Raw genomic sequence first — 115,343 nt, 5'->3', positions numbered from 1 at the left:
ATCAGGCAACTTAGAGGTGTCGGGCTGATGAATCAGACCCTTATAACCATCCCCATTAGTCCTTGGTTTGGCTGTGTAAACGCGCATGACCATAAAGACACGGTCTTTGACCTTTTCCTGGAGGGCAGAAAGCCGGCGAGCGTATTCCAGAACAGCTTCTTCATTATCTGAAGAACAAGGCCCAATAACCAAAAGCAGGCGTTGGTCTTCTCCCTTAATGATAGCGTCCAGCTCCTTATCGCGAGCTTCCTTTTTGGCTAAAGCTTCTCCTTCAAGCCTTGACAGTTGTTTAACCTGAGCCACATCAATCTTTTGGCTCTTTTGATGAATTCCCATATTATTTTCCTAATGTTTCATAAATTTCGTGGACTAGGTCTTGCGTCTTATCCCAACCCAGACATGGGTCTGTGATAGACTTCCCATAGACATCTGGCTGGTCCTGCCGGCCATCTTCCAAGTAAGACTCAATCATAAAGCCACGCACATACTTGTTAATTTTTTCATTCCAATCGCGGTTGATTAAGGTCTGGCGGACAATCCGAACCTGCTCCAGATAGTTTTTACCAGAGTTATCATGGTTAGTATCAATGATGATATACGGATTTTCTAAGCCCATTTTTTCATACTGATCAATGGTTGCCAGAAGATCATCATAATAGTAGTTAGGAATATTCTTGCCATACTCATTGAGCGCACCACGTAGGATGGCATGAGCATAGGCATTACCTGAAGTCTTAACCTCTTGACCATTGTAGAGGAAGTTTTGTTGAGACTGGGCAGCATGCATGGCATTAAACATGACATTAAGGTTGCCAGAAGTCGGATTTTTCATACCTGTTGGGACATCAATACCTGAAGCCACAAAACGGTGTTGTTGGTCTTCGACCGAACGAGCCCCAATGGCAATATAAGAAACCAAATCATCAACCAGGGAGAGATTTTCTGGGTAGAGCATCTCGTCTGCCGTTGTCAAACCAGTTTCAGTTACGACCCGATAATGGAGGTTGCGGACAGCCTTGATACCGTTGATGAGATTAGGCTGACCTTGAGCGTCTGGTTGGTGAACCAGACCCTTGTAGCCATCGCCATTAGTCCTTGGCTTAGCTGTATAGACCCGCATCACCATAAAAATACGATCCTTCACTTCTTCTTGCAAGTTCGCTAAACGATGCGCATAATCCAAAACAGCTTCTTCATTATCTGACGAACAAGGGCCAACCACCAAGAGTAGGCGATCATCATCGCCCCTGATAATGGCTTCCAGCTCTTTATCACGGGCTTCTTTTTTCGCCAGAGCATCGCCACTTAATTTTGATAATTGTCTAACCTTTTCCACATCAATCTTGTCACTCTCTGCAACAAATACCATAATGGCCTCCTTTTAACTGAACTCAAAAATAAAACTCATCAAAATTCCCTTATGCGTGGTTGGGACAAAAAGTCCTAGCCTCGTTACTTTTTCAACATCAGACACATTGACGCAGTCTACCACTAGGGCGGAATTATCAGCGGCAGCTCACTTATTCTCCCACATTTCCAAATTAGTGATGAATCTTATCTAGGTTGCTACTTTTAATCTTCATTGACTATCAGTACAAAAATAAAAGTGATATAAAAGGTATTATACCACTTTCTAGTCTTATTTCAATTAGTTTTCAGAATATTGATGCAACTCTTAAATCCCCAGGGAAACTCGCCTAGTGAGCCTTGCATCCCATCAAGAAACTTATACACTTCAAAAATCCAAACTATCCATCGTTAACTCACTTTGCCGTACCCAAGTACTGCCTGCAGTTCGTTGCCTCGGCTATTTTTGATTTTTATTGAGTATTAGCTAGCCCGATGACGACCGTGACAATTTTTAAACTTCTTACCAGAGCCACAAGGACAAGGGGCATTGCGCTTAACATTGGTAAAATCAAGCTGGCCGTCAGTTGCCTGTCCAGGCCTTTGAGCAGAAATATTCCCTGCTGCAGTTGTCCGAGCCTGAGCCGTTGTCTTTTCACGCTCTTGCTGGTGAATTTGTGCCTTCATCATCAGACGGGTGACATCAAATTCGATAGCCCCAATCATATCATTGAACATACGGAAACTTTCCGATTGGTACTCAACGATTGGATTATTTTGGGCGTAGCCCCGCAGACCTACAGAGTTACGCAACTGATCCAGAGCATCAATGTGGTCAGTCCACTTGCTGTCAACAACCCGTAGAATCAAGACCTTTTGGAACTCAATGACAGACTCTTTATCAGGCAATTTAGCGATTTGAGAATCGTAAACCTCCATAGCTCGCTCGTAGAGCTCATCCTTCATTTCCTCATAGGTCCACTCATCTAGGTCATCCATACTAATGGAATCTTCTGGCAGGAGATTATTATGAGCAAAGTTAAGGATTGCCTCCAAGGCTTCATCCACATCGCTATTACGGCTATGACCATCAATGGTCCGATCGATAGTTCGGCCGATCATAGCCTTGATTTCTGGGCCTAGATCCCGTTCAGCTGTGATGACATCGTAGCGTTCGGCGTAGATGATTTCTCTTTGCTCACGCATGACATCATCGTATTGAAGGACCTGCTTACGAATATCGTAGTTGTTCCCTTCAACCCGCTTTTGGGCAGATTCCACTTGGCTAGTCAACATACGGGACTTAATGACCACATCTTCATCCTCAGGCAGGAGTCTTTCCAAGAAGACCTTAACCCGATCAGAAGCAAAGCGTTTCATCAAGTCATCTTCAAAGGACAGGTAGAATTGTGATTCTCCCTCATCCCCTTGACGGCCAGAGCGTCCCCGCAACTGATTATCAATCCGCCGAGATTCATGGCGCTCGGTTCCGATGACGCAAAGGCCACCCAATTCAAGCACGCCCTTGCCCAGTTTGATGTCGGTACCACGCCCGGCCATATTGGTCGCAATGGTGACAGCCCCCCGTTGCCCAGCATTCATAATGATTTGGGCTTCTTTTTCGTGGTTCTTGGCATTGAGGACTTCGTGAGGAATACCAGCCTTCTGCAGTTTCTTAGAAATCATATCAGAAGTTTCAACGGCAACAGTACCAACAAGGATTGGTTGCCCCTTTTCATGGCGTTCCTTGATGTCTTCAATAACAGCCCTGAATTTAGCCTCAGTTGTCGCATAAAGCAAATCTGGATGGTCAATCCGTTGAACAGGACGGTTGGTTGGAATAGGAATAACCCGCATATTATAGATTTCGCGGAATTCTTCTTCTTCGGTCTTACCGGTACCTGTCATCCCTGACAATTTGCGATACATCCGGAACATATTTTGATAGGTGATTGAAGCCGAGGTCTTAGATTCATCCTGAATCGGCACACCTTCTTTAGCTTCAATGGCCTGGTGGAGACCGTCAGAGAAACGGCGTCCTTCCATGGTCCGACCTGTGAATTGGTCAACGATGAGGACTTCCCCTTCAGAAACCACATAGTCCATGTTAAGGGACATGATGTAGTTGGCCCTTAGCGCATTATCAATGTAGTGGGTCAGGGCAACATTATCAATGTCATAGAGGTTTTCTAAATTAAAGAATTCCTCTGCCTTATCAATCCCTGAGTCCATCAGACCGATAGTCTTAGAGGGAACATCAATAGCGTAGTCAACCGATTCCAGGGTCTTAACGAACTTATCAGCTCGAGTATAGAGAGCGCTGGTTTCAGAACTAACAGGACCTGAAACAATCAAGGGGGTTCTAGCTTCGTCAATCAAAACAGAGTCCACCTCATCGACCAGGGCATAATTAAGTGGACGTTGAACCATATCTTCCTTGCGGACAACCATGTTATCCCGCAGGTAGTCGAAACCAACTTCGGAGTTGGTCGAATAGGTAATGTCACAATTATAAGCTTCCCGCTTTTCCACTGGTGACTTGGAAGCCAAGTTAATCCCTACAGACAGACCTAGCCAACTGTAAAGTTCACCCATTTCGGTCGCATCACGAGCTGATAGGTATTCATTAACGGTGATAACGTGAACACCTTCTCCAGCAAGTGCATTGAGGTAAACAGGCATGGTTGCTGTCAGGGTTTTCCCTTCACCAGTCCGCATCTCAGGAACATCCCCATTGTGGAGGACAATCCCCCCCATGATTTGGACACGGTAGGGAAAGAGTCCCAGCACCCGCTTAGCTCCTTCACGTACAACCGCAAAAGCTTCGTATAACAATTGATCCAGCGTCTCTCCCTCTTGATAACGCTTCTTAAATTCTTCCGTTTTGGCTTGAAGTTCGGAATCCGACAAGGCTTCCATCTCGTCAGCGTAGGCTTCCACCTTCTTAGCCATCTTTTCTAATTTTCTAATTTCGCCTCTGTCATTTTCAATGACCTTGCGTAAAATATTTGCCATCTCTTTTCCTTTTTTCAGGACCTAACCCAACAATTTGTCCCAATGACCAGGGTTAGTCCGATTATTATAGTCAGTATTATATTTTATCACAATTGCCAACCCTAGACAAGAATTCAGATGAACTTCTCCAGATATTCAGATGAAGGTCAACTCATTCCTGCCTTTCCTATTATCAAGGATAGGGATGGCGACTTTGAATCCATTTAAAAAGCGAGAGCAGGCACTTTAGCCAAGCCAAAGTCACTCTCTCACTTTTCCTCTCTTTTAATCAGTCTAATCCTCAGCTACATGGCTGACAATCAGGTCCAGCTGACCTGACAGGATCCAAGATTTGACTGTATTAGGCAGGATTAGGTGTTGGCCTTTTTTGAGGTCATAGGTTTGCTGGTCAATTTCCAAGCTTCCTTGCCCCTCAATCACACTAAGGAGATAATAGGGAGCGACCTGCTTGAAAGATACTTGCCCTTTAATTTCCCACTTATAAACGCTGAAAAACTCATTGGCCACCAGCAGGGTGGTCGCTAAATCATCCACAATTTGCTTATCAGGATGAGAATTTTGAGGCTGGCCGATGGTCATAACATCAATGGACTGCTGGATATGCAGAGGACGCAACTTTCCACTAGCATCGGGGCGGTCAAAGTCATAGACCCGATAGGTGGTGTCGCTGGATTGTTGGGTCTCAAGAACCATAATGCCCTTGCCGATGGCATGCATGGTTCCGCTAGGAACATAGTAGAAATCACCGGCCTTAACAGGAATGTGGGTCAACAATTTATCCCAGTCACCAGCTTCAATCATCTCAGCCAATTCCTCACGACTCTTAGCGGTGTGGCCATAAATAATTTCAGACCCCTCATCCGCTGCTAGAATGTACCAGCACTCAGTCTTACCAAGTTCCCCCTCGTATTCCTGGGCATAGGCATCATCTGGGTGAACCTGAACGCTGAGCCAGTCATTAGCATCCAAAATTTTGGTTAATAATGGAAAGACTGGACTAGTGGGATGACCAAAAAGTTGGGGTTGTTCTCGGTAAAGCCTGTCTAGACCCTGACCGGTAAAATCACCGTTTTCAATAATGGAAACGCCATGGGGGTGCCCCGAAATGGCCCAGTACTCCCCAGTCGTTTCCGTGGGAATATCGTAGCCATAAACATTGCGTAGCCTCGTACCTCCCCAAATTTTATCGTGCATACTGGCCTTTAAAAATAATGGTTCTGCCATGAATCGTTCCTCCTTTTAAGAGTATTTCTTAACTTCATTCTATCATTTTCTAGTGACTCAGATTAAAAAATATACAGATGATGTAACAATTCACAATTTAATCCTACCGTTAAGCAAAAAGTTCCACAGATTAACTTGGAACGTCTGCGGAACTTTCTGATGAATAAGTCATTTGATAAAAACCATCCAGTTCTCAGTCAAAGCGTTCTGCCACCTTCTTGGCTAGGGCAAAATTCCCTAGGGTGGCCGAACCATTACCAGCAACAGCTGGGGTCACAATATACTCTTCAACTGGTGGGACTGGGAGGTAGTCATTGAGCAGGTGAGTGAATTTTTCCCGAACTCGGCGAAGCATATGCTCCTGAACCATGACACCACCTCCAAAGACGATAACCTCTGGCCGATAGAGGAGGGTAGCCTGGACAGCAGCCTGGGCAATATAGTAGGCTTGAACATCCCAAACATCTGAATGTTGCTCAATCAATTCTCCCCGAATACCTGTGCGGGCCTCCAGAGAGGGACCAGCTGCTAGGCCTTCCAGACAACCGTTGTGGAAAGGACAAGTCCCATGAAAATCATTAGCAATATCACTTGGATGAAGGGCAACATAAACGTGACCAGCCTCGGTATGACCCGTTCCACCAACAAATTCGCCCCTTTGGATAGTGCCTGCACCAATCCCTGTACCGATGGTGTAGTAAACCAGATTCTCAACACCCTGACGAACCATAGCTTCCCCATAGGCAGAAGAATTCACGTCGGTAGTAAAGTAGAAAGGAACCTTGAACTCCTTTGAAATCAGGCCAACCAGATTAACATTGGACCAGTTGGGCTTAGGTGTCTTGGTGATATAGCCATAGGTCTTGGAATTTTCATCAATATCAACAGGACCAAAAGAGCCGATAGCAACCCCTTGGAGATCATCCTCAAATTTTTTGAAGAATGCTACCGTCTTATCAATGGTTTCATAGGGAGTCGTTGTTGGAAATTGCACCTTTTCGATTACCTGAAAATTTTCATCGCCAACAGCACAGACAAACTTGGTTCCCCCAGCTTCCACACTTCCGTATAATTTCGTCATAAAATTTCCTCTCAATCCTTGCTTTATCTCCCCTTCATTATAAAGAATTCAAGGGGAGAAATCAATGAATTTTAGCTGGCCTTATACTCAATAAAAAGGAGGCGAGAACAAGGTCTCACCCCCTCTTTATAGACTCAGCGATGATTTATTTGACTTCAATCAAATCATCGCCAGCCTTGACAGCTCCAGATGCGACTGGAGAGACTTCTGCATAGTCAGCGGTATTGGTGACGATAACCATGGTAGTGTCGTCCAGACCAGCTTCCTTAATGGTTGCAGAATCAAAGGTTCCAAGGACATCGCCCTTCTTGACTTCTTGGTTAGCAGCGACCTTTTGTTCGAAGCCTTTACCATCCAAAGAAACGGTATCAATACCGATATGGATAAGAACTTCAACACCCTCCTTTGATTTCAAACCGTAGGCATGGCCGGTTTCAAAGGCAATTTGTACCACACCATCAACAGGTGAGAGGACTGTGTTACCACTAGGTTTAACAGCGATTCCCTTACCCATTGCTCCAGATGAGAAGACAGGGTCATTAACTTTTTCCAAGTCAACAGTTTGACCGTCCAAAGGAGCAACAATCGTTTCAGCAACAACTTTCTTCTCTTCTTCTTGAGCTTGCTCAGCAGGTGCTTCTTGCGCTTGGCTTTCAGCTTCAGCCTCAGCCGCCGCTACAGCAGCTTCTGCTTCAAAGACCTTAGCTTCCTTGGTTTTACCATAGTAATAAGTAATGGCAAAAGCAATAGCGAAGGAAATAACTTCACAAATTAAGTAGAAAGGAATTGATTGGGGCTTAATAGAAATCAAACCGAGGACACCGGCAGAACCGAGTGATACGGCAATAACTCTAAGAGCACCTGCGATGGCTGCAGCGATAGCAGAACCAATCAGGGCTGTAAAGAATGGGAAACGATATTTGAGGTTAACCCCGAAGACGGCAGGTTCCGTAATCCCAAGCAGGGCTGAAACACCAGCAGAACTTGAGAGACCTTTGGTCTTAGAATTCTTAGTTAAGAAGAAGATAGCGAAGGCCGCAGCAGCTTGGGCCATATTGGCCATTGAAGCAACGACAAAGATGAAGTCACCTGAACCATGACCAGCCTTGTAAGAATTAAGCAAGATTGTTTCGAAGGCTGGGAAGGATTGGTGGAGACCAGTAACCACGATTGGCGTATAGATGGCACCGAAGATACCCATACCTAAGAATCCTAAGGTATCGTAGAGCCAAACCAGACCGTTGGCAACCCAGTCAGATACTTGTCCGAAGACAGGACCAATGAGGGCAAAGGTTAAGAAACCTGAGATAATCATGGTCAAAAGTGGTGTGAAGGTGAAGTCAACCGCTGAATGCAGGTGCTTGTGGAACCATTTTTCAATATGACACATTACCCAAACGGCAATGATAGCTGGGATAACCTGGCTAGTGTATTGAGCAGCATGCAAGTGCCAGCCAAAGAAGTTCCAGTCAAGAGAAAACTTAGCAGCTTTAGCAACAGCCTCCTGCAACTCTTGTGAACTCATCATCAGGCCAAGAGCAGCACCCAAATATTGGTTACCACCGAAACGCTTGGCTGTCGAAATACCAAGCAGGACCGGCATGTAGATGAACGGGGCATCAGCCAAGACTGTCAGCATATCTGAAATACCAGAAATTTGTGGGTATTGAGCAATCAAAGATTGTGAACCGAACAAACCTTCTGACTTAAAGATATTGTTAACAGCCATCAAGAGACCACCTGCGACCAGGGCAGGAATGATCGGAACGAAGATTTCAGACAAAATCTTGATGAAAGCCATGATTGGGTTTTGCTTGTGACCTTGTGCAGCAATCTGCTTGACCTCGTCTGTAGAAACTTCCTTCAAACCAGTCTGATTAATCAATTCAGCATAAACATGGTTAACATCCCCAGCACCAATAATGACTTGGTACTGACCGTCCATCTTGAAGGTTCCCTTAACATCAGGGTTGTTGTCAAGCGCCGCTTGGTCAACCTTATCGTCATCCTTTAAAACCAAACGAAGACGAGTCGCACAGTGGGCACCGGCAACAAGATTATCTTTCCCGACCGCCGTGATGACGTCGGAAGCTACTTTAGCATAATCCATTGCGTAACTCCTTTAAAAATTTAATATGGTCAAAGCTTTTCATTTTTTGAAAACGCTTTTTTACAGTCTCTAATCTATCACACTGCGAATGATATGTCAACCGCTTTGCAGAAATTTATTTTTTATTTCAAACAAACAACCCCTGTCCCTTGATTTTTCCTATGAAAACCTTTACTATGTTATGGACGTGACATTTCTTGCCCACAGTTGACATATAATCTATGGAGGAATACTTATGAATCTACCAACAGAGGTGCGTTACCGCCCCTATGCTGACTGGACCGATAAGGAGAAATCTGAGATTGAAGCTCATGTCGCTTCTTCTCCTTGGCGGGCCAACTATCATATTGAGCCAAAGACTGGCCTTTTAAATGACCCTAATGGATTTTCTTACTTCAACGGAAAATTCCAGCTTTTCTATCAAAACTGGCCCTTCGGTGCAGCTCATGGCCTTAAACAATGGGTCCACACCGAGTCCCAGGACCTAGTTCACTTCAAAGAAACAGGTATTACCCTCCAGCCTGACCATGAAAACGATAGCCACGGAGCTTATTCTGGATCTGCCTATCCCATAGATGACAAGCTTTTCATCTTTTATACCGGTAATGTCCGAGATGAAAACTGGGTACGTGACCCTCGCCAAGTTGGGGCCTGGATGGATAAGGATGGCCATATTGAAAAATTCGACAATATCCTAATCAAACAGCCAACTGACGCCACCGAGCATTTCCGCGACCCACAGATTTTTGATTACAAGGGACAATACTACGCCATCATTGGGGCTCAAAGCCTTGATAAAAAAGGCTTTATCAAGCTTTACAAAGCCCTCAATAATGATGTCCATAACTGGCAAGAAGTCGGTAATCTGGACTTTGGCGGTACAGGCTCTGAATACATGATCGAGTGTCCAAATCTAGTCTTTGTCAATGAGCAGCCAGTCCTTCTTTATAGTCCTCAAGGTCTGGACAAGTCTGAGTTGGCCTATGGTAATATTTATCCAAACACCTATAAAATCTGTCAAACGTTTGACACAAATCAACCGGCCCTCGTTGGTGCTTCGCAAATTTTCAATCTGGATTATGGCTTTGAAGCCTATGCTACCGAAGGCTTCAATATGCCTGACGGTAGGGCCTACTGTGTCAGCTGGATTGGACTGCCAGATATCGACTATCCGACCGACCAATATGATTATCAAGGAGCGATGAGCTTGGTTAAGGAACTGTCTATCAAGGATGGCAAGCTCTACCAATATCCCGTTCCAGCCACGACCAGTCTGAGAACCAGCCAAGAATCCTTTGCTGACAAGGCTCGAACCGATAATTGCTATGAATTAGATTTGACTTTTGCTGCAGACCAGAAGACGGAACTCCTCCTCTTTGCTGACCAAAATGACCACGGGCTAAAGCTAACCATTGACAATAGGGAAGGCAAGATTATCCTCGATCGCTCTCAAGCTGGTGTCCAATATGCGACTGAATTTGGTACGATCAGGGAATGCCAGCTGAACCAAACCCATGAAGCCCGTATCTTTGTTGACAAATCCATTATTGAAATTTTCATCAATCAAGGAGAAAAGGTCTTTACCAGCCGAGTCTTCCCAGAGGCAGGACAAAGCGGCATTAAGCTGGTTTCGGGTCATGCCAGTGGAACTTATTATCAACTAAAGGGATAAACTATGGTCGCAAAACTAACTGATGTTGCTAAATTGGCAGGGGTTAGCCCCACAACCGTCTCTCGTGTTATCAATAACAAGGGCTACCTCTCAGAAAAAACCAAGGCCAAGGTTTATGCTGCCATGCGTGAATTAGGCTACAAGCCCAACAATCTGGCACGGGGTCTGCAGGGAAAATCCTCCAAGCTGATTGGGCTGATTTTTCCAAAAATCTCCAATATTTTCTACGCCGAGATTATTGAACATTTAGAGACCAGCCTCTTTCATCAGGGTTACAAGGTCATCATTTGCAACAGCCAGAATGAGTCCGACAAGGAGCGAGACTATCTGGAAATGCTGGCCGCCAATCAGGTCGATGGCATCATCTCTTCCAGCCATAATCTAGATATTGAGGACTATGAGCGTGTTGAGGCTCCTATTGTGGCCTTTGACCGTAATCTAGCCCCCCACATTCCTGTTATTTCTTCCGATAACTTTGAAGGGGGCAAACTAGCCGCCGACAACCTCCAGAAGGTCGGTTGTCAAAAAATTGTCATGTTTACAGGTAATGATAATTCCAATTCAACAACAGGCTTGCGCCGTCAGGGCTTTAGTTGCGTCCTTCCCAAGGCCAAGGTGTTCAATATTCCCAGCGACTATTCCGCCATCCGTAAGGAGATGGAGATCAAGACCATTCTGGAACAAGAAAGGCCTCAGGGAATCTTCACGTCTGATGATATGACGGCCATTCTGACCATGAAGATTGCTGATGATCTGGGGATTCGAGTTCCTCAAGACTTAAATATTATCGGCTATGATGGCACCCAGTTTGTGGAAAATTATTTCCCTCAGTTGACCACCATCAAACAGCCCATCAAGGAAATCGCCGAACTCCTGGTTGATGTCCTCCTAGCCAAGATTGAAGGCAAGGAAGTCCAAGAGAGCTATACCCTCCCCGTCAGCCTCCTCACAGGAAAATCCCTATAAAAACCACTCCCTTGACTGTTATAAAAGTCAAGGGATTTTCTTGCGACTTAACAAACCAAAGATTGATACTGATTAAAAATCAAAACCTAAAAGGCAATATCAAGCAAAACGACATGAAATTTTCAAAATTGATCTTATACTCAATAAAAATCAAAAATAGCCAAGGCAACGAACTGCAGACAGTACTTGGGTACGGCAAAGTGAGTTAACGATGGATAGTTTTGATTTTTGAAGAGTATTATTTCGAAAATGAAGGAGTGAGCTAGCTAGATAAGGCGCCATAGCGAGCCTAACTTATCAGTATTTTGACCAAAGAAAAAATGACCAACTGGGGTCATTTTTTTAGTCTTCGACAAACTTGGTCAAGATACCGTTGATAAATTTGGCAGAGGTCTGGTCTGAGTAGGCCTTGGTCAACTCGATAACCTCGTTGAGAGCTACCTTAGCAGGTGTCTCCTCATGATACTTAATTTCGTAAAGCCCCAGGCGCAAGAGACTACGGTCAGTCAGGGTAAGGCGCTCCAAGGACCATTTTTCTTTGAGATTTTCACTAATGAGGCCATCAATTTCCGTGAGATTATCCACAGTTCCCTTAACCAAATTCAATAGAAAGGCTGGGACTTCCAGCTCTTTCCCTTCTTGCCCTTGCTTGTCATAACTATAGGCAAAGTTAGCTGCTTGCAGAAAGTCAGCCTGACCAAATTCCAAGCTAAAGATAGCTTGAAAGGCCCGTTCACGTAAATTATGTCTTGATTCAGTCATCCAGGAAGTCCTCGTCAAATAGGGCTGTCATGTCTGGTTTTGGTGTCTTTTCAGGGACAATTCCCACGACATGGACATTGACATCAGATAGTTCAACTTCAGCCATATCATAAACGGCCGATTTAACAGCTCTTTGGACTTCAATGGAGACAGCAGGAACATTGACACCATACTGCAACTGCAGGTAAATATCTGCTGTTACTTTATCATCATCACTGGTCGTGAGATAGACCCCACGACTCAGAGTGGTTTTACTGATATTATCAGTAACGGCCTTATTATTGAGGGAATAAACGCCTTCAACCTTCGTGGCCGCAATCCCTGTGATTACTTCCAAGACACGAGGAGAAATGACAATATCTCCGATTGTTTCTGTCATAGGTCCGTCCTTTCTAATTCTTATTGAAATTCATCTTGCTAGAAACAAGCATTCCGTCGGCAGGAGAGGGCTCTCCAACCTTTGTAGCTTACAAATCGAACACGGGCAAAAAGCCTAGTAAAAATAGGGAGCCTCCTAGAGGCTTTGGTGCATCGGGGTCTCGCCTATTTTTATAGGACCTTTTAAGGCCCGAATATCTTAATTAGGCACGGGAGACGTAGGTACCTTCTTGGGTATTGATCACCAATTTTTGACCCACTTCGATAAAGTCTGGAACGTTAACCACCAGACCTGTTTCCAGGGTAGCTGGTTTACCAGATCCAGTTACTGTAGCTCCCTTGATTGAAGGTTGGGTATCAGTAACGGTCAATTCAACGGTTGTTGGAACTTGCACCCCAATCACTTCTGTTCCGTAGAATTGAATCTTAACTTCGCCATTTTCCAAAATGTAGCGCAATTCATTTTCCACATTGGCAACAGGAATTTCATATTGGTCGTAAGTTTCGTTATTCATGAAGTAGGCTGTATCATCCATCTTGTAAAGGTATTGAGCAGGCACCGTTTCAATGATGGCCTGTTCAAATTTTTCTTCTGGACGGTAGGTTGTATCAAAGGTTGAACCTGAGCGAACATCACGCAGTTTCATCCGCATTACCGTATTACCCTTACCTGGTTTGTGGTGGCTGGCTTCCAAGACACGAATCAACTTACCATCGCCTGCCACGAAAGTCATACCAGCTCTAAGCTTACTTGCTTCAATCATTTTATCTACCTCTTTATTAATTTAATTATCAGTTTATTTTATCATAATTTGCGGTCCTACTCAAATTCTTTGTGAAGCTATCGGAAATGATTGGGCATCTCTAAGTCGGACCTCTTTTTATGCTGGAACTAGACCTAGGTCCAAGACTCCACTTCCCCTAGTACTCTCCCAAGATAATATGGGGGACATCGTGCTGGATATAGTCCACGCCCTTTTGCTCCATCAGCTCGATAGCTAGGGCATTGGGGCGATAGTCAGCCTTGTAGGTGATTTTCTTAATACCCGCCTGCAAGAGCGCCTTGGTACAGTTGATACAGGGAAAATGGGTAACATAGATTTCCGTATTTTTAGTGGAAATGCCTTCTTTAGCGCATTGAATCAGGGCATTCATCTCGGCGTGGACCGTTCGAATACAGTGGCCATCTTCCATATAATGGCCGACCTCATTACAGTTGTCGGACTCAGAAACGCCACCGTTATAACCCGTGGCAATAATTCGCTTATCCTTAACCAGAACTGCCCCGACATAGGCTCGGTCGCAGGTCGAGCGCTTAGAAATGAGCTCGGCATTGGCCATGAAATAATCCTGCCAGGATAATCTTTCTTTCGTCATAGAAACCTCCTATATGATAATCAATTCCTTGGGGGCCTGAGTCAGAACCTGACAGCCTGTCTCGGTCACCAAGATATCATCTTCAATCCTTACCCCGAATTTTCCATCTAAGTAAATCCCAGGCTCATCGGTAATAGTCATGCCAGCCTCAATCGAGTCGCTGGACTGGCCAAAGTAAGGAATCTCATGAATGTCTAGGCCGATGCCATGACCAATGCCATGAGTGAAGAATTCACCATAGCCAGCCTGGGCGATGACTTGACGAGCTACGCCATCATAATCACAGCGTTTCATACCAGCCTTAACCGCATCGATGACAGCCTGATTACTCTTGAGAACAAGTTCGTAAACAGTTCGCTCCTCATCAGAAGGTTGGCCGATATGAATGGTCCGAGTGATGTCGCTGACATAGTGATTGAAAATACAACCAAAGTCCATAGTCAGGGTTTCGCCTGGGCGGATAATCTTCTGGCTAGCTCGGCCATGGGGCATAGCAGAACGCTGGCCTGAGGCCACGATAAAGTCAAAAGATGGCCCGCTGGCTCCCAGTTCTCGCATACGAAAATCAAGAAAATTAGCCAGCTCAAGCTCGCTGGTCTGATTGGGCTTAATAAAATCTAAGGCCTCCAAGAAGGCCTTATCAGAGATTTTACAGGCCTGACGAATGGTTTCAATTTCACCCTCATCCTTAATCATCCGCAAATTCTCAATGAGATTGGTTTGCGATTGCAGCTGATAGTCTGAAAAAATGGTCTGCAACTGCTGATAGAAATTAAAGGAAACCGCCTCTCCCTCAAAGCCGATGGTGGACAGCTTTTCCGTCCTAATCAACTTAGCAATCTCGGCTAGAGGTTGACGGCTTTCAATAATCTCAAAGCCCTTGACTTGTTCTCGAGCCAGCAGGCTGTAACGAGCATCCGTCAGAAAGAGCCTGTGGTTCTCGGAAATGAAGACGGTTCCAGCCGTCCCATGAAAGCCTGTTAAATAATAGATATTGGTCAGATTGGTCACCAAAAAGCCGTCGCAAACCGTCTGCTTCAGGGCTACCACTAATTTTTCCACTCGTGCCTCAAACACCTGAAACCACCTCCCCTATAGTTACCCTATTCTAGCATGAATAAGAGGAAAATTCTAATGGAGTGTAGACAAAAGGCTGAGCTCAAAGTGAACTCAACCTCTCTATTATTCTTTAATATTGAGGGCTTGCTTGAGTGCTTTGACTTGCATCTCAGCGTAGGCTTGTGGATTTGACTTGGCCAGTTCTTGAGTTGCTTGAGCCTTGGCTGGGTCTGTAGCCAACTGGGCTTGCATTTTCTTGGCGATGTCTGGTAATTTTTCGGATTGTTCCTTGGAGAGAACCAACCAGGTGTCCTTAGGCACTTGTACGACTGACTTTTGTGAGACTAGCTCGCCAGATTCACCGCCAAAGCCATAGAGCAATTTGGCCGTTTTTGATTTCCAAACATAGCGTTTAGTTGTGGTCTTGACTTGGGCTTCTTTGACATCAGCCAATTGGTAGGTTGCTGCCTTCTTAACCGCTTCTGTCGCGTGCTTGGTATCCGGCACAAAGTGGGGTTTGGCATCCTTATCTGCTTGCTTAGTTCGGTAAACCAGGACCTTACTGTCGGACTTGCTCCCCAGCTCCTGATAAACCAAAACACCGAAAGGCAACTTGCTGTCACCAGCTGTATAAACCTTTTGTGTCATCGTCTTCGTTTCAACCGTCATGCCGGTATGATTGACAAAATGGTCGGTCAGGAGATAGACAGAACCACCCAGAACTATGAGAGAGAGGATTCCCAGACCATAGCGCAAAGCTTTTGAGGACAAGAGCATCCAGGAGCTAAAGGTTGCCAGGGTTGCTAGAGCAATAATTACAATAATCATTTGTCATCATCCTCCTTTTCAATAATCTTACCCTTACGCAACAAGAGGGCCACAAGGAAACCTAGAATAGCGAAGGATAGGCCCAGAGTAAAGGAAACATGGAAGCCAGACAGGTTAGCATCAATCATTTTTGAACCATACTTCAAGGGATCCATGGCTTTCAAGGCAGCAGATGGCTTATTGTCGTTGATAACATTTTGGGTCACACTTGACAGGAAGGCCACAACGATGGCAGAGGCAATCTGGCGAACCGTATTGTTGGCGGCGGTACCGTGGGCAGCTTCATGGGGTGGCAGGGCACTCATGGCACTGGCTGTCAGTGGCATCATAATCGTAGCGATACCGAACATCCGAACGGCATAGAGCAGGGTGATGAAGTGGTCAGGTGTCGAAGCCGTCAGGAAGATAAAGGGCACCGTTCCAATTCCCAGAATTGTAAAGCCAATCATGGCCAGGCGACGGGCACCAACCTTATCGTAGACACTACCAGAAATTGGACTGACAATCCCCATCATGAGAGCACCTGGCAAGAGGGCCAGACCAGAGTCAAGGGCAGACAGGCCGTGAACATTTTGCATATAGAGGGGCAGCATCATTTCGACTCCCATCATGGCCATCATGGAGAGGGCAATGGCAATGGTTGTCACAAGAAACTGTTTGTTTTCAAAAACCGAAATATCCAAGAAGGGTTGATCCATATGCAGCTGGTGGTAGGCAAAAAGGATGATAACGATCAGCCCAATAATAATCGGCGCAATGACATAACCCATATTTCCCCAACCATGGTCGGCAACATTAGTGAAGCCCCAAAGGAAGCTGCCAAAACCAAGGATAGACAGAACCAGAGAAGGTAAGTCCAACTTGACAGACTTATTATCAACAACATCCTTAATTAAGAAGGGGGACAGGATGAGGGACAAAATCAAAATAGCCAAAGGAATGATAAAGATAGCCCGCCAGCTCAAATCGTGACCAAAGAGACTAAAGTTCTGCTTGAGAATCCAACCGGCCAGAGTTGGCCCAATAGCCGGTGCTAGACCAACAACCAGACCATTGAGTCCCATGGCAGCCCCCCTTTGTTCAGCAGGGAAGACATTTACCATGACCACCTGAATCAAAGGCATTGTAATCCCAACAGAACAGGCTTGAATAATCCGTCCAGCTAAGAAAATATTCCAGTTGGACGTTGGAGCCAGAGTGGTCATCAGAAGTCCCACGACCAGGATGACATAGGCACTAAAATAGAGCCATTTGGTGGAAAAACGAGTAGCCAGATAAGCCGAAACCGGAATCATAATCCCGTTGGCTAGGAGGAACCAAGTGGTCGCCTCTTGGGCCGTTGACAAAGAGATATCAAAGCTCTTCATCAGGGTTGGAATAGCTGTCCCCAGGCTGGTTTGGTTGAGAACCCCAGCGAAGGTCGCCACCAGCAAGAGAACAATCATGGCTGTCCGATTATAGGATTTCCCATGAATATCATGCGTACTTCTCGACATCATACAACTCCTTTTCATAAAATAGTGGGCAATAAGAAAACTTAAAAGAAAAGGGCTTCTTTCAAGTTCATCTTGCCTATTCGTCTATCTATTGGCAGGGCCAACAGTTATCACGGAAACTATTTTACTCTTTTTTCCCTCACCGTCAAGAGAAAAATGAAATTTCTGCAAAATCTTTTTCTGGCTAGTAGAAAAAACAGAGAGCAGGCCAAACAAGCTGGGGAAAATCAGTTCTTCCTTCTCAACTAGGTACAAACTAGATCAATAGCCCTGTGCTTGATGTTCTTGACTTTGGCTCATTTCGTTAAGATAAAGAGAACTCTAGCTTTCGCTACTGAGCAAAGTTAATTAGGAACCTAGCTCTCACTACCGCTCGAACTAGATCAATGTGCCTAAGCTTAACTTTGGCATTACTGCCTCGTTTCGCTAAGGCACATAGAAAAGGCCAGAAGACTGAGCTTCTGGTCTTAAGGTAATTTCTATTCACTCGGGTTGTCTGTTGCTGGCGCCCCAGCATCGCCTGCTCCTACATCGTTGGAGTTGGCAGTATCCCCACCTGGTTCTGCTGGTGTTTCTGGAGCAGGAGCTGGACTAGGAGCTTCAGGTGTTGGTGTTGCAGGGCTTTCAGGCTGAGCTTGCGAACTACTTGACTCGCTGCTCTTATCCTCTGATGAGCCCTTGTCGCTTGAAGGGGCTTGGCCGGATGAGCCTTTACTAGAAGACGCCCCCTTGCTCTTAGAGCCAGACGAGCGACCACTTTTGCTACTGGAGCCAGCTCTGGAACCAGAAGACTTCTTGCCTGATGATTTCTTACCATCATCAGACTTAGACTTTGATGATTTGTCATCATCCTCACCTTTGGTGGAATCAGAAGACTTGGAATCAGCCTTGTCTTGGTCCTTATCGTCATTTTGGTCATCTTCTTTATCGGAAGATGAGCCAGAAGAACTAGCAGAACCAGACTGCTTATCTTTGATTTTACTTGACTTACGGGCAGCCAACTGACTGGCTAGCTTGGCCTTGGCTGGTCGCTTCTGGTTGAGATAGGTATAGCCCCCCACTAGAAACAATAGCAGGAACAAGGTAGTAGCCGCTAGGATTTTCCCCCATTTTCCTAGGTCTGACTTGTTCTTGCTCTCCCAGGCTTTGAGCCTTTCTTCCAGGGTCACAGCTTCTTCAGGATGGACATATTCTTCAGGGAGATGGTTAGCCTCAACCTTGGTCAAGACCTCTTCGTAGCCTAGGACATCTTTTTCAATGGCCAGCATGATCCTAGCTGGAATATCAGCCAGATTGATTTGGTAGGTCTTATTGAAGCGGAGATTGAAAACGCCTAGTTTCTTAATCGCCTTAAATTCGTCTTGCCCCGTATGCTTACCCAGCTGGTAGCGACTGAGCAAGAGCAAAATTTCCTCCTGGCTTGGTTCTTCTGTCGAATAGCTGAAGTTCCACAGGCTATCCTGACTTAAGAAGTCGGCTTCATCCCTAGTAACCTTGTCTGTATAGGCTCCGCCAAAGCCAAAGGCTTCCTTGACCATGGGCCCAAATTGGTCGAGAAAGAGCAGGCCCCGAGTCACCATGGTTCGAATATTGAAAATGGTGTCCTTATCAGGGTCAATCTGATCAATAGTCTGATAGTCGTTGGCCTTGGATTTTAGAGCCATTTCGTAACTAACCAGCTTTGTCGCATTGATAACCGATGGGTCATTGCTGGAGGTAATACTCAGCAAGAGTTGCTCGGCAACCTGCTTTTGCCCGAGGGCCTCTGCCACCTTGAGGGACAGCTCGAAGGCCTTGGCATTAGGGGTACCATTTAAGATACGGGCCAGAGCCTTAGCTGCCGAAGCCACCAAGGCTGGCTTAATATTTTCCTCATCATTTAATTTGATACCATCATTGAGATCATTGACCGTGAATTTATCCAGTTCTAAATAGGCTTCCTCAGACACCTCCATCTGGGCTAGTCTTTCCTTTAATGACGTCATCTTTCCTCCCTTTGACATTGTTTTTTTCCATGTTTTTTGACCTTAAAAAAACTACATCTTCGAGGATAAAACAGATTGTTTGAAAAATCAAGTAATTCGCCGTATAAATTACTAATTTAAAGTATTATTGCCCAATTTAGTCATTATTAGACGAATTTATGAAATTTTCATGACTGATTGCAAGAAAAAGGATTCATTTTTTTCCTTTATACTTTTTAAATTCTTTTATACTTTTTGGCAAGTTTTAAGTGGATTTTGATACTCCTTATATTTCAAAACTTTCAACTTACCACTCAAACAAGGACTTAGCTTGCTAGAACTGCATTGGTATTTAACCAGTGGTGCAAGGATAGGGTGATACTTTCGCCGAAGTGGTATTCTTAGCAACAAATATGCTTGTTGCTAAGAACGGAATTTTCGAGACATAGGCTCGAAAATTAGCAATGGAACTCCGTATGGAACTCCGTAAGGAGGTTGCTTGCGTCCGCACTTTTTAAGAAAGTATCTAAAGTGAAAACTTTGATATTTATTAAGTATGAAAACTCCACCCATCAAAAAAGCCACCCTTTCGGATGGCCTGTTCATTAGCTCAATTTATCTTGTAAATATTGACCGGTAAAGGATTGGTCATTTTTGGCGACTTCTTCTGGGGTGCCGGTGGCAATGACTTGGCCACCACCAACACCACCTTCTGGGCCTAGGTCAATCAGATGGTCGGCGGTCTTGATGACATCCAGATTGTGCTCAATGACCAGAACCGTATTACCCTCATCGACAAAGCGCTCTAGCACCTTGAGCAGACGGGCAATATCGTCGGTATGAAGACCCGTGGTCGGTTCATCCAAGATATAGAAGGACTTACCAGTTGAGCGTTTATGAAGCTCAGAAGCCAGCTTCATCCGTTGGGCTTCGCCACCAGACAGGGTAGTGGCCGGTTGTCCCAGGGTGACATAACCTAGGCCAACATCCTTAATGGTTTGGAGTTTTCGAGCGATTTTGGGAATGGGAGCGAAGAAGTCTACCGCATCATTGACCGTCATGTTGAGGATTTCAGCGATATTTTTCTCCTTATAATGAACCTCCAGGGTCTCGCTGTTATAGCGGGTACCATGGCAGACTTCACAGGGAACGTAGACATCGGGCAGGAAGTGCATTTCAATCTTGACAATCCCATCGCCTGAGCAGGCCTCACAACGGCCACCTTTAATATTGAAGCTAAAGCGACCTTTCTTGTAACCGCGAATTTTGGCTTCGTTAGTCTTGGCAAAGAGGTCGCGAATATCATCAAAAACCCCTGTGTAGGTGGCTGGATTGGAGCGAGGCGTCCGACCAATGGGACTTTGGTCGATATCAATCAACCGCTCAATATTTTCAATTCCTTCCACACTCTTGTGCTTACCTGGTTTTTCTGAATTGCGGTTAAGTTTTTGAGCAATAGCCTTTTTCAAGATAGAATTGACCAGGGTTGATTTACCAGAGCCCGAAACCCCTGTAACGGCGACAAATTTGCCCAGAGGGAACTTGACATCAATATCTTGTAGATTATGCTCACAAGCCCCCTTGACCTCGATAAAACGGCCGTTGCCTTTTCGTCTTTGACTAGGTACTGGAATTTCTTTTTTACCAGATAGGTACTGACCAGTGATGGATTTCTTGACCTTGGAGACTTGCTCGGGCGTACCAGAGGCCACGATTTCCCCACCGAATTGGCCAGCTCCTGGACCGACATCAATCAGCCAGTCGGCCTGTCGCATGGTATCTTCGTCGTGCTCAACCACAATCAGGGTATTGCCCAAGTCCCGCATCTTCTTGAGGCTGGCAATCAGGCGGTCATTATCCCTTTGATGAAGCCCGATGGAGGGCTCGTCCAGAACGTAGAGAACACCGCTGAGGTTGGAACCAATCTGGGTAGCCAGACGAATCCGTTGACTTTCCCCACCTGATAAGGTTCCTGCCATCCGAGACAGGGTCAGATAGTTGAGGCCGACATTATTGAGGAAGGTCAGGCGATCCTTGATTTCCTTGAGGATAGGGCCAGCAATGGTGGCCTGATTATCTGAGAGCATAAGGGTAGCTAGATGGGCCAAGTGGTCTTGGATTGAGAGATCAGAAATCTGACCGATATTGAGACCGTCTTTTCCACCAAGTTTGACCGAGAGGGCGGCATCATTGAGGCGGTAGCCGTGGCAGGTCGCACAGGTTAGCTCATTCATATAACCCCGCATGACATTACGGGTGAAGTCACTGTTGGTCTCATGGTAGCGACGATTGACATTGTTAACCACGCCCTCAAAAGGAATGTCAATATCCCGCACACCACCGAAGTCATTGACATAGTGGAAATGGAATTCCTTGTCGTCAGAGCCATAAAGCACCAAGTCCTGCTGGTCTTGGGGCAGGTCCTCAAAAGGCGTGTCCATATCCACACCAAAAGCTTCCATGGCCTGCTCTAACATGGCGGGGTAATAGTTTGAAGAAATGGGATTCCAGGGAGCTAGGGCTCCTTCTCTTAAGGTCTTACTTGGGTCGGGAATCAATAAATCCATATCAACCACCAGCTTCATACCCAAGCCATCGCAGGTGGGGCAGGAACCAAAAGGCGCATTGAAGGAAAAGAGGCGGGGCTCCAACTCAGGCACGGTAAAGCCACAGACAGGACAGGAATAGTGCTCAGAGAAGAGCAGGTCCTTGCCATCCATGGTATCAATGATGACATAGCCGTCAGCAATCCGCAGGGCTGCTTCAACAGAGTCAAAAAGACGGCTGCGAATGCCTTCCTTATTGACCAGACGGTCGATGACCACTTCGATATTGTGCATCTTGGACTTGGACAGCTCAGGAACCTCGGTCACATCATAAACCTGGCCATCAACCCGAACACGGACATAGCCTTGCTTTTGGACCTTTTCAAATAGAGTCTTGTGCTGACCCTTCTTGCGACGAATAACAGGGGCCAGAATCTGCATCCGTGTGCGCTCAGGCAGTTCCAGCACCTTATCAACAATCTGCTCAACCGAGCTGGCAGAAATTTCCCCGTGCCCATTGGGACAGTAAGGAACTCCGACCCGAGCATAGAGGAGGCGGAGGTAATCATTGATTTCAGTAGCTGTTCCCACCGTCGAACGGGGATTCTTGCTGGTGGTCTTTTGATCGATGGAGATAGCTGGGCTAAGGCCGTCAATGCTATCCACATCAGGTTTTTCCATATTGCCCAAAAACTGACGGGCATAGGCGGAGAGACTCTCCACATAGCGCCGTTGACCTTCGGCATAGATGGTGTCAAAGGCCAGGCTGGACTTGCCTGAACCTGACAAGCCCGTCACCACGACCAACTTATCGCGGGGAATCTCCACATCAATATCCTTTAAATTATGGGCCCTAGCCCCATGAATCACTAATTTATCTTGCATAATTAAGATACCAAGCCGTTAAGCGACTCAAAGGAAAATAGGAAAGGTGACGCAGATGCACCTAGGCATCTAGGAACCTTTATCTTTTTCCACAGAGTCGTAGGCGGGTTCATTTCCTTTCTACATAGAAACTGCTACTGTTAGTAGCCCAGCATTTCTCAACTCGTTTAACCCAAAAAAAGATTTTCCTTCCATGAGCAAAATTGTCTAAGCGAGAAAAGAGTAAACTACTAGTCAAGGAACAGTACCCAAGCTTCTTTGTAGTGATTATTATATCAAAAATAATCGTTAGTAGCAGAGCTAACGCACGCAAGTTTTCTGAAAGAAAACAACTGCTCTTGACCAAACAAAAAGACCAGCGATAGTGCTAGCCTTGAATAACTTATTCTACTGTCTTACCAGTCATATCCTGATAATCCTGACACATTCTGGCCCAGGATTCTTCAATATTATCTGTAACGGCAAAGAGACCACTGCGACCGATAACATAGATATCTGGATTGGCTTGGTCAATGCACTTGAAAGTCTTGCGATTGGATGAGCCATCCATTTCAATCAAATAATGATAACCCTTTTCCTGCCGCAATTCCCGTAATTGAACAATCTTATCCAAAGTGCTTTCCAAGAAGCGTTGGCCAGCGAAGCCAGGGTCCACCGTCATGATGGTCACCTTATCCAAGAGATTAATATAAGGAAGGAGAGCTGAAACTGGGGTCTCAGGATTGAGGACAACCCCCTGCCTTTAGACCTGCCTCATGAATCTGGTCAATCAGGCGGAAAGCCAAGCCATTAATAACTTCTGCATGCATGCAGATATAGTCACACTTGATGGCAATCAGCTGGTCTACCCAGAAGGTTGGGTCAGTTACCATCAAGTGGGCCGACATGGGAAGGCTACTAAGCTTTCTAACTTCGCCGATAAACCAAGGGGGCAGGGGAATATTGGGGACAAAGTGACCATCCATAATATCAATATGATAGGACTGGGCATGGTCATTTAAAAAAGTAATCTCCTGTGTAAATTTGTCCAGATTCATACACATGAGGGAGGGGGAAAAGTGAACAGTTGACATGGAAAGGACTCCTTTCAATAGGATATCAGGCTTTTCTAGCAAATTTTATTAGACTAAAGGATTTCAATATTGTCCAAGCTTAAGGGCACCTCTAAAAACCACCGCTAAACAGTCAAATGTAAGATAATAAAGTAACCGAAAACTAATAGAAGAGGTTTAGGGTATGCGTTTGTTTAGTGATGATACTGAGCTATTGAATAAACTAAGTGAAAAAGGAAATCCATTGGAACGTCTAGATAAGGCCATTGATTGGCAAGAATTTCTGCCAATTTTAACTAGGATTTTCGCCAATCCAACAAAGAATCCTTCCAAAGGTGGACGCCCACACTTAGATTTTTTGATGATGTTTAAAACCCTCTTACTCCAACGTCTGAATAACTTATCAGATGATGCCATGGAGTATCAACTATTAGACCGTCTGTCTTTCCGTCAATTTGTAGGTTGTGATGACTCCCGAGTTCCCGATGCTAAAACTATTTGGCTTTATAGAGAGCGCTTGAGCCAACTGACTTGCCATCTGGTAATCAGATTGCTGACTCAAATAAAACAGGAGTTCATCAATTTTTTTCCTACCTGCATCCATAATTCTTTCCCCCACTTACACCTTCATTCTACAGACTCTCAGACTAGTCTGCCGATAAAAAAATGACCGTTGGAATGGCCATACTTTTCCTAACTCTACTCTCATTTACCTCGCCTACGAAAGCGTTTTAATTCCCCCAACAAAGTCCTTACATCTGAACAAACAAGATACAAAGCTGTCAAGTACTTCGTGGAGAATTAGGAATTTTGACAAAGGCGATGAAGGGCCTAAGAAGAATTATCTATTTTCAAAGAAGTTTAGGTAGGTTCAATTAATGCAAAAAAGACCAGCAACAAGGCTGGCCTTTAGAAGAACTATTAACTATTAGGGTCATCTAGGCTACGCCCGTGGAGGCCCTTTTCACGCTGGATTTGGCGAAGCTTTTCTGGGGTCACATCATTGCCCCCTTCGTCAACCAACTTGATTCCTTCAATGTGGTGACGCATGGAACGGCGGTAACCTTTCAGGTATTCTTCACGAAGTTTGGCCTGCTCAACCTTCTCTTCACCAGTCAAGCCGACCGTTTTCTTCTTTTTCGCAAGCTCGTTAATCCGAGCAATCTTTTTAGGATCCATAATTAAGATACCAAGCCCGTCAAGGTACAGTCAAATTAGAAAATCAACGAAGACACTAGCCTCTAAGTTGTTTTTTTATCTTTTTGACACAGCCCTTAGGGCGAGTTCTACTCCTTTCAATAAGTTAAGGAAATCGGTCATTAAAATGTCTCGATTTCCAACGGCAACCACTATTGTGGTTTGCCTAAACTTCTTACTAAGCCAGATAATAGAGCATTATCGGCTCGCTTTCTGGCTGTCGCTATGTTAAGAAAATCGGTCATTAAAATGTCTCGATTTCCAACGGCAACCACTATTGTGGTTTGCCTAAACTTCTTACTAAGCCAGATAATCGAGCATTATCGACTCGCTTATCTGGCTGTCGCTATGTTAAGAAAATCGGTCATTAAAATGTCTCGATTTCCAACGGCAACCACTATTCTGATTGCCTAACTCCCTGACTAACTCTAACCAGACAGTAAAATCGACTGTCTGGTTAGAGTGTCGCCAAGCCGTTAAGCGACTCAAAGGATAAGGTAGGAACAAAAGTCCTTAACTTCTTACTTTTTCAACATCAAACATCTTGACCCGAGCCTGAAAATAAGGAAGCGAGGCAAATAATCTAGTTTCCTCATCTCAAGAGTCCTTGGCGGATTCATTCCATTCTTTAATGCATGATGCAGGGGCAGCTCCTTGATTTTTACGAAAGTGGCCAGACATCCCTGCAGACGAAGGTCTCCGTATGCCCACTGCGCTTATTTCGTATTAAGCTGATTGAAGGCAGCAACTGTTTTAGCCTTTTGGGCTAGGGCTGACAAGAGAGCCAGACGGTTATTCTTAAGGGCCTCATCATCGCTCATGACCATAGTATTATCGAAGAAGGCATCAATGACTGGGCTGAGGCCAAAGAGTTGGTCCAGATTTTCCTTGATGTCATCACCTAGACTAAGGTTAGCTACTGCTTGGGCTAGGGCCTTTTCTTGGTCATTTTCAAAAAGGTCAGAATTGACAGTCATGTCAGCTGGGGCTTTTTCCGCTAGATTGAAGACCCGTGCCAGGCTCTCAACGGCTGGCTTGTAATTATCGGCTTGCGAAGCTACCTGCAGGGCCTCTGCCGCTGCTAACATCTGCGGTACCAGAAAGTTTGAACCAGCCAAGACTGCTTGGCGAATGTCTTTGGGCACACCAGCTCCCATCATCTTATCCACACGGGCGGCGATAAAGTCCATCACTTCTTCTTTATGGGCGTAAGTCAGGCTTTCAAAGGTCAAATCGTAGAGATTATCGACCAATTGGTCCAGAGGGACGGCCCAGTCAAAGGCATCCAAGATACGGACAATCCCTTGGGTCGCCCGACGTAGGGCGTAAGGGTCATTGGAACCACTTGGAATTAGACCAACGGAGAAGAAGGACAGCAGGGTATCAAACTTATCAGCCAGAGCCAGAACCGCTCCAACCTTGGTCTCAGGTAGGTCACCTTCAGCAGAGTCAGGCAGGTAGTGCTCACGGATGGCTGTCGCTACGGCAGGCGCTTCACCTGCTAAGAGGGCATACTTTTCACCCATAATCCCCTGTAGCTCATCAAATTCACCAACCATACCGGTCAGAAGGTCAAACTTGTAGATGCTGGCCGCCCGTGCTAAGGCCTTACTTTCATCAGCGCTCAAGCCAACGGTCTTAGCCAAATAGTCGGCAATAAGACTTGTTCTTGCCATGTGCTCAGACAGAGAGCCAATTTTCTCATGGAAGGTGACATGGGATAACTTGGCCACCAAGTCAGCGATTTTCAGTTTTTGATCTTCATGCCAGAAGAATTCACCATCTTCCAAGCGAGCAACCAAAACTTTTTCATTACCCTTGATGACATTTTCAAGGTAGTGCTCATTACCATTACGGACAGAGACAAAGTTAGGCAGAAGCTTCCCAGATTTATCACGAACAACAAAGTAGCGTTGGTGATTCTTCATAGAGGTTACCAGCACTTCTTCTGGAACTTCCAGATATTTCTCATCAAAATGCCCCATGAAAGCTGTCGGGTATTCGACCAGATTGAGGACCTCATTGAGGAGGTCAGGGGCAATATCGACGCTGACATTTTGCTCGGCTTCAACAGCCTTAATTTGCTCAACAATCATGCCTTGCCGTTCTTGACTATCAGCGATGACAAATTCTTTTCGCAAATCATCCTCATAGGAATCCGCTGTACCAATCTGAGTTTCCTGACCTAGGAAACGATGGCCACGGCTGACCCGACCAGAGTGAATATCCAAGAAATCCATATTTAGGGCTTGGTCATCCAAGAGAACCGTGAGGGTATGGACAGGACGGATATACTCAAAGCTATTGCTAGCCCAGTGCATGCTGACGGGGAAAGTCAAGGAATTGAGAACCTCTGGGACACCCGCCAATACAGCCTCTGCAGGTTGACCAGCCTCTTGCTTGGTCACGTAAACGTACTCTTCACCCTTGACCTGACGGAATTCGATGTCATCGGTGGTCAAGCCCTTCCCACGAACGAAGCCTTGAGCTGCCTTGGTAAAATTACCATCAGCATCCAAAGCAATCTTCTTAGACGGTCCCTTGAAGTCCTCCGACAAATCTTCCTGCTTGTCTGCCAGACCCATCACTCGGACTGCCAAGCGACGAGGGGTTGAGAAGGTCTTGATGCTATCAAAAGATAGACGATTGTCCTTAAGAAAGGCAGCCATTTTTTGGCCCAGTTGTTTTTCACTCGGGGTTACCACATAAGCTGGCAATTCTTCCAAGCCTAATTCTACTAGTAAATTCTTCGTCATCTTAGTCCTCCTCAGCCAAAAGTTTTTCACGGGTAGCCTGGTCCAAAAGTGGGTAGCCTAATTTCTTGCGTTCAGCTACAAAGGTCTTGGCAACGACCCGAGCTAGATTACGAATGCGAGCAATATAACCAGCCCGCTCGGTAACTGAAACTGCCCCACGGGCATCCAAGAGGTTAAAGGTGTGAGAGCATTTCAAAACATAGTCATAGGCAGGGTGAACCAGACTAAGCTTCAAAGCACGCCCAGCTTCTTTTTCAAACTTGTCGAAGTTTTCCAAAAGCATGTCTTGGTCAGACACTTCAAAGCTATATTTGGAATGTTCGTACTCAGGCTGCTTGAAGATTTCGCCATACTTAACGCCTGGTGCCCATTCGATGTCGTAAACTGAATCTACTTCTTGGATATAGGAAGCCAAGCGTTCCAGTCCATAGGTAACCTCAGAAGTTACAGGGCCTGTTGGCAGACCACCGACCTGTTGGAAGTAGGTGAACTGGGTGATTTCCATCCCGTCCAGCCAAACTTCCCAACCAAGACCAGCAGAACCTGTTGAAGGGTTTTCCCAGTTATCCTCAACGAAGCGGACATCGTGTTCCAAAAGGTTGATCCCCAATTTTTCCAAAGACTCAAGGTAAAGTTCTTGAATATTTGATGGAGAAGGCTTCATAACCACTTGGAATTGGTGGTGTTGGTAAAGACGGTTAGGATTTTCCCCGTAACGCCCATCAGCAGGCCGCCTAGATGGCTCAACGTAGGCCGCATTCCAAGGTTCAGGCCCAATAGCCCGCAGGAAGGTATAGGGACTCATGGTTCCCGCCCCCTTTTCATTGTCATAAGCCTGCATGAGCATACAACCTTGGTCATTCCAGTATTGTTGCAGTGTTAAGATTATCTCCTGAAAGGTCAATTTTTTACTCATTATATCCTTCTTTCTTAGTAGTAATAGCTTGCGATGTTTAGCTTTCAAAAACATCCTTTTTTTGAAAGTTAAACAAGTATCTAGCCCAAGCAAATCGCCCCAGCGGTTGTCAAGCGGGACCAACTACCTTTGCTCCAAGGCAAAGAAGATTGAATTGGAGCCACTGCATTCCTAGGCTTGGCAACTTTTCTGGCACAATGAAAAAGAACCGCCTTCTTCCCACCATGCCAGTTGACATAGGGGCGTCAGAAACGCGGTTCCACCCTAATTTATTACTTCATTTGTTTAAAAAAATTGAGCTTGGCTCACTCTGAAAGCGCCAATTATTGCTTCAGCCTCGTCTAGCTTTCACTATCCTAGACTCACTTGAGAAGACCGTGGGGCAACAACCTCTTTCTTGCAGATATTGTAGCACAAGATGGGGAAATTGTCTAATCTATCTCATGACAGACTTTCTTTTTCAATTTTCATATATTGAAAAATCGGGTTGAAAAAATCCTTACTTATTTCAAAGTGTCCGAATCTTAGCTGAGAAGCATACTTTTTCCACTCTGGGGACTGTCTCGCAAACTCAATCGGACAATCACGCACTGGGTGATAAAATGTAATATTTCTTCTATAAGGAATAAAGTTTGGAGCCATCTCAACAGAATAGACTTGATTATCACTTATTTTACCCGCAGCTGTAAAAGCTTGATATGCATTAGAATCCTTCATCTTATACTTGGGACTGTAGTATAAAAGATAATCTCCTTTTTTCATTCGCTTCAAAGGTCCTGCCTGACCATGACAAACCTGACCAAAGCCACCCTTGACTCCTAACATGACATGCTCTTTCGAAACAACACCTAGCCAATATCTAACCATTTTTTTCCTCCAAGTCCATTAACCATTGATTGAATTCCAAAAGATTTTGGTCTAATTTACCGAAAAACTCCTGATCGACTGCTTCAACTAAGGGTAGGGCACGATTTAAGATAGAAAATCCACTTTCTGAAAGCGAAACAATCTTAGATCGACTGTCTTTAGGATGTTCTCTTCTCTCTACTAGTTTCTTTTTAAGCAAAAGTTTGACAACCTGAGAAACAGTCATAACGTCCATATCCGAAAAACTGGCTAGACAGATTTGACTGACAAGGTCTCCTTGTTTCTCCAGAGCAGCAACTGAAGCAAGTATAATAAATTGCGGATGCGTTAGTTGAAGCTTTTGAAGTTCCTTTTTGATTTGACTATGCCAATTATTATAAACTCTTGCAAATAGTAAGCCGGTTGATTTTTGATAGTCATCCTTGTATAAAGAATTAAAATGATACATACTACTCCTTTTCTACTATATCTTTTAGCGTTAAGACAGAGCTCGGGACATCAGCAAAAACTTGCTTTAAAAAATTAACCTGCTCATCCGAAGGCTCTTCGCACACGAGAGACACACTATGCTTTAACGTAATGAATCCCGTCTCCCCTTCTATGATGTCATGTTCAAAAAGTATGCTTCCTGCTGGCGTTTCGGATATGTCTGTGAAAGAGTGTTGATCAACGACCTTCACTAAGTTAAAAGCCAAGGGAGGCATCCCTGACAGTGTCATTGTTCCTGAGACACCTGTTTCGAACGCACCATCCAGACAAATATCTTCTAAATCAGATTCCCATCGGTACCACTGTTCCAAATTTTCATAGTAAAACCAAGCCTTTTCTTTGGTTCCCTTTACCACAGCCGAAAAAGAAAAAGTTATCATAAAATTTCTCCTCTCATATAATAAGTATACTTATTATATGAGAACTTACATTCTTTGTCAAGAAAATCTCTCAGACCCTTAGCCTGAGAGATGAATCGCTTTATACTCAATGAAAACTCTAAGCAGGCTTCACCTGCTAACTCCTGACAGAAAAAATTATTTTCAAATAAAATCAAGAATCGGAAAGAGCAAGGACTACTACCTCTAAAGAGGTGAGATCGCAGTGGTTGACTGATGTCTTGGCACCATTCGAGGTACAATAGACAGCTAGTCACCCTTTCTGGGGTAGCAAAATAGCCCGGTGGACTATTTTAGCCCGACACCTTGAAATTGAAAAGTTAGGGACCACGAAGGTTTTGACGACTATCAAAGCCATTCTTTCTGTCTGACTCCCTAACGACAATCGCTATAGCAACTACCTAATTTCCTCACTAACTCAGCTAAAATAGTAGATCGACTTGTTTTATTCTCGTATTGCCAGACAACACCTTAGTGAAATCCGCTATGGCTGGATTTCCCACGCCAAGTCCTAGTGGAATTTGGTTAAAGGTCTGACTAACATGTCTGTTGCATAGTAGGAAAGGGATTACAGCAGATGGGTGTCGCAAGGGACTGCAGGCAGTCCTTACGTCCGGCAAAGTGCGTTAATACTGCAAATCAAGAAAAGGAAAGCCGAGGATGCTTTCCTTTTGGGGCTAGTGAGAGGTATAGGCAGACCGCCATGGTGGCTGCCATTGCCAATCAAGATTTTTCAAAGCTTAGATTTACCTTGCCCGTCGGAAAATTTTGATTTTCGACGAGTATTATTTATTAAAGACTTCCTCGCCATCCACATAGGTGGCCTGCAGGTTCAGATCCTTGTCCAGAACGATAAAGTCTGCTGGACGTCCAGCCTTGATTTGACCGCACTTATCCTCAAGGCCAACTGACTTGGCTGGAATATAAGTAGCCATTCGGACGGCTTCTTCCGAGCTAGCTATGCCCCAATCTACCACATTTTTTAGACCGTCCTTGAGCTTGAGAATGGAGCCAGCCAGATTGCCTCCCGCCTTAAGGCGGGCTGTCCCATCCTTGACCACTACTGGAAATTCACCCAGCAGATAGTCCCCATCGGGTTGACCACCAGCTGCCATACAGTCGGTAATCAGAGCCACATGGTCATAGCCCTTTTGTTGCATAAGGATGTCACAAGCCACAGGGGAGACGTGATGACCATCACAAATCAATTCGGCATAGGTCTGAGGAATGTGGTAAACCGCTCCGACCATACCTGGCTCGCGATGATTGAGGCCTCGCATACCGTTATAGGCGTGAACCCAGACACTGGCACCAGCTGCAACAGCCTTCTTAGCTTCTGCATAGGTCGCATTAGAGTGACCTAGAGCCACCGTCACACCATCCTTGGTCACCGCCGAGACGAAGGATTCTACTCCTTGGCGTTCTGGGGCCAGGGCAATTTTTTTAATCAAGCCTTGGGCTGCTTCTTGCCAGATTTTGAATTCTTCCAGGCTTGGATCTTTCATATAAGCCGCATTTTGAGCTCCTTTATACTTTTCTGTAAAATAAGGACCTTCGAAATAAATGCCTTGGATTTTAGCGCCATCAGTCGTATCTACAACCGAAGCCACAGTTGCTGAAACATCACGTAAATGTTCAAAACTAGAGGTAAGGGTCGTCGGCAGATAGGAAGTCACTCCCATACTGGGCAAGGCCTGACTCATGGCCAGCATACCCTCGGCCGAATTATCCATAACATCGTGGCCGGCGAAGCCATGGATATGGGTATCGACCAAACCTGGCGCAATCTGATAACCCGTGTAATCTAAAACCTGAGCAGCGCTAGGTACACTCTCAGTCCACTGACCAAAACGCCCATCAACCAACTCAAGATAGCCAGCAGGCTTAGTCTCATGAGCATAATAAAAACGATCTGCCTTAAGGTAGGTTGCCATTATTGTTATTCCCTCTTTCAACGAGTTTTTCTTTCCTTTATTATAGTGTTTTTATGGTATTTTGTAAATGGTATATACCAGTTGTTTTGTGAACTATAGCTGACAACCAATTCTAATGCTCAAAAAATGAAAAATAGATAGAGCCTTGAGGTATAGCTAAAGGACTCAAAAACTCCATCATTTTCATAGTAGGATTACGGACTACAGAAAATGTAGAACTAATTCTTGATGCCTGAAAGCTAGCTAATCTGGGATAAGTCACCATCCAAACTACTGAAATTTACTTTTATGATAGTTGTCAGAAAGATTGTTATCGATTTTCAAATGATTACCAATTATGTTAAAATTACAAAATCACCCTAATTCCCTTGCATAAGTAAATTTTAAGCTTTAAAATAACCACATAATTTTTGAAAAGGAGAATTTTTTATGAACACAGTAACTTTAGACTCAATGGCTTTTGATAGTTTTGAGGTGGCAGATAACCAACTACTCTCTACTGTAGAGGCTGGAAAGGGTGTGGACTCTATATTAGAAGGCGCAGCTACTTATGGTGGTGCAACGATGGCATTTCTTTCGCTTACTGGTCCAGTTGGCTGGGGAGTTGCTGGTGCTTATTTAGCTACATCTGCCGTTGCAGGAGCAATGATAGGTTACGGTGCAGCAACATATGGAGAATAAATTATTTGGTTATTTCCATTTGGAAGAGGTATAGATAATGACAAAAAGATGGTCGTTGATTTTATTTTCATCTCTGAACGTTATCGCTAATTTATTAATGATTTGGCCGTTCAATAGTGAAGAAAAAATATTTTCTAATCTATTTTTGATTATTATTACTTTAGTGTTGCTTCCTAGCTTTTTAAGAATTGTTGACCATAAAACTGCTTCTCAGATTAGGCTTGAAATTTCATCGTTAATCATACTTACAGCAGTTTCAATTATGCGGTTATTATATAGACTTGGTGTCATCTCGGATAAGTTGGCTATTATAGTAGGATTAACAGCCATTGGTTTAATAACAGTGCTTCTGATTGCTGGAATCATCAGGTGGATAAAGATAAATAAAAACATTGATTGATATCTTTTGGTCTTTAGTTACAGTTCTTTTCAGTTAAAAAGCTGAGGAACTTACTACAGATATAAAAGTTCATTAACTATGCCCTAACAAAAGTTTCTCCGCCTCCATCATGATGTCGGGGCCTTTTTCTGACCCCCTTTAATGTAAGAAAAAATAAACTTGCCTACGACTTTGTGAATTAGATGAACCGTCCCAGAAGTTTTGGTGCTTCGTGGAAGATATACTTACTTCGCCAGTTCTATCGCAACTTTGAAAGTGGTTCATTGGTGCTAAAGAACCTAATAAACCATGCAGGAGTAAGACTTCTAGGCCTAACCAACAAGTCTTACTCCCAACCACTGCGTCAATCGAGTACTGCACCACAGAATCAAACTTAGGGCTTTTACCTCAAGCTCAAGTCCTAAAATTCTTTGAATTGCAAACAGCTTGGCGACACGAAGAAACTTCGGCTGAAAATATCCGAAGTCTCACAGTTAATAAGGTGCTTAGCCACTCCTCATAACACGCCGTATCTTTGGAAGGAATCTTATGAAACAAGAAGTCACCTATATTATTTTAATTGTTGCGCTTGTCACCGTTAATATTATTTTAGAGGCTGTCAGACGCTACTTTAGAAGCTCCTGTTTCTCAATCCGCAACTAAACTCCTGGCTCTTCCATCAGCTTTATTTACAGTTCTAACTGCTGTATTGACAACTGCTAATTTGATTTATGATGGATATCAATATTTATCGGGTAATTAGCTTATGCGTAATTTAGTTCTCCTGCTTTGTTATGTAAGTTATTTGATACTCTGTGGGATATTTTTATACCTAAATTGGGAGTATTCTAAACTGAGGTCTATCATAGAATTTATTATATTTATAGGATATGGCACAGTTCTATATATAATCTTCCGTAAGCAAAATTGGAGGTAGACATGAATTCTATCGCATTTAGTGATTTTGAAATTGTAGATAGCGAAAATCTCGTAGAAGTTGGCGGTGAATTTAATGCTTTGGGAGCGGCAATAGGCTTTGCTGGAGGATTTGTCGGTGGAGCACTGGACGGTGCAGGTAAAAGTTTAATAGCTGGCACTGCTGCAGAACCGGGAGTAGGAAGTGTTGTAGGTGCTGTTTTGGGTGGCATTGGTGAAGGAATGGTAGTAGGAACTACATGCGCAATCGCTGGTTCACAGCTTTAATTACTGTTATGAAAAAATTTGTTAAGGAAAAATTCCTGATCTATTTAGTCGCCTTATTAGCCCTTATTGCCGTTTGTTCACCAAATAAGCATTCTGGAAAATTTGTGTTTATCTTGCTGGTATTAGCAATTTTAGGTATGACACTTACTTATTCAATCAAGCTTTTTCCACTTTTTAGAAGAAAGTAGCCCATACTTAAATCTCCCCGCCTCCATCTTGGTGTCGCTAAATAGGGTTAGGTCCACATGAATAGAATGTTAGTTATGAAGTGTTTTATTATTGGAGGCATTACAGTACTTGTTGTTATAATGCTCCTAAATCTGATAAATCGGAAGAAATAATAATTATTTTAGTAATCCGGTGGTATGGGTTAGGTCTTACAGTTTGTCTCACAGCTCTTGAAGCTTATTATCACTATGCTACAAATTAGATAGTTTGATAATTTCGGATTAGTCAGTATCGTTCTTCTGCTAATTCAATACAATAGCTGATAGTCAATAATTAAACACAGGAGAGAATCAAGCTGGTTCTCTCTTTTATGATATTCAAAACACTAAAAGCAGAGGAGTGTTCGATCACAACAACCTAGCGCTTCTATTTCAAATAGTATTAAAAAAGTTTGGCGCACAACCAAACCTTTTAATCTAATACATACTCATAAATAGCTTGGGCGACGCCTGCTTGGTCATTGCTGGCCGTCTGGTAATTACAAACTGCTTTCACGCTGGCTGCTGCGTTGGCCATAGCCACACTGTGGCCGGCAAATTTCAGCATTTCTAAGTCGTTAGCAGCATCGCCTAGAGCCATTATTTCAGAGCGATCGATTCCCAGTTGCTGGGCCAATGCCTTGAGTCCAGAAGCCTTGGTTGTTCCCTTAGGGAGCGCTTCAACAATATAGTGCTGGCTGCGAACATGGGAAAAATGTTGATCAAAATAAGGAAAATTTTCGTCATGAAAACGGTCTAAAGCAGCACTATCTCCCATAATCATCGCCTGGAAAATTCGGCCATGCCCCGCCTGAAAATCCGACCAAGAAATGGTCTGAGCCTGAGTGAAAATTAAACTAGCATCATAGGCGACAATCTCGGGCACCTGATTTGCAAAGACCAAAAAGCGTTCCTGCTCCGTCAAGGTTAAATAGATATCATCATAATCGGCGACCCTATCCAATAGTTCCTTGACTTCCTGATTACTCAGGGTCACGTAATCAACTAAGGCCCAATCCTTAAGCGTAAAGGTTGAGCAGCCATTGTTTAAAATTGCAAATTCATTGTCTTGTCCCAAGCCCAACTCCCTTGCATAAGGTTCCACACCAGACTGACAGCGACCTGTACAAAGTACAACATCGCAACCGGCTTGGCTAGCTTTCTGAAGGGCCTCAATGTTTTCCTGAGGCAGTTGTTTCTGATTGTTTAAAAGAGTACCGTCCATATCAACAGCAATAAGTTTGATCATCTGTATTTCTTTCTAATTTTCATAAGGACTGATTTTTCCGTGACAAGTGTTCGTTAATCTTGGTTGATCATTTCTTGGACCTTCGCATAGAAGTCAGGGTAAACCTTCTTGAGAGCAACAAACCGTCCAGCCTTATCTAAAAAACTATGTTCCGAATGTGCCTGACAAACCAGCTGTCCATCTTGATTCGTCATCACATAGTCAAATCCCAGTTTGGCTCCCTTAAGTATACTAACCCTAATATCAATAGCGATAACATCTGCAAATGTTGATGTCGCTTTATAGTGGCAATCTACTGCAGTAACTGGCGAAATAATACCATCAGCCTCTAACTTATCATAAGGAAGACCTACCTCATCCAAAAAATAAACACGCGCCTCCTCCATCCAACGGACATAGTTGGAATGATGTGTAATGCCCATCCGATCGGTTTCATAGTATTGAACCTTGTGCGTAAAACCTTTCATGACTTTTCCTCTCTAGTTAATACAAAAGCTGACGTGACATAAGCCAACATTCTTAATTAGTCGTGTTTAGCCTAAGTTAGCAATGGTACAGCCCGAACCACCTGCATTTTGAGGGGCATAGCCAAAGCTCTTGACATGACGATGGCTGCGCAGATACTTGGTCACACCTTCACGGATGACACCGGTACCGATGCCATGAATAATATCAACCTGAGCCATATTATTGAGCAGAGCCTGATCAATAAAGTCATCCAGTTCCTGCATAGCCTCTTCATAGCGCTTACCTCGGAGATCCAAACGGGCGTGCGGTCCCGTGCTTGCGGACCTTTTGACAACATTAACTTGTTTTTTCTTACGGGCCTTCTGACTTTCCTGATGTTTCACTAGATTGAACTCAGCTTCCTTTAGGGTCATTTTAATCAGACCAACCTGAGCCTCCCAGCGACCATCCTTGAGCTGATTGATGAGGGTCCCACGCTGACCGTAGGCGATAACAATGACATCGTCCCCTACTTTAGGCGCACGTGCTGCCTTTTGCTTTTTAGCCTTACGCAAAACCTTATTTTTAGAAAGGTCTTCACTAGGAGCCAATTTCTTAAGTTTGCCTTTAGCCTCAATCACTTCATGCGGTTTAAGCTGCGAACGATCCTTAAGATGTTTAAGGATTTGGTTACTCTCGTCCGTCGCCTGAGACACCAGCTGACGAATCTCAGCCTGCGCCTTAGCCAATTCCTTGTCATAAGCATGCGAAAACTCATTATAGAGCTTCTTGACGGCTCGGTTAAACTTAAGATTTTCCTGTTCAACATCACGAATATGATCCAATCGCTTACGGCTCTCAGCAGTTTGCGCTTCCAGCTGCTCAATAATAACATTGGTATCACTCTCGCGATTAGTCATCTGTTCAGCATCATCCACGATAACCTTAGCCAGGCCCAGACGTCTAGCAATTTCAAAGGCATTGGAACGCCCCGGAACGCCCTGCATAAAATGGTAAGTTGGCCTGAGACTGTCTATATCAAATGCCATACTGGCATTCTGAACGTGTGCGGTTTCAATTCCGTAAGCTTTAAGCTCAGGATAGTGGGTCGTAGCCATAGTTTTGATATCGCTGAGACGCAAGTGTCCTAAAATGGCCATGGCCAAACTGGCACCTTCCTGCGGATCAGTCCCTGCTCCCAATTCGTCGAGCAGGACAAGACTCTGTTCATCAGCCCGCTTCAAAATATCAACAATGTGCCCCATGTGACTGGAGAAGGTCGACAGGCTCTGTTCGATGGACTGCTCATCGCCGATATCCGCAAAAATTTCCTTGAAGATAGCTACCTTGCTTCCTGGATCTGCTAGAATTGGTAAACCTGACTGAGCCATGATTTGACTCAAACCCAAGGTCTTAAGCATGATGGTCTTACCGCCCGTATTGGGTCCGGTAATAACAATAACAGAGAGATTTTTAGAAAAATGAAGATCATTGGCAATAGGATTTATTAACAAAGGATGACGAACATTGAGCAAGTTGACTGTCTTATCCTCTGACAGACTGGGCAAACTGGCCTGATATTCCTGCATGTAGAGGTATTTAGCCCGCACGACATCCAAATGCCCAATCAGCCAAGCATTGTTACGGATAGTCTGGGTATGGGGGCGAAGTAAGTCTGATAACTCCCGCAAAATCCGATGCAATTCATGCCGCTCATCCGCTCTGGCCTGAGTGATATCTTCATTGAGCTGCACCACAGCCCGGGGCTCGATATAAACCGTCGTCCCCGAAGCCGAAATATCGTGGACTACTCCAGCTATCTTATTGCGATAGGTATTGCGAACAGGTAAAACCGACCGACCGTTACGGCTGGCAATCAGATTCTCCGCCAACATATCCGACTTGGATTTGACCAAGTTCTGGAGGATCTGGCGAACCTGATCCTCACCTTGGTGAATTCGCTGACGAATCTTGCCCAAGCTGGGACTGGCAAAATCTTCAATAAAACCACCATCATTGATGGCCTGGAGACTGCCCTGTAATTTGGGAAAGGCCTCCAGATTTTCAAAGAGTCGCTGGAGCGCTGTCAGCTGGACATTTTCCAGATTCTCATAGAAGCGACCGACTTCTGCCGAGACCTGTAAGACCTTCTTGATGGCCAAAAGCTCATCCACATTGAGGTCGGCCTCCAACTCCAGACGGCGCAGGGGTTCAGCCAGGCTCTTGATAGAGCCAATAGAAAAGCCATGATACTCGACAAAAATAGCCTCCATATCAGCAATTTCTGCGAAGGCTCGCTCAATCTTTTCCCGATTGGTATCTGGTAGAAGGTCTCGCAACTCTTCTTGAGCAATTTCTGTCTGTAAATAGGGCTCAAATTGATTTTTAACCTTGGCAAATTCCAAGGCTTCCATGATTTTTGTATTCATGAGGCTATTATAACAAATTTCCAAGGAAAAACTGAGAGAACGACTAGCCAAAGGCTTGGCCAGACCTTAGCCCTGAAAACAAGAGGAGCAACCCTTCATTTTGTCTACTTCCTTCGTTTTTTGAAGAAGAGAATCCACCAATTCATGTTTGACTACAAATGAATGCGATACTCTCTACAATTTCGGGAGCCAGTAAAACTCGCAAGTGACAATCCTTGGACCTAGGCTCTGCTCACAGAACTAGCCAGAAAACTAAAAAAGAGCCTAGGCAGGCTCTGAAAGATTTAGAATTAGCTAATACTCTTCGAAAATAAAAATTTTCCCACGGATAAAGTCACTCTATGATTTCTTATTAGAATGACTACGAAAACTACGATTGTAGTTTTCTATATCCCTGGCTAACTCTGTGGAAACTGTGTAACGACAGTTTCTACCTCGTGTCGCATCGTTAACTCACATTGCTGTACCTGCTGAGGAAAGCAAAGCTTTCCCTATTTCCAACCTCAAAAGGTCTCCCAGACCTTTTGAGCTACCTGCAGTTCGTGCGATGCGGAGCAAAGTTGGTCGATCTCACCAACTTTGTGAGGTTAGTAAGGGAGTTAGGCAATCGCTATGGAGATTGCCGTAAGCTATCAGCAACTTTAGTGGCTTGATAGCTTTGCTCCTTGCCTCGGCTCTTTCGATTTTCATTGAGTATATTACTCAAACAAAAACTTGGGGAAAATCATAATCAAGCATTTGACCAGCCAGTTATCGGCCAGAAAATTTTGTAGGCCAGTCATGGGAACGGTGGCTAGAAGGGTGAAAAACAAAGCCAAGCCAAAGGCTGTTATCAAGACGGCCAGACCGCCAGCAATGGTTCTTTGGTAGGCCAATTCCTCCAAGCGTGAAACTTCAAAGGCATGGGCGAAGACCCCTAAAAAACGAAAAACTAGGTAAACCGCCAAGTAAATGATGAGAAAGGCAACACCAGCATAATAAAGGCGATTGAGGCCAAAAACATTCTCCGTGGTGAAGAAGGCCATCTTACCCCCTTGAGTGGGATTGGCATAGGGCACCCAGAGGTTGAGAGCCTGAGCCAGACCAGCTTTAAAAAGGCCAGCAACCACAATAGCCACCAGACTTCCAAACAGGTAAAAGGCCTGCAAAAAAAGGCCTCGGCTATAGCCAAGGTAAAAATTCCAAGCCAAAAGGAGGAGAATAATCAGAGAAACCATACCTTAATTACCACTAGCCTTGCTGGCCTTGCGTCCTTTAATATTGGTCAAGGTTTTTTTGCGCAGGCTGTCTAGCTCAGCTTCCTTCTTATCAAACTCAATTTCTCGGCTGAGCTGGGTCGATAGGGAATTGATGGCCATAAGAATAGCCACCGTTTCATCATCAGCAGTTGGCAAAGACTCCTTGATGCTATCGTACTTCTCCCGAGCCACCCGTTCGACTTCTTCCATAAAGAGATTATCCTTATCGGTGGTCAGGGTTAAAGGTTTCTGTCCAAATGTAAATTTATAGCGATTTTTTGTCTTTGTCATAGGTGCACCTCTTTTTTGTCATTATACCGTAATTTTAGTCTTTAGACAATCACTAAAAGCAAGACTAGGCCAGCTGAGAAGACCTAAAACTGGGGATAAAAATAAATCGTTCAGACTCAGATTTTTCTGACTCCAAACTATCACGCCAAGAGCTTTTTATGATAAAATAGTCTTCATGAACACTCTCGTCATGAAAATGGGCCAAGGGCGGACAAATAGCCTGATGACCGAGTTAGCTGACTACCAAATAGCTATCAATAATCCCTACGTCAGCTTTGCGGCTAAGTACCAAGAGACAACTGTCCTCGTCTATACTTCTGGCAAGATTGTTTTTCAAGGCAAGAGAGCTCTAAAAGTCGCTCAAAGATTCGGCTACCAAGGCGATGAAGCTCTGGCTTCAGAGACTAAATCTAGCAATCAGGGCAAGATTGCTCAAGAAAAGTTGAGCCTGATTGGCTCTGACGAGGTGGGAAACGGCTCCTATTTTGGGGGCTTAGCCGTTGTCGCTAGTCTGGTTCGACCGAGTGACCAGGCCCTACTCAGAGACTTAGGGGTGGCGGATTCCAAGGTCCTAAACGACCGCAAAATCCAGCAACTTGCCCCTATTTTGGAGGAGAAAATTCCCCACAAGGCCCTGCTCCTATCGCCAGCCAAATACAATGAGGTGGTAGGCCCAGGCAAAGCCCACAATGCCGTATCGGTTAAGGTAGCTCTGCACAACCAGGCCATCTACCTGCTCCTGCAGGAAGTGCCTAAGCCTGACAAGATCGTCATTGATGCCTTCACCAGCCAAAACAACTATAAGAAGTACCTAAAAGGGGAGCGCAACCAGTTTGCCAACCCTCTAACCTTTGAAGAAAAGGCCGAAGGCAAGTATCTGGCGGTTGCCGTCAGTTCCATTATTGCCCGCAACCTCTTCCTAGAAAATCTCAAAAAGCTGGGAGAGGATTTGGGCTATCAGCTGCCCAGCGGAGCTGGTGCCAAATCTGACAAGGTGGCCAGTCAACTATTGGCGGCCTATGGCATGGAAGGGCTCAGGCACTGCGCCAAGCTCCACTTTGCCAATACCAAAAAAGCCCAAAAATTATTGAATCACTAAAGGATCCTACACGCCATGTCTGCTACTACAACCAAGAAAAAAAACATTAACTACTACGACTCCCCTTTTCTCTATTTTATGAAAGAATGGGGTCTTTATATCGCCGTCTTCGCCATCATTTTACTCAGTCGCATCTTCATTTGGACCACATCAATTGTCGATGGGCATTCCATGGATCCGACCCTGGCCGGCAAACAAAGACTATTTGTTGTCAAGACGGCCAAGATTGATCGCTTCGATATTGTCGTTGCCAAGGAAAATGAAAATGGCAAAAGCAAACAAATCGTCAAGCGTGTCATTGGCCTGCCTGGCGATACCATTACTTACGACCATGACAAACTGACCGTTAACGGCAAGGAGGTCAACGAGCCCTACCTCAATTCCTACCAAGCTAAATTTGTCAAGGATAAGCTCCAGTCTACCTATACCTATAATGACTACTTCCAACAGCTAGCTAAATCAGCTCAATCTTTCACCGTTGATAAGGATGGCAATGCTAGCTTTACTGTTACGGTGCCCAAGGGCCAGTACTTCCTCCTAGGGGATGACCGAATTGTTTCCAAGGATAGTCGGGCCGTCGGAACCTTTAAAGACAGTAACATTGTTGGCGAGGTGAAATTCCGCTTCTGGCCTCTTGATAAAATCGGTAATCCAGAATAATAAAGTCAGACTGCTAAAACAAGCGAGGGAGAAAGGAGAAGGGCAACTAAGCCACTCCCACCCCTCTTTTTTATTAGCCAACCAGCGCCTCCCTTCCTATAAAACCAGCCAAAAAGGTAGGAAATCATGACAGAACTCTATTTTTCAGGAACTGTTGAACGCATTATTTTTGAAAATGCTAGTAACTTCTTTAAGATCCTCCTCCTAGAGATTGAGGAGACTAATGCTCCTGATTTCGACGATTTTGAAATCATCATCACGGGTACGATGGCCGACATCATGGAGGGAGAGGACTATACCTTCTGGGGCCAGTTGACCCAGCACCCCAAGTACGGCGAACAGTTGAAAGTCAGCCGATACGAACGCGCCCAGTTGACCTCGGCGGGCCTTATTAAGTATTTCTCTAGCGATAATTTTAAGGGGATTGGGAAAAAGACTGCCCAAAGAATTGTTGAGACCTATGGCGATGACAATACTATCGACAAAATCTTGGCCCAACCCGATAAGCTAGAAGCCATCTCTGGTCTTTCCAAGACCAATCGAGCAAATTTTCTAGCTCGGCTGAGGGCCAACTATGGAACCGAGCAAATTCTCTCAAAATTGGCTGAATTTGGCCTCAGTAACCGCCAGGCCCTGGACATCTATGATAGCTACAAGGAAGAGACTCTAGATATTCTCCAGGAGAATCCCTACCGTTTAGTCGAAGATATCAAGGGGATTGGCTTTAAGATTGCAGATAATCTGGCCCAGCAGTTAGGGATTGAGAGCGACTCCCCCCAACGCTTTCGGGCAGCCCTGGTTCATAGTCTGACCGAAACCTCCTTGGAAAGAGGCGATACCTATGTGGAAGCCCGTGACCTGTTGGAAAATGCCGTCACTCTCCTAGAAGAAGCTCGCCAGGTGGAATTGAACCCAGCCTTAGTGGCTAATGAATTGACCAACCTCATCGCTGAAGATAAGGTGCAGAACATAGGCACCCGTATCTTTGACAATACCCTCTACTATGCCGAAGAAGGCATTAGAAACAATCTGGAACGGATTCTGGCCCTACCTCTTGAGCAAGACTACTCAGACAAGGAAATTGAAGCTGAGCTAGCAGAGATTCAAGATGAGTTAGGTGTTCACTATGACACCATCCAAAAGGAAGCTATTATTCAAGCTCTGACCAGCAAAGTCTTTCTCCTGACAGGGGGACCTGGAACTGGTAAAACGACTGTCATCAAAGGTTTGATCAAGACCTATGCCCAGCTCAAGGGGATTGACCTTAATAAGGGCGACCTGCCTATCATCTTAGCTGCCCCTACTGGTCGGGCTAGTCGGCGGATGAGTGAGCTGACGGGGCTACCAGCCGCTACCATCCACCGCCACCTAGGCCTGACTACTGACGACAGCGATTTTCAGACACTGGATGACTATCTGGACTGTGATCTGATTATTATTGATGAATTTTCTATGGTCGATGCCTGGCTGGCCAATCAATTACTGAGCGCTATCTCCAGCAACACCCAGGTGATTATTGTGGGTGATAGCGACCAGCTACCTTCGGTGGGACCGGGACAGGTCTTGGCTGACCTTTTAAAGATCTCCAGCCTGCCCCAAGTCAGTCTGACAAAAATCTTCCGCCAGTCAGAAGATTCCACCATTGTCACCTTGGCTAGTCAAATTCGTCAGGGGCAACTGCCTGCAGATTTCACCGCCAAGAAGGCTGACCGCTCCTACTTTGAAGCCCAGGCCAACCACATTCCCAGCCTGGCCCAACAAATTGTCAGCTCAGCCATTCGTAGCGGAATAGAGGCACAGGAAATCCAAATTCTGGCCCCTATGTACCGTGGCCAAGCAGGCATTACCAACCTCAACACTCTGATGCAAGAGCTCCTCAATCCCCTAAAAGAAGCTGGTAGCCAATTTCTCTTTAATGACCTCAAGTTTCGAAAGGGCGATAAGGTCCTCCACCTGATTAACGACGCCGAGCTCAATGTTTTCAACGGAGATATCGGTCGTATCACCGACCTGATTCCTGGCAAATATACTGAGAGCAAGCAGGATGAAATCTGGCTGGACTTTGATGGTAGCGAAGTGGTTTATCCTCGCAATGAATGGCATAAAATCACCCTGGCCTATGCCATGTCCATCCATAAATCTCAAGGGAGTGAATTTCAGGTGGTCATTTTACCCCTGACCCGCCAGAGCGGTCGCATGCTCCAACGCAATCTAATCTACACAGCCATCACCCGCTCCAAGAGCAAATTGATTATGCTTGGGGAGGTCTCTGCTTTTGATTATGCTGTTAGAAATCAAGGGACCCAACGAAAAACCTACCTCATTCAACGCTTTGCTCAAGAAGCCCAGGATACTGAAAGTCCGCAAGAACTAGCAGCAAGCGAAGGAGCCAGCTCTCTAGCTTTTGATAATCCGGCAGAGAAAGCTGTTCCTGATTGGTCATCGGCCAGCCAGACTGACCTGGCCCCTCAAGCAACTATCGTCGGGGCGGACCAAAGGCTGGCCAGTCAAAGCCCTGAAATTAAGAATCCTACAACACTCAAAGAACCTTCCGAAGTGGCGCCAGAGACCTACCGCCTAACCCAAGCCAATCTACTGAGTATTGACCCCATGATTGGTCTTAGTCAGGCCGATATTGACCGCTTTTTTAAGAACAACTCATCATCTAGGAGATAAGAATGCCTATCAAAGATCTGCAAACCATCTTTAGAAAATCCAACCGCACCGTGGCCATCCTTCATTTAATTAACCTGGTCATCAATGTCCTTGTCCTCTTTGGCTTTATTGTCCTAGTTTACGGGATTCGCTCAGGCTTTTATCAGGCAAGTAACCTGCCACAAGCAGACATTTCACAAGTCGAGGAGCTACTTCAATCAGTAACCAGGGACGTCCAGTTCAACCACTGCATCAATATTATTTTTAACATTGCCATCATGAGCCTGGCCTTTCGCAATCAGGCCCGCTTCAACCAGAAAGGCAAGCTATCTGAACTCCCTTATTTACTGGGCTATAGCCTCTTTTTCATTAATATTTTTGCGGACCTCATAGCTACTGGCTTCACCCTCAACATGGCCCTACAACTCTTTTACCTTCCCTTTTACATCAACAGTCGCAATTCGGCCAGACTGCTCAACGCCTTGAATCAGGTATGACCCTTAACTGGCAAGTCCAATAATTCTAAAGGAGATAATCATGTATCCTCAATGGTCCAAATACAGAAGTACCCTCAAAGGACTGAATATAGCACTCATCGTCTTTGAAAGCAGCAGTCTTGCTTTCAATACCCTTATCTTTTTAGTAAGTATCGTATTAACAATTGCAGTAGCTGACTTAGATAAAAGCGACTTTGACTCCCTAACAATCACTAATTTAGTCCTTCTAGTCATAGCACTGCTCCTAAACGCTCTTCTCTTAGGACTCTTTATCTATAATCAAAAGCGACTCAATGATGAGCCAGCCCAACTTCTAGCTAAACCTGTCAGTAGTCTAGCTTATTACCTAGGCTTTCTTACCTTTCTCCAGACTCTGGCATCGCTTGCCTTGGGAGTCCAGACAGGCCTCCCCGCCCACTTGCTTACTTTGATTTTCAGACTAGCTTTTTCTATTCTCTCTACCATCGCTTTACTTTCCCGCCAAAAACTAATCCAAGCCCTCAAGGCAGCAGCATTATAGCCACTATAGAAGCTCATACTCTTTAAGCAAACATAGCCCCTAGCTTGGTCATATTTTCCAAAAAGGAATAGTTATTAAAATTCTGACGTAAGGATAGTGGGATACTTTCGCCAAAGTGGTGAGTCTGGGACAGAAATCCGTTTGAGCTCGAAAAATAGAGGATCACTTGTTGGTGACCCTCTATTTTTTAGGTTCGGTTGCTTCTCCTGTTATATTTGATGAGATTATTGGCCATAAGGGCCAATCCCATGTCAATCTTGACCTGTCGTTTCCCCCGCAGATGACACCTTTTGTAACCCAAACAAGCCTTTATCTGCCCAAAGACAGGCTCCACATCAACCTTGCGTTGTGCGAAAACTTGACTGCCCTCAGGAGATAAAAGCGCTTGAACTTCTTTTTGCTTTAAATATTGGTACCGCTCGTTGATATATAGCCCCTTTTGAGGAGCTAATTCAAGCTCCTCAGCCTGGTAGACCTTAATCTCTTGTTCAAAACCTGTTTGCGTTTTCTGGTGTTTGAGATGATGAAACACCTATTTCCAACCCTCTGGATGGGTGTAGCTATCCTCTTTTTCATTATAGTGCCAATTGGCTAGATTCTTGTCAGACTTTCTGTAGGTCCTCTTTTGTTCCTTATCAAACCTGCCATACTTAATCAAGTGATTAATTTCCTCTTGGTCAAGAGTTAGTAGGTTCTCTTCACTACCATAACCAGCATCTGCGACAATAGTCTTGGCGTCATGGGGATAGGAGTCTAAAAATGGTAAGAGGGTCTTGGTGTCTGTCGGATTTGGGAAGATATCATAGTGGAGAACAAATTGATTCTCAGTAGCGATTTGGAGATTGTAGCCAGCCTTCAGTTGACCATTTCTCATGTGGTCGTCTTTCATCCGCATAAAAGTGGCGTCTGTATCTGTCTTTGAAAAACTATTGCGACCAGTGAAAGTAGCTTGATAGGTCTCGTACTTTTGTGCACGGGCTGAAAAATCCTCCCTTACCTTTCGAAGGACTTTCTTGAGTTTCCGACGCTTTGTTTGACGCTCATCCTTTCCTTTGACAGGATTTTCTTCGATGGCTTGGTTAACTGATTTCCATTCTTCCTCAAGGATTTGAGAAAACTCTATCAATTGTTCAGAAGTTACAGGCTCTTGGTCATCTAAGACAATGGCCTCTTGAATCAAAGGATTAATTTCCTCTTGAAAATAGGTTTTTAGAGTCGCTTGAAGTTTGGCAGAAAATTTATCAACAGCCTTCCGTCAAACAAAACTGTACTTGTTAGCGTTAGCTTCAATCTTAGTCCCGTCAATAAACAAACACTCTAAGGACACTAATTCCTCCATTTTCAACTGAAGGTTGAGGTCAATAAAGAGATTACGAATCAGCTCCTCCATCCCAGGAGCCACACGAAAACGATTGATTGTCCGATAAGAAATCACCAGCTGACCTGTTAAGTATTGCAGGGCAAGATTTTCCACCATCATTTTTTCTATCTTTCGTCCGGAAAAGATCCCTTGAGAATAAGCAAATAAAAGGGCTGCTAGGAGTAATTGGGGAGGGTAAGAAGGCCGCCCAACCTCATGATAAAAGTTTAGAAAGGCATTATCATCTAGTTTATTGACCACCTTTTCAATCGTAAAAACGAGATGGTTGTGGGGTAAGAATGCGCTTAATTCTAGTGGCAGAGTCGTTTGATTTGTGTTATAGTGAATGTACATGAGGTAGCCTTTCTATTATTTTTTGTCAACTATATTTTATCAAAACTACCTATGTCAAACAAAAAGCAACGGCATCAAAACCGTTGCTTTTTCGTTGGCTGAGGGATAGTTTTGTCCCAAGCTCGGACTTTTTGAGACCTAGGCTCAAAAAGTAGCAATGAAACTCTGTCAGGAGTTTGCTTGCGTCCGCACTTTATAAGAAAGTATCAAAATTGAAAATTTTGATTTTAAATGGGGGTAAAAAATCCAATCCAACAAAAAAATGGCCACCTCAGATATTGAGATGGTCAGCTTTTTATCTAGGCAGATAAAAGGTACTAAAACAAAGTCACTTCACTAGCTCCGACATCTTCCAAATCGGTTACCGTAACTCCTAGGAGGCGAATCCCTAGAGTGGTCTCTTCTTCAAGCTCTGAAAAAATGGCATAGGCCACCTTTTCAATCTGATCTCGGTCTTGGGTGGCTAGCTCCAGACTGTGACGTTTGGTTAGGGTTGAAAAGTCAGAATAGCGCACCTTGAGCACCACGACCTTACCGCGCTTACCGTAGCGCTCCAGAGTAGCGGCCACCCTGTTTACATTCTTGGAGATTTCTGCCTTGATATCTCCCTCATTCCGCAATAATTTACTATAGGTACGCTCACTACCGATGGACTTGCGCACCCGATTGGGCTTGACAGGACTATTGGAAATCCCCCTGGCCTTGCGGTAGAGGTCATAGCCAAAGCGCCCAAAGTAATCAATCAGAGTCATCTCAGGCAGCTCCAGCAAGTCCTGGCCTTTGTAGACTCCTAGGTCATGCAATCTTTTAACTGATTGTTTACCAACCCCATGAAATTTTTCTATGGGAAGGACCTTCAAAAAATCCTCGGCCTCTTCTGGCAAAATCAGGGTTAGCCCATGGGGCTTATCGTAGTCACTAGCTAATTTGGCAAGAAACTTATTGTAAGAAACTCCAGCCGAACAGGTCAAGTGAATTTCCCGCCAAATATCAACCTGAATCATCTTGGCCAACTTGACCGCCGACTTGATGCCAAGTTTGTTGGTCGTCACGTCAAGATAGGCTTCATCAATAGACATGGGCTCGACCAGGTCCGTGTAGCGCTTAAAAATCTCGCGAATCTGCTGACCAACCTGACGGTACTTTTGATAGTTCCCCGAAATGAACACCGCTTGGGAGCAGAGTTCCAAGGCCTCCTTGGAGTTCATGGCCGAATGAACACCGTATTTTCTGGCCTCATAATTACAGGTGGAAACCACGCCCCGTCCTCCTGTTTTTCTCGGATCAGCCCCGATAATGACAGGCTTGCCAAGCAAATCAGGATTGTCTCGCTCTTCAACCGACGCAAAAAAGGCATCCATGTCAATGTGGATGATTTTTCTGCTGGTATCGTTGAGGAGGGGGAAAATTAGCATAAGATACCTTTCTGTCTGCAACCCTAGTTAGTTTATTATACAACTTTTCTAAAGAAATTGCCAAAGAGAAAGATTTATAATACAGTTTGCGAAAAAATACCAATCTGTATTATAAAAGAATGTCGGTAATATCCAGTTTATCCTTGTGAAAGCGGTTACTCTGTGTTACTATTATACTGTAAACTGTAACAGATGGTAGAGCCATTGTGTTACTAGAATTTAGGAGACATATATCTTATGGCAACTGTTAAAACAAATACCGATGTCTTTGAAAAAGCCTGGGAAGGCTTCAAAGGAACCGACTGGAAAGAAAAAGCAAGTATTGCTCGTTTCGTTCAAGACAACTACACCCCTTACGATGGTGATGAAAGCTTCTTGGCTGGTCCAACCGAACGCAGTCTTCACATCAAAAAGATTGTAGAAAATACAAAAGCTGGCTATGAAGAAGCAGGCCGTTTCCCAATGGATACTCGCCCAACTTCAATCGCTGACCTTGATGCAGGTTACATTGACAAGGACCAAGAACTCATCTATGGTATCCAAAATGATGAACTCTTCAAGTTGAACTTCATGCCAAAAGGTGGTATCCGGATGGCTGAAACAGCTTTGAAGGAACACGGATATGAACCTGACCCAGCTGTTCATGAAATCTTTACCAAACATGTAACAACTGTAAATGACGGTATCTTCCGTGCCTACACTTCTAACATCCGCCGTGCTCGTCACGCCCACACTGTTACTGGTTTGCCAGATGCTTACTCACGTGGTCGTATCATTGGGGTTTATGCTCGTTTGGCTCTTTATGGAGCTGACTATCTCATGCAAGAAAAGGTTAACGACTGGAATGCCTTGACCGAAATTAACGAAGAAACTATTCGTCTGCGTGAAGAAGTTAACTTGCAATATCAAGCACTTCAAGACGTAGTTAAATTGGGTGACCTCTACGGACTTGACGTTCGTCGTCCTGCCATGGATACTAAGGAAGCTATCCAATGGACCAACATCGCCTTCATGGCTGTCTGCCGTGTTATCAATGGTGCTGCTACCTCTCTTGGACGTGTGCCAATCGTTCTTGACATCTATGCTGAACGTGACTTGGCTCGTGGTACTTATACCGAAAGCGAAATCCAAGAATTTGTTGATGACTTCGTTATGAAACTTCGGACCGTGAAATTCGCTCGGACCAAAGCTTACGACGAACTCTATTCAGGTGACCCAACCTTCATTACAACTTCTATGGCAGGTATGGGTGCTGATGGTCGCCACCGTGTTACTAAGATGGACTACCGTTTCCTTAACACCTTGGATAATATCGGTAACGCTCCAGAACCAAACTTGACTGTTCTTTGGACTGACAAATTGCCATATGCCTTCCGTCACTACTGTATGCATATGAGCCACAAGCACTCTTCTATCCAATACGAAGGTGTCACAACCATGGCTAAGGATGGCTACGGTGAAATGTCATGTATCTCATGCTGTGTATCCCCACTTGACCCAGAAAATGAAGATCAACGTCACAACCTCCAATACTTCGGTGCTCGGGTTAACGTTCTGAAAGCTCTCTTGACTGGTCTTAACGGTGGTTACGATGATGTTCATAAGGACTACAAGGTCTTCGACATCGAACCTGTTCGCGATGAAGTCCTTGACTTTGATACCGTTAAAGCTAACTTCGAAAAATCTCTTGACTGGTTGACTGATACTTATGTAGATGCTATGAATATCATTCACTACATGACTGATAAGTACAACTACGAAGCTGTGCAAATGGCCTTCTTACCTACTCGAGTTCGGGCTAACATGGGATTCGGTATCTGTGGTTTCGCAAATACTGTTGATGCCCTGTCTGCTATCAAGTATGCGACTGTTAAACCAATTCGTGATGAAGATGGCTACATCTACGACTACGAAACTACTGGTGAATACCCACGTTGGGGTGAAGATGACCCTCGTTCTAACGAATTGGCAGAATGGTTGATTGAAGCTTATACAACTCGTCTTCGTAACCACAAGCTCTACAAGAACGCAGAAGCGACTGTATCACTCTTGACCATTACTTCTAACGTTGCCTACTCTAAACAAACTGGTAACTCGCCAGTCCACAAGGGTGTTTACCTCAATGAAGATGGTAGCGTGAACCTGTCTAAATTGGAATTCTTCTCACCAGGTGCTAACCCATCTAACAAGGCTAAAGGTGGTTGGTTGCAAAACCTTAACTCCCTAGCAAGTCTTGACTTCGCTTATGCTGCTGATGGTATTTCCTTGACAACTCAAGTTTCTCCACGTGCTCTTGGTAAGACTCGTGACGAACAAGTTGACAACTTGGTAACAATCCTCGATGGTTACTTTGAAAATGGTGGTCAACACGTCAACCTTAACGTTATGGACCTCAAGGATGTCTATGACAAGATTATGAATGGTGAAGATGTTATCGTTCGTATCTCTGGTTACTGTGTCAACACCAAGTACCTCACACCAGAACAAAAGACTGAATTGACACAACGGGTCTTCCACGAAGTGCTTTCAATGGATGACGTTGCTGAAGCTATTTCAGGACAAAAAGCCTAACTGAATTTAGGTGCATAAATAAAAGGGCAATCCTCCAAGGGTTGTCCTTTTTTCTGCTCAAAAAAATTTTTAACTAATGTACCTTGTGAGATTGCCAGCTCATACTCAATAAAAATCAAGAGGCCCCAAAAATTTTTGACTAATGGAGCCACCCCATCTGTCAGAAAGGCTAGTCTTGGTCGGGCAAATCTAGAAAGTCAGCTAGCTTGGCATAGGTTTTATGGTTACGGATGGTGATTGCCTTGTAAAAAGGTTGTTTGAGTAAGGCCTTGTGATAAGCCGTCTTGAGAAAGGTCTTCTCCTCGTACTTGCCCCAATAGATGCCTAGGCTACCAAAATGAATAATCTCATCGATCAATTCCAAGCTTTCAATAGCCTTTCTAACCAGCTCCTTATCCAAGTCCACGGTATAAAAGAGGACGTCCTTCCTAGCTAAATCTTCTGTCCACCAATCCGGTAGATTTTCACTGGCAAAGTCCTTGGCTGAGAAGATGGAGAAGGTGACCACAAAGGGATAATTTTTGGCAAAGAAGGCCTTGAAATCAGCTATAATCTCATCTTCTGGTCGGTCACTGGTGAAAAAGAGGTTGCCTGAATTGATGTAGGTTTCAACCTGAGTGTAAGCCAGTTCTTCAACCTGCCGAACCAGTTCAGCCATGACAATCTTATTCTTGCCACCGACATTAATCCCTCTTAAGAGTAAGGCATAACGCATTAAAGGTCCTCCTTGATAATTTCAATCAGCTGATCTCGATCGAGAATCCATTGGGCCCGCTGGTCCTTTTCATAGGTCCGATTAGAGAGAAAAATGGCTGCCTTTTGCTTCTGACGATTATAGAGGACAAAGGTTCCTGTATAACCCGTATGGAGGAGCCAGTCACCCTGCTTGTCCCAAGCTAGACTACGCTCTTTTTTCCCAGAGGGGGCGAAATTGTGGTTCAGATAAGAGGCAAAGTCTCTTTGCAAGTAGGCATTGAGAAACTTTTCCAAATCCTTGAGAGTCGAAAAGAGACCTGCCGAGCCAGTATGATTACCTAGGACTTTGGCCTTAGGGTCATGCACTACTCCTGCTACCACTCCCTTGAGCGTTGGAACGGCCTCTGGAACTGGGCCAAAACCAGTCTCCCTCATAGCAAAAGGCTTATAGACCCAGTCTTCAAATAGGTCTGGCAGGGTCTTCTTGGTCAGCCCTTCCAACATCAGACCTAAAAGGATAAAGTTAATATCAGTGTACTTAAACTCCTTCTGGTCCGTTACCCTAATCTGATTGATGGCCTCAATAAGCCCCTTTGCATCAAGCTGATCTCGATTGGGGATATAGGGGTCAATCCCCGAGGTATGGGTCAGGAGTTGACGAATAGTCACACCTGGGTCGGCGAAGGCTGGGTAATAGGCCTGCAGGGGCAGGTCCAACTTGACACGGCCTTCCTTGACCATCTGAATCAGAACCGTCCCAACACCAACCACCTTAGAGACACTAGCCAGGTCATAGGTCAGATTTGGCCGGACAGGTTGCTCCCCATCTAGGGCTCCTAAATAAAATTCCTGCCAATCCCCACTATAAAGGGCAAGGCTGGCACCATGATAGATGTCAGCCCCAATTTGTTGCTCAATTTTTTCTAGTATTCTTTTCATTTGCTAAACCAGATTTCAATCAGACTAGGGTCAGAAACCACCAAGACCCTTTGTCCCTTGTCAAGATAAACCGAAAGGCCCTCAGCTTCAAAATAGGCCTTGAGCATAAGAAAATCATAGTTGTCAGGAACACGGTACTCAATAAATTCAAGGTCCCAGGTCGTATTTTCAGCCGCCCTTAAATCAGGCCCTTGGGCCTCTTGCAGATCGGGAAGGAAATCTAGACCTGCCAATTTATGATAGAAGGTTTGTGCTTCTTTCAAATCTGGCACATTCAAGACCAAATTTGAAATTTGGAAATCTGATAGGCCTTGAAAATCAGGCAGAGAAGCAAAGGTCAGATCGGCTCCTGAAATTTCTTGCAAGCGCTCGGTGTCGTCCTCGGCATGGAGAAGGATACGGTCATTTTCTGGAGAAATGACCTCATAGGCATAGCCACGCTCGCCTTTGAAGAGGCGTGAGAACTGAACACCAGAAGCTAGTAAAGCCTCAATTTCTTGGGGATTGGACGTCTTGATTAAAAGCTCTTGCATTTTTTTAGGGCCTTCGACAGCCCTAACCCGCATAGAAGGGGATTCTTCAAAGGAAAATCTGACAACCTTTTCCTGGTGGCCACCCAAAAAGACCTGGGAATTTTCTTCCTTTAAAACTTTAAAGCCAAGATTTTTTCGATAAAATTCTATATTGTGCTCACGATTATTGACACGAAGAACTGGCGATACTAGGGTGATTCCTGAAAATAATGTCATAGCTTTCTCCTAACTTCTTCCATTTTAGTCAAATTCTTTTCATTTGACAAATAATTGTATGCTTTAAGCAAAAACTATTTACTATTAGGGACATTTTCTGTAAACTAGGTACATGAATGAAAATCTGATTTTACGCCTAATTCAGGCAATTCTCGTGCTGGCTATTTTAATTATTATCATTGTGTTAGCCCTCCATATTCGCCATAAAAAGATTAATATTTTTAAACGGTTTTTTACGGGTTTCTGGATTGGTCTGGTCACCGATATGCTGGATACCCTTGGAATTGGTTCCTTCGCCACCACTACCACCCTTTTTAAAATTACCAAATTAAATAATGATGATAGCCTCTTGCCGGGTACCATGAATACGGCCCATGTCATCCCCGTTATGGTAGAAGCCCTCTGTTTTATTTCGGCTGTCAAGGTTGAGCCCCTGACCCTAATCCTCATGGCCTCGGCCTCTTTCTTCGGGGCCCTCTTTGGAACCAGAATCACGAAAAACTGGAACGAGAGACTGGTCCAGCTCATCTTGGGGAGCCTGCTCATTCTAGCAGCCCTCATCATGGCCTACCGTATGCTCACCAATCCAGGTGGCAATCTGTCCACAGCTGTCCATGGTCTTCATGGAATCTGGCTAATCGTTGGTGTTGTCTTCAATTTTGTCATTGGAGTTTTGATGACCATGGGGCTGGGCAACTATGCTCCTGAATTAATTTTCTTTTCCCTGATGGGACTGAGTCCAACCATTGCCATGCCAGTCATGATGCTAGATGCCGCCATGATTATGACCGCTTCTAGCACCCAGTTCATTAAGGCTGACAGGGTCAACTGGACAGGCTTTGCCGGCCTCGTTTTAGGGGGAATTATCGGGGTTCTGCTTGCCTTTATATTCCTAACCAGCATCAATATTGATACCCTAAAAACCTTGGTCATCGCCATCGTTATCTTCACAGGAGGCATGCTGATTCGCTCCTCCTTGACCAAAAAAATTACGGGCTGATTTAGCATAAAACTTTAAGAAGGCTCCCCCATTTTTGTGGGTGGAGCCTTTTTATAATCGTCAAAATGGGCTAATACACAAGAGAGAGCAAAATACGAGATTTTTTCTTGGGTAGCAAATTTATCCGTCAGTTTTAATGACTGATAACTGCAGGCAACCAGCTTATCTGCTGTGCTAGGCCTGGCGCAAAGATAGCAGACATCTACTGCGACAGCAGTAACTTTAGTGCCTTGAGATCATTGTCCCTTATCTCGTCTAGATCAATTTTTATTGGGAACCAGAATCATAAAGAAAAGGCTGGCCTTAAAGACCTGCCTTTACGTTTTTTATTGCTTATAGACTATAGAGGGCCTTGAAGGCTGCTACCGCAACGATACCTGCTAGGATAGGTGCGACAACTGGAACCCAGGCGTACCACCATTTAGAGTCGCCCTTGTGTTCTCCCAGAACAGTTTCAGGCAAGAAATGGTGCAAAAGTCGAGGACTCAAGTCCCGAGCTGGATTGAGTGCTGGACCTGTTGGACCACCCAATGAAATAACCAGAACCAGAACCAAGAAGCCAAGTCCCATGTTAGCAACAGAAAGTGCCCCATTAAATTGAGCGTGTACCATTTGCTCTACCTGTTCACCACCACCATATTGTTGGGTCAGGGTTGAAGCAACCGAGTGGCCAATATAGTTATGGGTCAAAGCAAGGGCACCGAAGACCAAAACAAAGCTTCCAATAAACTCATTGATGAAACCGTTGATGGTAGCTGGACGGCGACTTTCTTCCGTTCCATCATCAAGGGCATCAATGGTTGAAAAGCTACCAAGAATAGCATTTGGATCTTCTGTCTTTTGATAAAAGGCAGCGTGTCCAAGAACAATCAAGGCTTGACCAAACATAGCTCCCAAGAATTGGGCAATCAAGTAACCAGGAACATAGGTCCATTTGAAAGCTCCAGAGACTGCCAATCCAAGTGTAAAGGCAGGGTTGATATGGTTCCCAGAAACATCACCAAACATCAGAGCTGGTAACATAACGGCAACACCGTAACCAAAGCCAATGACCAACCAACCTGACTTGTTGCCCTTAGTTCCTTTAAGTTCAACATTGGCCACAGAACCGTTCCCAATCAGAACCATCAGGGCTGTTGCGACAAATTCAGTCGCATACTTAAGTAGCCAGTCATGTGTCAAGGCTTCTTTAAAAAATTCATTCATTCGTCTAGTCTTCCTTTCTCCTAACAAGTATTTAGACAGCTACCATTTTATCAAGTATAATAGATAAAGTAAAGTCATTATCAGAAATAAAACGCTTATACTCTTCGAAAATCAAAACTATCCGTCGTTAACTCACTTTGCCGTACTTCAGTACTGCCTGCAGTTCGTTGCCTTGGCCAATTTTGATTTTCATTGAGTATTACTAGTGAGGTGAGAGCATGCGTTTCAATCAATTTAGTTATATTCCCCTTTCAATCCAAGAAGCTGAGAAAGAATTAAGGGAGCTGGGGTTTTCGGTCTCCTTAGAAAAGTCTGCCAAAGCTAACCTGGAGGATTTCCTTCGTAAGTGTTTCTTCCAATATGAAGATAGAGACATCCCTCTAGCCAATTGGCTTGCCGACTTCGATACTGATTTACTTACCTTTTTCCAATCCGATAAAGCCTTGACGTTAGAGGTCTTCTACATGGTCGCTCTCCAACTTTTGGACTTCATTCCCCATGTCGATTTTGAGGAGGTCAATACTTTTATAGAAAAGACCGCTTTTCCGATTGCCTTTCAGGAGGAAGAATTCCTTCTCAATCTCCACCAATTACTAGCGACCAGGCAAAAAACTGGTATGACTCTGATTGATAAGCTCCTTAGTCTGGGGCTTCTTCCTGCCGATAACCACTATCACTACTTCAACGGAAAAAGTCTGGCATCCTTTGATACCAGCCAAATCATCCGTGAAGTGGTCTACGTTGAAACCGGTCTTGATAGTGACCAGGATGGAAAAAAAGACCTGATTCGAGTCCATATTCTACGTCCACAAACTGACCAAGCTCTACCAACGACTCTGACAGCCAGCCCCTATCACCAAGGGACCAATCCTGTGGCCAATGATAAAAAGATGCACAAGATGGAAGGACTATTAAGTTCCAAACCTGCCCACAAGATTGAGGTGGAGGTGAAGCCCATCCCACAAGTTGCCTATAGCCATTCTCAGGCTCCGCAAGGCCCTGCCAGCGAGACCTTTACCCATATTGCCAACTACAGTCTCAACGACTACTTATTGGCTCGAGGTTTCGCCAATATCTATGTTTCAGGCTTGGGGACGCTGGCTTCTGAAGGCTTTATGACCAGTGGGGACTACCAGCAGGTCAATGCCTTTCGGGCAGTTATTGACTGGCTCAATGGCCGAGCTGTCGCCTACACCAGCCCCAAGCGCTCCACCCAGGTCCTAGCTGACTGGACTTCTGGTAAGGTGGTCACGACAGGGATTTCTTATCTGGGCACCATGTCCAATGCCCTAGCCACTACCGCCGTAGATGGCCTAGAAGTCATCATTGCCGAGGCGGGGATTTCATCTTGGTATGACTATTATCGGGAAAACGGCCTAGTCTCTAGTCCTGGGGGCTATCCTGGTGAAGACCTAGATGTCTTGACCGAATATACTTATTCCAGAAACCTTCTAGGAGGGGAATACCTCCGCAGCAACCAGACCTACCAGGCCTTCCTCAGGCAAATGAGCCAGGACCTAGACAGAGACAAGGGTGACTATAGCCAGTTTTGGCAGGACCGCAACTATGTCAGCCACGCCAAGGAGGTCAAGGCCCAAGTCATCCTGACCCACGGTAGTCAGGATTGGAATGTCAAGCCCCTCCATGCCTACCAATTTTTCAAGGCCCTGCCGAGCAACATTGACAAACACCTCTTTTTCCACAATGGCATGCATGTCTACATGAATAACTGGCAATCCATTGATTTCCGTGAAAGTATGAATGCCCTCCTGACGCAAAAGCTCCTGGGTCAGGCCAATGGCTTTCAATTGCCTAGGGTCATCTGGCAGGATAACAGCCAAGAGCAGGTTTGGCAAAGGCTAGAGGACTTTGGTGGAAGCCATTATCGTACCTTGGATTTGGGCCATGGCCAGGCGATTATTGAAAATCACTACCAAGAAGAGGACTTTGAGCGCTACGCCAAGGATTTCAACATTTTTAAGGCTCAACTCTTTAAAGGTAAGGCTAACCAGATTACCATTGATTTGACTCTTGAGGAGGACCTGCTAGTCAATGGTCGCCCCCGTCTCAAGCTCAGACTTAAATCCTCAAGGGCTAAAGGCCTTCTCTCTGCCCAAGTCCTGGACTTTGGCCTTAAAAAGCGCTACAAGGATGTCCCAAGTACTAAAGAAGCCCGTGGCATTGATAATGGTCGCAATTATGTCCGCGAAAATTGCCTAGAGCTACCCTTCGTTGAGACACCCTATCGGGTCATCAGCAAGGCGGTTCTCAACCTGCAAAATCGTCAGGGCCTCCTATCCATTGATGATGTTCAGGCCGACCAATGGATGACAATCCAGCTAGATCTACAACCAAGCATCTACCGCCTAAATAAAGGTAACCAGCTCCGCCTAGTCCTCTATACCACAGACTTCGAACACACTATCCGAGACAATAGTGATTACCAGCTGACCCTTGACTTGAGACAGTCTCAGCTCCTCCTACCCTACGATTAATACTCAATGAAAATCGAAATTAGCCGAGACAACGAACCGAAGACAGTACTGGAGTACGGCAAGGTGAGTTAACGACGGTAAATTTTGATTTTCGAAGAGTATAAGACCCTACGTGGTTAGAACAATCGCTATTACTAGACTAGCTGAATGAGGCAGGGAGCTAGGCAATCGCTATGGAGATTGCCGTTTGGGAGTAAGACAGAAGGGCTTTGACAGATGTCAAAACCTTCGTCGTCTTACCCCAGCAAGGATGACTAGTTGTCTGCTGTGCCACAAAGTGGTGCAAAGACAGCAGGTCAGCTCCTGCGGCACCAGTCACTAAAGTGGACCGGCGTCTTTACCCCTTGCCTAGAGCAGATGCTTTTTCATGAAGTAGAAAATGAAATTAGTAATACTCAATAAAAATCAAAAGTAGCCAAGGCAACGAACTGCAGGCAGTACTTGGGTACGGCAAAGTGAGTTAACGATGGGTAGTTTTGATCTTTGAAGAGTATAAAAGACTCCTAAGAACCGTTCCGCCCAACCTGAAGAACTGCTCTTAGGAGTCTTATCTTTATTTCTAGGCACTAGCATCAACAGGCATAAAGTTGCCGACAATCTTGCCAACAATCCTTGGATTTTCATCGTAGGGCGCAAATTTATCCGCATATTGTTGGTTGATGGAAACCAGGCGCAGGCCTTCGGGTTCGCGATAAACTCGCTTGATATAGGTCTGACCATCCCAATCAACCGCATAGACCGCACCATCATAGTCAAAACCGGTCTGCTTAATCAGGACCACCTCACCATTGAGATAGGTTGGTTCCATTGAATCTCCGAAAACCCAAGAAGCAAAGTCATGATCAATCTTTTCATCGTAAAAGACCTCATCATAGTTGCCATCATTAAAGTAAGTATAACCCGTACCAGCAGACAAGCGTTCATAGACCTTGTAGGCATAAAGCTTGCGACCGGCTTCTGAACGCATCTTGCCCTGCTCAGCCAAAAGACGGTTGGCAAAATCCACGGTCTTCTTTTTATTGCTCTTATTGAGTTGGACATAGGTCTCAACAATCTCATACTCGGACAGGAAGTAGGAAGGGTTCACCTGCAGAATCTTACTGAGCTTGGTCCAATTCTTCTGATTGGGCTTGGTTTTCCCATTTTCCCAATTAAAATAAGAGGGGCGAGAAATTCCCAGCTGCCTAGCAACATCAGCCTGGGACAGCCCCAATTCCTTCCGACGATTTTTTAATTTCTCAACTGAAAACATAGCACTAAGCCTCCATTAGTCTTATAACTTACAATTAGTATAACACAGAAAAAAACGCCAAGCAAGAAAATACTTTTAAAAGCGATAGAAAAAGTAGTCGCTGGGGACTACTCAAATTTATACTCAATGAAAATCGGAATTAGCCGAGGCGACGAACTGAAGACAGTACTGGAGTACGGCAAGGTGAGTTAACGATGGGAAATTTTGATTTTTGAAGAGTATTAATCTTTCCAAAAATCATCAAAGACCGTAATCGGTAGGTGGCGCTTATGCTCACCCTTGGCCCACCATTTTTCAATGGTCTCTTGGGCCTCAGGGCTGACAGCCTTACCTTCGAGATAATCATCAATATCTTGATAGGTCACGCCTAGAGCCACCTCATCGGCGATACCTGGTTTGTTTTCCTCCAGGTCTGCCGTAGGAATTTTTTCGTAGAGGGCCTTGTCAGCGCCTAATTCTGCTAGAAGCTGCTTGCCTTGGCGCTTATTGAGGCGGAAAAGCGGAAGAATATCAGCACCCCCATCACCAAACTTGGTGAAGAAACCTGTCAGATTTTCGGCTGCATGGTCGGTTCCGATGACCGCTCCACTATTTTCGCCCGCGACCGCATACTGGGTAATCATCCGTTGACGCGCCTTGATATTCCCCTTATTGAAATCAGAAACCACAATGCCTGCCTTGGCCAATTCAGCCACCTGACCATCAACTGCTTCCTTGATATTGATGGACAGGGAGACATCTGGTTGAATGAAAGCCAGAGCCTTTTGGGCGTCATCTTCATCCGCTTGAACTCCGTAAGGAAGGCGGATGGCGATAAATTGATAGTCCTGACCCGTTTCGGCCCGCAACTCCTCAACAGCTATCTGGGCCAGACGACCAGCCAAACTAGAGTCCTGGCCACCAGAAATCCCTAACACATAGCTTTTTAAAAAGCTATGCTTCTTTAGATAGGCCTTCAGGAAATCAACTGAGCGTCTGATTTCCTGCTTGGGGTCAATCTGGGGTTGAACCCCTAATTTTTCAATAATTTCTGTTTGTAAGCTCATTTCTATCTCCTTTTCTTCTGCTTAAAAACCAACCTAGGCGAAACTAGCTAGCTCATAAGGTTCTGCCGTCTTTAAGCAGTTTTCCTTGCTCAGGCTCTCACCCTTTTTTAAAAGTCCTGGGTTTGATTAGCCTTCTCTCGCATCTTGGCAATCAGGTCCATCTTATCTTGCCAGACATCTGGTGCCAAATCGACTGGATAATCCTGAGGATTGAGGACCCGCTTGTATTCATCCCAGAGATGATCCAGTTCCTTCTTGGCATAATCCTTGATAGCCATCAGGTCTGGCTGCTGATAAACGAGTTGCCCCTGGTCGAAGACGTCTTGCAAGAGGGGAACAGCATCAAAATTTTTGACAGTCTTATTGATATAGGTATAGGTCGGGTGGAACATGTGGAGCTCCTCAGCCTCATTGACATCAACCCCATCGTAAGTAATGTAGTCGCCTTCGGATTTGCCCTTATCACGACTAGTAATCCGCCAAACCTGCTTCTTACCAGGCGTTGAGACCTTCTCAGCATTGTTGGATAATTTAATGGTGTTTTGCATGATGCCTTTGTCATCTTCTAAAGCCACAATCTTATAGACGGCGCCCAAGGCTGGTTGGTCATAGGCCGTAATCAGCTTGGTTCCAACGCCCCAGACATCAATCTTAGCCTTTTGCATCTTGAGGTTGAGAATGGTATTTTCATCAAGGTCGTTTGAGGCATAAATATGAGCGTCGGGGAAACCAGCCTCATCCAACTGCTTGCGAACCTTCTTGGACAAATAAGCCAAGTCACCAGAGTCCAAGCGGACCCCAAGAAAATTAATCTTGTCCCCCAGCTCTTTGGCAGCCTTGATAGCAGCTGGAACGCCCAGTCGCAAGGTATCATAGGTATCTACCAAGAAAACACAGTCCTTGTGGGTAGCCGCATAAGCCATAAAGGCATCATAATCGTTGCCGTAGGTCTGAACTAAGGCATGGGCATGGGTCCCAGAAACTGGAATATCAAACATCTTACCCGCTCGGACATTGGAGGTGGCATCAGCACCACCGATGACGGCAGCCCTAGTCCCCCAGATGGCGGCATCCAATTCCTGGGCCCGACGGGTTCCGAATTCTAGCAGGGGTTCGTCTTCAATAACTGAGCGAATGCGAGCGGCCTTGGTCGCAATCAGGGTTTGGTAGTTGACAATATTGAGGATAGCCGTTTCCACCAGCTGACACTGGGCCAGAGGACCTTCAATTTGGACGATAGGCTCATTGGCAAAGACCAAATCTCCTTCCTTGGCAGAACGAACGCTCAAGGTCATCTGGAGATTTTCCAAGTACGTCAAGAAATCCTGGGGATAACCCAATTCTTTCAGGTAGGCCAAATCGGTTTTTGAAAAATGAAGATGATTTAAATAGTTAATAATCCGCTCCAATCCAGCAAAAATCGCATAGCCATTAGCAAAGGGTTCCTTACGGAAAAAGACCTCAAAAACGGCCTTCTTATTATGGATACCTTGATCAAAATAGACCTGCATCATGTTTAGTTGATATAAGTCAGTATGTAGGGTTAAACTGTCATCTCTATACATCAAGCGCTTCTCCTTTGAGTTTGTGACTATTATAACATAAATAAGGTGGGATGAAGAAAAGTCGTTTGAAGGACTAGGCCTGCTCAACCTTAGTGGGGGGCGTAGGATTTTCAGACCAGATATCCGACATGCCTGTCCTACCAAAGAACCGAAAATCACTTGAAGAACCTGTCTTCCTCATCAATAGCGGGTGAGCCCTGGAACTTTCACACCAGATGTGCGACGTGCCTGTCCTACCGAAAAAACCAGAAGGCATGCTTCTGGTTTTGCTTTATCTGATGGCTTGCCTTTTAGTAGCGATTTGACAAATCGTTCCCATGACTAAAATCCAGATGGTGGCCCCGACTGCACCGATAAAGGTTGATTCTTGCAGGAAGAGCGACAGGTAGATAAAGCCAAAGAAGGCAATGGTCAAGGGATTAAGAACCTTATAGGCTGGCATGAGAAAGCCGTCTGCCATAAAGTCTTTGGACTTGCGGTAACGCATATGGGCCAGCATGGTCAGGGCATAGATGGCGATATAAACACCAGAAGAAGATGACGTAATAACCGTAAAGCTATCAGAAATCCAAGGGACAACGCTGAGAATGGCCGCCAAAACCATAAATCCTGCCGAGGTAAAGATAGCATTTTGAGGGACATTGGTACGTGACAAACGATTGAGCTTGAATCTATCCAGAGCAGGGGTCTCACTGGCTAGTTGGTAGAGGTGACGACCGCTGGAATAGAGCATGGAGTTAAGTGAGGAAGCTGCTGCTGTCAAGACAACAAAGTTAATCAAGGCAGCTGCCCAGTTGACACCAGCCAATTTAAAGACCATAACAAAGGGAGACTGGTCAGCAGGTAACTGATGCCAAGGGAAAATGGACATGATGGCAATCAAGGCACCCACATAAAAAAACATAATCCGACTAGGGATGGCGTGGATGGCCTTGGGCAAGACCTGGCGTGGATTCTTGGTTTCAGAAGTGGTAATCCCAACAAATTCAATGGCCTGATAGGCAAAGAAGACCATTTGAAAGGCCATAAAGAAGTGGTCCACACCCATAGGGAAGAATTTAAAGCCGTGGAAGATATTTCCCAGACTGGCAGGACCGACAGGGGTCTTAAAGCCAGTCAGAACCATGAAAATAGCCGTTGCTATTAGAGCAAGGATGGCAATAATCTTAATCATGCCAAACCAAAATTCGACCTCACCAAAGACTGCGACAGCGACGATATTAACCCCGCAGAGGAGGACCAGAAAGACCAGCTGAATCAACCAACTGGGGGCTCCTGGGATAAAGTATTGGACGTACTTGGCAATGGCGGTTAGCTCTGCCATTCCCAAAAGAACCAGAGAAATCCAGTAGGACCAGCCTGCAAAATAGCCCCAACCTTGACCCAGATACTTGGTAATAAAGTTGATAAAGGTGTGCTGATCAGGATCCATGTAGAGCATTTCGCCGATGCCCCGCATCATTAGATACATGAAAATCCCTGTAATAATATAGACGAGGACGATGGATGGCCCTGTCAGATGAATGGATTTCCCAGCCCCTAGAAAGAGCCCTGTCCCAATGGTTCCAGCAATGGCGATGATCTGGACATGACGGTTGGTCAAGCCTCGGTCCATGCCATTCTTGGTCGTCTCGGCTTCCGCCTCCGTGGTGTATTGTTCTGACATCTTAGTGTTTAATCTTTCTCCTCCAGCTAGCTGGCAGGAGGGGCAAAGAGTTTCCTCCTTTTTTTGAATATTGGTAATATTATAGCACAATTCAGACAATAAGAAAAAAGCACTCCAGCCGGAATGCTTGTGAAAGGCTGTATACAGAGGCCTCATCGGGCTTTCATCTGTTTAAGTCTAAGCCAAATCGTTGATGTAATGATAAACCTCTTGACCAGCGATGGCACCATCGCCAACGGCAGTCGCAATCTGCCGCAAATCTTTTTGGCGAATATCGCCGATGGCAAAAATTCCAGGACGACTGGTTTTCATCTTGTCATCGGTGATGACCCAGCCGACTTCATCTGTAATCCCCAGTTCGCTCACCATACTTGAAACAGGGTCTAGACCGACATAGACAAAGACACCGCCAAATTCTCGATTGATGACTTGGCCCGTCTTAACATTTTTGATGTCAACCGAGCGGACCTTGACGTCATCCCCCTTGATTTCCTCAACAACAGAATCCCAGATAAAGTCAATCTTATCATTAGCGAAGGCACGGTCCTGAAGTATCTTCTGAGCCCGCAATTGGTCTCGACGGTGAACGATGGTCACTGTCTTAGCGAATTGGGTCAGGTAGATGCCTTCCTCTACTGCTGAATCGCCCCCACCAATGACCAAGAGGTCTTGATCGCGGAAGAAGGCCCCATCGCAGACCGCACAGTAGGAAACCCCACGACTATTGTATTGGTTTTCGCCAGGAACCCCAACCAAGCGGTGCTTGGCTCCAGTTGCCAGAATAATCGTTTTGGCATCATAGTGCTCATCGCCCGTCAGAACTCTCTTGAAATCGCCGTGGTCTTCAATTTTTTCAACGATACCATAGATGTTTTCAACACCAAATTTTTCTAAGGGTTCATACATTTTCATGGACAAATCCGGCCCAGAAATGGTCTCAAAACCAGGATAATTCTCAATATCCGAGGTATTGTTCATCTGACCCCCTGGCGCTCCTTGCTCAATCAAACCAACCTTGAGGTTTGAGCGACCGGCATAGAGGGCTGCAGTCATGCCACCAGGCCCAGAGCCAATTACCAATGTATCATAAAGCATTTGTATCTCCTTTATTAGCTTTGTTAGGGACAAATAGAGTTAGGGATAACTTCTTATTTTTAAGATTAACTGTTAGGAGGCAGGGCGCCAAAATTGACTTCCTTGAACTCAAGGATTTATCCCGCTCCCTTCCTCAATGTTGGAAAAGGGCAAGCAGGCCTTTCTCCCTAAATCCAATCTGTCGCCTATCTTTAGTAGCCCTAGTTTACTCCAGAATTGGGGTGGGGTCAATTATTATGACCGAATCATCAGGACAATAGCCATAAAGGCAAAAGATAGGATGGGAATTGAAATCAGGGCCATCATTATGCCGTCATAGAGAGTGTTCTGCCGCTCCTTGATGGTTTTATCCTTGAGCTTGAGGGCTCGATAGGCAATCCAAAAAATTACTGCAAAAATAACGAAGGCAATGGCCATAAAAAGCCCCTGCAAATAAAATTTAAAAATATCTGTTAACATAAGACACCTGTCGTCAAAGAAGTTAATATCTAGCAACCAAAGCACTCAGCAATGGATTCATACTCATAAGCTGGCTGAGGCCACAAGAAAGCTCGCTTGACTGGCCAAACGAGCTTCAAACTTATTTCTATTATATCAGACATAGGATTTTTTGTAACTAGCAAAAAATTCTTTGGTTCTTTCTTCCTTGGGGTGGTTAAAGAGTTGGTCAGGTGTCCCCTGCTCCAGAATATGTCCCTTTTCAAGAAAGAGGACCTTATCGGAAACCTGGGCGACAAAATTCATATCGTGGCTGACAAGGACCATGGTCTGGCCAGACTTAGCCGCATCTGCAATGGATTTTTCCACCTCTCCGACCAATTCAGGGTCTAGGGCTGAAGTTGGTTCATCCAAGAGGAGGACATCTGGCTTCATAGCCAGAGCTCGAGCCAAGGCTACCCGCTGTTTCTGACCACCAGAGAGGTGACGAGGATAGTAGTTCTCACGATCGGCAAGACCAACCTTCTTTAATTCCTCCTTGGCAATAGCAGTCGCTTCCTTGTCCGAAAGCTTTTTAACAATCTTAAGGCCTTCCTTAACGTTGTCCAGAACTGTCCGACGTTCAAAAAGATTAAACTGCTGGAAAACCATGGCCAGCTTACGGCGCAGGGTTAGGATTTGCTCCTTGGAAATAATTTCAAAATCCACCTTGAAGTCATCAATTTCGATGGTCCCAGAATCGGCTTCTTCCAAGTAATTCATACTGCGTAAGAAGGTGGATTTCCCAGCACCAGAAGCTCCAACTAGGGCAATGACTTGACCTTTTTTAATATCCAAGTCGAGGCCATCCAAAACCTTTTGTCCTGAAAAGGCCTTGGTTAAATTTCTAATCTTAATCATTAGCGCAAGCCTCCTTCTTGACCAGAAATATTTTCTGGCGGCTTAATTTCCATAGATTTTTCAATATAGCGACCGATATTTTCAATCACAATGCTGACAATCCAGTAAATAATAGCCACCGAAATATAGCGTTCAAAATAGCGATAGTCACGGCCACCGATAATTTTAGCCTGGGCAAACATTTCAATAATCCCTGCACTAAAGGCCAGCGAGGTTCCCTTGGTCAAACTGATCAGAGTGTTAATCAGGGTTGGGGTCGCAATCACAGCAGCATTGGGGATAATAACCCGACGGTAAATCTGCGCATTGGTCATTCCCAGACTCTTAGCAGCTTCGATTTCTCCGGCATCAACAGCCTGAATGGCAGCCCGAATGGTCTCACTGGTATAGGCCGCTTCATTAAGGGCAAAGGCTACCACCGCAAAGACGATAGGGGAGATATTATTAATATTCCAGCCCGTGTTAAACTTCATGTTGAGGTAACGCAACAAAAGCGGAATCCCGTAGTAGGTCAACATCAGTTGGACCAAGATAGGCGTTCCCCGTAAAAAGCTGACAAAGAAGGCCTGAATTTGATAGAGAACAGGCACCCGATTGATCTTGACGATGGCAAAGAGCAAGGCCAAAATCAAACCAAAAATTGAGCCCCAGATGGTTAGGCCCAGCGTCATGGGCAGGTGTTTCAAAATATCTGGAATAGCACTAAAAACAGCCTGCAGACTAAAGAGCCGACCATCAGGCAGGGTCTTAACAAAGTCGTTATAGAGGCCAGACTTAACCAAGTAGCCCCAAACCTGCACCAAGATCAAAATCACTATAGCCAAAACTAGGAAAAAGCCGATTAACTTTCCCCTAGCCGTTTTAAAGAACTCTTTTATTTTCTCTTGTATCCGATTATCTTCTGCCATAAGTTCTCCTAGTTTCTTCTTTATTCAAGTTATATGATTATTTCATTCTATCATCCAAAAGGGGAGCTGTAAAATAGTAAATCCTAAAGGGGGCATAGAAAAAAGCTATCAGCTGATAGCTCTTCTTAGGATTTGAGGTCGGAAACATAGTCGCCACCGAAATATTTCTTACTCAGTTTGGCAAGGGTACCGTCCTTTTGCAATTCCTTAACGCGTTTATTGACGAAGGCTTGTAACTCCTTACCTTGGTCGGTCTTGGCAAAAAGAATGTATTCCTTGCCATCCTTTTCTGAACCAATCTTATCTTGTAACTGGCTAACCGTGAAGTCAAAGCCCTGGTCCTTGGAGGCATAGCTGGAAGAAATCTGATCATAGAAGATGAAGTCAATCTTGCCTTGGTCCAGATCCTGGAGGCGAGAGGTAAAGCCTGTTTGGCCAGAAACATAATTGACCTTGATCGGGTCCTTATCTGGATTAGCCTTATTCCAGTCCTCCAAGGTTTGAGCATAGTTGGAACCTGCCAAGGCCTCAGTTGATTTACCAGAGAGCTGCTCTAATTTATCGTATTTGGTGCCTGACTTCGTGACAATGGCATAATTCGACAGGGAAATCGGATCCGAGAAGAGGTATTTCTTAGCGCGGTCGGCATTATAGTTAAAGTCGTTGGCTGCAATTTGGTAACGATCCGAGTCAATTCCCGGCAGGATAGACTCAAATTCAGTCGTCTCAAATTTGACATTATATTTTTTAGAGCCCTTGAAGACAGCCTTCATCACCTCAATATCGTAGCCAGTCTGCTTATTGTCCTTGCCGGTAAAGGTGAAGGGAGCGGTGTCAGAATCAGTGGCAACAACAATATCCTGCTTAGCTGTACTTCCAGATTTAGAAGAGCAGGCTGCTAATGTTAGGGTTCCCAACCCCAAGACCAGACTCGTTAGAAAAATTTTCTTCAATTTCATGGTCGTCTCCTTATCTTGTTATACTTATCACTAGTTTAACATGTCCCCCTGCCCTTGAATAATAGGGAATTTCTATCAAGCGATAACAAGATTCTATCAAGACGAAGGCTACTGAGTTAAGTTATGAAAGGCAAAGGATGAAAGCATACGTGGTGGCTCTTATTATAGTCAGGCAGACTAGCCTAACCCCCAGCAGGACAAGTTGACGCAAGCCCCCCTTCTTTTTCCGAGGTCTAACAACTTGCAAGACCCTGACAATCCAGCCTGCAAGGTAGCCGGGACAAGTAAAAAAGTTAAGGCACAAGGGCCCTAACTTCCTGTCTTAATAAATTTTAAAAGCTCTGCTTTTTAGCCTTGCGACTGGCACGTCCTCTGGCTTTAGCGGCTGCTCGCCTTTCCTTGCGCCGTTTTTCATCAACCTTCCACTGGATTTTCTTCTTGTAACCTGGCTTGACCTTCTTCTTTTTCTTCTTGACCAGGCCAATCATTTCTGTATCCAGTTTCTGATAGGATTTCTCCCGATTAGCCCGGCGGTCACGGTCATAGGTATCCTGGAATTGACCATCCTTAAAGACTTTAGGTAGGAAGCTGATGCCCAGTTTTTCTAGCTCACGAATGTCGCTGTCATCACTAGGTTGATAGAGGGTAATAGCTGTACCAGAAAGACCGTTGCGGCCCGTCCGTCCGACCCGATGGACAAAGAATGATAAATCCTGAGGGATGGCATCGTTGATGACATGGCTGACCCCCTCAATATCAATACCTCGAGCTGCCAAATCAGTCGCCACGATATACTCATAATCCAAGCGTTTGATTTGATTCATGATTCGCTTGCGTTCCCGAGGAGGGATTCCTCCGTGGATTTTCGCGACTTTTAGGCCATTGGCTAGCAAGAAATTATGGAGCTCATCTGCTCGCTCCTTGGTATTGACAAAAATCATGGCCAAATAAGGATGGAGGCTGGTCAGGATTTCCAAAATCTGACTATTCTTATCTCGACCCTTGGTGGAGAGTAACCAGTTATCAATGGTATCCGCAATCACCGTCTGGGTCTTAATCTTTTCAATCACTGGATTGGTCAGGTATTTCTTCAAGAAGGGCTGGAGCTTCTGGGGAATGGTAGCTGAGAAGACCAAAATTTGGACAGTCTCTGGCAGGCTGGCCGCAATCTTATCAACCGTGTCCAGAAAGCCCATGTCCATGGTCATGTCGGCCTCGTCAACGACAAAGGTTGAAGCCTTGTGAATATCCAGATGACTCGATTTGATTAAGTCATAAATCCGACCAGGTGTTCCAATAATAATCTGGGGTTGACCAGCTTTTAATTTTTCAATTTGACGAAGCTTGTCTGTCCCGCCAACATAGTTGACCAGACGAATCTCAGTCTCAGCCTGGTCAGCAATTTGCTTGGCAGCCTGGTAGATTTGGCTAGCTAGCTCCCGACTTGGAGCCGTGATGACCGCTTGGACCTGATTGAGATTTTCTTGCAATTTCTCAAAAATAGGCAACAAAAAAGTGTGGGTCTTCCCCGAACCGGTCTTTGACTCACCCACCAGGTCACGCCCAGATCGAACCACTGGAATCAACTTAGCCTGAACTGGCGTTGGCTCCTTAAAAGACATCAAATCCAGAGCTCGATTGATATAGTCCTTAAAATTATAATCTTTAAACATCATACTTACCTCTTTGAGCGCTTCTTAATGAAGCCATCTCGTATTTGCTTCACCCATTATACCAAAAGAAAGGCCTTGGAACCAGCTTCCCAGACCTTTCTTTTGTTTATTTAATCATTAACCAAATCAGGAGGGCGACAAGACTAGAGCAGGCACCGACGGCCCAGAGGAAGCCATCAACCTTCCACTCGCTCCATTCCTTTCCCTTGCCTGATAAGCCACCTAGCTCCAAATGATGGTGGAAGGGAGTCATTCTAAAAATTCTCCGACCTTCCCCATATTTTTTCTTGGTAGCCTTGAAATAAGTCACCTGCAACATGACCGAAGCGGTCTCCAAAACATAGACTAGGCCAATCAGGAGCAGGGTCCACTCCTGTCTTAGGGCAATGGAAATGGAAGCCAGCATAGCCCCCAAGGCCAGACTACCGACATCCCCCATGAAAACCTTGGCAGGCTTGTGATTGAAGACAAAGAAGCCCAAGAGACCACCAATCATGACCACAATAATCAGGAGAATATCTGGTTGCTTTTGAAGATAGGCAATAATACCATAGGCAATCAGGGAAATAACGACTGAAATCGAAGCCAGCCCATCAATACCATCGGTCAGATTAACGGCATTGGAGAAGCCAACCACCCAGAAAAGGACAAAGGCTAGATAGAAAATGCCGATGTGGAGTTGAAAGCCAAAGATATTGATGGCATCCGTTCCACTAGGACGAACATGGGTAAAGTAGAAAATCAGGCCCGCCAGAATCTGCAGGAGCATCTTCTGCCAGGGTGTTAGCCCTTCGTTAATTTTCTTGAAAATTTTGAGAAAGTCATCTAGAAAGCCGATGATTCCGTAGATGACCACAACTGAGAGAATTCCAGCTGTCGCTCCAAAAGCAGCTCCTCGAAAAAGACTTAGGGTTGAAAAGGATAGAGTCACTAGGGTTGCCGCAAGGATAAAGACTGTCCCCCCCATGGTCGGCGTTCCGGCCTTGGCTAGGTGCTGTTTAACGTCCTCGTGCATCTGTTGACCGGCAATTTTCCTAGCCTGGTAAAATTTGATAAAGAAGGGTATTCCGACTACCGTCAAAATGAAGGCAGTCAAACCTGCTAATAATATGGTTAACATCTTAGTCTCCTAGTGTAATCGTCAATTTTTTAACATTTTTCAACTTGGAACCCGAGTCAATATTCTGCTGGGTAACCGTTCCCGACTCAGATCCTTTGAAGGATACCTTGATCCCCATCCAGTCAGCAAAGATTTTGACATTAGCCTTGGTCCAACCGTACATATCAGGCAGTTCTTGAAACTTATCAGTTAACATCAAGACTTGGCGACCCGATTTCACATTGCTGCCGGCCTTGACTGAAGTCTTTTTGACCTTGCTTCCAGTTCCGAGAGGAATAACATGGGCTAAATTTTGCCGCAGGGTGGTTGAAGCATCCCCAGCGTTCTTACCGGTAAAATCTGGCATCTTATAGCCAGTTTCAGATGAAGCCTGTGAGCTGACTGAGGTTGATGACAGTTCATCCTGCATAAGCATGGCTTGCTCCAGGACAGGATTGACCACATCAGCCCAGAATAAACCACTGAAATTCTCAGGTTTCTTCAAAGTCACATACATGATGAATTTAGGATCATCAGCAGGAACCATAGCTACAACCGAATAGATATAGCTGTGCTCACCCTGCTCATAACCGCCATCGCCAGCAGCATATTGGGCGGTACCTGATTTAACAGCAACTGAATAATTGCCAACCTGAATAATTGGCGCATTTGTTGTAGACGAATAAAGGGTACCATAATTAGGATCCGTTCCGACATCCACCATATAGTCACGGGTTTGCTTGGCCGCATCAGAAGAAACAGGATTCCCCACAACTTCTGTGGAGCTAACTCGACTGCTATTATCAGCAGAATCATAGATTTGATTGACAAAACGAGGTTCCAACATAACACCATTATTAGCAACAGCTGTGAAGGCCCGCAGCATCTGAATTTCTGTAACAGACACCCCTTGACCGAAGGCTGACATAGCTGCTGTAACCTTATTATCTAAGGAAACTGATCCAGATTCCTCATTGTCCATACCGAAACGTGTCGGCATACCAAAACGGAATTTAGACAGGTAGCTGCTCCAAGTCGAATCACCTAGTTGCTGTTCCAAAATAGTCATTCCCACATTAGACGAATAAGCAAAGCCTTGCGCCAAGGTCATGGTCTGACCAGATGACGTCCCTTGGTTGACCGCCCAGTCATTGATGGTGGTATCAGCAATTTTGATACCATCCCCATTGTAGTAGGTTTGGTTGGCGTTGAAGGCTCCTTCATTGAGAGCCGAAGCCAGCAGCATAACCTTCATGGTAGAACCAGGCTCAAAATTGGTACCGTAAAGCATATTGTTCCAATTATAGCCCTCATCTTTGCTCATTCCCTGCAGGGTATCAGCATTATAGGTAGGCCTTTGGGTTGTTGCCAAAATTTCGCCGGTATGAGCATTGACTAAGGTAGCACTAGCATCTGTTGCACTGCCAACCTTTTCCATGAAGGTATTCATCTGGGTCTCCAGATAGGTTTGCAGGGTGGCATCTAGGGTAGTATAGACATCACGCCCATCAATCGTCTTTTTAATATTCTTCCCAGTTCCAAAAAGGATATTCCCATTTTCGTCCTTTTCGTAGGTAACCTTACCATCAGTTCCCGACAGGATGCTGTCCATAGAGGCTTCCAGTCCAGTCGTTCCGACCAGGGTTGAGTCCCCCTTCTTACCATTTTGTTTCTGGGCAATACCAATAAACTCAGAGGCAAAGGTTCCGTTGGGATAAAGACGGCTAGCACTGGTATCAAAGTCAACTCCCTTGATGCCTGCTTCCTTGGCCGCATCTGAAATAGCCTGCATGGTCGAATAGGATAGATTAGTCCCCTCAGACCCAAAATAGACCTGGGTCAGCTTAGGTTGTCTCAATTGCTTTAAGACATAGTCCTTTTCCACCCCTAACTGCTGATTGAGAATGTCGGCCAGCTTATCATAGTCCTTGTCTTGAACATAGAGCTTTTCATTCTTAGCTGAAACATACTTCTTGTCAATAATGGCATAGATCGTGTAGGTGGTTGAATTCTCTGCAATCACATTACCATTGCGGTCATAGATGGTCCCCCGCTTGGCCGCCTTGGTCACTGTTGTCTGGTAGACAGCCTTGGCCTTGGGAGCTAGTTTGACCCCGAATTTAGAGTCGGTCCCAATGATGATGGCAAAATTAATGATAAAGATAAAAAAGATGAAAACCGTGGTAATCATCAAATTTTGACCGACCCGTTCTCGATTAGCCCGAGGTCCTCGCCGATCCCTTGTCACATAGGACAAGAAGCGATTAATCAAATTCTTCATGCGCTACTTGTTACTCCCAACATTTCCAAGATTAGAGTTATCAATATTGAGACCTGCCTTTTTAGCTATCTCGGCAATCCGGTCCGAGCGCGTCAGCTCATTGACCTCCTGCTTGGCATTATTTTGGTCCGTTTCTGCATCACTAATCTGACTATTAATTTCAGTAATCTGCTGTTTGAGTTGCAAATTGCGACTCTGTAAGTAAATAATCCCTACGGCCATCAGAACAGCCGTAATGATAACGGAGCCGTAAAAAGCAACCTCCAGTCTGGAAAACTTACGAAAACGCTTCTGAAAGGCGTTTTGAATGGCTACTTCTTCTTGCTTTTTATTTGCCATAATTCTAACTACTTTCGAATTTTTTTAGCCACCCTCAGCTTGGCTGAATGGGCCCGATTATTGACTGAGAGCTCCCCTTGGGAGGGTAAGATGGGCTTGCGATTGACCAAGGCAATCTTGGGCTGCATTTCCTCAGGAATGAAGGGTAAACCCTTAGGCACATCCACACTTGAGGCTTCTTTGAAGATTTGCTTGGTCAGCCGGTCTTCTAAAGAATGAAAGGTAATGACCGAAATCCGACCATCCAAGGCTAGGAGTTCCAAGGCCTGCTGAATAGACTCATCCGCAGCCCCTAATTCATCATTGACCTCAATCCGAATGGCCTGAAAAATCTGCTTGGCTGGGTGCCCCTTTTTCTTTAATTCCTTGGCTGGCTTGGCTGACTTGATAATCTCGGTCAGTTCAGTCGTTGTCTCAATCGGTTTACTTTTTCTCGCCTGCTCAATCTTACGGGCAATTTGCTTGGAAAACTTATCTTCCCCATATTTGAAGAAGATTTTCACCAGGTCTTGATAGCTGTAAGTATTGACCACATCGTAGGCAGATAGGTCGGCCTCTTGGTTCATTCGCATATCTAAGGGAGCATCCTGCTTATAAGAAAAGCCTCGCTCTCGCTGGTCCAACTGGGGACTAGAAACCCCCAAATCATAAAGGATGCCGTCAATTTGGGTCACCCCTTCTTCAGCTAGGTCAGCCTTGAGATTGCGAAAATTATCTTTAATGAAGGTCACCATGCCCCTGTCCACATAATCTTTGAGCTTAACCTGGGCATTATCTATAGCAGATTGGTCCTGATCAAAACAGTAAAGATGGCCTTTGGGACCCAACTTTGAGAGCAAATAAGCGCTGTGGCCTGCCCCACCCAAGGTGGCATCCACATAGATACCATCAGGCTTGGGGGCCAGCATGTCAACTGTCTCGTGCAGAAGAACGCTCACATGGTGAAATTCATTTGTCATAACTTTTATTCTACCATAAATGTGCTAGAACTGCCCAAGTATTTCTCAAACGAGAGCCAGATTTAAGGGCCAACATTGAATGAAAACCACCCTCCAAAAAATCTATAAGGAAAACCTCTAGCAGACCTTCAGCTTATCAACGAGATGAGTTTCATTTGAAATTTGTCGAGTTTTAACCCTAGGTGCCAGCCCAAAAGATAGACTGATTAGCTAGTAGCCTCATAAAAACAAAGCCCGCCTTCACTAATACTCAATAAAAATCAAAACTAGCCAAGGCAAGGAGCAAGGCCATCAAGTCACTAAAGTGACTGATGTCAAACGGCAATCTCCATAGCGATTGCCTAGCTCCCTTACTAACCTCACAAAGTTGGTGAAATCGACCAACTTTGCTCCGTATCGCACGAACCGAAGACAGCTCAAAAGGTCTGGGAGACCTTGTGAGGTTAAAGATGCAGAAAGTCTTGCTTTCCTCAATAAGTACGGCGAGGTGAGTTAACGACGGAAAATTTTGTTTTTTGAAGAGTATAAAAAAGCCGTGCTCAGGCACGACCTTCTTCCTAATGCTTACTCTCTGATTTGGCCTTGACCATTGATGTAGAACTTGGTTGAGGTCAGAGCCTCCAAACCCATAGGACCACGGGCGTGGAGCTTCTGAGTTGAAATTCCGATTTCTGCCCCTAAGCCAAAGACAAAGCCATCGGTGAAGCGGGTTGAGGCATTGACATAGACAGCCGCCGCATCTACCTGCTCCTGGAAGGCATCAGCTGAATTAATGTCCTGGGTGATAATACTTTCTGAGTGGTGGGTCGTATAGTTATTGACCCAATCAATAGCCTCCTGCAAGCTAGCAACAATCTTGACCGACATGACATAGTCCAAAAATTCTGTCGCAAAATCCCCTGCAGTCGCAGGAACTGCTTCTGGCATCAAGGCCAGAGCACCTTGGTCAGCTCGAAATTCAACCGCATGGACTTTCTTAACGGCCTCTGCTAATTTGGGCAGAAACTCGGCTGCCACCGCCTGGTGAACTACCAGACTCTCTGCAGCATTGCAGACGCTAGGCCGCTGGGTCTTGGCATTGATGACAATCCTAGTCGCCATCTCTAGGTCAGCTGTCGCGTCCACATAAATATGGACATTCCCGACCCCTGTCTCAATAATCGGCACCTTGGCCTTGGCCTTAACCGTCTGAATCAAACGAGACCCACCACGCGGAATCAAGAGATCCACATAATCGGTTGCCTGCATCAGCTCTTCGGCCACATCATGGCTGGTGTCTTCTACCAGCTGGACCATGTCGGGATTGAGCCCTTCTGCTTTCAGAGTCTGACGAATCAGATTAACCAAAATTTTATTGGAGTTAAGGGCATCACGGCCACCGCGTAGGATAATGGCATTGTTAGTCTTGAAGGCCAAGCTAAAGGCATCCACCGACACATTGGGCCGACTCTCAAAAATCATTGCGATGATACCTATGGGAACCCGTTTTTGCACAATTTTCAAGCCATCTAAGTTGGTGAAGCCCTGCACAACTCGTCCAATAGGATCCTGCAAATCCGCTACCTGACGCAATCCCTCTGCCATGGCTTGGATCCGCCGGCCTGTCAGGCGCAGGCGGTCCTCCATAACGGGACTAATCCCATGTTCCTTGGCCTTACTTAAATCCTTAGCATTTTCTGCTAAAATTTTTTCAGTCTCTTGAACTAGGGTCTGGGCAACCCCTAAGAGTAGCCGATTTTTTTCAACTGTTCCCAAGGCCAGCAAGTCTCGACTAGCCTGCTGGGCCTGCTTTCCTAACGCTTCAATCACAGTCATTTGCATTCCTCCTCACTATAAAGGCAAAGGCTTCTGCCAAAATAATGGCCTAGCTTGTCTAAACCACAGGTCTCAAGACAGCCCCAAGCTCAAGGATTAGCTCCTCGATTTAGTCAGCCCTTTTAAACCAGGTTCCTATTTTCTCGCCTGCTAAGAGTCGCAGAATATCCCGAGGATTCTCCCCATTCATCAGAACCATCTGACCCTCGTTTTCAAAAATCATCTGGGCTGATTGAATCTTGCTGAGCATGCCTCCCGTACCAAATTTACTGCCAGCACCACCAGCCGAGGCCAGGATTTCATCCGTAATCTCTGCCACTCGCTCTCGCAGAACCGCATCTTCATAAACAGTGGGATTCTTATCAAAAAGGCCATCAATATCTGAGAGCATAATCAAGAGATCAGCATCTGTAATTTTGGCCACTACTGCAGAAAGGCGGTCATTATCACCAAACTTGGTCTGGTGATCCATCTCCTCTATACTAACCGCATCATTTTCATTAACAATGGGAACAATTCCCAGCTTAATCAAAGACTCAAAGGCATTGGTAAAATTCTCTAAACTCTCAGGATAAACCACCACATCTCTGGTAATCAAGAGCTGGCTGACCTTGGCCTGGTAGTGGGAGAAGACTTGGGAATAGAGGCTCATCATGGCCACCTGACCAACACTAGAAACTGCCTGCTGTCGGGCGATTTCCGCCGGTCGCTTATCCATCCCTAGGACATTGAGACCAAAGCCCATAGCGCCCGAAGACACCAGAATGACCTCCTTGCCTTGATTCATCAAATCAGAAATAACAAAGGCTAGCTGGTCAATTTTATTCAGATTGATTTTTCCATTGGGCAAGACCAGAGAGCTAGTCCCCACCTTGATAACCAGTCGCTTGACTCCTGTAAAATTACGTTTCATATCATTCATTATACACTAAAAGCCGTGCCATGGCACAGCTTGATTTAAATTAATCCAGGACCTTCCAGAAGGTGCGATCAAGTCGGTATTGAAGAAAGGCAAAGACCAAGAGGCTGATGACAAGCACCAAACAGCTGGTTGCCAGAGCTCCTAGTAAAACAGTTAAGAGAACGGTCAAGCCAAAGATGAGCCCACCACAAAGGAAGATGAGGAGTAAGAAGGCAAAGGCCACCCACTGACCGCCCCCACGATTAAAGAGTTGGGTCATATCTTGCCAATTTAAGACCAAGTTACGATAGTCTCTGCGATACATAAATTCATTGAGAACAAAAGCAGATAGCAGGTAACCCAGGGCCAGAGCCAAAATCAGCAGAAACTGGAGGCCAAAGTAAAACCCAATAGCTATACTGACCAACCAAGGTAGAAAAATCTGAAGACTAACCAAGACCAGGTATTTTTGCTTCAAGAAATCCTTGAAATTGATTGGCAGGGCCTTAAAGGCCAAGTAATTCTCCTTCTCCAAGGAGAGACCAACAGCTGGGAAGGAGGCTGGCGTTGCGCTCAAGCCCCCAAAAGCTAGTCCGACCAGCCAAGCAAAACCAAAGTAGGCCCCTGAAAATTGAGCAACAATGCTCTTGTCAATACTCAAGGAATAAAACACAATCATGACAGGAAAAAGTATGGGAGTCATGAGACTTTGCACAATCAAAGTTCCATTTTGCAGGGTGGCTAAATGATGACGAATCAGCGTCCTATTTAGACCTGTATTTTTATAGACCTTTTGCTTTTGTGACTTGGCCTCTTGTTCCTGACTCTTGTAGAAGGCTTCCTGATAATAGCGAGGAATAAAGTATTTGACCAATAGGAGGGCCAAAATCAAGATTAAGACAAGGGGCAGGTAGAAATTAAGAAGGGTCTCAAAGGCAAGGGGATGAACGAGAACATCATAGTAGCCCCGAAAATAAGGAATGAGGGGACGGTCAACCAGGTGGCCATCCGCCATGGCTATTTTATTATTGGCAGCTAAGAAATAAAAGAGGCTCCCCATAATGCCGAGGGTCGTCAGAACCATCAAGATGGTCGAAAAAAGCTTGCGCCTAGAACTTCTAACAACCAAGCCCCCAACCAGATGGTTGACACTCAAGGCCAGAGTTAGACAAGAAACTAGGGCCAGAAGGAAAAAGAGAAGGCCTAGGGGAACCATCAGAATTCCTCCCACGCGAAAGGCTAGCAGGATAAAAAGAGACAAGAGGGGCATTAAAAAGACTGCTCCCATCCCTAAAGAGGAGAAAACCTTAGCTAGATAAAGGTCTGAAGTCTTGATGGGCAAGGGGGCGTACAAGTCCAAATCCTTACTGTCATAAAAGATAGCGTACATGGCTGAGAAAGCATTGAAAACCGCCATCAAAAAGAAGAGCATAACATACTGGGTGAAATAACCAGGCAGTTTGGCAAAATCAACCATAATAAAATTAAATAGATAGACGAAGGTAAAGAGGAGCATCAGCAGCCCTTGTTGGCGTAACATAGATTTATAAGCCACAATTTGCTTCTCTGGGCTCTTCTCTCGCTTCTTCTTAATCTGGGACATATTCTGCGGATTAGAGTAGAGAATATTTATCTTGATGAGTTCCCAAATAGTTGACCACTTCATTGACTAGTCACCTCCTCACCCAGGGAAGTCTCAGGGGCTTCCGCATTGCGTCCTGCCATTTCCAGATAGATGGTCTCCAAGTCCTTCTCAGGATGATTAGCCTTAAGCTCTTCCAAGGTGCCAACAAAGATTAGTTTTCCCTGCTTGAGAATACCAATGCGGTCACAGAGTTGCTCAGCCACCTGTAGGACATGGGTAGAAAAGAGGACCGTATTGCCGGCCTGGGCGTGTTGCTTCATCATTTCCTTGAGGTCAAAGGAAGCTTGGGGGTCAAGTCCCGTCAGGGGTTCATCCAAAATCCAAATATCGGGATTAACCACAAGAGCCCCAATAACAATGACCTTCTGCCGCATCCCATGCGAGAAGCTATCAATGGTATCATTTTGTTGCTGGGTCAAATCAAAAACCTGAGTCAAGTCCGCAATTCTTTGCTCAATCTGACTGTCCTCAACACCATAAATTTTTCCTAGAAAATGCCAGTACTCACTAGCGGTCAAATTGAGGAAAATGTCAGGTGAATCTGGTACATAGCCAATCTTCTTCTTAATGGCATCACGATTAGCTGAGAGGGCTTGACCATCAACGACGACTTCTCCATAAGTGGCCTCAATAATCGAAGTCAAAATCGAGATAGTGGTCGTTTTACCAGCCCCATTGTGGCCAATCAGACCAAAAATTTCGCCATTATTGATGGTTAAATTGAGGTCACTGAGGGCCCCCTTCTCCCCATAAATCTTTGAGACGTGCTGAAATTCAATCATTTTCTTCTCCCTTTTCCTCTTTCTAAATAGCAACTTATTAAAAAACTGCCTTCACTATCCTTCACTTACAATCTTTTTGTGCTATAGCTCTAAAAGAGTGTAGCGACTCAGGCATAAAAACACCTTGTGTCATCTCATAAAGGTTGAGCTCTCATTATAAGTAAACTGCTGTCCAACAAGCATTGCTTGACTTGGTTAATTCATTTAAAGCTTTTAATAGAATAACTGACAAGATTGGGTTAGACCGAATGTCCTTATCATCATAAATTTATTTGATTTTCTTATACAAAACGCAACAGGTCTTTCCCATCAACTTCATCCTTTACTAAATGAAAAATCATTTGTTACGTAAAACTAATACAAACAATTACCAAAATCATACAAAAAAGGGACTTTTTTGTCAATCACTTTCCGCAAAATAAGCATGGTATGACAAAAAATTAATCTATGACATCATTTTGTCATAGGCTGGAAAAACCATTCTAGATAAACCTTTTTGCCTTAAGGAAACTAATTCTGTTAGCAGAAAATCTTTCTGACCACTAAAAAGGATTTGGGAGTGGTCCAAAAATCCTTAGTAGTACTACAAACCCTATTTTTTCAGTCAAAATATATCTCCTACCACTGCAAGAAGAATAGTAAAAGCTAAAAGTGATTTCAAAAACTTTTCTATGGTTTTCTAACACTACAAAAACATCTTAGCAAACTCAGACTAGAGAAATAGACCTTTAACTTTCTGATTAACAGATTTAAAACCACCAAAAAAGAGCTGAGCTTATTAAACTCAACTCTTCAACTTATCTCACTAAATTCTGTTCTATCAGGACTAGTCATTGACGTTATCTGTTTCTTTTTCAAGAATAGCACCATTACCACTGTCAATGGTATAACTATACTCAATTGAATCTTTAACAAATTCAAGTTCGTAAACATTTTTACCATTTTCAATATCTTGCGCTACTTTTGTAAAAGTAACTTGCTCTGCTGTCAAACCTGCATCGGCAAGAGCGGTATTTTTAGCTTCATCTTCTGAAATAGCAGCTGATGTTGACGATGAACTAGCACTTGATGACTTTGATGGACTTGATGATACCGTGCTTGACGCAGGTGTCTGAACGTGATCATCATTATCATCAAAATCACAAGCTGCTAAAGCTAAGATTGATAGGCCTGTCGCCAAAAGGGGGATTAGTTTTTTCATTTACTTGTCCTCCATTTTTTATTAACTTATTTAAAATCATTGTAGCCTAAACTCTAGTTGCCTGTCAATTTTAAAACTTGTAGTTACCAAAAAGTCACCCAAGGAAAACTTGGGCGATATCTTTATAACACAGTTTTCTTACATAGATTTGTAAAGCGCAACAGCATTGTCAACTGTAAAGCCATACTCTTCAAAAATACGATTACCTGGTGCTGAAGCTCCCCAAGTGTCAATGGTCAAGGTCTTGCCAGCGAGGCCGACATACTTGCCCCAACCAAAGCTAGAGCCAGCTTCGATAGCTAGACGCTTGCTTACAGCTGATAGCAAGATGCTTTCTTTGTAGGCTGCATCTTGCTCATCAAAGATATTTTGGGCTGGCATAGAAACTACTCGTACGTGAGTGCCCTGAGCTTCCAAAGCTGCTTGTGTATCTAGAGCCAGTTTAACTTCAGAACCCGTAGCAATGATGATACCATCAAGGTCGCCCTTGGCTTCTGAAATAATGTAGGCACCCTTATTGACACCCTCTGCTGCTTTTTCCTTGGTGCCTTCTAGAACAGGCAGGCCTTGGCGGGTCAGAACCAACATAGTAGGGCGGTCCGTTTCAGCCAAAGCTCTTTGCCAAGCCGCATTAGTTTCATTACCATCAGCTGGACGAATGACATTGAGGTTAGGCATGGAGCGAACGCTGGCCAATTGTTCGATTGGTTCGTGGGTTGGGCCATCTTCCCCAACGGCTACTGAGTCATGGGTCATGACGTAGACGGCTGGTAAATTTTGCAGGGCTGCCATTCGAACGGCAGGAAGCAGATAGTTGGAGAAAACAAAGAAGGTACCACCATAGACACGAGTACCACCGTGGAGGGCAATCCCATTCATGGCAGCAGCCATGGCGAATTCCCGCACACCAAACCAGATGTTGCGACCAGCATAGTTATCAGCTTGGAAATCTGTTTCAGCCTTAACCATGGTATTATTCGAGGCTGATAAATCGGCTGAACCACCCCAGAAATTAGGCAGTTGAGCTGAAATTTGTTGGATAGCTGCTTGACTGGAAACCCGACTGGCTACAGCTGTTCCCAATTCATGCGGTGTCAAGTCAACGGACTGAGCATCTCCAGTAAAGGCTGCCTTATATTCGGCTGCTAATTCTGGATAGGCTTTTTCATATTCGTGGAACTTGGTATCCCAAGCATTTTCAGCCGCTTCGCCACGGAATTGAATGCCAATTTCGAACCGGCGCTTAACTTCATCGGGCACGGTAAAGGCAGGGTAATCATACCCCCAAGTCTTCTTGGCGTAGTCAATGCCTTCTTGTCCTAGAGGAGCACCGTGGACTGCAGAAGTTCCTTGTTTTTCCGCACCAAATCCGATGACAGTCTTAACTTCAATAATGGATGGTTTCTCTTTTTCAGCCTTAGCAGCCTGTATGGCTGCTTCAATAGCTTCCAAATCATTCCCATCTTCAACCAAGATGTGCTGCCAACCATAAGCTTCAAATTTACCCTTAACATCTTCTGTGAAGGCCATTGAGGTTGGACCATCCAGAGAAATATCATTGGAATCATAGAGCAAAATCAACTTGCCCAGCTTGAGATGACCAGCCAGACTAGCTGCTTCCTGGCTAACCCCTTCCATAAGACAACCATCACCATTCAGGGCATAGGTGTAGTGGTCAACAATATCAAAGTCAGGCTTGTTAAACTTGACAGCCAAATGAGCTTCTGCCATCGCCATACCAACGGCGTTGGCAATCCCTTGACCTAAAGGACCAGTTGTAGCTTCAACACCATCGGTATGCCCCACTTCTGGGTGACCAGGAGTCTTAGACCCCCATTGACGGAAATTCTTTAAATCATCCATGCTAACCTTGTAGCCTGACAGGTGAAGCAGACTATAAAGAAGGGCACTACCATGGCCAGCCGATAGGACAAAGCGGTCACGATTAGACCAAGAACGGCTGGTTTTTGGATTGACATTCATGACATGGTTCCAAAGAACATAGGCCATTGGGGCAGCCCCCATTGGCAGACCTGGGTGACCAGAATTAGCAGCTTGGATAGCCTCAATTGACAGCGAACGGACAGTATTGACCGCCAATTGATCAATAGTATCAAATGACATAAGATAAACGACCTTTCTAGGCTTAATGCATAGAGGAGTATCCTCAAGACAGTCTTTCAAACACCCTTATTGTAGCATAAAGACAGCCGATTTTCATTTCTGTTTCGCAACCGCAAAACCCTAATCTTATTCTATCAGGATTGACCTTATATAACAGCCCAAGTCTCACATGTTTTTGTGGTCAAAAGTATACTTTTGGAAAAACTGCACCGAAAAAAGAGTCTCATGGGCTCCTTTTGTCATTATCTCATTTTCTTAGGGACGAATCAGCTTGGCTTTTTTGACATCCTCTACCGTCTGAGCACTAGCCAATTGCATGGTGATACGGAATTCCTTGTTCAAATGTTCCACAACACTTTAAACGCCTTGAGTCCTTCCGAGGGCTAAACCATAAATAATTGGACGAGCTAGGGCAACCACATCAGCCCCACTTACCAAGGCCTTAAAGACATGGGACCCCCGACGAATACCACTATCAAAGATGATGGGAACTCGTTTATCCACCCGCTTAGCGATTGCTTCCAAAACATCAAAGGAGGCAGGTCCTCCATTGTGCTGACGGCCACCATGGTTGGAAACCCAAATTCCTTGGGCACCAGCTTGAATAGCTACCTCAGCATCATCTGAATCTTGCACCCCCTTGACGATGACGGGTAAATGGGTATAGTCTGTAATGCGTTTTACATCTTCTGGCAAAATTTTCTGAGCAGCTGCCGCATAAATATCGCTAATTCCCAGACCTTGACTAGCTTCGGCTAATTTGGCTAGATTTCCCATAGGGAGTGGAAATTATTAACAATATCCGCTTCACGGTAACCGCCCAAGGTTGAATCGACTGTTAAGATAATCGCCTTAACACCTGCTCGGACAGCTTCATCTAACCAGGCTTGATTGACAGACCAATCCTTACTCAAATAGAGTTGGAAAAATTGGGGCGCTCCTTGACCGGCCTCAGCCGTTTCGCTAATGGTAGTGGTCCCATAGGTACTTTGGGACATGATCGTTCCCGCTGCTGCCATTCCTTGAGCAGTCGCCATTTCCCCACGAGCATGGGCTAAACCTTGTGCAGCTGCAGGTGAACTAATAATGGGCATAGCCAGTTTTTGACCAAAAAGTTCTGTTTCTGTTGAAGGATTCTCCACCCCTATCAATACCCGAGGCAGGATTTGCACATGATCAAAAACCCTGGTATTTTCCTTGATGGTCCATTCGTCTTCAGAACCACCAACGATATAGCCAAAACCACCCTGAGGAATAATTTCCTTAGCCCGTTCTTCCAAACTGGTCAAATTGACCAAGTCAAGCTTTTCTTCTCTGGCTGATTGAAAATAACCATTTGTAATTGTCATCATAGGTCTCTTTCTATCTGTTACTATTTTTGTAACATTTTGATTGTAGGTCTAGTATAGACCTCAGGGTAAGCAGAGTCAATTAACTTGCTCACCGACATAATTTTATAGGCCCTGTACTAATTAGCTGTCCCAGCCTTTTCTTTACAGGATAGACTCCCCCAGCTAGGCCCAGACCATACAAAAAAACAGGCGAGACCTTAAACCTTCTCACCTGTTTTTATTAAGCAAGCACTATTTAGCGTAGTCAATGGCCCGCAATTCACGGATAACGGTAACCTTGATATTACCTGGATAGTCCAGATTGTCCTCAATTTTCTTTCGAACCTTGTGAGCCAAGATAGTTACTTGGTCATCAGAAATCTTGTTGGGTTGGACCATAATCCGGATTTCACGGCCAGCCTGTAGGGCAAAGCTATTTTGCACCCCATCAAAGTTTGAGGCAATTTCTTCCAGATCACGCAGTCGCTTGATGTAATTTTCAACCGACTCATTACGAGCACCAGGACGGGCTGAGCTGAGAGCATCGGCTGCTGCCACCAAGACAGCAATGACACTCTCAGGTTCAACATCACCGTGGTGACTGGCAATGGTGTTAACCACGACAGGATTTTCCTTGTATTTACGGGCAAATTCCGTACCGATTTCAACGTGACTACCGTCAACATCGCGGTCCAAGGCCTTGCCCATATCATGGAGAAAACCGGCTCGCTTAGCCAGGGCAACATTTTCACCAATTTCACCAGCTAGAATACCAGCCAACTTACCGACCTCAACCGAGTGACGCAGGACATTTTGTCCATAAGAAGTCCGGTATTGCAAGCGTCCCATGATTTTAATCAAATCAGGATGGAGGTTTGGCGCTCCAATTTCATAGGCTGCCGCTTCCCCCGCTTCACGAATGCGATTATCAATTTCTTGTCGGTTCTTTTCAACCAATTCTTCAATCCGGGCTGGATGAATCCGGCCATCCTGAATCAGGGCTTCTAGAGTCATTCGAGCAATTTCTCGACGGATTGGGTCAAAGCCAGACAGGACAACCACCTCTGGTGTATCATCAATGATAACATCAATTCCGGTCAGACTTTCCAGAGCCCGAATATTACGACCTTCACGACCAATAATCCGTCCCTTCATAGAGTCATCAGGCAGATGAACCGTTGTGATGGTTTGCTCGGTCACATAGTCCCCAGCCAGCCTTTGCATGGCTTGAGCTAAGAGATTCTTAGCCTTCTTATCAATCGTCCGTTTAACCTCTTCGTCCGCATCCTTGATGCGACTAGCGATGTCCTGGGTCAGTTCATTTTCCGTTTGGCTCAGAATAACATCCCTGGCCTGGTCGGTAGACATATTGGCTACCTTTTGCAACTCCGCTTGTTTTTCTTCTTCTAACTGTGCGATGTTAGCTTCTCGCTCATCAATGTGTTTAGATTTATCAGAAAGACTTTGTTCTTTACTATCCAGCGTCCTTTCCTTGCTGGACAAATTCTCATCTTTGCGATCAAGACTTGAGGCACGCTCGGTCAAGCGAGCTTCCATTTGCTTCAATTCTTGTTTGTCAGACTTAAATTCTTTATCAACTTCTTCACGATATTTTCTGGCATCTTCCTTGGCTTCCAGAAGCAATTCCTTGCGTTCGGCCTTCATATCTAATTCTGCTGCCTTTTTAATATGACCAGCATCATCTTGGGCCTTCTCACGAATGGTGACTGCTTCTTGTTGAGCATTTAAAAGAGCTAGTTCTGCAGCTTCACGGTCAGCCTTTGTCTTGGCAACCATAGCTCCATAACCAATACCTAAACCAATGAGGATAGCAACAATCGCTAAAATAATATTTAGCATGTTTCACCTCAAATCTATTGTCGTTTTTATTCAAAAACTAACTTTAAGTCTAACATAATTGTCAGAATATCTCAATTATATTTCACGAAAGAAGAATATCCTCGAGAGTGGAGCAATCAGGGATAAAACAAGAGCCTCTAAGGACCAGTCTAGCTCCCCCATTACAAATTTTAGATGAGCTTTCCCTAACAAGAAATTCCCCTTATTACAAGAAGAGGCAAAATCATCCTAATTTTTCACTCGGCCAGTCTCTCTTATTTGTGGTATGATGAAGGCAGAATTACTATAGAATCGAGGTAGTCTCATGTCCAAAGATAAAGATGTTGTTGTTGAAAGTTTTGAGCTTGACCATACAGCGGTCAAGGCTCCCTATGTCCGTCTCATCTCAGAAGAATTTGGTCCCAAAGGTGATGTCATTACCAACTTTGACCTTCGTCTCATCCAACCCAACCAAAATTCCATTGATACAGCCGGACTCCACACCATTGAGCACCTTCTGGCCAAGTTAATCCGCAAACGCATGGACGGACTCATTGACTGCTCGCCCTTTGGTTGCCGGACTGGTTTTCACATGATTTTCTGGGGCCAACAAAGCGCCACTGAAATTGCCAAGGTGGTCAAGGACAGTCTCCAAGAAATCGCCGATTCGATTAGCTGGGAAGATGTTCCTGGAACTACCATTGAATCCTGTGGTAACTACAAGGATCACAGCCTCCACTCAGCTAAGGAATGGGCAAAATTAATCCTGGCCCAAGGCATCTCCAACGACGCCTTCCAGCGCCACCTAGTTTAGAGATTTAATACTGAGTTAAAATTTATAGAACCAAAAAGACGAGGTTGGGACAAAAAGTCCTAGCCTCGTTACTTTTTCAACATTAGATACATTGACGTAGTGGCTGATTTGTGATGATGGATTTAATGCTTTGGCATTTAGTCCATCACATACCAGCGAAGCGGCAGTAAAGTCCTTATCCCTTGCTAAGAAGGGATAGGTCCAAGGGTCTGGGGGACCCTTGGAGGAAACCAAAATCAACTGTGCGGAGGCAGGAAATAAAAAGGTTCAGTGTACCTTTTTATCCCGAGCCTTGAAACGGGAAAGCGAGGATAGTCTGGGGATAGACTAGACTTCCCGCGACAGATCCCTTTCAAACTCGATGATAGTTTGAAAGGGAAACTAAGTAAGAGAGCCCAGTAGTTCGCAAAATGGCGACTACTGTATGGACTCTCTTAAACCTTGAAATTAAGGAGTGAGGCAAATCGATTTCTGAGAAATCGCGATTTTTATCCCTGCTCTCTTCTTTTTCTACTTAATAGTCTGGTTGGTGGCCTGAGGCATTTCCAAAGAAGTAGCCTGTTTGCGCATTAATAGAGAAGAGGTAGGTACCGTCAGACTTATACATATTGTAATAACCGTGGCCATTAATAATGTTGACAGGTTCTAGGATGTAGTCATCTCCTGAGAAATAACCCCTTTGTTGAGAGGTAGAGACAACCTTTTCCAGAATACCATCACCAAAGGCCCAGGCAGCATTATTAACGTCCTTAACGGCATCAGCATTGTAAGGAACCCGACTGCGATCTCTTTGGAGTTTGGCAGGGTCATAATTAGTAATTCCAGACTGACGAATGTTCCCTCCAGAAGGAATGCTAGGCGCAGGTGTAGCACCTGCATCAGAAGAGCCAGCCTTAGAATTTTGATCCCCATTATCTGCAGGAGCCGAGCTGGACTGACTAGATGAACTAGATGACGATTGAGCTGACTTTTGTTGCTCTTTCCCTTTTTTAACCGCTTCTTGAATCAGCTTATCCAAGGCACTGTTGCCAGTCTTAAGCGTATCATCCGTCAGTTTATCAAAGTCCGCATCCTTGTTAGCCTTGGCACCTTCCACTAATTTTCCATCCAGAATCACTTCCTTGTCAAATAACTTATTGATAGTCTGAATGGCGCTTACTTGTTTGGACAAACTCTTATAGTTGGTCTTGGCATCTCGATAATAGGTCGTACCATCCAACTTTTTCAAGCTCTTATTCAAATCGTCCAATTTAGAAAACTGGCTATTTTTTAGTTGGGTCTCTTTGTCATCAATGAAGAAAGACTTATAAGTTTTTTGGAAGCTGGCATAGTCTGACTTACCTGCCTTTTCTCCCTTGCTGCTAGTTCCAGAAGAAAGGGTCGTTGAGGATTGCTTGTTCCAATAATTGAGGCCAAAGCCAGCCCCGACAATCAAAACTAAGACTGCAACCAGACCAGCTACAATACCAGCCTTGCTCTTTTTCGAAGGTTCTATTTCGTCTAGACTGTCTTCGGATTCAGGCTCATCAACTTCTTGGTCAGAGTCCTCTTCCAATAGATAATCAGCATCATTGATGGACTGAGCTTTATCAGCAGTCTCCTCAGTTAGTTTTTGCACCTCCTTGACAGGCGTGAAGACCTTGGTCTCATCAATAAACTCTTGGCCAGCTGTATCGGCCTTTGAAGTCTTACTCTCAGAAGAAGTCTCCTGACCTTGGCTCGTTTCAGACTCCTTAGCTAGAATGCCTTGGTTGGCCAATTCTTCCTTTTGCTTTTGAATAAAACTATCCAAGGATGAGGTGTCAATATTTTCGAAATCCGACTTCTGCGACTCAAATTTCTCAGCATCAACCTGGTCCTTATGCTGTTTGATATACTTGTCGAGAAGCCCATCGTCATCAGTAACACCAGCTTCTATTTCCTTATGTTTTTGAAGTGCCTCTTGGATCGTCATGTCCTTGGCATCTTCAAAGTCCAACTTACCATTTTCCCTAGCCATCTCTTCCCTCTCTACATTTCCGAACGTCTGACTCGTTGACCGAAATATTGATACAAATCAACCCGCAAGGTCCCATTGTAAAGTTTGCGTTTTTTATCAGCAACCGTTCCGTACTTTTGCTCAAAATTTTCATCACTAGTCAAAATAAATTTGCTCCAAGTCTTAAGTGGCGCAAAGGTTTGCCCCATCTCATTATACAGAATGTCAACCGCTTTGTCATCAAGCAATCGCTCACCATATGGCGGATTAGAAACAATCACTCCGTTGATTTTATCCGTTTTCAGGTCCTGCAGGCGCATTTGTTTCAATTTGATAACATCTGCAAGTCCAGCCTCTAGAGCATTATTCTTAGCGATTTCAATCATCCGAGCATCAATGTCACTACCCATAATGTCCAAATCTCTATCATAATTGGCTTGACTCTCGGCCTGGTCACGAACTTCTTGAACCAGGTCCGAGTCCACCCAAGGCCAGGCCTCAAAGGCAAAATCGCGGTTGAAACCAGGGGCGATATTCATGCCAATCATGGCTGCCTCAATACAGAAGGTCCCTGACCCACAGGTCGGATCAATAAAGGGTTTGTCTGGGTACCAGTTGGACAACATAATAATGGCCGCTGCCATATTTTCCTTGATGGGGGCGCCACCCTTGTCCGTCCGATAACCGCGTTTAAAGAGGCTTTCCCCTGTCGTATCAATCATAAGCATGGCCCTATCCTTGCGGATTGACACTTCTATTTTAAATTCCGGACCAGTTTCCTGCAGAGGGACCCCTTCTGGACGATGAAAGTGGGTCTGGAGCTTCTTTACAATAGCCTTCTTGGTGATAGCCTGAACACTAGGCTCATTGTGGAGCTTGGATTGGACACACTTGGCCTTGGCCACTGGAAACTTTGCCCCAAGTGGAAGATAATTCTCCCAATCTAGAGCAAAGACCCCCTGAAAGAGTTCCTCAAAGGTCCGCGCTGGAAATTCACCTACGACAATCTTAACTCGGTCTGCTGTTCGTAGCCAGAGATTAGTCCGAGCTATAGTTCTAACATCTCCTTGGAAACGGACACGACCATTTTCAACCTGTCTGTCAATTCCCAACTCCTTAATTTCTCGGCCAACAAGAGCTTCCAGCCCCGCTGCTGCCGTCGCTATGAGGTTAAATTTTTGCTTCATACTGTTCCTATTTGCTTACAAGAAAAGCTAGCCTGAGCTAGCTCTAAAACCTATTATGCAATTTTCTATAAGCCATGTTTTGTTCCAGAGGTACTAGGTCCTACCCCCTTCGATAATCATCTGTCTACTGCTTGCGCAGTCAAGATGGTCCGTTCGCATTCCAGCCATCTCGTGCCCCGACCAAAGTTTGGGTTGCTAGCTTGAGGGGTTTACCGCGTTCCACCCCTTGAGTTTCCTCAAAGGCTCCGTCACTGTGGCACTTTCAGGACTAGAGGCATATCCAAGGACTTAGCCTCATCGTCCGCCGTAATGTCAAATAGACATCCCTAGGCTTATTGTTTCACCTAGCACAAACACTACTGGCATCACAGCCAGTGCTAGCATGGACTTTCCTCATGCCGACAGAAAAAAGCGACATGCGATTATCCAAAAATTGCACACTGCCTCTTAGTCTATGAATTTTAGTCGACTAATTGTTTCCCAAAGACTTCCTTTTCTAGGCGGCTAACACGCTTCAACAAATCAATGTTACTCGCTTGCGCAGAAGCTACGCTAGCAGTCCGAACACCATCACTACCATAAGTTGGAGCAAGGCTGGCGGGTTGAGAGGCTGCCTTTTTGGCATCCGCCTTCAATTTTTCATTTTCTTTTCGCAAGGCTGCGATTTGAGCGGCGTAGGTCTCGTAGTCTTTGATGACATCATCAAGAAACTCGTCAACCTCATTCTTGTCATAACCACGCATGCTCGTTTTAAAATCTTGTTCGTAAATGTCCTTTGGACTAAAAATAATACTTGCCATTCTTTTCTCCATACCTATCTGTCAATTTCGTCAGGGCCAAGCCCTAGCGTTAATTAATTATACAGACAAAAATATCAAAAATCAAGTCTTTACCACTCATCATTTTCCAAAATTTCGTTCAAATCTTCGAAGATTAAGAAGTCTACAAAATAGTGTTTATCAGAGGTCATTTGGCTAATAAAATATTTCAAATTTGTTTCAGCCTCTGAGTCGTAAAAGACATAGGCCCCATCTGTATTATCAATCAAAAACTGATTATAAGTCCGAAACTGGCCTGGATTTTGGTAACTTTCATAAGAGTACTTGACAAAGTCGGCTCCTTTAAAGCGAGCTAGCTTTTCCTGATTGGCTTCCTTCCAGTTCTGACCATGAGTTTGAAAGGGAAAGATGACAGCCGTCTGAAATCCATACTGGACCTTGAGTTCCTCAGCCACCTCAAAGGCCCAAAACTCAAAGCCTAGGTTGCCTGTAAAAATCAACCAGTCTAGTCCTTGATCACAGTAGCCTAAAATGGCCCTCTTGATGGCCTTCTTGATAACCGCTATCTTGGGGTCCTTATCCTTAAAAATCCCCAGTTCAAAACTGCGGTAACCTGTTACGAGAATTGAAGTCATAGACTGTATTCCTTTTTATTTTTATGGTATAATGGGATGGCTTATGGAAATAAGTCTGTCTAAGTTAGGAGAATTATGGTTAACTATCCACATAACCTTGTTCGTAAGCCATTCCCAAAAGTCAGACAGCAAAAGAAAAAAACTGATTTTGCCAATCGGGGAATGTCTTTCGAGGCGGCCATCAACCAGACCAATGATTACTATCTGGCCCACAAACTGGCTGTCATTCACAAGAAGCCGACTCCTGTTCAGATTGTCAAGGTTGACTATCCAAAAAGAAGTCGGGCAAAAATTGTAGAAGCCTATTTCAGACAAGCTTCTACAACTGACTATTCTGGCGTTTACAAGGGCCACTATATTGATTTTGAGGCAAAGGAAACTCGTCAGAAAACGGCCATGCCCATGAAGAATTTCCACGCCCATCAGATTGAACATATGGCCCAGGTTGTCAGGCAGGACGGCATCTGCTTTGTCCTCCTCCATTTTTCCAGCTTAAAAGAGACTTACCTACTGCCGGCCAAGGCTCTGATTGATTTCTATCAGATTGATTATGGTAGTAAATCCATGCCCCTTGATTATATCAAAAAAGAAGGCATAAAAATAGAAGAGAGTGCCTACCCACAAGTCCCCTATTTAGATATTATTGACTACCATTTTTTGAACGGAAGTAAAGAGTTATGAAAAAATTTGATTTCAAAGTTCCGGATTGGAAAAACATCGGTGCCAACTTGTCCGATCGCATCAAATCCATTGGGAAGAACGAAGGCGAACATGGGCAGAAGTTGACGCCCAAGCAGAAGACGTGGAAATTTTTCAAGTATTTCTTGGGCATTCTAGCTTCGCTATTTATCGTAGGCTTGCTGGCTGGTGGCCTCCTTTTTGCTTACTATGCTAGCAGTGCTCCTGCACTCTCTGAAAAGCAGTTGGTCGCGACCAATTCCAGTATCCTCTACGATAAGAATGGCACTGAAATAGCCGATTTAGGGGCAGAAAAGCGGATTAGTGCCAAAACAGACTCCATTCCAGTCAATCTAGTTAATGCCATTACTGCTATTGAAGACCATCGCTTCTATAAACACAGAGGGATTGATGTCTATCGGATTATCGGTGCCGCTTGGCATAATTTCACCCGAAGCTCGACCCAAGGGGGCTCGACCCTCGACCAGCAGTTGATTAAACTGGCCTATTTCTCGACCAATAATTCAGATAAGACCCTCAAACGTAAGGCCCAAGAAGCTTGGCTAGCCATCCAGATGGAGAAAAAATATAGCAAGCAGGAAATTATGACCTTCTATGTCAATAAGGTCTACATGGGTAACGGTTACTACGGGATGCAGACAGCGGCTCAAGGTTACTATGGTAAGAGCCTGACCGACCTGTCCATTCCCCAGTTGGCCCTTTTGGCAGGTCTGCCAAATGCTCCTACTCTCTACGATCCTTACACCAACCCTGAGCAGGCTAAGAAGAGACGAGACACCGTCCTTTCGGAAATGTATAAGGTTGGCAGTATTGATAAGAAGACCTACAACGAAGCTGTCGCTACTGATGTTACTGACGGCCTGATTCCTCAGACCAAGAAGGCTAGCTATGACGCCTATCTTGATAACTATATCAAGCAGGTGGTTGAGCAGGTCTCAGACAAGACCCACGCGGATGTCTACAGCGCCGGCCTCAAGGTCTACACCAATGTGGATACCCAAGCCCAACAACAACTCTATAATATCGTTAACTCTGACGACTACATCGCCTACCCTGACGACAAGATACAGGTGGCTTCTACGGTTATTGATGTTACTAATGGTAATGTTGTGGCCCAAATTGGAGCCCGTCACCAGGACGAAGCTGTTTCAATGGGAACCAACCAAGCTGTTTTAACCGACCGTGACTGGGGTTCAACCATGAAACCAATCACCGATTATGCTCCTGCCATCGAAAATGGTGTTTACAATTCTACTGGAGCCAGCGTCTCAGATAGTCCTTACTACTTCCCTGGTACCTCCACTCCCGTCTATGACTGGGATAGAAAATACATGGGAACCATGTCCATCCAAACGGCTATCCAACAATCTCGTAACGTTCCGGCCGTGAAATCCCTTGCTGCTGTAGGCCTCGATAAGGCCCAAAGCTTCCTGAGTGGTCTAGGCATCAATTATCCAGAATTGAACTATGCCAATGCCATCTCAAGTAACAATAGTAGCAACGATAAAAAATACGGGGCAAGCTCTGAAAAGATGGCGGCTGCCTATGCTGCCTTCTCTAATGGCGGTACCTATTACGAGCCCCTCTATATTAACAAGGTAGAATTTAGTAACGGCAAGGATCAAACCTTCTCATCATCTGGCAGTCAGGCCATGTCGGCTTCAACAGCTTATATGATGGTTGACATGATGAAGACCGTTCTACAAGCTGGTACAGGTACCAAGGCGGCCGTACCAGGTGCCATCAATGCTGGTAAGACAGGTACCTCCAACTATTCCGACGATGAATTAGCTCAAGTCGAAGCCAATACAGGCCTCTACAACTCCTCAGTTGGTACCATGGCTCCTGATGAATCCTTTGTCGGTATCACACCAATGTACTCTATGGCAGTCTGGACTGGCTACAAGAGCCGACTGACTCCAGTCTATGGTACAGGTCTTGATGTTGCAGCTGAAGTCTATCAAGCTATGAGCTCCTACCTCTTCCAAACCAATGGCAGTGGTAGCAGCGATTGGACTATGCCAGATGGAGTTTACCGCAGTGGCGGTTACGTTGCTAAGAGCGGCTATAGCAACAATTATAGCTACAGTAGCTCATCATCATCTTATAATAGTTACAGTAGCAGCTCTGACAGTCAACCACAAAGTTCATCAAATAGTGATTCAAATTCATCATCAAGCAACCAAGCTAACCAAAATAACGATGATGATAATGATGATGAATAAAAAACCTAAAAAGCCTTGAGCGACTCACGCTCAAGGCTTTTTAACTACATGAACTTATTTACTAGCCAAGGCTCCCATTGGATCCCAAGGCGCTAACACTTTTGGTTCAGCTTCATAGGCTGCCAGCTCCTCTTTGGTCAAAAATTCCTTGCGAACAACAATTTGGTAGGTGTACTCATCCATCCAACTATCCGTTGCGACGAAGTAACCGTCTTTACCAACCTTCTCACCCCAAGAATTTTCCACCTTCCATTTGACTGGTTGACCTTGAGCATCCAAATCAACACCAGTCAAAACCATGGCATGGGTCATCAAACTTTCGCTGTAGTCCAAACGGCCAGCCTTATCTTGCTTAAGGTTAATATCAAGAGCCGTCGCAAAGTCATAAAGATCTGTCGCCATAACACCAGATTGACGATTGCTTGATTGACCAACATCTGAACCAAACCAGACCGTTTCACCAGCCTTCATTTGGGCAATAGCCAATTCCTTGAACCGTTTCATATCCAAGTTGAGGTAGCGAACTTGACGGCTTCCAACAACATTTCCCAAAAGTTCAACCGTGTAGGACTTGCCATAAGGCTTATCTGCTGTTGGTGCGTTGATGATAGAGACATAATCATCCAGTTTGAGACCGACATATTCTTGATAGAATTCCTGAGGGCTAATGTTAGTGTCCTTGTGGAAATTATCATCCTTATCCCGATAGGCAAAATCGAAGCGACGAGGAGGGAGGCCCAGATTGACAGCCAAGAAATTAAAAATTTCCTGTAAAAGGGCTTCCTTCTTAGCTTGAACAGCTTCAGCATCTCCTCCAGCAGCTATTAATTCACGCAAGATTTGCGCATCTTGGCGAAGCAATTTATTTAGGTACTGGTTGAGTTCGCGACTATTGCTAGAGGAAACAGACTCTGGATAAACCGATTTAGGGACGACTCCGTACTTTTCAAAAAGGGCCACGACCATGTCCCATTGGCCCCCATCTTGTTGGGGTACATCCAGCAGAAACTTGACCTTCCGGCTACCAAGCTCCTGGTCGGCTGTCGCAATGATTTGTTCCAGGAACCAGTTGGATTTTTCATACTTATCCCAGAAAAAGGTATGCGCTTGCGAGAGTTCGAAGTTTTCCAACTTGAAGTCGGAAATCAATTTGTGACGGAAGGTATTGAGGGCCGCAAACATCCAGCAACGGCCAGATTGCTTTTGATTAGCCACCTCATCCTTAGTCAAATCAATGGAGTAGGCAAAGTCATTATTTTGACTCGCCTCACGTTTTTCTAGTGACTTAAGCAAGCCAGCATGGCTGACCGCATTCTCCACCGCACGAAGTTTGGGATTAGCTTCAAAGTCAGCAAAGAGCTTGTCTGTAAAACTTATTTCAATTTTTGACATAAGAAACTTCTTTCTAAAATTTATTTCCTATTTATTATAGTACAAGCTATAAAATATGCAAGCCCTTGCCAATCAAACTCATTAAGCTTTTGTGGTACCTTCTAGCAAAGGATTGACCTATCTATAAAACAATCATATAATATCTTCAAATACGCCATAAGTGCACCACTTGTCAGAGGAGATTGTCATGAAACATATTATAAACAAAATAGATTCTATCAAATATCTAAACGTATTTTTAGGCGTTTTTTTCATACATTTTTTACACCAAATAGAAGAAAGTCTGTCATTTTTTAACTGGTACAATTATCACTATAGTAATCTAGGAAGTTGGGCAATATTACCTGCCAGTATTACAAAGTTAGTGATTAAACATCCAAACTACTTTATCTTAGCAAGTTTCCTACAGTTTCTACTAATCTTCACTTTAGCATTTATAAGCAAACATTATAAAAACGGATTAAAGAGTTTTTCAACGCTTTACATCATTGGTCTCGACTTTTTCTTAATATGGCATATCTTGTCGTGTTACAACCCACATATTTATCCCCCAGTAATGGTAACTTGCATACTCGGACTATTCTATACTCCAAAATGGATCTATTCATTATATAAATAATACTTAGAATAGTTATTCTGTTAGAGTCTTCAATAAATTAGTTCAAGTAATAAATAATTAATTTTATTTGCCGGAGATTTAACAAGTCAAAATATTAGTGCTTGTGATATAATATCTCTGTACTTTATGTTATATCATAGTGAATCAAGTAACAACGATTATAACATAGGAAATAGAACATGGTCATTTTTGGACATTAAACTTACATTTACTCCCCCACTATGAAAGGAATCTAGAAAATCTTATGATGAATATGCAAAATATGATGAAGCAGGCTCAGAAGCTGCAAAAGCAAATGGAGCAAAAACAGGGAGAATTGGCTGCCCAAGAATTTGTTGGCAAGTCAGCTCAAGACCTCGTTGTGGCAAGCTTCACCGGTGACAAGAAATTGGTCAGCATTGACTTCAAGGAAGCTGTCGTTGACCCTGAAGACATCGAAACCTTGCAGGATATGACCAGCCAGGCTATCAATGATGCCCTAGAGCAAATTGATGCAGCAACCAAGAAAACCATGGGAGCCTTTGCTGGTAAATTGCCTTTCTAATAGGCTATCAATCAGGTTAGGCACACCCCTGCCATATACAGATAAAAACACCGCCGGACGAGAATCCAGCGGTATTTTTGTTTATCCTACTTCTTCTCCTTGGCCAATTCCAGACAATAGGATTTCTTGTGGCAATGAGGGCAGGTCAGCTTGCGAGTTCTGGGAGCACGCCCTGCCCAGGCAAATTCTTTAAAACTTGGCTCAAAGAGCTGATGACAATTTGGACAAAGATAGACATACTGCCTTCTGAAATAAAGGACAAGCCCAGTGAAATAAATAATAAAGAGCAGTCCCTCTGTCCATTGCAACCACGAAGGTTGAGGAACAAAGAGCATTAGGGCGATATAAGCCCCTGCAGAAATTATCATTGAAGACCACCACTTCAATTGCAAACGACGCCAATTCTTTTGATTATCCATGACTATGGTCATATCCGAGACTAGCTTTAGGCTTTGGCCAGATTGGCCCTTGAGCGTGTCAAGTAGCTTAACAGACCTGTCAAGTTGACTTTTGCGTTTGGCCATATCCTGCTTTAGACTAGCAATATTATCCTCCAGCAACATGGTTAAAACCTGACTAGCATTTGCTTCTGCTATAACCTTTTTGATTTGCTCAATTGAGAAATCTAGATCCCGCAAAAAGCAGATGATTTGGAGTTGTTCGAGATCGCTTTCTGAATAAATCCGCCGACCACCTTGGCTCAATTGGGAGGGCTCAAGAATACCACGCTTGTCGTAATACTGAACCGTTCGGACAGAAACACCAGCCAACTTGGCCAAGTCACCTGTGGAATAAGTCTGAGACATGACTGTCACCTCCTTTTAGATATGATACAAAGATTAAAACAGGCTAGTAAACTAGAGCGGGCACCCTAACAATTCTAGTTTGTTTTCCTTTGTTCATCTGCTATTTTAGGGCATGACCCAGCGTCATTAGCAAGCCCTGACCCTAGGTGATTTTATTTTTTTCCACTTAATCTTCAAATAAGTCCCCCAAGGCAGCAAAAGGATTGTCGCTTACCACTTCTTCTTTCTGGTCCAGATAACTTTTATTCTCATCTAGTTCTAAGAATTTTTCATAGACTAGGGCAGTCATGCGAGCATCCTCCAGGCTGTCATGACTGCGACCGGAAATTCCTAAAAATTCAGCAACCGTATGCAGTTGCAAATTGGCGATACCATTGAGATCCAAACTACGACGCTCAAAGGCTTGTTCAAAGACATCAACCCTATAATGTTCAGACAAATCCAGACCATTTTCGGCCAAGAGAGGCAAGTCACTCTTAAGAGCATTGTAGCCAATCAGAGGAGTCTCACCAATAAAGGTCCGAAAATCTGCCAAAACCTGCTCCAACTTAGGGGCCTTGGCAATTTTATCGGCCGTAATTCCTGTCAAGCCATTGATAAAACTTTGCAAGGGTACCGAACTGTAGGCATAGCTGTCAAAATGAGCAACTTCCTCATGACCAGCAAATTTAACTGCCGATACTTGGATAATGTGGCTAACCCCAGCTACGGTGTTGAATTCCAAATCAAAAGCGATGTAGTTCTCTAACTTTTCCATACTTACCTTTACCTATTAAAAGAGGCCAGAACGCTTGTTCTAACCTGAAAATTATTCACTGATTAACGACCAAAAATCCGAGCGAAGAAACCTTTTTTAGCCTGCTCTTGCTGGATTTGAATCTCCTCAACCTGATTGCGAGCCTCATCTAATTCCAGCTTAAGATTTTCACTATCCTGCATGGCTGTCAGAGTCAACTGCTGTTGCTGGTCCAATTGTTTATCCTTCTCAGCAATTTGCACATCCTTGATATTAAGCTGTTCATTCATGGACGCCAGCTGGACATCCTTAGCTTTGAGTTGATTATAGAGACGTTCAATCTCTGCATTCTTCTCATCGACCAGAATTTCCATCAGCTCTCTTTGCTTGGTCTCTTCGCTGACTGGTTCATCCTCAAAGATGGTCTTCTTATAAATCTCTTCCAGCTTGATTAGGCCATCTCGGTTAACAACCGTCACGCCCTTTTCATTTTTCCCGACAAATTCTTCAGGTAAGGATTTTACCCGATTGTTGACGGCTTGGCGACTGACACCAAGAATCTCAGCTAATTCACTGACTGTTTTTTCAATAGCCATAAGGTCCTCTTTTTATCCGAAATTTCTCCTAAAATAGTATCATAATAGGCTTTGACTGTCAATTTAGACAGGAAAACGCACCAGCAAACAATCGAGTAGAGTTTAACGAATAGTCCCTCTCACACCACCGTACATGCCTCTCTAGTAAAGGCGGTTCAATTAACCTTTAACGCATGTAGTTCTAAATAATAATCTAAGCAAGAAACCAGTTCTCGTACAATACAGTATCAAAGAATGTCTCTAGGTCGATGGCTACAATCCACTCGTAACCATCTTTGAGGTACTCTAATAACTTGGACTATGGCTTGTTGGATAAGCCTGTCCATAACGGTCGGAATACCTAACTTGTACCTAGCCCCCTGAAGTACCGGCTGTGGTTTATACTAGCTTTCCTTTATCAGTTTATCAGTTGCTTCGGTCCTCGCCAGTGTTGGCGGAGATAAACCTCTATCTCGTCAAGGGAAACCCCAACTGAACCCTTATTGGATTTTACTTGGGTGTAGGCTTCTAACATATTGTCTCGAGATAAAATCTTATCTAGTAGTTGTGACAGGTGCGTATCCTTGGTTGTTTCGGTGTCTGAGGGACATCTGCTTATATTGGTGAGTTGTCCGCTAGCCAATACGTGACTGTTTTCAGCCCTATCAGACCGCTAGTTTTACAGACACAAGTGAAGGTTAAGGGGTCAACCCTTCGCTCCACTTATATTACAGAAGTTTCATCCTACTATAGCTTCGGCTGACTTCTCATGATTCGTTGTTACTACGTCAGAATGACGCTCATGAGACCTCACGGGATAAGTCCAACATCTTTTCTCGGTTACACTTGTGATTTACGACTATAGGTTACGATTACCTTTTGGAGCTTTAGTGTTTATGACCACCTTATCCGCTATAGGCGCCTTAGTATCACGTTTCTATTCGTAATGACTTGATTTCGCTATCTCTTCCTCTCCCTGCTACCTCATGATAGCCAATATGAAGGGGCGCTATTGGATTCACCGATAGCAGGTGTCACATGGGACTTTCACCTCAAATGTACGGTATGTCCGTCGTACCATAAAGAAATGCGCACAATAAGATATTATTGTGCACATTTCAGAGTGAAAATTAATAAACAAAATAAAGTATTTTCTGAAAATTAGTCTTTAATATTTTCTAAGAAGATGATATTTCTATTCTGAACCTTCATAAAAATACAAAAAAATATTAAAACCGATTAGTAGAATAACCAGTAATACTGCAAGCAACTTCGAATATGGCCATAGAATGAGAAAAGGCGCACCAGAAGCCAGTAACCTTCCCAACAGCAATAATTTTTTATTTATTTTCTTCATAAACTCAACGATAGGCCATATAAGCGGTGATGGCACCTTGAATTCCCTCAGCAGCTACAAAGGCTAAGGCAGCTGGAGGGCAAGCCAACGCACCAAAAGCTGCAAACCCATACCCTAGTGCAGTTATGCCACTAATTGTAATATCGTATTTACTATAACCACCTGTAGTATCAGAAAGTTGGTCATCTTCTACTACCTCAAATGTGTCAAATGCTTTTGTATCCAATGTTATTGTTGTCATTATAATACCTCCATTTACCTAGTAATAATCAGAGAAACTTATTTATCATTAAGAGCAGCAATAGCTACACCATCACAAGCATAAGCTAAAGCAAGAGTCGCCCAACCTACAGGTCCTGAACCTGCAAGAATCGCTGTACCAACAAAACCAAGTGCCATTGCACATGCACTCCCTGCCACTACTTCATTAACTCCTCCAACACTTTCAGCTAGAAATTTCGCATTTGTTACTTCAAAGTTATCAAATGCCATTGAATTCAAGGTTACCGTATTCATAAATTCTCCTCTTTCCATACCATCACGATTTTTTAAATCATTTTACAAGTTCTATACTACTACGTAACTATTTCATATACAATCTCTGCTAATCAGTTTTATTTTAATTGTTAATACATCGAAAAAAACTCAAATTTTCTGCTTTTTTAATTTTATTCTAGCTACTTATCTCTCGGCTTGCCTTTGTGGGACAAAATAATTAGCTAATAGTTCTGAGCTAATTATTTCTTCTCATTGACCTTAATGAAAATTAATGAAAATCAGACAATGACTCTCCTACTATTAACAACAATCATTAAGACTGGCCCAAGCCTTATGCTATAATAGGGACATGACAAAAACTGAATTCGATACCATAATCATAGGCGCTGGACCTGCAGGCATGATGGCAGCCGTTGCCCCTTGCTCCTATGGCTTTTCCACACTTTTGATTGAAAAAAATAAACGACTGGGTAAAAAATTAGCAGGCACTGGCGGAGGCCGTTGCAACGTGACCAATAGTGGTAGCCTTGATGACCTAATGGCTAGCATTCCTGGCAATGGTCGCTTCCTCTACAGCGTTTTTTCCCAGTTTGACAACCACGATATTATCAACTTTTTTGAGGACAGTGGTGTCCCCCTCAAAGAAGAAGACCACGGACGTATGTTCCCGACAACTGACAAATCTCTTACCATCATCCAAGCCCTGGAAAATAAAATTAGAGAACTTGGTGGCAGGATTCTGACCCAAACCGAAATAGTCTCGGTTAAGAAGCAGGATACCACCTTTATTCTCAAATCGGCCGAGCAAACTTTTAGCTGTCAAAAACTGATTGTCACAACAGGAGGTAAGTCCTATCCCTCAACTGGCTCGACTGGCTTTGGTTACGAGATTGCCCGTCATTTCAAGATGACTGTCACCCCTTTGGAAGCTGCAGAAAGCCCTCTCCTAACTGACTTTCCCCACAAGGCCCTGCAAGGTATTTCCCTAGACGACGTTACCCTTAGCTATGGCAAGCACAAGATCACCCACGACCTGCTCTTCACCCACTTCGGCCTATCAGGTCCTGCTGCTCAAAGGCTGTCCAGCTTCGTCTTGGGTGGGGAAGTTGTCCAGCTCGACCTCCTGCCCAAGTTGACAACCCAAGAGCTCGAGAACCTGCTAGATCAGGAACGTGAAAAGTCTGTCAAAAACGCTTTGAAGCCCCTCCTCCCAGAACGACTATCTGACTTTCTTGCTCAAGGTTTTCCAGAAAAAGTTAAACAGCTGACAGCACAAGAAAAAAAGAGTCTGATTCAAAAAATCAAGACCTTGCCTATTAAAGTCACAGGCAAGATGTCTCTGGCCAAATCCTTCGTCACCAAGGGTGGCATTAACCTCAAGCAAATCAATCCCAAGACTTTGGAGAGCAAAACCGTTCCAGGACTGCACTTTGCCGGCGAAGTCTTGGATATTAATGCTCATACCGGTGGCTTCAATATTACAGCAGCTCTCTGCACCGGCTGGGTGGCCGGTAGTCCTCATTATTAAGAGGGAGTAATTCGGTCTTTTCTTAAATAAGTTAAAAATTAAGTTTTCTAACAGTTTTAATTAAGCGTGTTTTTAGTAGGATTGAATATAATAATCTCACAATTCTTCTTATTCAAACCCTTTGCAGCCCTAGCGGCTGCTTTTTTTATTTAATTTAGAATACTAGGACAGCAAACACTGGAGCTAGTCTATGCAGGGACATTTGCTTGTTTCACAAGCTTGAAACCTTGTTACTCATCACAACTGACAAGAACCTAAAAAAGAGCGGCCTCATCAGCCACTCTAATTTCTTATAAAATTTCTTTTAATTGATCGATATCTTCCTGGGTTGTAGACCAACTGGTGGCCAGCCGAATGACGGTCTGGTTATCGTCATATTTTCCCCAGAAGCTATAGACTAATTTTTTCCCTAATGCTTCTAAGCGATTATTCTCAACAATGACAAATTGTTGGTTGGTTGGAGATTGGTAAAAGAATTGATACCCCTTATCCTGCAAAATATTCTTGAGTTGGGCGGCCAGTCGCAGGGCTTCTTTCCCGATTTCTAAATAGAGATTATCGCTAAAGAATTGGTCAAACTGAATGCCCAAAATCCGTCCCTTAGCTAGGAGAGCACCGTGTTGCTTAACCATGGTGTTAAAGCGTTTAGGCATATTGGCATGGGGGAAAACGACTGCTTCGCCGATAAGGGCACCCATCTTGGTCCCACCGATATAGAAAACATCTGTCAACTGGGCAATGGTTGGCAGGTCGAGATCAGTAGCTTCAGCCGCCAGACCATAGCCTAACCTAGCTCCATCTAGGAAGAGAGGAATTTTATAAGAGCGACAAAGTTGAGCCAGTTCTGTCAACTCAGCCTTGCTATAGAGGGCCCCATATTCAGTCGGGTGAGAGATATAAACCATGCCTGGATAAACCATGTGCTCTTGATTTCCATCCGCATAGAAATCTTCCAAGGTCTGTTTGACATCCTTGGCAAAAATTTTCCCATTTTCATGCGGAAGCGTCAGCACCTTGTGACCGGTGTATTCAATGGCCCCCGCGCCTCATGGACAGAAATGTGACCTGTCTGAGCAGCTACGACCCCCTCATAAGAAGCCAGCATGCTGTCAATAACAACCTGATTGGTCTGGGTTCCACCCGTTAGGAAAAAAAAACTGGGCATCTGGTGCCTGACAGGCATCCTTAATTTTTTGACTGGCTTTTTCGCTATAGGTGTCCAGACCGTAGCCCGCAAGATTCTCACCGTTTGTCTTGGTCAAGGCCTCTAAGAGTTTAGGGTGGACCCCTTCATTGTAGTCGTTTTCAAAATGTAGCATTGAAGTGTCAGTCCTTTCTATAACCGCTAGAAAATATGGCTGTCATATAGGCCTTATTGGGTCTCAGAAAAATCATAAAGCTGAGGGTAGTTGTGGCATTCCGGATTTTTAGGATGGCAAACTTCACGCCCAAAGAGGATCATGGCTTGATGGGCTGGTAGCCACTCTTCGCGTGGCAGAACCTTCATCACCCGCCTTTCCACTTCAAGTGGGCTGGCGGATTTTTTGACGATTTCATGGTGCTTGCAAATCCGCTCCACGTGAGTATCAACGGCAAAGGCTGAAATACCAAAGCCAACACTCATGACCACATTAGCAGTCTTTCGCCCCACTCCAGCCAGATTCTCTAATTCCTTTCTTGTATGAGGTACCTGACCTCCGAAATCTTCAACCAACTGCTGGGCACATTTCTTTAAGTATTTGGCCTTATTGCGATAGAGCCCCAGGCGAGAAATGTACTTGGCCAAATCAGCTTCACTAGCCTGAGCCATTGCCTCAGGGCTGGGATAAGCCTTAAAGAGAGCTGGGGTCACCTGATTTACAGCAGCATCTGTCGTTTGAGCCGACAACATAACCGCCACCAACAGTTCAAAGTGGTTGGTAAAATTCAAACTTGGCTTAGCATGGGGGTAGAGGGCAATAATTTCCTCAATCACCTTTCGCGCCCGCTTTTTCGATAAAACCATAAAAGTCTCACTTTCCATTTTTCTGACTAGCCCTACTTAGACCTTTTAAAAAATCAAACGCAGGAGGGCCAAGCTGACTATCCCTGTCAAAACTGCATAGAGGAGATTTTTTGTCCGAATGGCAACAAATAGGGTGGGCAAGCTAGCTAAGGCCTCCAAAACATTTAGCTGAGGAAGGTGGCCTGGCTTACTAGTAAAGAGGCTAGACAGGGTCAAGGCAAAAAGAATAGTGACCGGCAGGTATTTTAAAAAATGGACCACAATATCCGGCAGGCCTCGGTATTTAACCAAGACAAAGGGAGCAACCCGAGGAATCCAGGTCACAACAAACCCCAGTAGGATAGCTATAATAACAAAACTAGTGCTGGCCATCTAAAATCACCCCCAAGCTACAGCCAATCAAGGTAGACAAAAGAACTGCTAAAGAGGAACTAAGGACCATTGTCAAGAGCAGGTAGCTGATGGCAACTGCCAATAGGATTAAACAGAGCTTTCTTATCCCTTCAGAAATCATTGCCGTGAATTGGAAGATTAATAGTCCTAAAAACATAGCAATCAGGGCAAAATCCAAGCCCAGAACTTGTGGATCTGGGATCAGTTTTCCCATCAAGGTACCGACGACAGTTGATAGAAACCAGGCCAAGTAGCCAATCACATTATTGCCGTGCATCCAGGCAGCTGTAATGGACTTATGGTGGACATGTTCCCCTAATAGAACCCCATAGCTTTCATCGGTAATCAAGCTGGCCATAAGAAGATTTTGAAAGAAGGGAGTCTTGGTAAAGATGGTCGTTGCATGGAGGCTCATCAGCATATTTCTTAGGTTAATCAAGAAAACCGTCAGGGTAATGGTCAACAGGTCTGCTCCTGAAACAAGCATAGCCACCATAGCAAACTGGGCCGAACCACCATAAATAAGAAGACTCATCAAACCAACCTCTATGGCCGATAAACCTGCAGAAGAAGCAACAACCCCAAAGGCGATTCCTATCGAAATGTAGCCCAGAGCCGTCGGCAGGGCATCGCTTAGCCCTTCTCTAAATCCTTTTTCTTGCATGCCCTCAACTTCTTTCAATTTTTAGAATATTCTATCATTATAGCAAAGAAGAAAAACCAAGGCAAGATGAACCGTTCCCTGTCAGATAGACCGATGAAACGACAGACCATGCCCGGATTTTTCGATTTCTTATTTTTTCTGCAATTGATACAAAATGAAAATCAATCTTACCAAGTCAAGTAGTGGAGCGAATTCGTCGCTTGATGGATCGGCCCTCTGCTAAGATTGACTCCTCTTGCCTTCGTATTTTTAGCTCAGGCAGACTTAGTCTGCTAGATTAAATCTCACTCTAGAGAGCAGGCCCTTGATTTTTCTTAAATCCTCGAAAGTTTAGTCTAGTCCGCCAAGGTATCAAAAGCTAGGCTCGGCTTAGCATTGAGGTCTAAATCAGCAAAATGCCCCTTTTCAAACTCAACAGCAGCTGCTAAGGCAATCATGCCAGCATTATCACCACAAAGACGAAGAGGGGGAATCCGTAGCTCAATGTGCTCTGGAATCTCCTCAGCTAGACGCTCTCTGAGACCTTGATTGGCGGCGACACCACCAGCAACGACAAGGGTGTTAACAGGATAAGCTTCCAAGGCTCGCTTGGTCTTAGTCAGCAAAATATCCAAAACAGCGGCCTGAAAAGAGGCTGACAAATTTTCATTTGCCAAGCTTTCCCCCTTTTGTTGAGCATTATTATGGAGGTTGATAAAGGCTGATTTGAGGCCTGAAAAAGAAAATTCCAAGTTATCTTCCTGAAGCATGGCCCGAGGAAAGTCATAAATATCCTGCCCCTGATGGGCCAGAGTATCAATCTCCTTACCAGCCGGATAGGTCAGCCCCATGACCCGTCCAACCTTATCATAGGCTTCTCCGACAGCATCGTCCCTGGTCTCTCCGACAATCTTGTAATCACCAGGCTCCTTAACATAGACTAATTCAGTATGGCCACCAGAGACTAAGAGAGCTAAGAGGGGATAAGTTAAGGGACCAGCCTCTCTGGCCGCCATCAGATGTCCAGCCATGTGATTGACTGGGATAAGAGGGAGGCCATTTGCCCAGGCGAAGGCCTTGGCTGCAGCCATACCTACCAGAAGAGCACCGACCAGACCTGGCCCATAGGTTACAGCTACCGCATCTAGTTCCTTGGCTTCAAGTCCGGCTTCGTTCAGGGCATCCTGGATACAGAGGGTCACCACCTCGACATGATGGCGGCTGGCAACCTCTGGCACCACGCCACCAAAGCGCTTATGGCTCTCAACCTGACTAGCAATGACATTGCTCAGGAGTTCCGATTCATTTTTTAAAAGGGCGACACTGGTCTCATCACAAGAAGACTCAATCGCTAGTATATATCTATCTTTTGTCATCATTCACCTCATAAGCCAAACGCTAGCGTTCCCTTACTTTTTAGCGGTACGTTGCATGACCATAGCATCTTCTATTGGTGCACGGTAATAGTCTTTACGCCTGGCAACATTAATAAAACCGAATTTTTCATAGAGCCTTTGAGCAGGCAAATTCGAGACCCTAACCTCAAGAAATATATCCTCAGAACGACCAACCAAGCCCTGCATGAGTTGGCTGGCTAGACCCTGACCTTGGTAGGCCTTCTTGACTGCTAAATTCGTCACCTCAAGTTGACCAACTAAATTCTGGATGGAGAGGAAACCAACAATTTCGTAATCAACATAGGTATAAAAATAGTCGGTATTCGTCTGGCTTAAATCCGACTTGATTTGCTTCAAGGTCCAAGGAGACTGCTCATAGACATCAACCAAGACCTCATAAATCGCCTGAGCCAACTCTTCCTCTTTGGCCTCAGACCCGCTTGATATAGTCATTGGTCTCCTCTCCTCGGTGGCTCTTAAGCCAATTTTCTTCTGCTTCAACTCTTTTGAGATAATTGGGGACAAAAGCGTGAACATCTTGGGCAGGCAGACTAGCTCCCAGACGGCCAAGGAAAGTAGCCGATGGCAGGGTCTCCTGAATTTTCGCCTGGGGTAAATAGGTCTCGATTTCAGAGCGAAATTTCTCAGCTTCACCGACAAAAGTCACTTGGGGATAGGACTTAGCAAATTCCAGAACCTCTACCAAACTGGCATGGCCTTCTGGTGAAATGAGTTTGCCGTCCTCATAAAAGCCAGCATAGACATTCTGTCGTCTAGCATCAATCAAGGGGACAATTAGACCACTGGCCTCAATAGAACACAAAGCTTGTAAGCTCGACAAGCCAACCAGATCTATCCCTAGACTATAGGCCAAGGTTTTGGCCGTCGCTACCGCCACCCGCAAGCCAGTATAAGAACCAGGGCCTTGGGCCACTACAATCCGATTTAAATCGGCTGGTTGCCAACCTGCCTGGCTCAGCAAAAAATCAATAGTCGGCATCAGGCTGATACTATGGTTCTTCTTGATTGTCAGAGACAGTTCAGCCACAGGTTTATTATATTCCAAAAGGGCCACCGATAGAGGCTGATTGGACGTATCAAATGCTAATAGTTTCATGATTTTCCCCTTGTCAAATTCCTTCTTATTTTATCATAAAATAAAGTCACTGACATCTCAGGCTCCTCTAGCTTTATCCGAGATTACTTTTTACTAATCCCCTTTTTTATGGTATAATCTCGTTAGTTATAAATGTTCAGGTCAATTTACTACACAAAACAATTTCATAGAAAATCATCAGACTAGCATGATAAGGCTTTTTTTGATTGATTCTTTTAGTGAAACCTGACCAGACAGAAAGGAAACACATGATTTACAAAGTTTTTTATCAAGAAACTAAAGAACGCAACCCAAAACGTGAGACTACTCAAGCCCTTTACCTTGATGTCGATGCCAAGGATGAACTTCAAGGTCGCATTAAGGCTCGCAAATTGGTTGAAGAACATACCAACTATAATATTGAATTCATCGAATTACTCGCAGATAAGCATCTAGACTACGAAAAAGAATCAGGTGCCTTTAGCCTAACGGAGTTCTAATATGTCAAACATCAATTTAAAACCCGAAGAAGTCGGTGTTTACGCCATAGGGGGACTGGGCGAAATTGGTAAAAACACCTATGGCATCGAATATCAGGATGAAATCATCATCGTCGATGCTGGGATCAAGTTTCCAGAAGACGACCTCCTGGGTATTGACTATGTTATCCCCGACTATTCTTACATCGTCGAAAATGTTGACCGTATCAAGGCTCTGGTCATTACCCACGGCCACGAAGACCACATCGGGGGCATCCCCTTCTTATTGAAGCAGGCCAATATTCCTATCTATGCCGGACCGTTAGCCCTAGCCCTTATCCGTGGAAAATTAGAGGAACACGGCCTCTTGCGCGATGCTACCCTCTACGAAATCAATGACAATACGGAGCTGACCTTTAAGAACCTCAGCGTCACCTTCTTCCGCACGACCCACTCTATTCCAGAACCCCTGGGAATTGTCATTCACACCCCGCAAGGAAAGATTGTCTGTACCGGTGACTTCAAGTTTGACTTCACTCCAGTCGGTCAGCCTGCCGACCTCCACCGAATGGCGGCTCTCGGTGACGATGGGGTCCTCTGTCTTCTTTCAGACTCGACCAATGCGGAAATCCCGACCTTTACCAACTCGGAAAAAGTTGTCGGTCAATCCATTATGAAAATCATCGGAGGCATCCATGGCCGGATTATTTTTGCTTCCTTTGCTTCAAATATTTTCCGTCTGCAACAGGCTGCCGAAGCTGCTGTTAAGAACGGTCGCAAGATTGTTGTCTTCGGTCGCTCAATGGAAAAGGCTATTGTCAATGGGATTGAACTCGGATACATCAAGGTTCCTGATGGCACCTTTATCGACCCCAACGAGCTCAAGGACTATCATGCCAGCGAAATCATGATTATGTGTACAGGTAGCCAGGGAGAGTCCATGGCTGCCCTAGCCCGGATTGCCAACGGAACCCATCGCCAAGTTACCCTGCAACCTGGCGATACGGTCATCTTCTCCTCTAGCCCTATTCCTGGTAACACAACTAGTGTGAATAAGTTGATCAATACCATCCAAGAAGCTGGCGTTGATGTTATCCACGGTAAAATTAACAATATCCACACCTCTGGACACGGTGGCCAACAAGAGCAAAAACTGATGCTCCGCATGATTAAGCCCAAATTCTTCATGCCAGTCCATGGTGAATATCGGATGCAAAAGGTCCATGCTGGCCTAGCCGAAGATACTGGCATCCCAAGAGATAATATCTTCATCATGGAAAATGGTGATGTCCTAGCTTTGACCAAAGACTCTGCTCGTCGGGCGGGCCACTTCAATGCCCAAGACATCTACGTTGATGGTAATGGTATCGGCGATATCGGAACGGCAGTCCTGAGAGATCGCCGTGACCTCTCAGAAGATGGCGTTGTCCTAGCCGTTGCAACAGTTGATTTCAAGACCAAGATGATTCTGGCTGGGCCAGACATTCTCAGCCGTGGCTTCGTTTATATGCGTGAATCTGGAGACCTCATTCGCCAGGGTCAACGTATCCTCTTTAACGCCATTCGGATTGCCCTCAAAAATAAGGAAGCCAGCATCCAAAGCATCAATGGTGCTATCGTCAATGCCCTAAGACCCTTCCTTTACGAACAAACCGAACGTGAACCCATCATCATTCCAATGATTCTAACCCCTGATAAGGAAGACGATAACTAAAAAAGGAGCCGAGCGCTCCTTTTTATAGTCCTTGAAATTCAAGAATAACAGCTTGAGTCCACCTTTTTCGCTAATTATTTCTAAGAATGTGATCTAGCTTACTTAGAAGAGTCACTACCTCTGATTCTCGTTGAAACTCAATGAAAATCGAAATTAGCCGAGGTAAGGAGCAAAGCTATCAGCCACTTTAGTGGCTTGATAGCTAACGGCAATCTCTATAGTGATTGCCTAGCTCCCTTACTAACCTCACAAAGTTGGTGAAATCGACCAACTTTGCTCCGCATCGCACGAACTGAAGATAGCTCAAAAGGTCTGGAAGACCTTTTGAGGTTGGAAATAGAGAAAGCCTCGCTTTCCTCAGCAGGTACGGCAAGGTGAGTTAACGATGCGACATGGAGTAAAAACTGTCAATATTCCAGTTTTTATGAAATTAGTCACGGATAAAGCCACTCTAATGAGAAATCATAGAGTGACTTTATCCGTGGGAAATTTTTGATTTTCGAAGAGTATGAATATAAATTTCTCTGATAGCTAAAAGAAGCCCTCTCACTTTCGAGAAGGCTTCTTTTATAACTGTTTTATGAATTAGGATAGATATAGCTGACTTGACCTGGTGTCACGCTATTGTTAGGGTCGAACCAACCACGATAGTTATTGATTTCTGGATTACCCTTGTAGTTGGCTTCCAAAACTTGGATTTGACCTTGGTCATTAACATCTGTAACGTAAGCCACATGGCCATAACCACCGTCAGTCCAGCAGATAATAGAACCGACTTGTGGAGTATTTCCTACACTATAGCCACCATTTGCTGCACTAGAGGACCAGTCGCCTCCGTTACCCCACCAGTCGCCAGCCCAACCAGTAACCTGCTTAACGCCCCAAGTACATTGACCAACTGGATAGGTGTTAGCAGTCGTATCTGCAGAGGTATCAGCTACTGCACCTTCATCTTGAGCTGGAGCAGCTTCTTGTGCTGCACCGTCAACTTCAATGGTTTGGCCTGGCAAAATCGTACTTGAAATAGTCATGCCATTATCGGCAGCCAATTGATAGGGATCCATACCATGACCATCAGCAATAGAAAAGAAGCTATCGCCATTTTGGACAGTGTAAGAATCCGCTTGAACCGCTTGACCGGCCAAACCGACTAAAACAGTAGCAGCTACAAATAGACTTGCTTTGGTTAATTTTTTATTCATCTTATTCCCCTTTTATTCATAATAAAAACCCTGACTTGTCTAGGATTTTTCTTCTATGCCCTTAGTTTAGCAGGAAAAAATAACAAGTCCATTAACTAGAAATTAAAAAAATCAACTAATCTAGTGACAAATTTCACTAAAATTGTTAATTTTTTAATTAAAATGTCACAAAAAGGAGGATATCAAAAGAAAAAGCACTCAGCTAGGAGCCAAGTGCTTCTCTGACCTTGATATTTTTAACTTATACTCTTCAAAAATCAAAACTATCCATCGTTAACTCACTTTGCCGTACCCAAGTACTGCCTGCAGTTCGTTGCCTTGGCTAGATTGATTTTTATTGAGTATTAATATAAATCCAGATAATTATCCACTTCCCATTGGGAAACGAAGGCTGCATAGCTAGCCCACTCCATCCGCTTAGCTTCAATAAAGTTAGGGTAGATATGGTCACCTAGTGCTGCTTTGACCACTTCATCCTCCTGCAGGGCTTTAACAGCATTATGGAGGGTTGATGGGAGGTCACGAATACCTGCTGACTTGCGTTCATCTTCAGTCATCACATAGATGTTTGATTCAACCGGAGCCGGCGCTTCAATTTTATTTTCAATACCATCTAGACCAGATTCCAAAAGGACGGCCAAGGCTAAGTAAGGATTAGCCGTTGGGTCAACTGAGCGCAATTCCAAACGTGTTCCTACGCCTCGAGAAGCGGGAACGCGAATAAGAGGAGAACGGTTTTGACCAGCCCAGGCAATATAAACTGGAGCTTCATAGCCTGGAACCAAACGCTTATAAGAGTTGACTGTAGGATTGACAATGGCTGTATAATTGTAGGCATGTTCCATCAAGCCTCCCAGGAAGTAATAAGCGTTTTGTGACAACTGCATACCATTTGGATCTTCGGGATCAAAGAAGGCATTGTTGCCTTGGGCATCAAAGAGGGACATATTACAGTGCATGCCTGAGCCATTGATACCAAATTTAGGTTTAGCCATGAAAGTTGCATAGAGACCATGCTTACGGGCAATCGTTTTAACAACCAATTTAAAGATTTGAATATGGTCACAAGCCTTGAGAACATCACTATATTTAAAATCAATTTCATGCTGACCAACGGCCACTTCATGGTGACTGGCTTCAACTTCAAAGCCCATCTTGGTTAAAACATTGACAATTTCACGACGAGTATTGTCAGCCAAGTCGGTTGGAGCAAGGTCAAAGTAACCACCTTTATCGTTCACTTCCAAGGTTGGATTTCCTTGTTCATCCATCTTGAAGAGGAAGAATTCTGGTTCTGGACCAAGATTAAAAGATTTGAAACCAACTTCTTCCATGTGACGCAAGGCGCGTTTTAAATTACCACGTGGGTCACCAGGGAAAGGCTCACCTTGAGCAGTATAAATATCACAGATTAAACCTGCAACAGCACCATTTTCACCCCCCCAAGGAAAAACAGTCCAAGTGTCAATATCTGGGTAAAGATACATGTCAGACTCATTAATTCTTACAAAACCTTCAATAGATGACCCGTCAAACATGGCCTTGTTTGATAGAACCTTGTCAAGCTGTTCTTCAGTGGCAGGAATTTCAACATTCTTCATAGTTCCTGCAATATCTGAAAACATCAAACGCAAGAAGGTAACATTCTTCTCTTTGACTTCGCGACGAATATCATCTGCTGTGATTGCCATAATGGCCTCCTTTTTCAATAGAAAGAGCCTCAGCTAGCTCTGACAGGTATGTATATTAAGCTCGTATCCTACATACGAAAGCTACTTGGGTTAGCATTGGGTGAAGAAAAGCGTGATTGATTGCGAAATTCATCTTGCAAAATTCGCCGAACATCCGCATCTGTAAGTGGCTTGCTCGCCCCTTGGCTAAGTTGCTTGCGTTTGGCATATTCCTTTTTGATGGCCGCAATATTGAACCCTTCATCCAAATAGTCTTTGATTTCTAGCAAAACATCCATATCATTAAGAGAATATAGACGACGGTTACTAGAACTACGATCAGGAGTTAGAAGACCTTGATCTTCATAGTAGCGAATCTGTCTGGCCGTTAAATCTGTCAACTTCATTACTGAACCGATAGGAAAGACGGCTAGAGATCGTCTGAACTCTTTTTCTCGCATAAAAACTCCTTTCGCAAACCATTATAGGCTGAAAAATCATCTCTGTCAAGTCAAATGTTATATTTTCTAACATCATATTTTGGCTTGATTTCTGCAAATTCGGATTAAGGATAAAATCAAGAGAAGAATAATCGGCAACAAATACTTAGAGGGGTTTTCACCTGAAATGTACAACATACCCAGTATACAAAAAAAGACTAGCAAAACTAGTCTTTCTTAGCCATTCTTTTTGCAAAATGTTCCCCAATGCGATCAATGTCCGCATTGACCAGAGTCGCCACAAAGACACCGATAAAAGTTTCAAAAATCCGGGCTAGGGTATAGATAAAGGTATCCCCTTCTGGAATAGACAGGGTAATAATCAAGAGAGCCGCTACTGCTCCGATAATTCCTGTCTTGTTATTCATTGCGACATTTGTCATGATGGTCAGCATGGTAAAAATAGGAACAAAAACTAGGGTGACCCAGAGGGGCCTATTGAAGAGTTCACTAATCCCAAAGAAAATAAGAGAGTAGACCCCACCAATAGTATTACCGACAATTCTAGATGTTCCAAAATGGAGGCTCTTATCAAAGTTTTCTCTCAGGCTAAAGACCGCAGTTAAACAACCAATTTGCAGACCTTCAAAGCCCAGAAGAGAAAAGAGGGTTAAAATTAAAAATACTGCCAATCCTGTTTTAAAGGTCCACATCCCCAAACGAAATTCTCTTGGATTAAAACGAAAACGTCCCAAAATTTAATTCCCATCTTTCAAAAATTCACTTTCCTATTCTACCACAGTTTTGAAATATTAACAAAATTTTCTGAAAATTCATTTCTCAAAACCAGTCCTCCTTCAATTCAAGAAATTCCAATGATACGCTTTTCTTTTATAATTTGGCTTGGCCAGAACGCCTTTATTCATCAACTGGTAATTTCTAGACCTGTCCGCTAAATCACAAATCGTGAAGGATTAGCTATCAATAGACAGCCAATCCCTATTTTAATCATCCCACATTGAACGGTTTTTTAATTTTTCTTCATATGGTGTCGCAGAAAGAAAAATTTTAAAAGGCTCACTTAGAGCTTTAAAGTCAATTCCCTGTTCCACCAGTTTCTTATCATACTGAGTTTTAATGGCCATAATCTTAGGAACAAAAGTCTGACCCTTAGAAGTCAAGGATAAAAGGGAAAAACGTCGGTCTTTGTCAGAAATTTCTTTAATCACCAGATTCTTTTTAATAAGCGAACTCACTAAACGGCTAGGGCTCTTTTTCTCACAAATTAATAAATCACCCAAGTCTTTTAAAGACAAAGGTCCAAATTCTTGCAAAACTAGGAGTACTTCACTCTGATTAGGTGTTATATGCAAGGGAGCCAGTAAATTGATTAACTCCTTATTAACAATATTTTCAACACTTTTGAATAAGTATCTAAAACGGGCTGCTTCGTATG

96 protein-coding genes, 1 other RNA gene and 6 pseudogenes (2 of these 103 only partly in view) are annotated in these 115,343 nt (G+C 44.4%); 23 read left to right on the top strand and 80 right to left on the bottom strand.

What is annotated here, in order from left to right; genetic code table 11:
- From DYE66_RS03910 to DYE66_RS03885, 6 genes are all read right to left on the bottom strand, one after another.
- Positions 1-336: the 5' end (the start) of a 3-deoxy-7-phosphoheptulonate synthase gene (locus tag DYE66_RS03910; protein WP_003001087.1), read on the bottom strand. Its footprint begins 723 nt before the window's first position; only the first 336 of its 1,059 coding nucleotides appear in the window; it begins with the start codon at positions 334-336; the stop codon falls past the left edge of the window.
- Between the two features lies 1 nt (position 337).
- Positions 338-1,369 (bottom strand): 3-deoxy-7-phosphoheptulonate synthase, encoded by a 1,032-nt coding sequence (locus DYE66_RS03905; RefSeq protein WP_003001013.1) that lies wholly within the window; start codon positions 1,367-1,369, stop codon positions 338-340.
- Between the two features lie 461 nt (positions 1,370-1,830).
- Entirely contained in the window at positions 1,831-4,362 is a 2,532-nt protein-coding gene (gene secA / locus DYE66_RS03900; protein WP_004219412.1) for a preprotein translocase subunit SecA, read from the bottom strand.
- 273 nt (positions 4,363-4,635) lie between these two features.
- Entirely contained in the window at positions 4,636-5,586 is a 951-nt protein-coding gene (gene manA, locus DYE66_RS03895; RefSeq protein WP_003000901.1) for a mannose-6-phosphate isomerase, class I, read from the bottom strand.
- A gap of 193 nt (positions 5,587-5,779) precedes the next feature.
- Positions 5,780-6,667, bottom strand: a complete 888-nt coding sequence (gene scrK, locus DYE66_RS03890; protein ID WP_003001175.1) for a fructokinase ScrK — start codon at positions 6,665-6,667, stop codon at positions 5,780-5,782.
- Between the two features lie 145 nt (positions 6,668-6,812).
- Positions 6,813-8,777: a sucrose-specific PTS transporter subunit IIBC gene (locus tag DYE66_RS03885; RefSeq protein ID WP_004219381.1), complete on the bottom strand. Its 1,965-nt coding sequence runs from the start codon at positions 8,775-8,777 to the stop codon at positions 6,813-6,815.
- Positions 8,778-9,012: 235 nt separating this feature from the next.
- Between DYE66_RS03885 and DYE66_RS03880 the strand changes: the two genes are divergently transcribed.
- Together DYE66_RS03880 and DYE66_RS03875 are read left to right on the top strand one after the other, a co-directional pair.
- Positions 9,013-10,449, top strand: a complete 1,437-nt coding sequence (locus DYE66_RS03880; RefSeq protein ID WP_003001110.1) for a sucrose-6-phosphate hydrolase — start codon at positions 9,013-9,015, stop codon at positions 10,447-10,449.
- A 3-nt stretch (positions 10,450-10,452) separates the two neighbouring features.
- On the top strand, positions 10,453-11,415 hold the full coding sequence (locus DYE66_RS03875) for a LacI family DNA-binding transcriptional regulator (protein WP_115324942.1): 963 nt from the start codon (positions 10,453-10,455) through the stop codon (positions 11,413-11,415).
- Between the two features lie 342 nt (positions 11,416-11,757).
- Here the strand turns inward: DYE66_RS03875 and nusB are convergent, their stop codons facing one another.
- The 10 genes and pseudogenes from nusB to alsE form a co-directional block, all read right to left on the bottom strand.
- Positions 11,758-12,177 (bottom strand): transcription antitermination factor NusB, encoded by a 420-nt coding sequence (gene nusB, locus DYE66_RS03865; protein ID WP_019788711.1) that lies wholly within the window; start codon positions 12,175-12,177, stop codon positions 11,758-11,760.
- Positions 12,170-12,556 (bottom strand): Asp23/Gls24 family envelope stress response protein, encoded by a 387-nt coding sequence (locus tag DYE66_RS03860; RefSeq protein ID WP_019783022.1) that lies wholly within the window; start codon positions 12,554-12,556, stop codon positions 12,170-12,172. Before DYE66_RS03860 ends, nusB begins: the two co-directional genes overlap by 8 nt.
- Positions 12,557-12,758: 202 nt before the next feature.
- Positions 12,759-13,319, bottom strand: a complete 561-nt coding sequence (efp, locus tag DYE66_RS03855; protein ID WP_019788712.1) for an elongation factor P — start codon at positions 13,317-13,319, stop codon at positions 12,759-12,761.
- A gap of 157 nt (positions 13,320-13,476) precedes the next feature.
- The gene (locus tag DYE66_RS03850; protein ID WP_019788713.1) at positions 13,477-13,932 is read right to left on the bottom strand and encodes a deoxycytidylate deaminase; all 456 of its coding nucleotides are present in this window, start codon (positions 13,930-13,932) and stop codon (positions 13,477-13,479) included.
- 9 nt (positions 13,933-13,941) lie between these two features.
- A complete protein-coding gene (locus tag DYE66_RS03845; protein ID WP_003000812.1) occupies positions 13,942-15,009 on the bottom strand; it encodes a M24 family metallopeptidase in 1,068 nt (355 codons plus the stop codon).
- Positions 15,010-15,114: 105 nt separating this feature from the next.
- Complete coding sequence (locus tag DYE66_RS03840) at positions 15,115-15,819, bottom strand: DUF4811 domain-containing protein (RefSeq protein WP_003001204.1); 705 nt, start codon at positions 15,817-15,819, stop codon at positions 15,115-15,117.
- Positions 15,816-17,315: an MDR family MFS transporter gene (locus DYE66_RS03835; protein WP_003000797.1), complete on the bottom strand. Its 1,500-nt coding sequence runs from the start codon at positions 17,313-17,315 to the stop codon at positions 15,816-15,818. The genes DYE66_RS03840 and DYE66_RS03835 overlap by 4 nt, the downstream gene beginning before the upstream one ends.
- A gap of 479 nt (positions 17,316-17,794) precedes the next feature.
- Positions 17,795-19,300: a hypothetical protein gene (locus DYE66_RS03830; RefSeq protein ID WP_003001188.1), complete on the bottom strand. Its 1,506-nt coding sequence runs from the start codon at positions 19,298-19,300 to the stop codon at positions 17,795-17,797.
- A gap of 584 nt (positions 19,301-19,884) precedes the next feature.
- On the bottom strand, positions 19,885-22,710 hold the full coding sequence (gene uvrA / locus DYE66_RS03825; RefSeq protein WP_115324940.1) for an excinuclease ABC subunit UvrA: 2,826 nt from the start codon (positions 22,708-22,710) through the stop codon (positions 19,885-19,887).
- A gap of 382 nt (positions 22,711-23,092) precedes the next feature.
- Positions 23,093-23,783, bottom strand: a pseudogene (gene alsE / locus DYE66_RS03820) (D-allulose 6-phosphate 3-epimerase).
- 163 nt (positions 23,784-23,946) lie between these two features.
- Here alsE and DYE66_RS03815 point away from each other — a divergent pair.
- Positions 23,947-24,288: pseudogene (locus DYE66_RS03815) on the top strand (IS5/IS1182 family transposase); the annotation flags it as partial.
- A 395-nt stretch (positions 24,289-24,683) separates the two neighbouring features.
- Here the strand turns inward: DYE66_RS03815 and DYE66_RS03810 are convergent.
- The 6 genes from DYE66_RS03810 to DYE66_RS03780 all read right to left on the bottom strand — a co-directional run bounded on the left by DYE66_RS03810 (position 24,684) and on the right by DYE66_RS03780 (position 30,367).
- Entirely contained in the window at positions 24,684-24,941 is a 258-nt protein-coding gene (locus DYE66_RS03810; RefSeq protein WP_004219372.1) for a DUF896 family protein, read from the bottom strand.
- 734 nt (positions 24,942-25,675) lie between these two features.
- A complete protein-coding gene (gene glyS / locus DYE66_RS03800) occupies positions 25,676-27,715 on the bottom strand; it encodes a glycine--tRNA ligase subunit beta (protein ID WP_115324938.1) in 2,040 nt (679 codons plus the stop codon).
- A gap of 1 nt (position 27,716) precedes the next feature.
- Positions 27,717-28,631 carry a glycine--tRNA ligase subunit alpha gene (glyQ, locus tag DYE66_RS03795; RefSeq protein WP_115324937.1) on the bottom strand — a complete coding sequence of 305 codons (915 nt, stop codon included), beginning with the start codon at positions 28,629-28,631 and terminating at the stop codon, positions 27,717-27,719.
- A gap of 441 nt (positions 28,632-29,072) precedes the next feature.
- Positions 29,073-29,498, bottom strand: a complete 426-nt coding sequence (locus tag DYE66_RS03790; RefSeq protein WP_115324936.1) for an EVE domain-containing protein — start codon at positions 29,496-29,498, stop codon at positions 29,073-29,075.
- On the bottom strand, positions 29,491-29,946 hold the full coding sequence (locus tag DYE66_RS03785) for a MarR family winged helix-turn-helix transcriptional regulator (protein ID WP_115324935.1): 456 nt from the start codon (positions 29,944-29,946) through the stop codon (positions 29,491-29,493). Before DYE66_RS03785 ends, DYE66_RS03790 begins: the two co-directional genes overlap by 8 nt.
- Position 29,947: 1 nt before the next feature.
- A complete protein-coding gene (locus tag DYE66_RS03780) occupies positions 29,948-30,367 on the bottom strand; it encodes an SRPBCC family protein (protein WP_002960701.1) in 420 nt (139 codons plus the stop codon).
- A gap of 595 nt (positions 30,368-30,962) precedes the next feature.
- On the opposite strand from DYE66_RS03780, the gene DYE66_RS03775 reads away from it, so the two are divergent.
- Entirely contained in the window at positions 30,963-31,157 is a 195-nt protein-coding gene (locus DYE66_RS03775) for a hypothetical protein (protein ID WP_109833448.1), read from the top strand.
- Between the two features lie 13 nt (positions 31,158-31,170).
- Here the strand turns inward: DYE66_RS03775 and nagA are convergent, their stop codons facing one another.
- A complete protein-coding gene (gene nagA / locus DYE66_RS03770; protein WP_115324933.1) occupies positions 31,171-32,319 on the bottom strand; it encodes an N-acetylglucosamine-6-phosphate deacetylase in 1,149 nt (382 codons plus the stop codon).
- A 429-nt stretch (positions 32,320-32,748) separates the two neighbouring features.
- Here nagA and DYE66_RS03765 point away from each other — a divergent pair, with 429 nt between their 5' ends.
- The 3 genes from DYE66_RS03765 to DYE66_RS03750 all read left to right on the top strand — a co-directional run bounded on the left by DYE66_RS03765 (position 32,749) and on the right by DYE66_RS03750 (position 34,582).
- Complete coding sequence (locus DYE66_RS03765; protein ID WP_004219403.1) at positions 32,749-33,000, top strand: hypothetical protein; 252 nt, start codon at positions 32,749-32,751, stop codon at positions 32,998-33,000.
- A 37-nt stretch (positions 33,001-33,037) separates the two neighbouring features.
- Positions 33,038-33,400: a hypothetical protein gene (locus DYE66_RS03760; protein ID WP_019783059.1), complete on the top strand. Its 363-nt coding sequence runs from the start codon at positions 33,038-33,040 to the stop codon at positions 33,398-33,400.
- A gap of 918 nt (positions 33,401-34,318) precedes the next feature.
- Positions 34,319-34,582: a hypothetical protein gene (locus tag DYE66_RS03750; protein ID WP_003000835.1), complete on the top strand. Its 264-nt coding sequence runs from the start codon at positions 34,319-34,321 to the stop codon at positions 34,580-34,582.
- Positions 34,583-35,221: 639 nt separating this feature from the next.
- Here DYE66_RS03750 and DYE66_RS03740 read toward each other — a convergent pair.
- The 5 genes from DYE66_RS03740 to DYE66_RS03720 all read right to left on the bottom strand — a co-directional run bounded on the left by DYE66_RS03740 (position 35,222) and on the right by DYE66_RS03720 (position 40,442).
- Entirely contained in the window at positions 35,222-36,037 is an 816-nt protein-coding gene (locus DYE66_RS03740) for a Cof-type HAD-IIB family hydrolase (RefSeq protein ID WP_003001082.1), read from the bottom strand.
- Between the two features lie 53 nt (positions 36,038-36,090).
- Positions 36,091-36,504: an acyl-CoA thioesterase gene (locus DYE66_RS03735; protein WP_003000957.1), complete on the bottom strand. Its 414-nt coding sequence runs from the start codon at positions 36,502-36,504 to the stop codon at positions 36,091-36,093.
- Between the two features lie 66 nt (positions 36,505-36,570).
- Positions 36,571-38,913, bottom strand: coding sequence for an endonuclease MutS2 (locus DYE66_RS03730; RefSeq protein ID WP_044124041.1), 2,343 nt, complete (start codon positions 38,911-38,913; stop codon positions 36,571-36,573).
- Between the two features lie 698 nt (positions 38,914-39,611).
- A complete protein-coding gene (locus tag DYE66_RS03725; RefSeq protein WP_003000928.1) occupies positions 39,612-40,130 on the bottom strand; it encodes a CvpA family protein in 519 nt (172 codons plus the stop codon).
- A gap of 3 nt (positions 40,131-40,133) precedes the next feature.
- Positions 40,134-40,442: a hypothetical protein gene (locus tag DYE66_RS03720; protein ID WP_003000931.1), complete on the bottom strand. Its 309-nt coding sequence runs from the start codon at positions 40,440-40,442 to the stop codon at positions 40,134-40,136.
- Between the two features lie 175 nt (positions 40,443-40,617).
- Between DYE66_RS03720 and rnhC the strand changes: the two genes are divergently transcribed.
- The 5 genes from rnhC to DYE66_RS03695 all read left to right on the top strand — a co-directional run bounded on the left by rnhC (position 40,618) and on the right by DYE66_RS03695 (position 45,873).
- Complete coding sequence (rnhC, locus tag DYE66_RS03715; protein ID WP_044124040.1) at positions 40,618-41,541, top strand: ribonuclease HIII; 924 nt, start codon at positions 40,618-40,620, stop codon at positions 41,539-41,541.
- A 15-nt stretch (positions 41,542-41,556) separates the two neighbouring features.
- Entirely contained in the window at positions 41,557-42,201 is a 645-nt protein-coding gene (gene lepB, locus DYE66_RS03710; RefSeq protein ID WP_003001250.1) for a signal peptidase I, read from the top strand.
- 126 nt (positions 42,202-42,327) lie between these two features.
- Positions 42,328-44,877, top strand: coding sequence for an SF1B family DNA helicase RecD2 (recD2, locus tag DYE66_RS03705; RefSeq protein ID WP_003000920.1), 2,550 nt, complete (start codon positions 42,328-42,330; stop codon positions 44,875-44,877).
- A gap of 2 nt (positions 44,878-44,879) precedes the next feature.
- Positions 44,880-45,353, top strand: coding sequence for a hypothetical protein (locus DYE66_RS03700; protein WP_003001193.1), 474 nt, complete (start codon positions 44,880-44,882; stop codon positions 45,351-45,353).
- A gap of 40 nt (positions 45,354-45,393) precedes the next feature.
- Positions 45,394-45,873 (top strand): hypothetical protein, encoded by a 480-nt coding sequence (locus DYE66_RS03695; protein ID WP_003000967.1) that lies wholly within the window; start codon positions 45,394-45,396, stop codon positions 45,871-45,873.
- 187 nt (positions 45,874-46,060) lie between these two features.
- Here DYE66_RS03695 and DYE66_RS03690 read toward each other — a convergent pair.
- Both DYE66_RS03690 and dinB read right to left on the bottom strand, forming a co-directional pair.
- Positions 46,061-47,587 (bottom strand): annotated as a pseudogene (locus DYE66_RS03690) (IS1182 family transposase).
- A 317-nt stretch (positions 47,588-47,904) separates the two neighbouring features.
- Complete coding sequence (gene dinB, locus DYE66_RS03685; RefSeq protein WP_003000933.1) at positions 47,905-49,002, bottom strand: DNA polymerase IV; 1,098 nt, start codon at positions 49,000-49,002, stop codon at positions 47,905-47,907.
- A gap of 237 nt (positions 49,003-49,239) precedes the next feature.
- Here dinB and pflB point away from each other — a divergent pair, with 237 nt between their 5' ends.
- A complete protein-coding gene (gene pflB, locus DYE66_RS03680; protein WP_115324929.1) occupies positions 49,240-51,573 on the top strand; it encodes a formate C-acetyltransferase in 2,334 nt (777 codons plus the stop codon).
- 169 nt (positions 51,574-51,742) lie between these two features.
- Here the strand turns inward: pflB and DYE66_RS03675 are convergent, their stop codons facing one another.
- Genes DYE66_RS03675 through DYE66_RS03665 form a run of 3 tightly spaced genes read right to left on the bottom strand, consistent with a single transcriptional unit; the run spans position 51,743 to position 53,957 of the window.
- Complete coding sequence (locus DYE66_RS03675) at positions 51,743-52,288, bottom strand: DUF1697 domain-containing protein (protein ID WP_003000786.1); 546 nt, start codon at positions 52,286-52,288, stop codon at positions 51,743-51,745.
- Positions 52,288-53,208, bottom strand: a complete 921-nt coding sequence (locus DYE66_RS03670; protein WP_003001133.1) for a serine hydrolase domain-containing protein — start codon at positions 53,206-53,208, stop codon at positions 52,288-52,290. The genes DYE66_RS03675 and DYE66_RS03670 overlap by 1 nt, the downstream gene beginning before the upstream one ends.
- Positions 53,205-53,957, bottom strand: coding sequence for a CppA N-terminal domain-containing protein (locus tag DYE66_RS03665; protein ID WP_003000875.1), 753 nt, complete (start codon positions 53,955-53,957; stop codon positions 53,205-53,207). The genes DYE66_RS03670 and DYE66_RS03665 overlap by 4 nt, the downstream gene beginning before the upstream one ends.
- 112 nt (positions 53,958-54,069) lie before the next feature.
- On the opposite strand from DYE66_RS03665, the gene DYE66_RS03660 reads away from it, so the two are divergent.
- Positions 54,070-54,957: a sulfite exporter TauE/SafE family protein gene (locus DYE66_RS03660; RefSeq protein ID WP_115324928.1), complete on the top strand. Its 888-nt coding sequence runs from the start codon at positions 54,070-54,072 to the stop codon at positions 54,955-54,957.
- Between the two features lie 333 nt (positions 54,958-55,290).
- Here the strand turns inward: DYE66_RS03660 and gla are convergent, their stop codons facing one another.
- A complete protein-coding gene (gene gla / locus DYE66_RS03655) occupies positions 55,291-56,085 on the bottom strand; it encodes an aquaglyceroporin Gla (protein WP_420893816.1) in 795 nt (264 codons plus the stop codon).
- A gap of 296 nt (positions 56,086-56,381) precedes the next feature.
- Here gla and DYE66_RS03650 point away from each other — a divergent pair, with 296 nt between their 5' ends.
- Positions 56,382-58,658 carry a Xaa-Pro dipeptidyl-peptidase gene (locus DYE66_RS03650; RefSeq protein ID WP_003000988.1) on the top strand — a complete coding sequence of 759 codons (2,277 nt, stop codon included), beginning with the start codon at positions 56,382-56,384 and terminating at the stop codon, positions 58,656-58,658.
- Positions 58,659-59,217: 559 nt separating this feature from the next.
- Here DYE66_RS03650 and DYE66_RS03645 read toward each other — a convergent pair.
- The 22 genes and pseudogenes from DYE66_RS03645 to DYE66_RS03535 form a co-directional block, all read right to left on the bottom strand.
- Positions 59,218-59,910, bottom strand: a complete 693-nt coding sequence (locus DYE66_RS03645) for a LexA family transcriptional regulator (protein ID WP_004219416.1) — start codon at positions 59,908-59,910, stop codon at positions 59,218-59,220.
- Between the two features lie 221 nt (positions 59,911-60,131).
- Positions 60,132-60,956 carry an ammonia-dependent NAD(+) synthetase gene (gene nadE, locus DYE66_RS03640; RefSeq protein WP_003001001.1) on the bottom strand — a complete coding sequence of 275 codons (825 nt, stop codon included), beginning with the start codon at positions 60,954-60,956 and terminating at the stop codon, positions 60,132-60,134.
- Between the two features lie 107 nt (positions 60,957-61,063).
- Positions 61,064-62,521 (bottom strand): nicotinate phosphoribosyltransferase, encoded by a 1,458-nt coding sequence (locus DYE66_RS03635; RefSeq protein WP_004219385.1) that lies wholly within the window; start codon positions 62,519-62,521, stop codon positions 61,064-61,066.
- Positions 62,522-62,792: 271 nt separating this feature from the next.
- On the bottom strand, positions 62,793-64,187 hold the full coding sequence (locus tag DYE66_RS03630) for an amino acid permease (protein ID WP_019787895.1): 1,395 nt from the start codon (positions 64,185-64,187) through the stop codon (positions 62,793-62,795).
- Positions 64,188-64,364: 177 nt separating this feature from the next.
- The gene (trxB, locus tag DYE66_RS03625; RefSeq protein WP_003001053.1) at positions 64,365-65,282 is read right to left on the bottom strand and encodes a thioredoxin-disulfide reductase; all 918 of its coding nucleotides are present in this window, start codon (positions 65,280-65,282) and stop codon (positions 64,365-64,367) included.
- 234 nt (positions 65,283-65,516) lie between these two features.
- Complete coding sequence (locus DYE66_RS03620) at positions 65,517-65,741, bottom strand: DUF4059 family protein (RefSeq protein ID WP_004219420.1); 225 nt, start codon at positions 65,739-65,741, stop codon at positions 65,517-65,519.
- A gap of 135 nt (positions 65,742-65,876) precedes the next feature.
- A complete protein-coding gene (locus DYE66_RS03615) occupies positions 65,877-66,620 on the bottom strand; it encodes an amino acid ABC transporter ATP-binding protein (protein ID WP_003001035.1) in 744 nt (247 codons plus the stop codon).
- A complete protein-coding gene (locus tag DYE66_RS03610; protein WP_003000856.1) occupies positions 66,620-67,528 on the bottom strand; it encodes an amino acid ABC transporter permease in 909 nt (302 codons plus the stop codon). The genes DYE66_RS03615 and DYE66_RS03610 overlap by 1 nt, the downstream gene beginning before the upstream one ends.
- Positions 67,529-67,653: 125 nt before the next feature.
- Positions 67,654-68,487 carry a transporter substrate-binding domain-containing protein gene (locus DYE66_RS03605; protein WP_004219409.1) on the bottom strand — a complete coding sequence of 278 codons (834 nt, stop codon included), beginning with the start codon at positions 68,485-68,487 and terminating at the stop codon, positions 67,654-67,656.
- Between the two features lie 332 nt (positions 68,488-68,819).
- Positions 68,820-70,163, bottom strand: a complete 1,344-nt coding sequence (locus DYE66_RS03600; protein WP_044124037.1) for a DEAD/DEAH box helicase — start codon at positions 70,161-70,163, stop codon at positions 68,820-68,822.
- Positions 70,164-70,266: 103 nt separating this feature from the next.
- Entirely contained in the window at positions 70,267-71,280 is a 1,014-nt protein-coding gene (gene mraY / locus DYE66_RS03595; RefSeq protein ID WP_004219417.1) for a phospho-N-acetylmuramoyl-pentapeptide-transferase, read from the bottom strand.
- Between the two features lies 1 nt (position 71,281).
- On the bottom strand, positions 71,282-73,540 hold the full coding sequence (pbp2x, locus tag DYE66_RS03590) for a penicillin-binding protein PBP2X (protein WP_003001025.1): 2,259 nt from the start codon (positions 73,538-73,540) through the stop codon (positions 71,282-71,284).
- A 3-nt stretch (positions 73,541-73,543) separates the two neighbouring features.
- On the bottom strand, positions 73,544-73,879 hold the full coding sequence (gene ftsL / locus DYE66_RS03585; protein WP_003001157.1) for a cell division protein FtsL: 336 nt from the start codon (positions 73,877-73,879) through the stop codon (positions 73,544-73,546).
- 8 nt (positions 73,880-73,887) lie between these two features.
- Entirely contained in the window at positions 73,888-74,838 is a 951-nt protein-coding gene (rsmH, locus tag DYE66_RS03580; protein WP_003000998.1) for a 16S rRNA (cytosine(1402)-N(4))-methyltransferase RsmH, read from the bottom strand.
- Between the two features lie 564 nt (positions 74,839-75,402).
- Positions 75,403-76,653 carry a glutamate-5-semialdehyde dehydrogenase gene (locus tag DYE66_RS03570; protein ID WP_003001100.1) on the bottom strand — a complete coding sequence of 417 codons (1,251 nt, stop codon included), beginning with the start codon at positions 76,651-76,653 and terminating at the stop codon, positions 75,403-75,405.
- Positions 76,654-76,762: 109 nt separating this feature from the next.
- Positions 76,763-77,566 carry a glutamate 5-kinase gene (gene proB, locus DYE66_RS03565; RefSeq protein ID WP_019788184.1) on the bottom strand — a complete coding sequence of 268 codons (804 nt, stop codon included), beginning with the start codon at positions 77,564-77,566 and terminating at the stop codon, positions 76,763-76,765.
- Between the two features lie 49 nt (positions 77,567-77,615).
- Positions 77,616-79,220, bottom strand: coding sequence for a hypothetical protein (locus DYE66_RS03560; protein WP_115324927.1), 1,605 nt, complete (start codon positions 79,218-79,220; stop codon positions 77,616-77,618).
- Positions 79,217-79,981 (bottom strand): ABC transporter ATP-binding protein, encoded by a 765-nt coding sequence (locus DYE66_RS03555; RefSeq protein ID WP_115324926.1) that lies wholly within the window; start codon positions 79,979-79,981, stop codon positions 79,217-79,219. The genes DYE66_RS03560 and DYE66_RS03555 overlap by 4 nt, the downstream gene beginning before the upstream one ends.
- Positions 79,982-80,807: 826 nt before the next feature.
- Positions 80,808-81,182 (bottom strand): PepSY domain-containing protein, encoded by a 375-nt coding sequence (locus tag DYE66_RS03550; protein ID WP_004205540.1) that lies wholly within the window; start codon positions 81,180-81,182, stop codon positions 80,808-80,810.
- Between the two features lie 138 nt (positions 81,183-81,320).
- Positions 81,321-83,306, bottom strand: coding sequence for a transketolase (gene tkt / locus DYE66_RS03545; protein ID WP_115324924.1), 1,986 nt, complete (start codon positions 83,304-83,306; stop codon positions 81,321-81,323).
- A 255-nt stretch (positions 83,307-83,561) separates the two neighbouring features.
- Positions 83,562-84,655: pseudogene (locus DYE66_RS03540) on the bottom strand (lactate oxidase).
- 234 nt (positions 84,656-84,889) lie between these two features.
- Complete coding sequence (locus DYE66_RS03535; RefSeq protein WP_003001214.1) at positions 84,890-86,497, bottom strand: ribonuclease Y; 1,608 nt, start codon at positions 86,495-86,497, stop codon at positions 84,890-84,892.
- A 304-nt stretch (positions 86,498-86,801) separates the two neighbouring features.
- Here DYE66_RS03535 and DYE66_RS03530 point away from each other — a divergent pair, with 304 nt between their 5' ends.
- Entirely contained in the window at positions 86,802-87,290 is a 489-nt protein-coding gene (locus DYE66_RS03530) for an S-ribosylhomocysteine lyase (RefSeq protein WP_003001043.1), read from the top strand.
- A 514-nt stretch (positions 87,291-87,804) separates the two neighbouring features.
- On the opposite strand, the gene DYE66_RS03525 is transcribed toward DYE66_RS03530, so the two are convergent.
- From DYE66_RS03525 to DYE66_RS03505, 5 genes are all read right to left on the bottom strand, one after another.
- A complete protein-coding gene (locus tag DYE66_RS03525) occupies positions 87,805-89,289 on the bottom strand; it encodes a cell division site-positioning protein MapZ family protein (protein ID WP_003000975.1) in 1,485 nt (494 codons plus the stop codon).
- Between the two features lie 11 nt (positions 89,290-89,300).
- On the bottom strand, positions 89,301-90,455 hold the full coding sequence (locus DYE66_RS03520) for a THUMP domain-containing class I SAM-dependent RNA methyltransferase (RefSeq protein WP_004219366.1): 1,155 nt from the start codon (positions 90,453-90,455) through the stop codon (positions 89,301-89,303).
- Between the two features lie 63 nt (positions 90,456-90,518).
- Positions 90,519-90,889: RNase P RNA component class B (rnpB, locus tag DYE66_RS03515), an RNA gene on the bottom strand.
- A gap of 27 nt (positions 90,890-90,916) precedes the next feature.
- Positions 90,917-91,255 carry a cell division regulator GpsB gene (gene gpsB / locus DYE66_RS03510; protein ID WP_003001136.1) on the bottom strand — a complete coding sequence of 113 codons (339 nt, stop codon included), beginning with the start codon at positions 91,253-91,255 and terminating at the stop codon, positions 90,917-90,919.
- 89 nt (positions 91,256-91,344) lie between these two features.
- Positions 91,345-91,869, bottom strand: a complete 525-nt coding sequence (locus DYE66_RS03505; RefSeq protein WP_004219407.1) for an SLOG family protein — start codon at positions 91,867-91,869, stop codon at positions 91,345-91,347.
- 75 nt (positions 91,870-91,944) lie between these two features.
- Between DYE66_RS03505 and recU the strand changes: the two genes are divergently transcribed.
- Both recU and pbp1a read left to right on the top strand, forming a co-directional pair.
- Positions 91,945-92,550 (top strand): Holliday junction resolvase RecU, encoded by a 606-nt coding sequence (gene recU, locus DYE66_RS03500; protein ID WP_003001019.1) that lies wholly within the window; start codon positions 91,945-91,947, stop codon positions 92,548-92,550.
- Entirely contained in the window at positions 92,547-94,793 is a 2,247-nt protein-coding gene (gene pbp1a, locus DYE66_RS03495; RefSeq protein ID WP_115324922.1) for a penicillin-binding protein PBP1A, read from the top strand. Before recU ends, pbp1a begins: the two co-directional genes overlap by 4 nt.
- 54 nt (positions 94,794-94,847) lie before the next feature.
- Here the strand turns inward: pbp1a and pepC are convergent, their stop codons facing one another.
- Positions 94,848-96,185, bottom strand: coding sequence for an aminopeptidase C (gene pepC / locus DYE66_RS03490; protein WP_002999279.1), 1,338 nt, complete (start codon positions 96,183-96,185; stop codon positions 94,848-94,850).
- A 187-nt stretch (positions 96,186-96,372) separates the two neighbouring features.
- Here pepC and DYE66_RS11165 point away from each other — a divergent pair, with 187 nt between their 5' ends.
- Positions 96,373-96,804, top strand: coding sequence for an HXXEE domain-containing protein (locus DYE66_RS11165; protein WP_115324920.1), 432 nt, complete (start codon positions 96,373-96,375; stop codon positions 96,802-96,804).
- A 244-nt stretch (positions 96,805-97,048) separates the two neighbouring features.
- Positions 97,049-97,348, top strand: a complete 300-nt coding sequence (locus tag DYE66_RS03480) for a YbaB/EbfC family nucleoid-associated protein (RefSeq protein ID WP_002999447.1) — start codon at positions 97,049-97,051, stop codon at positions 97,346-97,348.
- An 86-nt stretch (positions 97,349-97,434) separates the two neighbouring features.
- Here DYE66_RS03480 and DYE66_RS03475 read toward each other — a convergent pair whose 3' ends face one another.
- From DYE66_RS03475 to DYE66_RS03450, 6 genes and pseudogenes are all read right to left on the bottom strand, one after another.
- Positions 97,435-98,154 (bottom strand): MerR family transcriptional regulator, encoded by a 720-nt coding sequence (locus DYE66_RS03475; RefSeq protein ID WP_002999386.1) that lies wholly within the window; start codon positions 98,152-98,154, stop codon positions 97,435-97,437.
- Between the two features lie 166 nt (positions 98,155-98,320).
- Entirely contained in the window at positions 98,321-98,911 is a 591-nt protein-coding gene (locus tag DYE66_RS03470; RefSeq protein WP_002999433.1) for a 3'-5' exonuclease, read from the bottom strand.
- A 62-nt stretch (positions 98,912-98,973) separates the two neighbouring features.
- On the bottom strand, positions 98,974-99,486 hold the full coding sequence (locus DYE66_RS03465; RefSeq protein ID WP_002999424.1) for a DUF536 domain-containing protein: 513 nt from the start codon (positions 99,484-99,486) through the stop codon (positions 98,974-98,976).
- A 220-nt stretch (positions 99,487-99,706) separates the two neighbouring features.
- Positions 99,707-100,039 (bottom strand): annotated as a pseudogene (locus DYE66_RS11125) (group II intron reverse transcriptase/maturase); the annotation flags it as partial.
- A 787-nt stretch (positions 100,040-100,826) separates the two neighbouring features.
- A complete protein-coding gene (locus DYE66_RS03455; RefSeq protein ID WP_115325186.1) occupies positions 100,827-101,048 on the bottom strand; it encodes a hypothetical protein in 222 nt (73 codons plus the stop codon).
- 53 nt (positions 101,049-101,101) lie between these two features.
- The gene (locus DYE66_RS03450) at positions 101,102-101,314 is read right to left on the bottom strand and encodes a hypothetical protein (RefSeq protein ID WP_032798600.1); all 213 of its coding nucleotides are present in this window, start codon (positions 101,312-101,314) and stop codon (positions 101,102-101,104) included.
- A 355-nt stretch (positions 101,315-101,669) separates the two neighbouring features.
- On the opposite strand from DYE66_RS03450, the gene aao reads away from it, so the two are divergent.
- Positions 101,670-102,848, top strand: coding sequence for an aminoacetone oxidase (gene aao / locus DYE66_RS03445; RefSeq protein ID WP_115324918.1), 1,179 nt, complete (start codon positions 101,670-101,672; stop codon positions 102,846-102,848).
- A gap of 290 nt (positions 102,849-103,138) precedes the next feature.
- Here aao and DYE66_RS03440 read toward each other — a convergent pair.
- The 7 genes and pseudogenes from DYE66_RS03440 to tsaB all read right to left on the bottom strand — a co-directional run bounded on the left by DYE66_RS03440 (position 103,139) and on the right by tsaB (position 108,403).
- Positions 103,139-104,167 (bottom strand): annotated as a pseudogene (locus DYE66_RS03440) (threonine aldolase family protein).
- Positions 104,168-104,220: 53 nt separating this feature from the next.
- Complete coding sequence (gene nth, locus DYE66_RS03435) at positions 104,221-104,853, bottom strand: endonuclease III (RefSeq protein WP_044123905.1); 633 nt, start codon at positions 104,851-104,853, stop codon at positions 104,221-104,223.
- Positions 104,854-104,898: 45 nt separating this feature from the next.
- Positions 104,899-105,225: an AzlD domain-containing protein gene (locus DYE66_RS03430; protein WP_002999451.1), complete on the bottom strand. Its 327-nt coding sequence runs from the start codon at positions 105,223-105,225 to the stop codon at positions 104,899-104,901.
- On the bottom strand, positions 105,212-105,910 hold the full coding sequence (locus DYE66_RS03425; protein WP_002999411.1) for an AzlC family ABC transporter permease: 699 nt from the start codon (positions 105,908-105,910) through the stop codon (positions 105,212-105,214). Before DYE66_RS03425 ends, DYE66_RS03430 begins: the two co-directional genes overlap by 14 nt.
- 335 nt (positions 105,911-106,245) lie before the next feature.
- On the bottom strand, positions 106,246-107,265 hold the full coding sequence (gene tsaD, locus DYE66_RS03420; RefSeq protein ID WP_002999264.1) for a tRNA (adenosine(37)-N6)-threonylcarbamoyltransferase complex transferase subunit TsaD: 1,020 nt from the start codon (positions 107,263-107,265) through the stop codon (positions 106,246-106,248).
- Positions 107,266-107,298: 33 nt separating this feature from the next.
- Positions 107,299-107,739 (bottom strand): ribosomal protein S18-alanine N-acetyltransferase, encoded by a 441-nt coding sequence (gene rimI / locus DYE66_RS03415; RefSeq protein WP_002999273.1) that lies wholly within the window; start codon positions 107,737-107,739, stop codon positions 107,299-107,301.
- Positions 107,717-108,403, bottom strand: a complete 687-nt coding sequence (gene tsaB, locus DYE66_RS03410; protein ID WP_002999330.1) for a tRNA (adenosine(37)-N6)-threonylcarbamoyltransferase complex dimerization subunit type 1 TsaB — start codon at positions 108,401-108,403, stop codon at positions 107,717-107,719. The genes rimI and tsaB overlap by 23 nt, the downstream gene beginning before the upstream one ends.
- A 248-nt stretch (positions 108,404-108,651) precedes the next feature.
- Here tsaB and DYE66_RS03405 point away from each other — a divergent pair, with 248 nt between their 5' ends.
- Positions 108,652-108,882, top strand: coding sequence for a DNA-dependent RNA polymerase subunit epsilon (locus tag DYE66_RS03405; protein WP_002999315.1), 231 nt, complete (start codon positions 108,652-108,654; stop codon positions 108,880-108,882).
- 1 nt (position 108,883) lies between these two features.
- On the top strand, positions 108,884-110,575 hold the full coding sequence (rnjA, locus tag DYE66_RS03400) for a ribonuclease J1 (RefSeq protein ID WP_002999336.1): 1,692 nt from the start codon (positions 108,884-108,886) through the stop codon (positions 110,573-110,575).
- Between the two features lie 578 nt (positions 110,576-111,153).
- On the opposite strand, the gene DYE66_RS03395 is transcribed toward rnjA, so the two are convergent.
- The 5 genes from DYE66_RS03395 to DYE66_RS03375 all read right to left on the bottom strand — a co-directional run.
- Positions 111,154-111,777 (bottom strand): CHAP domain-containing protein, encoded by a 624-nt coding sequence (locus DYE66_RS03395; RefSeq protein WP_002999363.1) that lies wholly within the window; start codon positions 111,775-111,777, stop codon positions 111,154-111,156.
- Between the two features lie 344 nt (positions 111,778-112,121).
- Positions 112,122-113,468, bottom strand: a complete 1,347-nt coding sequence (gene glnA, locus DYE66_RS03390) for a type I glutamate--ammonia ligase (protein ID WP_002999255.1) — start codon at positions 113,466-113,468, stop codon at positions 112,122-112,124.
- A gap of 68 nt (positions 113,469-113,536) precedes the next feature.
- The gene (locus DYE66_RS03385) at positions 113,537-113,908 is read right to left on the bottom strand and encodes a MerR family transcriptional regulator (RefSeq protein WP_002999405.1); all 372 of its coding nucleotides are present in this window, start codon (positions 113,906-113,908) and stop codon (positions 113,537-113,539) included.
- 206 nt (positions 113,909-114,114) lie between these two features.
- A complete protein-coding gene (locus DYE66_RS03380) occupies positions 114,115-114,600 on the bottom strand; it encodes an FUSC family protein (RefSeq protein WP_115324916.1) in 486 nt (161 codons plus the stop codon).
- Positions 114,601-114,891: 291 nt separating this feature from the next.
- Positions 114,892-115,343 carry the 3' portion of a MarR family winged helix-turn-helix transcriptional regulator gene (locus tag DYE66_RS03375; RefSeq protein ID WP_002999270.1) on the bottom strand. It continues 7 nt past the right edge of the window, so only the last 452 of its 459 coding nucleotides appear in the window; its start codon lies off the right edge, out of view; the stop codon is at positions 114,892-114,894.

It is taken from the genome of Streptococcus downei MFe28 (assembly GCF_900459175.1).
Taxonomy (GTDB): Bacteria; Bacillota; Bacilli; order Lactobacillales; family Streptococcaceae; genus Streptococcus; species Streptococcus downei.
This window is presented reverse-complemented; position numbering and strand designations above follow the sequence as displayed.

Excerpts from the sequence above, each read along its gene's own strand:
- nusB (WP_019788711.1), bottom strand. The coding sequence starts at position 12,177 with ATGACTGAATCAAGACATAATTTACGTGAACGGGCCTTTCAAGCTATC.
- secA (WP_004219412.1), bottom strand. The coding sequence starts at position 4,362 with ATGGCAAATATTTTACGCAAGGTCATTGAAAATGACAGAGGCGAAATT.
- recD2 (WP_003000920.1), top strand. The coding sequence starts at position 42,328 with ATGACAGAACTCTATTTTTCAGGAACTGTTGAACGCATTATTTTTGAA.
- DYE66_RS03405 (WP_002999315.1), top strand. The coding sequence starts at position 108,652 with ATGATTTACAAAGTTTTTTATCAAGAAACTAAAGAACGCAACCCAAAA.
- nadE (WP_003001001.1), bottom strand. The coding sequence starts at position 60,956 with ATGAGCTTACAAACAGAAATTATTGAAAAATTAGGGGTTCAACCCCAG.
- DYE66_RS03730 (WP_044124041.1), bottom strand. The coding sequence starts at position 38,913 with ATGAATACAAAAATCATGGAAGCCTTGGAATTTGCCAAGGTTAAAAAT.
- DYE66_RS03835 (WP_003000797.1), bottom strand. The coding sequence starts at position 17,315 with ATGTCGAGAAGTACGCATGATATTCATGGGAAATCCTATAATCGGACA.
- DYE66_RS03630 (WP_019787895.1), bottom strand. The coding sequence starts at position 64,187 with ATGTCAGAACAATACACCACGGAGGCGGAAGCCGAGACGACCAAGAAT.
- DYE66_RS03650 (WP_003000988.1), top strand. The coding sequence starts at position 56,382 with ATGCGTTTCAATCAATTTAGTTATATTCCCCTTTCAATCCAAGAAGCT.
- DYE66_RS03555 (WP_115324926.1), bottom strand. The coding sequence starts at position 79,981 with ATGATTGAATTTCAGCACGTCTCAAAGATTTATGGGGAGAAGGGGGCC.
- DYE66_RS03785 (WP_115324935.1), bottom strand. The coding sequence starts at position 29,946 with ATGTATCATTTTAATTCTTTATACAAGGATGACTATCAAAAATCAACC.
- DYE66_RS03465 (WP_002999424.1), bottom strand. The coding sequence starts at position 99,486 with ATGGCTATTGAAAAAACAGTCAGTGAATTAGCTGAGATTCTTGGTGTC.
- DYE66_RS03840 (WP_003001204.1), bottom strand. The coding sequence starts at position 15,819 with ATGATTATTGTAATTATTGCTCTAGCAACCCTGGCAACCTTTAGCTCC.
- rnhC (WP_044124040.1), top strand. The coding sequence starts at position 40,618 with ATGAACACTCTCGTCATGAAAATGGGCCAAGGGCGGACAAATAGCCTG.
- DYE66_RS03425 (WP_002999411.1), bottom strand. The coding sequence starts at position 105,910 with ATGCAAGAAAAAGGATTTAGAGAAGGGCTAAGCGATGCCCTGCCGACG.
- DYE66_RS03740 (WP_003001082.1), bottom strand. The coding sequence starts at position 36,037 with ATGATCAAACTTATTGCTGTTGATATGGACGGTACTCTTTTAAACAAT.
- DYE66_RS03760 (WP_019783059.1), top strand. The coding sequence starts at position 33,038 with ATGACAAAAAGATGGTCGTTGATTTTATTTTCATCTCTGAACGTTATC.
- DYE66_RS03675 (WP_003000786.1), bottom strand. The coding sequence starts at position 52,288 with ATGCGTTATGCCTTACTCTTAAGAGGGATTAATGTCGGTGGCAAGAAT.
- scrK (WP_003001175.1), bottom strand. The coding sequence starts at position 6,667 with ATGACGAAATTATACGGAAGTGTGGAAGCTGGGGGAACCAAGTTTGTC.
- DYE66_RS03780 (WP_002960701.1), bottom strand. The coding sequence starts at position 30,367 with ATGATAACTTTTTCTTTTTCGGCTGTGGTAAAGGGAACCAAAGAAAAG.
- nth (WP_044123905.1), bottom strand. The coding sequence starts at position 104,853 with ATGGTTTTATCGAAAAAGCGGGCGCGAAAGGTGATTGAGGAAATTATT.
- DYE66_RS03850 (WP_019788713.1), bottom strand. The coding sequence starts at position 13,932 with ATGACGAAAGAAAGATTATCCTGGCAGGATTATTTCATGGCCAATGCC.
- DYE66_RS03520 (WP_004219366.1), bottom strand. The coding sequence starts at position 90,455 with ATGAAGCAAAAATTTAACCTCATAGCGACGGCAGCAGCGGGGCTGGAA.
- ftsL (WP_003001157.1), bottom strand. The coding sequence starts at position 73,879 with ATGGCAAATAAAAAGCAAGAAGAAGTAGCCATTCAAAACGCCTTTCAG.
- glyQ (WP_115324937.1), bottom strand. The coding sequence starts at position 28,631 with ATGAGTAAAAAATTGACCTTTCAGGAGATAATCTTAACACTGCAACAA.
- mraY (WP_004219417.1), bottom strand. The coding sequence starts at position 71,280 with ATGTTAACCATATTATTAGCAGGTTTGACTGCCTTCATTTTGACGGTA.
- DYE66_RS03875 (WP_115324942.1), top strand. The coding sequence starts at position 10,453 with ATGGTCGCAAAACTAACTGATGTTGCTAAATTGGCAGGGGTTAGCCCC.
- gpsB (WP_003001136.1), bottom strand. The coding sequence starts at position 91,255 with ATGGCAAGTATTATTTTTAGTCCAAAGGACATTTACGAACAAGATTTT.
- tsaB (WP_002999330.1), bottom strand. The coding sequence starts at position 108,403 with ATGAAACTATTAGCATTTGATACGTCCAATCAGCCTCTATCGGTGGCC.
- DYE66_RS03620 (WP_004219420.1), bottom strand. The coding sequence starts at position 65,741 with ATGTTAACAGATATTTTTAAATTTTATTTGCAGGGGCTTTTTATGGCC.
- uvrA (WP_115324940.1), bottom strand. The coding sequence starts at position 22,710 with ATGCAAGATAAATTAGTGATTCATGGGGCTAGGGCCCATAATTTAAAG.
- DYE66_RS03830 (WP_003001188.1), bottom strand. The coding sequence starts at position 19,300 with ATGACGTCATTAAAGGAAAGACTAGCCCAGATGGAGGTGTCTGAGGAA.
- DYE66_RS03735 (WP_003000957.1), bottom strand. The coding sequence starts at position 36,504 with ATGAAAGGTTTTACGCACAAGGTTCAATACTATGAAACCGATCGGATG.
- gla (WP_420893816.1), bottom strand. The coding sequence starts at position 56,085 with ATGGTTCTGATTGGGAACGGTTCTGTGGCCAATGTTGAACTTAAAGGA.
- tsaD (WP_002999264.1), bottom strand. The coding sequence starts at position 107,265 with ATGACAAAAGATAGATATATACTAGCGATTGAGTCTTCTTGTGATGAG.
- lepB (WP_003001250.1), top strand. The coding sequence starts at position 41,557 with ATGTCTGCTACTACAACCAAGAAAAAAAACATTAACTACTACGACTCC.
- DYE66_RS03775 (WP_109833448.1), top strand. The coding sequence starts at position 30,963 with ATGGGTGTCGCAAGGGACTGCAGGCAGTCCTTACGTCCGGCAAAGTGC.
- glyS (WP_115324938.1), bottom strand. The coding sequence starts at position 27,715 with ATGACGAAGAATTTACTAGTAGAATTAGGCTTGGAAGAATTGCCAGCT.
- DYE66_RS03645 (WP_004219416.1), bottom strand. The coding sequence starts at position 59,910 with ATGTTTTCAGTTGAGAAATTAAAAAATCGTCGGAAGGAATTGGGGCTG.
- DYE66_RS03470 (WP_002999433.1), bottom strand. The coding sequence starts at position 98,911 with ATGGAAAAGTTAGAGAACTACATCGCTTTTGATTTGGAATTCAACACC.
- DYE66_RS03530 (WP_003001043.1), top strand. The coding sequence starts at position 86,802 with ATGTCCAAAGATAAAGATGTTGTTGTTGAAAGTTTTGAGCTTGACCAT.
- DYE66_RS03885 (WP_004219381.1), bottom strand. The coding sequence starts at position 8,777 with ATGGATTATGCTAAAGTAGCTTCCGACGTCATCACGGCGGTCGGGAAA.
- trxB (WP_003001053.1), bottom strand. The coding sequence starts at position 65,282 with ATGCTTTATGATACATTGGTAATTGGCTCTGGGCCTGGTGGCATGACT.
- DYE66_RS03615 (WP_003001035.1), bottom strand. The coding sequence starts at position 66,620 with ATGATTAAGATTAGAAATTTAACCAAGGCCTTTTCAGGACAAAAGGTT.
- DYE66_RS03475 (WP_002999386.1), bottom strand. The coding sequence starts at position 98,154 with ATGTCTCAGACTTATTCCACAGGTGACTTGGCCAAGTTGGCTGGTGTT.
- glnA (WP_002999255.1), bottom strand. The coding sequence starts at position 113,468 with ATGGCAATCACAGCAGATGATATTCGTCGCGAAGTCAAAGAGAAGAAT.
- DYE66_RS03570 (WP_003001100.1), bottom strand. The coding sequence starts at position 76,653 with ATGACTGTGATTGAAGCGTTAGGAAAGCAGGCCCAGCAGGCTAGTCGA.
- DYE66_RS03905 (WP_003001013.1), bottom strand. The coding sequence starts at position 1,369 with ATGGTATTTGTTGCAGAGAGTGACAAGATTGATGTGGAAAAGGTTAGA.
- pepC (WP_002999279.1), bottom strand. The coding sequence starts at position 96,185 with ATGTCAAAAATTGAAATAAGTTTTACAGACAAGCTCTTTGCTGACTTT.
- rnjA (WP_002999336.1), top strand. The coding sequence starts at position 108,884 with ATGTCAAACATCAATTTAAAACCCGAAGAAGTCGGTGTTTACGCCATA.
- DYE66_RS03880 (WP_003001110.1), top strand. The coding sequence starts at position 9,013 with ATGAATCTACCAACAGAGGTGCGTTACCGCCCCTATGCTGACTGGACC.
- efp (WP_019788712.1), bottom strand. The coding sequence starts at position 13,319 with ATGATTGAAGCAAGTAAGCTTAGAGCTGGTATGACTTTCGTGGCAGGC.
- pbp2x (WP_003001025.1), bottom strand. The coding sequence starts at position 73,540 with ATGAAGAATTTGATTAATCGCTTCTTGTCCTATGTGACAAGGGATCGG.
- DYE66_RS03700 (WP_003001193.1), top strand. The coding sequence starts at position 44,880 with ATGCCTATCAAAGATCTGCAAACCATCTTTAGAAAATCCAACCGCACC.
- tkt (WP_115324924.1), bottom strand. The coding sequence starts at position 83,306 with ATGTCATTTGATACTATTGATCAATTGGCGGTCAATACTGTCCGTTCG.
- DYE66_RS03430 (WP_002999451.1), bottom strand. The coding sequence starts at position 105,225 with ATGGCCAGCACTAGTTTTGTTATTATAGCTATCCTACTGGGGTTTGTT.
- DYE66_RS03750 (WP_003000835.1), top strand. The coding sequence starts at position 34,319 with ATGAATTCTATCGCATTTAGTGATTTTGAAATTGTAGATAGCGAAAAT.
- DYE66_RS03670 (WP_003001133.1), bottom strand. The coding sequence starts at position 53,208 with ATGAAAAGAATACTAGAAAAAATTGAGCAACAAATTGGGGCTGACATC.
- DYE66_RS11165 (WP_115324920.1), top strand. The coding sequence starts at position 96,373 with ATGAAACATATTATAAACAAAATAGATTCTATCAAATATCTAAACGTA.
- aao (WP_115324918.1), top strand. The coding sequence starts at position 101,670 with ATGACAAAAACTGAATTCGATACCATAATCATAGGCGCTGGACCTGCA.
- DYE66_RS03395 (WP_002999363.1), bottom strand. The coding sequence starts at position 111,777 with ATGAATAAAAAATTAACCAAAGCAAGTCTATTTGTAGCTGCTACTGTT.
- recU (WP_003001019.1), top strand. The coding sequence starts at position 91,945 with ATGGTTAACTATCCACATAACCTTGTTCGTAAGCCATTCCCAAAAGTC.
- DYE66_RS03660 (WP_115324928.1), top strand. The coding sequence starts at position 54,070 with ATGAATGAAAATCTGATTTTACGCCTAATTCAGGCAATTCTCGTGCTG.
- DYE66_RS03525 (WP_003000975.1), bottom strand. The coding sequence starts at position 89,289 with ATGGCTAGGGAAAATGGTAAGTTGGACTTTGAAGATGCCAAGGACATG.
- rimI (WP_002999273.1), bottom strand. The coding sequence starts at position 107,739 with ATGACTATATCAAGCGGGTCTGAGGCCAAAGAGGAAGAGTTGGCTCAG.
- DYE66_RS03810 (WP_004219372.1), bottom strand. The coding sequence starts at position 24,941 with ATGGATCCTAAAAAGATTGCTCGGATTAACGAGCTTGCGAAAAAGAAG.
- DYE66_RS03600 (WP_044124037.1), bottom strand. The coding sequence starts at position 70,163 with ATGATGTTTAAAGATTATAATTTTAAGGACTATATCAATCGAGCTCTG.
- DYE66_RS03605 (WP_004219409.1), bottom strand. The coding sequence starts at position 68,487 with ATGAAATTGAAGAAAATTTTTCTAACGAGTCTGGTCTTGGGGTTGGGA.
- DYE66_RS03480 (WP_002999447.1), top strand. The coding sequence starts at position 97,049 with ATGATGAATATGCAAAATATGATGAAGCAGGCTCAGAAGCTGCAAAAG.
- manA (WP_003000901.1), bottom strand. The coding sequence starts at position 5,586 with ATGGCAGAACCATTATTTTTAAAGGCCAGTATGCACGATAAAATTTGG.
- DYE66_RS03720 (WP_003000931.1), bottom strand. The coding sequence starts at position 40,442 with ATGACAAAGACAAAAAATCGCTATAAATTTACATTTGGACAGAAACCT.
- dinB (WP_003000933.1), bottom strand. The coding sequence starts at position 49,002 with ATGCTAATTTTCCCCCTCCTCAACGATACCAGCAGAAAAATCATCCAC.
- DYE66_RS03560 (WP_115324927.1), bottom strand. The coding sequence starts at position 79,220 with ATGAAGTGGTCAACTATTTGGGAACTCATCAAGATAAATATTCTCTAC.
- pflB (WP_115324929.1), top strand. The coding sequence starts at position 49,240 with ATGGCAACTGTTAAAACAAATACCGATGTCTTTGAAAAAGCCTGGGAA.
- DYE66_RS03535 (WP_003001214.1), bottom strand. The coding sequence starts at position 86,497 with ATGCTAAATATTATTTTAGCGATTGTTGCTATCCTCATTGGTTTAGGT.
- rsmH (WP_003000998.1), bottom strand. The coding sequence starts at position 74,838 with ATGACAAATGAATTTCACCATGTGAGCGTTCTTCTGCACGAGACAGTT.
- DYE66_RS03695 (WP_003000967.1), top strand. The coding sequence starts at position 45,394 with ATGTATCCTCAATGGTCCAAATACAGAAGTACCCTCAAAGGACTGAAT.
- proB (WP_019788184.1), bottom strand. The coding sequence starts at position 77,566 with ATGAAACGTAATTTTACAGGAGTCAAGCGACTGGTTATCAAGGTGGGG.
- DYE66_RS03860 (WP_019783022.1), bottom strand. The coding sequence starts at position 12,556 with ATGACAGAAACAATCGGAGATATTGTCATTTCTCCTCGTGTCTTGGAA.
- DYE66_RS03790 (WP_115324936.1), bottom strand. The coding sequence starts at position 29,498 with ATGGTTAGATATTGGCTAGGTGTTGTTTCGAAAGAGCATGTCATGTTA.
- DYE66_RS03725 (WP_003000928.1), bottom strand. The coding sequence starts at position 40,130 with ATGGTTTCTCTGATTATTCTCCTCCTTTTGGCTTGGAATTTTTACCTT.
- DYE66_RS03380 (WP_115324916.1), bottom strand. The coding sequence starts at position 114,600 with ATGTGGACCTTTAAAACAGGATTGGCAGTATTTTTAATTTTAACCCTC.
- DYE66_RS03765 (WP_004219403.1), top strand. The coding sequence starts at position 32,749 with ATGAACACAGTAACTTTAGACTCAATGGCTTTTGATAGTTTTGAGGTG.
- nagA (WP_115324933.1), bottom strand. The coding sequence starts at position 32,319 with ATGGCAACCTACCTTAAGGCAGATCGTTTTTATTATGCTCATGAGACT.
- pbp1a (WP_115324922.1), top strand. The coding sequence starts at position 92,547 with ATGAAAAAATTTGATTTCAAAGTTCCGGATTGGAAAAACATCGGTGCC.
- DYE66_RS03665 (WP_003000875.1), bottom strand. The coding sequence starts at position 53,957 with ATGACATTATTTTCAGGAATCACCCTAGTATCGCCAGTTCTTCGTGTC.
- DYE66_RS03550 (WP_004205540.1), bottom strand. The coding sequence starts at position 81,182 with ATGAAAAAACTAATCCCCCTTTTGGCGACAGGCCTATCAATCTTAGCT.
- DYE66_RS03505 (WP_004219407.1), bottom strand. The coding sequence starts at position 91,869 with ATGACTTCAATTCTCGTAACAGGTTACCGCAGTTTTGAACTGGGGATT.
- DYE66_RS03450 (WP_032798600.1), bottom strand. The coding sequence starts at position 101,314 with ATGGCATTTGATAACTTTGAAGTAACAAATGCGAAATTTCTAGCTGAA.
- DYE66_RS03635 (WP_004219385.1), bottom strand. The coding sequence starts at position 62,521 with ATGTATAGAGATGACAGTTTAACCCTACATACTGACTTATATCAACTA.
- DYE66_RS03610 (WP_003000856.1), bottom strand. The coding sequence starts at position 67,528 with ATGGCAGAAGATAATCGGATACAAGAGAAAATAAAAGAGTTCTTTAAA.
- DYE66_RS03385 (WP_002999405.1), bottom strand. The coding sequence starts at position 113,908 with ATGCGAGAAAAAGAGTTCAGACGATCTCTAGCCGTCTTTCCTATCGGT.